Source organism: Altererythrobacter sp. CAU 1644 (genome assembly GCF_029623755.1).
Lineage (GTDB): Bacteria > Pseudomonadota > Alphaproteobacteria > Sphingomonadales > Sphingomonadaceae > Erythrobacter > Erythrobacter arenosus.
Genome location: NZ_CP121106.1, coordinates 867,803 through 978,391, shown reverse-complemented (window position 1 = coordinate 978,391; position 110,589 = coordinate 867,803). Strand labels below are relative to the sequence as shown.

Annotated in this window: 115 protein-coding genes and 3 tRNA genes (2 of these 118 only partly in view); 64 read left to right on the top strand and 54 right to left on the bottom strand. The window is 63.4% G+C overall.

The genetic code is table 11. The features are described 5' to 3' along the window. The 3 genes from P7228_RS04880 to P7228_RS04870 form a co-directional block, all read right to left on the bottom strand. Nucleotides 1-726, bottom strand: the 5' portion of a protein-coding gene (locus P7228_RS04880; RefSeq protein ID WP_278017092.1) for a cytochrome P450. Its footprint begins 525 nt before the window's first position; 726 of the gene's 1,251 nt are visible here — the first part of the coding sequence; it begins with the start codon at nucleotides 724-726; its stop codon lies off the left edge, out of view. Nucleotides 727-797: 71 nt separating this feature from the next. Then, complete coding sequence (locus P7228_RS04875) at nucleotides 798-2,048, bottom strand: cytochrome P450 (protein WP_278017091.1); 1,251 nt, start codon at nucleotides 2,046-2,048, stop codon at nucleotides 798-800. Nucleotides 2,049-2,077: 29 nt separating this feature from the next. After that, the gene (locus P7228_RS04870; RefSeq protein WP_278017090.1) at nucleotides 2,078-3,082 is read right to left on the bottom strand and encodes a DUF3047 domain-containing protein; all 1,005 of its coding nucleotides are present in this window, start codon (nucleotides 3,080-3,082) and stop codon (nucleotides 2,078-2,080) included. A 118-nt stretch (nucleotides 3,083-3,200) separates the two neighbouring features. Between P7228_RS04870 and P7228_RS04865 the strand changes: the two genes are divergently transcribed. Beyond that, nucleotides 3,201-3,902, top strand: coding sequence for an endonuclease III domain-containing protein (locus P7228_RS04865; RefSeq protein WP_278017089.1), 702 nt, complete (start codon nucleotides 3,201-3,203; stop codon nucleotides 3,900-3,902). Here P7228_RS04865 and P7228_RS04860 read toward each other — a convergent pair. Continuing rightward, complete coding sequence (locus P7228_RS04860; protein ID WP_278017088.1) at nucleotides 3,899-4,483, bottom strand: TetR/AcrR family transcriptional regulator; 585 nt, start codon at nucleotides 4,481-4,483, stop codon at nucleotides 3,899-3,901. The genes P7228_RS04865 and P7228_RS04860 overlap by 4 nt on opposite strands. A gap of 54 nt (nucleotides 4,484-4,537) precedes the next feature. Here P7228_RS04860 and P7228_RS04855 point away from each other — a divergent pair, with 54 nt between their 5' ends. The 4 genes from P7228_RS04855 (at nucleotide 4,538) to P7228_RS04840 (ending at nucleotide 7,141) form a co-directional block, all read left to right on the top strand. Next, nucleotides 4,538-5,257 carry a type II CAAX endopeptidase family protein gene (locus tag P7228_RS04855; RefSeq protein WP_278017087.1) on the top strand — a complete coding sequence of 240 codons (720 nt, stop codon included), beginning with the start codon at nucleotides 4,538-4,540 and terminating at the stop codon, nucleotides 5,255-5,257. A 142-nt stretch (nucleotides 5,258-5,399) separates the two neighbouring features. Continuing rightward, a complete protein-coding gene (locus tag P7228_RS04850; RefSeq protein ID WP_278017086.1) occupies nucleotides 5,400-5,807 on the top strand; it encodes a DUF1330 domain-containing protein in 408 nt (135 codons plus the stop codon). 13 nt (nucleotides 5,808-5,820) lie between these two features. Beyond that, nucleotides 5,821-6,795, top strand: a complete 975-nt coding sequence (locus P7228_RS04845; RefSeq protein ID WP_278017085.1) for an NAD(P)H-dependent flavin oxidoreductase — start codon at nucleotides 5,821-5,823, stop codon at nucleotides 6,793-6,795. Nucleotides 6,796-6,946: 151 nt separating this feature from the next. Further along, on the top strand, nucleotides 6,947-7,141 hold the full coding sequence (locus P7228_RS04840; protein ID WP_278017084.1) for a hypothetical protein: 195 nt from the start codon (nucleotides 6,947-6,949) through the stop codon (nucleotides 7,139-7,141). Here P7228_RS04840 and P7228_RS04835 read toward each other — a convergent pair. From P7228_RS04835 to P7228_RS04810, 6 genes are all read right to left on the bottom strand, one after another. Continuing rightward, a complete protein-coding gene (locus P7228_RS04835; RefSeq protein WP_278017083.1) occupies nucleotides 7,131-7,682 on the bottom strand; it encodes a DUF924 family protein in 552 nt (183 codons plus the stop codon). The two genes, P7228_RS04840 and P7228_RS04835, sit on opposite strands and share 11 nt — an antisense overlap. Before the next feature lie 8 nt (nucleotides 7,683-7,690). Beyond that, the gene (locus tag P7228_RS04830; RefSeq protein WP_278017082.1) at nucleotides 7,691-8,128 is read right to left on the bottom strand and encodes a hypothetical protein; all 438 of its coding nucleotides are present in this window, start codon (nucleotides 8,126-8,128) and stop codon (nucleotides 7,691-7,693) included. A gap of 76 nt (nucleotides 8,129-8,204) precedes the next feature. Further along, nucleotides 8,205-8,711 (bottom strand): DUF4402 domain-containing protein, encoded by a 507-nt coding sequence (locus tag P7228_RS04825; protein WP_278017081.1) that lies wholly within the window; start codon nucleotides 8,709-8,711, stop codon nucleotides 8,205-8,207. 186 nt (nucleotides 8,712-8,897) lie between these two features. Next, complete coding sequence (locus P7228_RS04820; RefSeq protein ID WP_278017080.1) at nucleotides 8,898-9,158, bottom strand: zinc-finger domain-containing protein; 261 nt, start codon at nucleotides 9,156-9,158, stop codon at nucleotides 8,898-8,900. A gap of 65 nt (nucleotides 9,159-9,223) precedes the next feature. Continuing rightward, entirely contained in the window at nucleotides 9,224-9,814 is a 591-nt protein-coding gene (locus P7228_RS04815) for a DUF4402 domain-containing protein (protein ID WP_278017079.1), read from the bottom strand. 73 nt (nucleotides 9,815-9,887) lie between these two features. Then, complete coding sequence (locus P7228_RS04810; protein WP_278017078.1) at nucleotides 9,888-10,334, bottom strand: DUF4402 domain-containing protein; 447 nt, start codon at nucleotides 10,332-10,334, stop codon at nucleotides 9,888-9,890. Between the two features lie 262 nt (nucleotides 10,335-10,596). Between P7228_RS04810 and P7228_RS04805 the strand changes: the two genes are divergently transcribed. After that, nucleotides 10,597-11,541 (top strand): ABC transporter ATP-binding protein, encoded by a 945-nt coding sequence (locus tag P7228_RS04805; protein ID WP_278017077.1) that lies wholly within the window; start codon nucleotides 10,597-10,599, stop codon nucleotides 11,539-11,541. Between the two features lie 6 nt (nucleotides 11,542-11,547). Here P7228_RS04805 and P7228_RS04800 read toward each other — a convergent pair whose 3' ends face one another. Further along, nucleotides 11,548-12,156, bottom strand: coding sequence for a hypothetical protein (locus tag P7228_RS04800; protein ID WP_278017076.1), 609 nt, complete (start codon nucleotides 12,154-12,156; stop codon nucleotides 11,548-11,550). Between the two features lie 4 nt (nucleotides 12,157-12,160). Between P7228_RS04800 and P7228_RS04795 the strand changes: the two genes are divergently transcribed. The 10 genes from P7228_RS04795 (at nucleotide 12,161) to P7228_RS04750 (ending at nucleotide 24,032) form a co-directional block, all read left to right on the top strand. Further along, complete coding sequence (locus P7228_RS04795; protein WP_278017075.1) at nucleotides 12,161-13,015, top strand: AraC family transcriptional regulator; 855 nt, start codon at nucleotides 12,161-12,163, stop codon at nucleotides 13,013-13,015. Between the two features lie 3 nt (nucleotides 13,016-13,018). Next, the gene (locus P7228_RS04790) at nucleotides 13,019-13,579 is read left to right on the top strand and encodes a DUF6265 family protein (RefSeq protein ID WP_278017074.1); all 561 of its coding nucleotides are present in this window, start codon (nucleotides 13,019-13,021) and stop codon (nucleotides 13,577-13,579) included. A 334-nt stretch (nucleotides 13,580-13,913) separates the two neighbouring features. Continuing rightward, nucleotides 13,914-15,500, top strand: a complete 1,587-nt coding sequence (nadB, locus tag P7228_RS04785) for an L-aspartate oxidase (RefSeq protein ID WP_278017073.1) — start codon at nucleotides 13,914-13,916, stop codon at nucleotides 15,498-15,500. Nucleotides 15,501-15,563: 63 nt separating this feature from the next. Continuing rightward, a complete protein-coding gene (locus P7228_RS04780; RefSeq protein WP_278017072.1) occupies nucleotides 15,564-17,243 on the top strand; it encodes a flavin-containing monooxygenase in 1,680 nt (559 codons plus the stop codon). Nucleotides 17,244-17,298: 55 nt separating this feature from the next. Beyond that, complete coding sequence (locus P7228_RS04775; protein WP_278017071.1) at nucleotides 17,299-18,771, top strand: pyridoxal phosphate-dependent decarboxylase family protein; 1,473 nt, start codon at nucleotides 17,299-17,301, stop codon at nucleotides 18,769-18,771. Between the two features lie 302 nt (nucleotides 18,772-19,073). Next, entirely contained in the window at nucleotides 19,074-19,556 is a 483-nt protein-coding gene (locus tag P7228_RS04770) for an energy transducer TonB (RefSeq protein WP_278017070.1), read from the top strand. A gap of 104 nt (nucleotides 19,557-19,660) precedes the next feature. Next, entirely contained in the window at nucleotides 19,661-20,569 is a 909-nt protein-coding gene (locus P7228_RS04765; protein ID WP_278017069.1) for an alpha/beta fold hydrolase, read from the top strand. A 689-nt stretch (nucleotides 20,570-21,258) separates the two neighbouring features. Then, entirely contained in the window at nucleotides 21,259-23,187 is a 1,929-nt protein-coding gene (locus P7228_RS04760) for a ribonucleoside-diphosphate reductase subunit alpha (RefSeq protein ID WP_278017068.1), read from the top strand. Nucleotides 23,188-23,350: 163 nt separating this feature from the next. Next, a complete protein-coding gene (locus tag P7228_RS04755) occupies nucleotides 23,351-23,740 on the top strand; it encodes a PilZ domain-containing protein (protein ID WP_278017067.1) in 390 nt (129 codons plus the stop codon). A gap of 88 nt (nucleotides 23,741-23,828) precedes the next feature. Next, nucleotides 23,829-24,032 carry a hypothetical protein gene (locus tag P7228_RS04750; RefSeq protein WP_278017066.1) on the top strand — a complete coding sequence of 68 codons (204 nt, stop codon included), beginning with the start codon at nucleotides 23,829-23,831 and terminating at the stop codon, nucleotides 24,030-24,032. A 13-nt stretch (nucleotides 24,033-24,045) separates the two neighbouring features. On the opposite strand, the gene P7228_RS04745 is transcribed toward P7228_RS04750, so the two are convergent. Beyond that, complete coding sequence (locus P7228_RS04745; RefSeq protein WP_278017065.1) at nucleotides 24,046-25,251, bottom strand: GGDEF domain-containing protein; 1,206 nt, start codon at nucleotides 25,249-25,251, stop codon at nucleotides 24,046-24,048. 146 nt (nucleotides 25,252-25,397) lie between these two features. On the opposite strand from P7228_RS04745, the gene P7228_RS04740 reads away from it, so the two are divergent. From P7228_RS04740 to P7228_RS04725, 4 genes are all read left to right on the top strand, one after another. Next, nucleotides 25,398-26,060, top strand: a complete 663-nt coding sequence (locus P7228_RS04740; RefSeq protein ID WP_347402856.1) for a PepSY domain-containing protein — start codon at nucleotides 25,398-25,400, stop codon at nucleotides 26,058-26,060. Nucleotides 26,061-26,176: 116 nt separating this feature from the next. Beyond that, complete coding sequence (locus P7228_RS04735) at nucleotides 26,177-27,256, top strand: ribonucleotide-diphosphate reductase subunit beta (protein WP_278017063.1); 1,080 nt, start codon at nucleotides 26,177-26,179, stop codon at nucleotides 27,254-27,256. 36 nt (nucleotides 27,257-27,292) lie between these two features. Beyond that, entirely contained in the window at nucleotides 27,293-28,735 is a 1,443-nt protein-coding gene (locus P7228_RS04730; RefSeq protein WP_278017062.1) for a hypothetical protein, read from the top strand. Between the two features lie 82 nt (nucleotides 28,736-28,817). Beyond that, the gene (locus P7228_RS04725) at nucleotides 28,818-29,063 is read left to right on the top strand and encodes a hypothetical protein (RefSeq protein WP_278017061.1); all 246 of its coding nucleotides are present in this window, start codon (nucleotides 28,818-28,820) and stop codon (nucleotides 29,061-29,063) included. Between the two features lie 89 nt (nucleotides 29,064-29,152). Here P7228_RS04725 and P7228_RS16100 read toward each other — a convergent pair whose 3' ends face one another. Together P7228_RS16100 and P7228_RS04720 are read right to left on the bottom strand one after the other, a co-directional pair. After that, entirely contained in the window at nucleotides 29,153-29,284 is a 132-nt protein-coding gene (locus P7228_RS16100; protein ID WP_430732499.1) for an SEC-C metal-binding domain-containing protein, read from the bottom strand. Between the two features lie 136 nt (nucleotides 29,285-29,420). Then, a complete protein-coding gene (locus P7228_RS04720) occupies nucleotides 29,421-29,969 on the bottom strand; it encodes a hypothetical protein (protein WP_278017060.1) in 549 nt (182 codons plus the stop codon). Between the two features lie 559 nt (nucleotides 29,970-30,528). Between P7228_RS04720 and P7228_RS04715 the strand changes: the two genes are divergently transcribed. Beyond that, nucleotides 30,529-30,849, top strand: coding sequence for a hypothetical protein (locus P7228_RS04715; protein ID WP_278017059.1), 321 nt, complete (start codon nucleotides 30,529-30,531; stop codon nucleotides 30,847-30,849). Nucleotides 30,850-30,864: 15 nt separating this feature from the next. Here P7228_RS04715 and P7228_RS04710 read toward each other — a convergent pair whose 3' ends face one another. The 4 genes from P7228_RS04710 to P7228_RS04695 all read right to left on the bottom strand — a co-directional run bounded on the left by P7228_RS04710 (nucleotide 30,865) and on the right by P7228_RS04695 (nucleotide 33,468). After that, complete coding sequence (locus tag P7228_RS04710) at nucleotides 30,865-31,419, bottom strand: pyridoxamine 5'-phosphate oxidase family protein (RefSeq protein ID WP_278017058.1); 555 nt, start codon at nucleotides 31,417-31,419, stop codon at nucleotides 30,865-30,867. Nucleotides 31,420-31,441: 22 nt separating this feature from the next. After that, on the bottom strand, nucleotides 31,442-31,861 hold the full coding sequence (locus P7228_RS04705; RefSeq protein ID WP_278017057.1) for a nuclear transport factor 2 family protein: 420 nt from the start codon (nucleotides 31,859-31,861) through the stop codon (nucleotides 31,442-31,444). A 107-nt stretch (nucleotides 31,862-31,968) separates the two neighbouring features. Further along, on the bottom strand, nucleotides 31,969-32,454 hold the full coding sequence (locus tag P7228_RS04700) for a YHS domain-containing (seleno)protein (RefSeq protein WP_278017056.1): 486 nt from the start codon (nucleotides 32,452-32,454) through the stop codon (nucleotides 31,969-31,971). Between the two features lie 153 nt (nucleotides 32,455-32,607). Then, nucleotides 32,608-33,468 (bottom strand): cysteine hydrolase family protein, encoded by an 861-nt coding sequence (locus P7228_RS04695; protein ID WP_278017055.1) that lies wholly within the window; start codon nucleotides 33,466-33,468, stop codon nucleotides 32,608-32,610. 225 nt (nucleotides 33,469-33,693) lie between these two features. Here P7228_RS04695 and P7228_RS04690 point away from each other — a divergent pair, with 225 nt between their 5' ends. Then, a complete protein-coding gene (locus P7228_RS04690) occupies nucleotides 33,694-34,263 on the top strand; it encodes a TetR/AcrR family transcriptional regulator (protein WP_278017054.1) in 570 nt (189 codons plus the stop codon). 15 nt (nucleotides 34,264-34,278) lie between these two features. Here the strand turns inward: P7228_RS04690 and P7228_RS04685 are convergent, their stop codons facing one another. Genes P7228_RS04685 through P7228_RS04675 form a run of 3 tightly spaced genes read right to left on the bottom strand, consistent with a single transcriptional unit; the run spans nucleotide 34,279 to nucleotide 35,785 of the window. Next, nucleotides 34,279-34,851: a thermonuclease family protein gene (locus P7228_RS04685; protein ID WP_278017053.1), complete on the bottom strand. Its 573-nt coding sequence runs from the start codon at nucleotides 34,849-34,851 to the stop codon at nucleotides 34,279-34,281. A gap of 38 nt (nucleotides 34,852-34,889) precedes the next feature. Next, nucleotides 34,890-35,363 (bottom strand): hypothetical protein, encoded by a 474-nt coding sequence (locus tag P7228_RS04680; protein ID WP_278017052.1) that lies wholly within the window; start codon nucleotides 35,361-35,363, stop codon nucleotides 34,890-34,892. Then, nucleotides 35,363-35,785: a hypothetical protein gene (locus P7228_RS04675; RefSeq protein ID WP_278017051.1), complete on the bottom strand. Its 423-nt coding sequence runs from the start codon at nucleotides 35,783-35,785 to the stop codon at nucleotides 35,363-35,365. The genes P7228_RS04680 and P7228_RS04675 overlap by 1 nt, the downstream gene beginning before the upstream one ends. Nucleotides 35,786-35,920: 135 nt before the next feature. Between P7228_RS04675 and P7228_RS04670 the strand changes: the two genes are divergently transcribed. Together P7228_RS04670 and P7228_RS04665 are read left to right on the top strand one after the other, a co-directional pair. Continuing rightward, nucleotides 35,921-36,175 carry an HP1242/YdcH family protein gene (locus P7228_RS04670; RefSeq protein ID WP_278017050.1) on the top strand — a complete coding sequence of 85 codons (255 nt, stop codon included), beginning with the start codon at nucleotides 35,921-35,923 and terminating at the stop codon, nucleotides 36,173-36,175. Between the two features lie 417 nt (nucleotides 36,176-36,592). Further along, the gene (locus tag P7228_RS04665; protein WP_278017049.1) at nucleotides 36,593-37,132 is read left to right on the top strand and encodes a DsrE family protein; all 540 of its coding nucleotides are present in this window, start codon (nucleotides 36,593-36,595) and stop codon (nucleotides 37,130-37,132) included. A 15-nt stretch (nucleotides 37,133-37,147) separates the two neighbouring features. On the opposite strand, the gene P7228_RS04660 is transcribed toward P7228_RS04665, so the two are convergent. Both P7228_RS04660 and P7228_RS04655 read right to left on the bottom strand, forming a co-directional pair. Then, nucleotides 37,148-37,306 (bottom strand): hypothetical protein, encoded by a 159-nt coding sequence (locus P7228_RS04660; RefSeq protein WP_278017048.1) that lies wholly within the window; start codon nucleotides 37,304-37,306, stop codon nucleotides 37,148-37,150. Between the two features lie 184 nt (nucleotides 37,307-37,490). Further along, nucleotides 37,491-37,844 (bottom strand): BufA1 family periplasmic bufferin-type metallophore, encoded by a 354-nt coding sequence (locus tag P7228_RS04655; RefSeq protein WP_488350070.1) that lies wholly within the window; start codon nucleotides 37,842-37,844, stop codon nucleotides 37,491-37,493. Between the two features lie 155 nt (nucleotides 37,845-37,999). Here P7228_RS04655 and argB point away from each other — a divergent pair, with 155 nt between their 5' ends. The 5 genes from argB to P7228_RS04630 all read left to right on the top strand — a co-directional run bounded on the left by argB (nucleotide 38,000) and on the right by P7228_RS04630 (nucleotide 41,511). Further along, nucleotides 38,000-38,905: an acetylglutamate kinase gene (argB, locus tag P7228_RS04650; RefSeq protein WP_278017047.1), complete on the top strand. Its 906-nt coding sequence runs from the start codon at nucleotides 38,000-38,002 to the stop codon at nucleotides 38,903-38,905. A 71-nt stretch (nucleotides 38,906-38,976) separates the two neighbouring features. Further along, a complete protein-coding gene (locus tag P7228_RS04645; protein WP_278017046.1) occupies nucleotides 38,977-39,270 on the top strand; it encodes a YggT family protein in 294 nt (97 codons plus the stop codon). Then, entirely contained in the window at nucleotides 39,270-40,163 is an 894-nt protein-coding gene (folD, locus tag P7228_RS04640; protein ID WP_278017045.1) for a bifunctional methylenetetrahydrofolate dehydrogenase/methenyltetrahydrofolate cyclohydrolase FolD, read from the top strand. Before P7228_RS04645 ends, folD begins: the two co-directional genes overlap by 1 nt. Further along, complete coding sequence (locus P7228_RS04635) at nucleotides 40,160-40,891, top strand: hypothetical protein (RefSeq protein ID WP_278017044.1); 732 nt, start codon at nucleotides 40,160-40,162, stop codon at nucleotides 40,889-40,891. The genes folD and P7228_RS04635 overlap by 4 nt, the downstream gene beginning before the upstream one ends. Continuing rightward, nucleotides 40,888-41,511 (top strand): MarC family protein, encoded by a 624-nt coding sequence (locus tag P7228_RS04630; protein WP_278017043.1) that lies wholly within the window; start codon nucleotides 40,888-40,890, stop codon nucleotides 41,509-41,511. The genes P7228_RS04635 and P7228_RS04630 overlap by 4 nt, the downstream gene beginning before the upstream one ends. 4 nt (nucleotides 41,512-41,515) lie before the next feature. On the opposite strand, the gene P7228_RS04625 is transcribed toward P7228_RS04630, so the two are convergent. Together P7228_RS04625 and P7228_RS04620 are read right to left on the bottom strand one after the other, a co-directional pair. Continuing rightward, a complete protein-coding gene (locus P7228_RS04625) occupies nucleotides 41,516-42,130 on the bottom strand; it encodes an LON peptidase substrate-binding domain-containing protein (protein ID WP_278017042.1) in 615 nt (204 codons plus the stop codon). A 6-nt stretch (nucleotides 42,131-42,136) separates the two neighbouring features. Further along, nucleotides 42,137-43,063 carry a tetratricopeptide repeat protein gene (locus P7228_RS04620; protein ID WP_278017704.1) on the bottom strand — a complete coding sequence of 309 codons (927 nt, stop codon included), beginning with the start codon at nucleotides 43,061-43,063 and terminating at the stop codon, nucleotides 42,137-42,139. 187 nt (nucleotides 43,064-43,250) lie between these two features. Between P7228_RS04620 and P7228_RS04615 the strand changes: the two genes are divergently transcribed. Both P7228_RS04615 and P7228_RS04610 read left to right on the top strand, forming a co-directional pair. Beyond that, nucleotides 43,251-43,325: transfer RNA gene (locus P7228_RS04615), tRNA-Gly, on the top strand. A gap of 162 nt (nucleotides 43,326-43,487) precedes the next feature. Continuing rightward, on the top strand, nucleotides 43,488-45,689 hold the full coding sequence (locus P7228_RS04610; RefSeq protein ID WP_278017041.1) for a TonB-dependent receptor: 2,202 nt from the start codon (nucleotides 43,488-43,490) through the stop codon (nucleotides 45,687-45,689). A gap of 3 nt (nucleotides 45,690-45,692) precedes the next feature. Here the strand turns inward: P7228_RS04610 and P7228_RS04605 are convergent, their stop codons facing one another. Continuing rightward, nucleotides 45,693-46,874 (bottom strand): saccharopine dehydrogenase family protein, encoded by a 1,182-nt coding sequence (locus tag P7228_RS04605; RefSeq protein ID WP_278017040.1) that lies wholly within the window; start codon nucleotides 46,872-46,874, stop codon nucleotides 45,693-45,695. A 520-nt stretch (nucleotides 46,875-47,394) separates the two neighbouring features. Here P7228_RS04605 and P7228_RS04600 point away from each other — a divergent pair. Beyond that, entirely contained in the window at nucleotides 47,395-47,586 is a 192-nt protein-coding gene (locus tag P7228_RS04600; protein WP_278017039.1) for a hypothetical protein, read from the top strand. Nucleotides 47,587-47,758: 172 nt separating this feature from the next. Here the strand turns inward: P7228_RS04600 and P7228_RS04595 are convergent, their stop codons facing one another. Together P7228_RS04595 and P7228_RS04590 are read right to left on the bottom strand one after the other, a co-directional pair. Further along, nucleotides 47,759-48,346: a hypothetical protein gene (locus P7228_RS04595; protein ID WP_278017038.1), complete on the bottom strand. Its 588-nt coding sequence runs from the start codon at nucleotides 48,344-48,346 to the stop codon at nucleotides 47,759-47,761. A 102-nt stretch (nucleotides 48,347-48,448) separates the two neighbouring features. Next, nucleotides 48,449-49,633, bottom strand: a complete 1,185-nt coding sequence (locus tag P7228_RS04590; RefSeq protein ID WP_278017037.1) for an acyl-CoA dehydrogenase family protein — start codon at nucleotides 49,631-49,633, stop codon at nucleotides 48,449-48,451. Between the two features lie 180 nt (nucleotides 49,634-49,813). On the opposite strand from P7228_RS04590, the gene P7228_RS04585 reads away from it, so the two are divergent. Continuing rightward, the gene (locus P7228_RS04585; protein ID WP_278017036.1) at nucleotides 49,814-50,323 is read left to right on the top strand and encodes a YybH family protein; all 510 of its coding nucleotides are present in this window, start codon (nucleotides 49,814-49,816) and stop codon (nucleotides 50,321-50,323) included. A gap of 78 nt (nucleotides 50,324-50,401) precedes the next feature. Here P7228_RS04585 and dcd read toward each other — a convergent pair whose 3' ends face one another. From dcd to P7228_RS04565, 4 genes are all read right to left on the bottom strand, one after another. Further along, nucleotides 50,402-50,956 carry a dCTP deaminase gene (dcd, locus tag P7228_RS04580; RefSeq protein WP_278017035.1) on the bottom strand — a complete coding sequence of 185 codons (555 nt, stop codon included), beginning with the start codon at nucleotides 50,954-50,956 and terminating at the stop codon, nucleotides 50,402-50,404. A gap of 59 nt (nucleotides 50,957-51,015) precedes the next feature. Then, the gene (locus P7228_RS04575) at nucleotides 51,016-51,546 is read right to left on the bottom strand and encodes a hypothetical protein (protein WP_278017034.1); all 531 of its coding nucleotides are present in this window, start codon (nucleotides 51,544-51,546) and stop codon (nucleotides 51,016-51,018) included. 60 nt (nucleotides 51,547-51,606) lie between these two features. Then, complete coding sequence (mtnP, locus tag P7228_RS04570) at nucleotides 51,607-52,482, bottom strand: S-methyl-5'-thioadenosine phosphorylase (RefSeq protein ID WP_278017033.1); 876 nt, start codon at nucleotides 52,480-52,482, stop codon at nucleotides 51,607-51,609. Nucleotides 52,483-52,577: 95 nt separating this feature from the next. Then, entirely contained in the window at nucleotides 52,578-53,270 is a 693-nt protein-coding gene (locus P7228_RS04565) for a glutathione S-transferase family protein (protein WP_278017032.1), read from the bottom strand. A 188-nt stretch (nucleotides 53,271-53,458) separates the two neighbouring features. Between P7228_RS04565 and P7228_RS04560 the strand changes: the two genes are divergently transcribed. The 5 genes from P7228_RS04560 to P7228_RS04540 all read left to right on the top strand — a co-directional run bounded on the left by P7228_RS04560 (nucleotide 53,459) and on the right by P7228_RS04540 (nucleotide 62,804). Beyond that, on the top strand, nucleotides 53,459-54,886 hold the full coding sequence (locus P7228_RS04560) for an aldehyde dehydrogenase family protein (RefSeq protein WP_278017031.1): 1,428 nt from the start codon (nucleotides 53,459-53,461) through the stop codon (nucleotides 54,884-54,886). A gap of 6 nt (nucleotides 54,887-54,892) precedes the next feature. Then, nucleotides 54,893-56,245 (top strand): phosphotransferase, encoded by a 1,353-nt coding sequence (locus P7228_RS04555; protein WP_278017030.1) that lies wholly within the window; start codon nucleotides 54,893-54,895, stop codon nucleotides 56,243-56,245. 3 nt (nucleotides 56,246-56,248) lie between these two features. Continuing rightward, nucleotides 56,249-57,535, top strand: coding sequence for an acyl-CoA dehydrogenase family protein (locus P7228_RS04550; protein WP_278017029.1), 1,287 nt, complete (start codon nucleotides 56,249-56,251; stop codon nucleotides 57,533-57,535). A gap of 96 nt (nucleotides 57,536-57,631) precedes the next feature. Beyond that, nucleotides 57,632-60,886: an amidohydrolase family protein gene (locus P7228_RS04545; RefSeq protein ID WP_278017028.1), complete on the top strand. Its 3,255-nt coding sequence runs from the start codon at nucleotides 57,632-57,634 to the stop codon at nucleotides 60,884-60,886. Nucleotides 60,887-60,992: 106 nt separating this feature from the next. Then, nucleotides 60,993-62,804 carry a hypothetical protein gene (locus P7228_RS04540; protein WP_278017027.1) on the top strand — a complete coding sequence of 604 codons (1,812 nt, stop codon included), beginning with the start codon at nucleotides 60,993-60,995 and terminating at the stop codon, nucleotides 62,802-62,804. 2 nt (nucleotides 62,805-62,806) lie between these two features. Here P7228_RS04540 and P7228_RS04535 read toward each other — a convergent pair whose 3' ends face one another. From P7228_RS04535 to P7228_RS04510, 6 genes are all read right to left on the bottom strand, one after another. After that, nucleotides 62,807-63,256: a potassium channel family protein gene (locus P7228_RS04535; RefSeq protein ID WP_278017026.1), complete on the bottom strand. Its 450-nt coding sequence runs from the start codon at nucleotides 63,254-63,256 to the stop codon at nucleotides 62,807-62,809. Nucleotides 63,257-63,322: 66 nt separating this feature from the next. After that, complete coding sequence (locus P7228_RS04530) at nucleotides 63,323-64,045, bottom strand: hypothetical protein (RefSeq protein ID WP_278017025.1); 723 nt, start codon at nucleotides 64,043-64,045, stop codon at nucleotides 63,323-63,325. Nucleotides 64,046-64,059: 14 nt separating this feature from the next. Then, entirely contained in the window at nucleotides 64,060-66,549 is a 2,490-nt protein-coding gene (locus P7228_RS04525; RefSeq protein ID WP_278017024.1) for an AMP-binding protein, read from the bottom strand. Beyond that, nucleotides 66,546-67,760 carry a hypothetical protein gene (locus P7228_RS04520; protein ID WP_278017023.1) on the bottom strand — a complete coding sequence of 405 codons (1,215 nt, stop codon included), beginning with the start codon at nucleotides 67,758-67,760 and terminating at the stop codon, nucleotides 66,546-66,548. Before P7228_RS04520 ends, P7228_RS04525 begins: the two co-directional genes overlap by 4 nt. Continuing rightward, entirely contained in the window at nucleotides 67,747-69,093 is a 1,347-nt protein-coding gene (locus P7228_RS04515; RefSeq protein WP_278017022.1) for a glycosyltransferase family 4 protein, read from the bottom strand. The genes P7228_RS04520 and P7228_RS04515 overlap by 14 nt, the downstream gene beginning before the upstream one ends. Beyond that, the gene (locus P7228_RS04510) at nucleotides 69,090-70,373 is read right to left on the bottom strand and encodes a polysaccharide pyruvyl transferase family protein (RefSeq protein WP_278017021.1); all 1,284 of its coding nucleotides are present in this window, start codon (nucleotides 70,371-70,373) and stop codon (nucleotides 69,090-69,092) included. The genes P7228_RS04515 and P7228_RS04510 overlap by 4 nt, the downstream gene beginning before the upstream one ends. Before the next feature lie 364 nt (nucleotides 70,374-70,737). On the opposite strand from P7228_RS04510, the gene P7228_RS04505 reads away from it, so the two are divergent. Beyond that, nucleotides 70,738-71,601, top strand: a complete 864-nt coding sequence (locus P7228_RS04505; protein ID WP_278017020.1) for a glycoside hydrolase family 16 protein — start codon at nucleotides 70,738-70,740, stop codon at nucleotides 71,599-71,601. Between the two features lie 107 nt (nucleotides 71,602-71,708). On the opposite strand, the gene P7228_RS04500 is transcribed toward P7228_RS04505, so the two are convergent. From P7228_RS04500 to P7228_RS04490, 3 genes are all read right to left on the bottom strand, one after another. Beyond that, complete coding sequence (locus P7228_RS04500; protein ID WP_278017019.1) at nucleotides 71,709-73,193, bottom strand: lipopolysaccharide biosynthesis protein; 1,485 nt, start codon at nucleotides 73,191-73,193, stop codon at nucleotides 71,709-71,711. A gap of 78 nt (nucleotides 73,194-73,271) precedes the next feature. Continuing rightward, nucleotides 73,272-74,138, bottom strand: coding sequence for a glycosyltransferase family 2 protein (locus P7228_RS04495; RefSeq protein WP_278017018.1), 867 nt, complete (start codon nucleotides 74,136-74,138; stop codon nucleotides 73,272-73,274). A gap of 440 nt (nucleotides 74,139-74,578) precedes the next feature. Further along, nucleotides 74,579-74,665: transfer RNA gene (locus tag P7228_RS04490), tRNA-Leu, on the bottom strand. Between the two features lie 236 nt (nucleotides 74,666-74,901). Here P7228_RS04490 and P7228_RS04485 point away from each other — a divergent pair. Beyond that, nucleotides 74,902-75,141, top strand: coding sequence for a hypothetical protein (locus P7228_RS04485; protein WP_278017017.1), 240 nt, complete (start codon nucleotides 74,902-74,904; stop codon nucleotides 75,139-75,141). A gap of 16 nt (nucleotides 75,142-75,157) precedes the next feature. Here the strand turns inward: P7228_RS04485 and P7228_RS04480 are convergent, their stop codons facing one another. Continuing rightward, nucleotides 75,158-76,096: an MJ0042-type zinc finger domain-containing protein gene (locus tag P7228_RS04480; RefSeq protein WP_278017016.1), complete on the bottom strand. Its 939-nt coding sequence runs from the start codon at nucleotides 76,094-76,096 to the stop codon at nucleotides 75,158-75,160. Nucleotides 76,097-76,250: 154 nt separating this feature from the next. Here P7228_RS04480 and ftsE point away from each other — a divergent pair, with 154 nt between their 5' ends. Genes ftsE through P7228_RS04460 form a run of 4 tightly spaced genes read left to right on the top strand, consistent with a single transcriptional unit; the run spans nucleotide 76,251 to nucleotide 79,156 of the window. Beyond that, the gene (gene ftsE / locus P7228_RS04475) at nucleotides 76,251-77,012 is read left to right on the top strand and encodes a cell division ATP-binding protein FtsE (RefSeq protein ID WP_278017015.1); all 762 of its coding nucleotides are present in this window, start codon (nucleotides 76,251-76,253) and stop codon (nucleotides 77,010-77,012) included. Continuing rightward, a complete protein-coding gene (locus P7228_RS04470; protein ID WP_278017014.1) occupies nucleotides 77,009-77,941 on the top strand; it encodes a cell division protein FtsX in 933 nt (310 codons plus the stop codon). Before ftsE ends, P7228_RS04470 begins: the two co-directional genes overlap by 4 nt. Further along, complete coding sequence (locus P7228_RS04465; protein WP_278017013.1) at nucleotides 77,938-78,468, top strand: YdcF family protein; 531 nt, start codon at nucleotides 77,938-77,940, stop codon at nucleotides 78,466-78,468. The genes P7228_RS04470 and P7228_RS04465 overlap by 4 nt, the downstream gene beginning before the upstream one ends. 7 nt (nucleotides 78,469-78,475) lie before the next feature. After that, a complete protein-coding gene (locus P7228_RS04460) occupies nucleotides 78,476-79,156 on the top strand; it encodes a lysophospholipid acyltransferase family protein (RefSeq protein WP_278017012.1) in 681 nt (226 codons plus the stop codon). A 405-nt stretch (nucleotides 79,157-79,561) separates the two neighbouring features. On the opposite strand, the gene P7228_RS04455 is transcribed toward P7228_RS04460, so the two are convergent. Further along, nucleotides 79,562-80,464, bottom strand: a complete 903-nt coding sequence (locus tag P7228_RS04455; protein ID WP_278017011.1) for a prephenate/arogenate dehydrogenase family protein — start codon at nucleotides 80,462-80,464, stop codon at nucleotides 79,562-79,564. Further along, a complete protein-coding gene (hisC, locus tag P7228_RS04450) occupies nucleotides 80,461-81,564 on the bottom strand; it encodes a histidinol-phosphate transaminase (protein WP_278017010.1) in 1,104 nt (367 codons plus the stop codon). Before hisC ends, P7228_RS04455 begins: the two co-directional genes overlap by 4 nt. 130 nt (nucleotides 81,565-81,694) lie before the next feature. Here hisC and metX point away from each other — a divergent pair, with 130 nt between their 5' ends. Together metX and metW are read left to right on the top strand one after the other, a co-directional pair. Continuing rightward, complete coding sequence (gene metX, locus P7228_RS04445) at nucleotides 81,695-82,801, top strand: homoserine O-acetyltransferase MetX (protein WP_278017009.1); 1,107 nt, start codon at nucleotides 81,695-81,697, stop codon at nucleotides 82,799-82,801. Further along, nucleotides 82,798-83,403, top strand: a complete 606-nt coding sequence (metW, locus tag P7228_RS04440) for a methionine biosynthesis protein MetW (RefSeq protein ID WP_347402855.1) — start codon at nucleotides 82,798-82,800, stop codon at nucleotides 83,401-83,403. Before metX ends, metW begins: the two co-directional genes overlap by 4 nt. 12 nt (nucleotides 83,404-83,415) lie before the next feature. On the opposite strand, the gene P7228_RS04435 is transcribed toward metW, so the two are convergent. Next, entirely contained in the window at nucleotides 83,416-83,808 is a 393-nt protein-coding gene (locus P7228_RS04435) for a VOC family protein (RefSeq protein WP_278017008.1), read from the bottom strand. A gap of 107 nt (nucleotides 83,809-83,915) precedes the next feature. On the opposite strand from P7228_RS04435, the gene P7228_RS04430 reads away from it, so the two are divergent. From P7228_RS04430 to P7228_RS04410, 5 genes are all read left to right on the top strand, one after another. Beyond that, nucleotides 83,916-84,275, top strand: a complete 360-nt coding sequence (locus P7228_RS04430) for a hypothetical protein (protein WP_278017007.1) — start codon at nucleotides 83,916-83,918, stop codon at nucleotides 84,273-84,275. A gap of 70 nt (nucleotides 84,276-84,345) precedes the next feature. Next, nucleotides 84,346-84,789, top strand: a complete 444-nt coding sequence (locus P7228_RS04425) for a hypothetical protein (RefSeq protein ID WP_278017006.1) — start codon at nucleotides 84,346-84,348, stop codon at nucleotides 84,787-84,789. Between the two features lie 83 nt (nucleotides 84,790-84,872). After that, nucleotides 84,873-85,544, top strand: coding sequence for a glutathione S-transferase family protein (locus P7228_RS04420; protein WP_278017005.1), 672 nt, complete (start codon nucleotides 84,873-84,875; stop codon nucleotides 85,542-85,544). A 10-nt stretch (nucleotides 85,545-85,554) separates the two neighbouring features. Then, entirely contained in the window at nucleotides 85,555-85,965 is a 411-nt protein-coding gene (gene msrB, locus P7228_RS04415; protein ID WP_278017004.1) for a peptide-methionine (R)-S-oxide reductase MsrB, read from the top strand. Between the two features lie 114 nt (nucleotides 85,966-86,079). Beyond that, nucleotides 86,080-88,290, top strand: coding sequence for a transglycosylase domain-containing protein (locus tag P7228_RS04410; protein ID WP_278017703.1), 2,211 nt, complete (start codon nucleotides 86,080-86,082; stop codon nucleotides 88,288-88,290). 85 nt (nucleotides 88,291-88,375) lie between these two features. Here P7228_RS04410 and P7228_RS04405 read toward each other — a convergent pair whose 3' ends face one another. The 3 genes from P7228_RS04405 to hflK form a co-directional block, all read right to left on the bottom strand. Further along, nucleotides 88,376-89,899, bottom strand: a complete 1,524-nt coding sequence (locus P7228_RS04405) for a Do family serine endopeptidase (protein ID WP_278017003.1) — start codon at nucleotides 89,897-89,899, stop codon at nucleotides 88,376-88,378. Nucleotides 89,900-90,078: 179 nt separating this feature from the next. Next, entirely contained in the window at nucleotides 90,079-90,924 is an 846-nt protein-coding gene (hflC, locus tag P7228_RS04400) for a protease modulator HflC (RefSeq protein ID WP_278017002.1), read from the bottom strand. Then, nucleotides 90,924-92,078, bottom strand: a complete 1,155-nt coding sequence (gene hflK / locus P7228_RS04395; protein WP_278017001.1) for a protease modulator HflK — start codon at nucleotides 92,076-92,078, stop codon at nucleotides 90,924-90,926. The genes hflC and hflK overlap by 1 nt, the downstream gene beginning before the upstream one ends. A 196-nt stretch (nucleotides 92,079-92,274) precedes the next feature. Here hflK and P7228_RS04390 point away from each other — a divergent pair, with 196 nt between their 5' ends. From P7228_RS04390 to P7228_RS04370, 5 genes are all read left to right on the top strand, one after another. Continuing rightward, nucleotides 92,275-93,240 carry an Mrp/NBP35 family ATP-binding protein gene (locus tag P7228_RS04390; RefSeq protein WP_278017000.1) on the top strand — a complete coding sequence of 322 codons (966 nt, stop codon included), beginning with the start codon at nucleotides 92,275-92,277 and terminating at the stop codon, nucleotides 93,238-93,240. A 3-nt stretch (nucleotides 93,241-93,243) separates the two neighbouring features. Next, nucleotides 93,244-95,520, top strand: coding sequence for a xanthine dehydrogenase family protein molybdopterin-binding subunit (locus P7228_RS04385; RefSeq protein WP_278016999.1), 2,277 nt, complete (start codon nucleotides 93,244-93,246; stop codon nucleotides 95,518-95,520). Continuing rightward, entirely contained in the window at nucleotides 95,517-96,539 is a 1,023-nt protein-coding gene (gene hemH / locus P7228_RS04380; protein WP_278016998.1) for a ferrochelatase, read from the top strand. The genes P7228_RS04385 and hemH overlap by 4 nt, the downstream gene beginning before the upstream one ends. A 41-nt stretch (nucleotides 96,540-96,580) precedes the next feature. Beyond that, nucleotides 96,581-97,147 (top strand): hypothetical protein, encoded by a 567-nt coding sequence (locus P7228_RS04375; RefSeq protein ID WP_278016997.1) that lies wholly within the window; start codon nucleotides 96,581-96,583, stop codon nucleotides 97,145-97,147. A gap of 98 nt (nucleotides 97,148-97,245) precedes the next feature. Next, entirely contained in the window at nucleotides 97,246-98,655 is a 1,410-nt protein-coding gene (locus P7228_RS04370) for a cytochrome P450 (protein ID WP_278016996.1), read from the top strand. Here the strand turns inward: P7228_RS04370 and P7228_RS04365 are convergent. Then, on the bottom strand, nucleotides 98,652-98,810 hold the full coding sequence (locus tag P7228_RS04365; protein WP_278016995.1) for a DUF1674 domain-containing protein: 159 nt from the start codon (nucleotides 98,808-98,810) through the stop codon (nucleotides 98,652-98,654). The genes P7228_RS04370 and P7228_RS04365 overlap by 4 nt on opposite strands. A 55-nt stretch (nucleotides 98,811-98,865) precedes the next feature. Here P7228_RS04365 and P7228_RS04360 point away from each other — a divergent pair, with 55 nt between their 5' ends. Further along, the gene (locus P7228_RS04360; RefSeq protein WP_278016994.1) at nucleotides 98,866-100,101 is read left to right on the top strand and encodes an RsmB/NOP family class I SAM-dependent RNA methyltransferase; all 1,236 of its coding nucleotides are present in this window, start codon (nucleotides 98,866-98,868) and stop codon (nucleotides 100,099-100,101) included. Here the strand turns inward: P7228_RS04360 and P7228_RS04355 are convergent. Then, nucleotides 100,098-100,922, bottom strand: coding sequence for a hypothetical protein (locus tag P7228_RS04355; protein ID WP_278016993.1), 825 nt, complete (start codon nucleotides 100,920-100,922; stop codon nucleotides 100,098-100,100). The genes P7228_RS04360 and P7228_RS04355 overlap by 4 nt on opposite strands. Before the next feature lie 140 nt (nucleotides 100,923-101,062). On the opposite strand from P7228_RS04355, the gene P7228_RS04350 reads away from it, so the two are divergent. Further along, a complete protein-coding gene (locus P7228_RS04350; protein WP_278016992.1) occupies nucleotides 101,063-101,548 on the top strand; it encodes an anthrone oxygenase family protein in 486 nt (161 codons plus the stop codon). An 86-nt stretch (nucleotides 101,549-101,634) separates the two neighbouring features. Next, complete coding sequence (locus P7228_RS04345; RefSeq protein ID WP_278016991.1) at nucleotides 101,635-102,339, top strand: TonB family protein; 705 nt, start codon at nucleotides 101,635-101,637, stop codon at nucleotides 102,337-102,339. An 824-nt stretch (nucleotides 102,340-103,163) separates the two neighbouring features. Here the strand turns inward: P7228_RS04345 and msrA are convergent. Beyond that, a complete protein-coding gene (msrA, locus tag P7228_RS04340) occupies nucleotides 103,164-103,697 on the bottom strand; it encodes a peptide-methionine (S)-S-oxide reductase MsrA (protein ID WP_278016990.1) in 534 nt (177 codons plus the stop codon). 107 nt (nucleotides 103,698-103,804) lie between these two features. Here msrA and P7228_RS04335 point away from each other — a divergent pair, with 107 nt between their 5' ends. The 3 genes from P7228_RS04335 (at nucleotide 103,805) to aguB (ending at nucleotide 106,385) form a co-directional block, all read left to right on the top strand. Then, nucleotides 103,805-104,641: a class I SAM-dependent methyltransferase gene (locus tag P7228_RS04335; RefSeq protein ID WP_278016989.1), complete on the top strand. Its 837-nt coding sequence runs from the start codon at nucleotides 103,805-103,807 to the stop codon at nucleotides 104,639-104,641. A gap of 111 nt (nucleotides 104,642-104,752) precedes the next feature. Beyond that, nucleotides 104,753-105,496 carry an SIMPL domain-containing protein gene (locus P7228_RS04330; protein WP_278016988.1) on the top strand — a complete coding sequence of 248 codons (744 nt, stop codon included), beginning with the start codon at nucleotides 104,753-104,755 and terminating at the stop codon, nucleotides 105,494-105,496. Between the two features lie 25 nt (nucleotides 105,497-105,521). Beyond that, nucleotides 105,522-106,385, top strand: a complete 864-nt coding sequence (gene aguB / locus P7228_RS04325) for an N-carbamoylputrescine amidase (RefSeq protein ID WP_278016987.1) — start codon at nucleotides 105,522-105,524, stop codon at nucleotides 106,383-106,385. 7 nt (nucleotides 106,386-106,392) lie between these two features. Here the strand turns inward: aguB and P7228_RS04320 are convergent, their stop codons facing one another. Continuing rightward, on the bottom strand, nucleotides 106,393-107,814 hold the full coding sequence (locus P7228_RS04320; protein ID WP_278016986.1) for a M20/M25/M40 family metallo-hydrolase: 1,422 nt from the start codon (nucleotides 107,812-107,814) through the stop codon (nucleotides 106,393-106,395). 49 nt (nucleotides 107,815-107,863) lie between these two features. On the opposite strand from P7228_RS04320, the gene folK reads away from it, so the two are divergent. Both folK and P7228_RS04310 read left to right on the top strand, forming a co-directional pair. Next, nucleotides 107,864-108,364 (top strand): 2-amino-4-hydroxy-6-hydroxymethyldihydropteridine diphosphokinase, encoded by a 501-nt coding sequence (gene folK, locus P7228_RS04315; RefSeq protein WP_278016985.1) that lies wholly within the window; start codon nucleotides 107,864-107,866, stop codon nucleotides 108,362-108,364. A gap of 44 nt (nucleotides 108,365-108,408) precedes the next feature. Further along, nucleotides 108,409-108,484 (top strand) — tRNA-Lys (locus P7228_RS04310). Between the two features lie 184 nt (nucleotides 108,485-108,668). Here the strand turns inward: P7228_RS04310 and P7228_RS04305 are convergent. Both P7228_RS04305 and P7228_RS04300 read right to left on the bottom strand, forming a co-directional pair. Further along, complete coding sequence (locus tag P7228_RS04305; RefSeq protein WP_278016984.1) at nucleotides 108,669-110,336, bottom strand: recombinase family protein; 1,668 nt, start codon at nucleotides 110,334-110,336, stop codon at nucleotides 108,669-108,671. Continuing rightward, nucleotides 110,329-110,589, bottom strand: the 3' portion of a protein-coding gene (locus tag P7228_RS04300) for a DUF2924 domain-containing protein (RefSeq protein ID WP_278016983.1). 192 nt of this gene lie beyond the right edge of the window; only the last 261 of its 453 coding nucleotides appear in the window; the start codon falls outside the window, past its right edge; the stop codon is at nucleotides 110,329-110,331. The genes P7228_RS04305 and P7228_RS04300 overlap by 8 nt, the downstream gene beginning before the upstream one ends.

Genomic DNA, 110,589 nt, shown 5'->3' with positions numbered 1-110,589 from the left:
TTCCTCGCTCATGTGGTTCATTGCGTCCGACTGGATCATCACGCTGACCAGGTCCTTGCCCGGATTGGCGATCCTCTGCTGCCAGAGCGCAGCGAAGGCCATGCCCATTTCCTGCAACTTGTCATTGCGCGTGGACATCATTCCGGGCGTCCGGAACATCTCGATGTCGCCGCCATAATCGGACCATTCGGTCAGCTTGTGTCGCTCTTCCCACGGATAATCGAATAGCTTGGCAAGCTGGCCGGTGGTAAGCTCGATCGAGACCTTCTCGACCCAGTCGAACGTCTCGCCGACCGAGAGCGAGTCGAGCACCTCGCCGGTGCGCTGGCGGCATTCCTCCTTCATCGCGGCGACCTCGCTCGGGCCGAAGCTGGGCGCGACCGTGCGGCGCTGCGCCGTATGCTCGGGCGGGTCCATGGCGATGAACATCGGCTGGCGAATTTCGTCGGGCAGCAGGACATCCGATTCCGCCGCCAGCGTGATCCCGCCATAGCGCCAATCGGACGAGAACAGCTTGGGCAGCGCCTCGATCTGGAGGATCTGCTTGTGGGTGGAGACCGACCAGAAGGCACCGAATTTCGATTCTGGCACCCATTGGATCGGCGCGTGCTGGCGCAACTGCCGGAACGGCTCCTGCCAACGGTCCTCGGCATAAAGCTCTGCACGTGTGACATCGATCGGATCGATCTCCGATTCCTTCACGCGATCGACTGCGGCGGTTGCCATAACGAATCCTCCCTTCCCAGAATTAGGGTAATTACCCTAAAGCCGTGCAACGGGCAAGAGGCATCGCCGGGTCAGTAGCGCGACAGCTCGACCGGCATGCTCTTGTAGCCATGGACGAAGCAGGCATGGACGCGGGTTGGCTCCTCGAGCACGTTCACCCGCAGGCGGCGCTTGGCCATTTCCTCCAGCAGCACCACCAGCTGCAGTTCGGCCACGCGCGCGCCGACGCAGCGATGGACGCCGTAGCCGAACGAGAGGTGGCGGCGGGCGTTGGGGCGGTCGAGCTGGATCGCCTCGCCATCGTCGAACACGTCCTCGTCGCGATTGGCCGAAAGATACCACATGGCAATCTTGTCGCCGCGGCGCATCTCGGGGCCGAACATGTCGGTATCCTCGGCCACCGTTCGCCGCATGTGCGCGAGTGGCGTCTGCCAGCGAATGATTTCCTGCACCGCGTTGGGGATCAGCTCGGGATTGGTTTCGAGCTTGCGGCGCTGTTCAGGGTACTGCTCCAGCCCATAGGCGAAACCCGACATGGTGTTGCGGGTCGTGTCGTTGCCGCCGACGATCAGCAGGATGATGTTTCCGGCGAACTCGTCATCGTCCATGTGATCCATCGCATCGGACTGGATCATCACGCTGATCAAATCCTTGCCCGGGTTCACGACCCGTTGCTTCCACAGGTCGGCGAAGGCCGCGCCCATTTCCGCCAGGGCGGAATTGCGGACGGCGAGCCCATCAGAAGTACGCTGAAGCTCGATGTCGGCCCCGAGGTCCGACCAGCGCGTGAGCTTCGCACGCTCCTCCCAGGGAAAATCGAACAGCTTGGCGAGCATGCCGGTGGTGAGCTCGATCGAGACCTTCTCGACCCAATCGAACGCTTCCCCGATAGGCAGCGCGTCGAGCACGGCGGCGGTGCGCTCACGCACTTCCGCCGCCATTTCGGCCACCTCGCTCGGCCCGAAGCTCGGCGCCACCGTGCGGCGGCGCAAGGTGTGGTCGGGCGGATCGAGCGCAATAAAGGCCGGCCGGCGGACCTCGCCCTCGAGGTGCCTGAAGGCATCGAGCGCAATGTTGATCCCGCCATATTCGAAGCTGGAGGAAAACAGCTTGGGCAGAGCCTCCATGTGGACGATCGGCTTGTAGGTGGAGACCGACCAGTGCGGACCGAAATGCGATTCGGGCACCCACTGGATCGGAGCATGCTGGCGCAACTGCCGGAACGGCTCTTGCCAGCGATCGCCCGAATAGAGCGCCGGGTCGGTCATATCGATCGGATCGATCTCGGACGGCTTGACCTTCACCGCTTCTGCCTGGACCATGGTTGCGTTTCTCCGTTCGAGTTGGTGCGTCAGGCGACGCGGATGTTGCGGAAGCGTGCGTGCGCAGACTGGCGCTGGAACACGCTGTTGGCGATCAGCCACACGCGCACCACGCGCGCGGGCACAGGCTCGCCCAGAGCTTCGCGATAGTCGGCGGCGATCAGTCGCTTCTCATTGTGCCACTGCCCGAGTCCGGTGGGGCCGCTGCGCAGCACCCAATGCGTCTCCCAGTCACACCACCAGTCGAGCGGGCAACGAAATATGTGTCCCTCGTCCAGCCCTGCGCTCCACATGTAGGTCAGGTCGCGACCGTTCTCGAACTCGACCGCGATGCTGAGATAATCGTGGGTGAAGGCGAGATCCTCGGGCAGCGCCGAGGGCAGGCTCTCGACCAGCCAGTCCCATTCGAGCAGGGTGTTGCCGGTCAGCGGGATGTCGACATCGCGCTGGAGGATTCCGACCGAGGCATCGAGCGAGACCTCGACGTCGTCGCGTTCGCCGGTGAAGACCTGCGCCTCGCCGATCCGCCACAGATAGTTCCAGTCGGCAGGAACGCCGGTTCCGTCGCACTGCGCTTCTGTGCGCGCGGTGCGAACGCTGAAACCGGGCCGCATCGCCGGGCGCTTGCCGGGAAGGAGCGTGCCATTCCGGTCGGCAAATTCCGACAGCCCCTTGCTGAGGATTTCGACCTCTCCGTTGGTCCAGGCTTCAAACACCCAGTCGGCAGCGGCAATCCGGCGGACCGGGCCGACGCCACCGATCCTGACGAACAAGGCTGCTTGCGGCTCGAAAACCAGCCCCAGCCCCTTCGCCAGCCAGCCATGGCCGCGCGCAGAGATCTGGAACCGGTCGCCCCTTGCCACGGACAGGCCGCAGGGGGTCCAGTCGGATTCCGATCCATCGATCAGCAGCGGGCCTGCCGGATCGGGAGCAGGCAGGCCAGCCGCCAGTTGCGGCAGGCGCGCCCGCTGTTGCTGCACGAACCGGAGGAAGGTGCCGGCGCGTCGCAGGATCGATCGCTTGGTTTCCGGCATGGTCGCGTCTTCCCTCCCTCGAATCCGCGACCTGATGGGAGTGTGCCTGCAAACCCGCCCCAGGAAAAGGGCGCATTGGTATTGCACGGCAGTACTCCCGCGCATTACCCGCAGCAGCATGCAACTGCCCCTAGACCCCGATCAGCGCACCGATATCCTGCGCAGGATGCAGGCGTCGCTGATCGAACGCTTCGGGCGTATCGTACGCCCGCCCGCCAAGCGGCGCGCGCCAGAGTGGGTGCTGGTTCACGGAGTGATCGGTGCGCGCGCCAAGACGCGCGTATCGAACGAGAGCACCGACGGCCTGCTCGCCGAGTTCGGAAGCTGGGAGGCGGTCGCGGCTCAACCGGTCGATCTGCTAGAGGCGCGCCTCCAGCGGCAGACCTTCCCCGGGCAATCTGCCCATCGGCTCAAGGACTGCCTGCAGGCGATCATCGCGAAACGCGGGGCCGTGGACCTCTCGCATCTCGCCGCGATGGAGACGCCTGAGGCAATGCAATGGCTCGAACAATTGCCGGGCGTTGCCCGCAAGATCAGCGCCGGGGTGATGAATGCATCGCTGTTCGATCGCCGGGCGATGGTGATCGATGGCCATCACCGCCGGATCATGCAGCGCATGGGGATCGTGCCTGCCAAAGCCGATACCGCGCGCACCTATGATGCGCTGATGCCAATCGTGCCGGGGGAATGGAACGCTGCCGACATGGACGAGCACCACCTGCTGCTCAAGAAGCTGGGCCAGACACATTGCCGTCCACGCGCCCCGGATTGTGGCGGCTGCCCGGTGCGGCAGGACTGCGCGACGGGCAGGGGCGGCTAGGGCGATTCTTCGAGCAGGGCCCGCGCATGCTCGGCCCAGCTGTCGACGAAATGGTCCGGATCGAGGCTTTCGATCGTGATCCCTTCGCGGATCTTGGTCGCCAAGAAGAGGATCGGGCCGAACGCGAGCATGGTCAGATTGGCCAGTTCGCTCTGCTCGAGCTGGGCTGCACGCGGCTTGGTGGCGACCCAGTCGCAGAGCATTGCAAAAAGCCGCTCGTTCGCCGCGATCTCGCCCTCCCTCAGTTCGGGTATCTTGCGCAGTTCCTCGATCAGGCGGTGGCGTTCGCGCTGGCGATGCGCAGCCTCGAGATACAATCGGGCATAGAGCACCAGCTCGCTGCGCAGATCGGGCAGCGGCAGGAAGCGCGTCGGATCGAAATCCTCGTCGCGCTCGACAATGCGTTCCCGGGCCACCGCGATGGCCAGGGCCTGCTTGCTCTCGAAATGGCGGTAGAACCCCCCGGTGCGCGGCGCGAGACCTGCCTGCCTCTCGAGCGCCGCGATGCTGGTTGCCGCAAAGCCCCTTGAAGCGAACAGCTCTTCAGCAGCATCGATCAGGCGTTCGCGGGTGGGATTCATCGGATGCATCGAGCGTTTGACAATAACAGTGTTATTGCCTGTAATACGATCGTTATGCAAGTCGATTCGACCCGTGATCCCGTCGACGCAAGACGCGAACAGGCCTGGCGGGAGATCCTGTCCGTCATCGCGGTGGGGGTGTTGCTCTTGCTCGCGGAGATCGCCCTTCGTAAGACTTCCCTGGTCGCATTGCCGCCCGAATTCCGCTCGCTTCCTGCATTGCTGAGCTGCGCGACCTACGCGCTGTGGCTTGCCGCGAAACGCGGGGACGCCGCCGACGCGCTGGGCCTGCGAAAACCGAAGCGCTGGGGGAGAATGATCGGTGCCGCGCTGGCGATCCTCGTGACATTCATTCTGGCCCAGAATGCCCTTGCGCTTCTTGGAGCGCGGATGGGCATTCCGGCGCCCGATTTCACCGGCTACAGTTATCTCCAGGGCAATTGGGCGCTCGCGCTCGCCACCTGGCTCCTGCTGATCGTCACCGCCGCCTTGCCCGAGGAGCTGCTCTATCGCGGGTTCCTGCTCGGCCGCTTGACCGAGGCTCTGGGACATGGGCGGTGGGCGGTCGTCCTCGCGGTGTTCGGCCAGGCGATCATTTTCGGGCTGACCCATTTCCAATGGGGCGTGGGCGGCACCATCATGACGACGGCAATGGGCGTGGTCTGGGGCGCGGGCTATGTCCTCGCCGGACGAAATTTGTGGGCCGTGATCATCGCGCACAGCCTCGCCCACCTGCTCCTTGTCATGCAATTGGCGGCGACTCCCGCCTCCTAGCAAGACCTCCTGGCAAGCTCTCAAACGGCGCAGCCTTCCGTTGCGTCACGGTTGCGCGCGCGCCCGATTTCCGACAGCCCTAGGGGGAATCGCGGCGAATCGCCCGCCATCGGTGGCGACAAGGGGGAGAATGGCGATGCAGATGGAAAACGCGAAGCAACCGACACCTGAACAGTTCGCATCCTTCTTCGGTGAGGAGGAAAGCGGCGCCTTCACCATGATCAACCTCCTCAAATTTCGCGAGAAAGCGCAATACGACGACGGCAGCGATGCCGAGCTGTCCGGGCGCGAGGCCTATCTGCGCTATGGCATGGCAGTTCAGGCCTGCCTCGCAGCGGTCGGGGCGCGCTCGATCTATTCCGGCGCCGTCACCGGGTTGATGATCGGCGAGGTTGACGAGCTGTGGGACATGGTCGCGCTGGCCGAATATCCCTCGCTCGCCGCCTTCCAGCAGATGATCGCCCTGCCCGAATACCAGGCCGCCCATCGCCATCGCGAAGCGGGACTCGCCGGTCAGCTCAACATCAAGACGCGGTCGCTCGCAGGATAACAGGAGAACCCACATGAAAACCGCCATCACCGAAATGTTCGGTATCGAGCATCCCATCATCCAGGGCGGAATGCACTTCGTCGGCTTTGCGGAAATGGCTGCAGCGGTCTCCAATGCGGGCGGGCTGGGCATCATCACCGGGCTGACGCAGGGGACGCCCGAGAAGCTCGCCAACGAGATCGCGCGGTGCCGCGACATGACCGACAAGCCGTTCGGCGTGAACCTCACCTTCCTGCCAACGGTCAACGCGCCCGATTATCCGGGGCTGGTCAAGGCGATCATCGATGGCGGGGTCAAGGCGGTCGAGACCGCGGGCAACAACCCGCAGCAGGTGCTGCCCTATTTCAAGGATGCCGGGATCAAGGTGATCCACAAATGCACCAGCGTGCGCCATGCGCTCAAGGCGCAATCGATCGGCTGCGACGCGGTCAGCGTCGACGGGTTCGAATGCGGCGGCCACCCGGGCGAGGATGACGTGCCCAACTTCATCCTGCTGCCGCGCGCCGCGGACGAGCTCGAAATCCCCTTCGTCTCCTCGGGTGGTATGGCCGACGGGCGCAGCCTCGTGGCGAGCCTCGCAATGGGCGCGGAGGGCATGAACATGGGCACGCGCTTCATCGCCACCAAGGAAGCGCCGGTGCACGAGAACGTGAAGAGGGCGATCGTCGCTGCTTCCGAACTCGACACCCGCCTCGTCATGCGTCCGCTGCGCAATACCGAGCGGGTGATGACCAATGATGCGGTCGAGGAACTGCTGCGGATCGAAAAGGAGAAAGGCGCCGACCTCAAGTTCGAGGATATCATCGAACAGGTCGCCGGCGTCTATCCGCGGATCATGATGGAAGGCGATATGGATGCCGGTGCCTGGTCCTGCGGCATGGTGGCAGGCCTCATCAACGACATCCCGACCTGCAAGGAACTGATCGACCGGATCATGGGCGAAGCCGAGGCGATCCTTTCCCGGATGAACCGGATGCAGGCCGGCTGACGATCTTCCATCAACATAGGTAACAGCACTGATTGTCCGGCGCTCCCTGCTGGCTAGCTTGACCTCACCGGCGTCTTGGACGGGGCCGGTTCAAACTTCTGGATCAAGTCAGGACGCCGCGCCTTCACGGCCCGGCCAAGGAGGGATGTGTATGTTCGTTCAGTGGATGGACGGGGGTTCGGCCTGCGCGTCGCAGGATGTCGAACAGCCGTTGATTCTGAAACGGCGCTCGGAGAATGGGATCGAAGTGACGGATGCCGACGCAATCGATCCGCTGTCGGAAGATGTCTTGCGCCGCTATCGCAGCTATGCCGCAGAGCTCGCCGTGATCGCTGCTACCAGCTGAAGCCTTCGTCGATCGCGCGCTGTTCCTCGGGCGTTGTCTCGCGCCCCAGCAACTCGTTGCGGTGGGGAAAGCGCCCGAAGCGCGCGATCATCTCGTGATGTTTGCGCGCGAAGGACAGATTGCCGGGCAGGTGTTCGGCAAAATAGGCGAGGCTGGCCTCCTGGTCGGCCAGCTCCTCGCTGTGCATCAGCGGCATGGCGACGAACTGGCGCTCCGAATTGGGGAGGCCTTCGTCCCAACCACGCGCGATCACCGCGTGGGCGAGCATGCGCGCGAGCGGATCGTAGGCGAAGGCGCGGGCGCTGTCGCGGTAGAGATTACGCGGAACCTGGTCGAACAGGAGAATCGCGGCGCGGGCGGTTAGGGGGTCGGCGAGGAAGGAATCGACCGGCTGGGCGGCCTGCTCATCGAGCACGGATTCAAAGCGGGCGCTCAGCAAGCGATCGACCTGCTCGCCGCCGCGAAACCAGTCGTCAGGCCCCAGTTCCTCGAACCAGGTTTCGAGCAGGTTCTGCGCCCATTGCGGGCAAGCCGCGACCACGAAGCGGCTCAGCTGTCGCCTGATTTTTCCTTGTCGACGCGGGTGTAGGGAACGAAATTGTCGAGGAAGACGGCGCCGGAGAAGAACCCGGTAGAGCGATCGACCGTGGTGACATTGTCCAGGCGGCAAAGCTGCGATCCCCAGCGGCGGATCACGAGCACGTCATCATCGTCGAGATCCTCCGGATATCGCGTCGTGTTGACCCAGATGGTCTTGCCGCGGCCATAGACGAGCGCAGTGCCATCGATCACGCGCAGGCTCTGGTTGCCGAAGGTGCTGATGCAGCTTTCCGGCTCGCCCGCGACCCGGCCTTCGAGCAGCTTGGCAAGCTTCTTGTCGCCCTTGCTCAGTTCTTGATCGGCGGGTTGGTCGGCCAGCGCAGATCCAGCTCCCAGGGTCATCGCGCAGGCGGCGGTGAGGGCTGCAAATTTCGCGAATCTCGTCATGACTGCCTCCATGGAATGGCAGTCATTCTACCACAGCGGCCTGAACCAGTCATGACCGGACTGCGCGCGCGCCATCTCAGAGAAAGGCGAGGCTGACCGTGAAGGTGCCCTGGTAGACCCCTTCGACCTGGTTGCCGGCCACGGTGAGCGATCCGCCCGCCCAGATTTCCTGTCGCGTATCGGTGGCGAGCAGGCCGATCGGCAGTCCGAAGACGTTGGTGACGGCGAGGCCATCGCCATGCCTGTAGCTGAGGGTCGCGGTCATGGTCTCGGTACCGCTCACCCGGGTCAGCACGACGCTCGGGTCGCCCGACATGATCATCACCACGCCTACCGGGGCATGGACGTTGAATAGCGCGCGGGTTTGGTTGGAGCCGACCGCAATGACCTGGCCGACCGTCGTGACCGCGCCCGAGGATGCGTTGATGGTTACCGTGCCGCCCGTTCCTGTCGGCACGATCGGGCCGAAATCGAGGTCGGCGATCTTTTCGAACAGGATGGGGCCGAGGATTTCCGCCTCGCCCGGCGCAGCCGCGTTGTTCTGCGCATGCGCAGCGGGCGCCGCAAGGCAGCCCAGGGCCATAGCCAGGCTGGCTGCACATTTCAGGCATAGGCTGCGAAACATCGCTTCGTGGTCTCCCGACTGGTCGTCAGGAACACGCTTTTACATTTACCGCACGCAGATGGCGTTTCCATCTAGGCTCAACAACCGGTTAACGAACCGGCGTTCCGAACCTTAGATCGGAGGCGATTTCGAGACGATTCGCGCCTAACGGTGACCGGGATCGGCACCTTCCGAAATGTCGGGCAATTGCGACTGGTCGACCCCGTCTGCCGGACCACCCTTGAGCACGAAGCGCCGGTCGCAATAGCCGCAATCGACATAGCCGTGCTCGTCGATCTCGAGATAGATGCGCGGGTGGCCAAGTGCACTGGCGGCGTATCTGTCACCCCCGCGAATGGCTTCTGCCCCGTCACAGCTGACGCGGCGGGTTTCGACCAAGGTGACTTCGGGCGGGGCGATGCTCATGACGATCTGCCGCTTATCGTCCTTCCTTCCGCAGTGCAACGGCGTGTGCGTTGCGAAATGCCAAATCAGTAATAGTCGACCTGAATGTCGAACGCGCCGGTGTAGAGGCCGGGGGTCTGGTTGGCTCCTACCTGCAGCGTTCCACCGATGCGAAAGAGGAAGATTCCGGTCGGGTTGACGATCCGGTGGATGTGGCTGCGACCGATCCGAAACCAGTATTGCAGGTCGGGGCTGGCAGAGACTGTGACCGGATTGATCTCCATGTCCGCGCCAGGGCCGGTCAGGACGATCCGGCGACCCACGGGCACGAGGATATTCACCAATCGTCCGGAGGTTCCGGCTCCGCCGAAGACGGCCGCCTGGCAGGTGCCGGAATGGATGATATTGGCGCTTGGCGCACAACTCGGATTCGGGTCGGGCGAAAGGACGACGGTTCCTCCGCCGTTCTCGATGATTTGCCCGAAATCCAGATCCTCGACCTTGGTGAGCGTCAGTCGCTGGAGCAGGATCGCTTCGCTCTCTGCGGCATCGCTGCTCGATGCATGCAGCGGCGTGGAGATTATGGCCGTTGCAATGCAGATCGCCAGCCGCAGCAATGCGCTGCATCCGCGCCCATTGCGCCGGGCACCAATGATGCCTGAGACTGCGACCGTCATGGCGCACTGGCTGTTGGGCCATGGTAAAAACTACATTAACTGCAGCGTGTTGCGCCAGAGATCGGTAAATGCGTCAGTCGTATTGAATGGTGATCTCGAAGGTGCCGGTATACAACCCGGGAGCCTGGTTAGCCCCGACGTTGAGCGTACCAGCGACGCGGAATTCGAAAATCCCGGTGACGGAGTCGATGCGATAGCGGCTGTAGCCAGGTGTCGACTGGATCAACTGCAGTTCGGGGCTGCCGTCGATCGTCATGTTGGTGATTTCCATGTCGGCGCCCGGCCCGGTCAGCGTTAGTCTCGCGCTCGGCGGCTTCTTGATGCGCACGATCTTCCCGTTGTCGCCGCTGCCGCCGAAACTGGCAGGCTGGCACACGCCGGAATGGATCACGCTGCCGGTCACCGTGCAGCTGGCGTTCGGGAAGGGGCTCATCACGATGGTGCCGCCGGTGGTTTCGACAATCTGGCCGAAATCCATGTCTTCGAGGTGGGTCAGGTTGAGATCGCCGAAAATCGCCATGCGAACTTCTGTGCTGCGCTGGCTTTGCGCCTGCGCGGGTGTGGCAAGAAGGCTCGCGGAAAGCAGGCACAGCATGGCCCACGCGCAAAGCCGCGCGTACCGCCGAATGCCGGATTCAAGAGAAAATGCCCTTTCCACCGCGGCCCGCATAGCGGGTATTGGGTAAACGGCCCGGTAACATTTCATGGTAAATATGCCGCTAACCAGTTTGCTTGGTATTAAGCGCTTTACCATCGCCAGTAAGTGGCCCTAGGGCCGGGACATGTCTGCCGAAGACCAACCCCCCGCCATCGCGATCCGCGACCTCGTGAAGCGCTACGCCGCGCCCGACGGAGGCGAAGGCAAGCTGGCGCTCAAGGGCGTCAGCTTCGACGTGCCGCAGGGTGGGATCTTCGGCCTGCTCGGCCCCAATGGCGCTGGCAAGTCGACGCTGATCAACATCCTCGCCGGGCTGGTCACAAAGACCGGCGGCAGCGCCGAGATCTGGGGCTTCGACATCGACCGGCAGCCGCGCAATGCCAAGCGGGCGATCGGCATTGTGCCGCAGGAAATCGTGTTCGACCCGTTCTTCACGCCTTTCGAGGTGCTCGAGAACCAGGCCGGTTTCTATGGCATCGCCAGGCATCTGCGGCGCAGCGAGAAGCTGCTCGAGGCCGTCCATCTGGCGGACAAGCGCGACGCCTATGCCCGCACTTTGTCGGGCGGGATGAAACGGCGGCTGCTGGTGGCCAAGGCGATGGTGCATTCGCCCCCGATCCTGGTGCTCGACGAGCCGACCGCCGGGGTCGATGTCGAGTTGCGGCGCCAGCTGTGGGAGCTGGTTACCGGCCTTAACGAGGAAGGCGTGACTGTGGTCCTGACCACGCACTATCTCGAAGAGGCCGAGCAGCTGTGCGACCGGATCGCGATCATCAATCATGGCGAATGCATCGCCAACAAGCCGACCCGCGAACTCGTCGGCATGGCGCGCGAGAAGATTGTGCGGGTGTCGGTCGACAAGGAAATCGCCGGCCCCATGATGGAAACCGGCTTCGTCAAAAGCGAGGTGGTCGAACCGCGTGTGCTCGAGATCACCTATCACCGCGATCAGGCGAGCGCAGGCCAGGTGCTCGCCAAGGTGCAGGAGCACGGCTACGTCATCGAGGATGTCACCACGCGCGAAGCCGACCTGGAGGATGTCTTCGTGCAACTGACCGGTGCGGGCTGACGAGGATCAGCCAAGCCGTTCGATATCCTGCCTTAGCTGGCTCTTGCGCCAGCCTCTGCCGGAAACCAGCCGCCGGAAGTCCGGAGCATGGTCGAAATGCTGCAACTGACGGTGGTAGTAGTTCACGTATTCCAGGATCGCGAGTGAGGCCGCCACGGTTGCTGACCATTGGTCGGCGCGGCCCGCTGCCAGCGAAGGTTCGATCCACAGCGCGACCATTGTTGCCAGCGCCAAGATCGACAATGCCAGTAGCGGCCACTGCCAGCGTGCAATCAATCGTACCGCTGGCTCGACGTCGGAACCGGTTTCGATCTGCGCTAGCTTGGCTTTCCAATAAATCGCGCCCAGCACCAACAACGCGATCATAGGGATGAGCGTAAATCCGGTCAGCCAACTGATCCGGGCATCGCTCAGCCACAGGATCAATGCCGGTATCAGGAGAGCGTTGCCCGCTTCCATTTTCCAATAGCCACTAAGCCGGGCAATCAAGGCCTGTCTCGTCGCGCGCGCAGGTGCCATGGCAGCGCCAGAACAGATAGCCTGCAGATTAGCAAGATCGGGAACGCGTTTCTCTGCGCGAATCGTTATGACAGGTTTATAGGCAAGGAGGCGCAACCCGATGGCAACGGCAGCGGACTATACTCGGCGGATCGAGCGGGCACTGGCCCGCATCGAGACTGGCGCAGCGAGCGGCGATTGGCCCGGCCTTGCCGAACTGGCGGAGGCAGCGGCCATGTCCGAGTTTCATTTTCACCGCATCTATCGCCTGCTGACGGGCGAGACCCCGCAGCAGACCCTCAGCCGCGCGCGGCTTGGCGGCAGCCTGCCTGCCCTGCAGGGTTCAGCGGGGATCATGGCCGCGACCGAACGAAGCGCCTATGCCACCAGCCAGTCCTATGCCCGGGCGCTCAAGGCGCTGACCGGGGCGACGCCGTCGGAGCTGCGTGCCGACCGGGCGCTTTTCGACGAGGTGGTCGAGGGCCTGATGCGGCCGGTCGACGACGCGCACGAGCTGACCATCGAGATTGCCGAACTCTCTCCGCTGCGCCTGGTCGCGACCCGCGCAGTCGGCGACTACAAGGATCTCAACCTCGGCTACTATCGCCTGTTCGACCTGCTGCTGGAGCAGATCGCCCCTGAGCAGGTGACGGGGCTTTATGGGGTGCCGCACGACGACCCGCGCCATACTCCGGCGCAGGATTGTCGCTTCGACTGTGCAGTGACGACCAGCGCGGAAGTGACGCTGGCGGGCGAGCTCACACAGATCGAGGTCGGCGGTGGGCCCAGCCTGATGCTGCGGATCCCCGGCGATTACGACAAGGTCCATGCGGCGCTCGACCATCTCTATCGCGTCGCCATAGCGCTCGAACTCGAACTGGCGCCGGTCCAGCCGGTCAACTATTACCATCACGATCCCGAGGAAGTGCCGGTCGAGGAGCTCGTGACCGACATCCACCTGATGCTTGCGGAGTAGACCATGCGCCTAGTTCCCATTTCCCGTCTCGTCGCCCTGCCCCTGCTGCTCGTCGCAACATCGGCCGGGTTAACCAGTCCAGCATTGGCCGAAGAGGCAGCGGCGGCGAAACCGGCAACGCAGAAGGCGAGCGAGAGGCCCGCGGCAACGATTGCCGACATGGGTTGGCTCGAAGGATCGTGGTCGGGGACGGGTATCGGCGGCCACCCGGCGGGCGAGACCTTCTCCTTTGCCGGCGAGGGGCAGATGGTCGGGCACTTCTGGCAGTTGGCCGAAGATGGCACGACGCAATTCTACGAGATCATCACCGTCGTGCCCGACGGCGATAGCCTCACCATGCGGCTCAAGCATTTCAATGCGGACCTGACCGGGTGGGAGGAGAAGGGCGGCGAGCATGCGCTCGAATTCCCGCTGAAGGAGCGCAGCGATACGCGCTGGGTCTTCGGCCCCGTGACCTTCAGCATGCCCGAAGCCGATCGGCTCGACGTGTCGGTCAGGATGAAACCATCGGGCGGTTCGCCGAGCAGTCTCGAATTCAGCTACACCCGCGACATTCCCGACTAGGCGCGCGCCTTCACCGCAGATCGTGGTCCTGATCGACACGCCATTTTCCGCGCGCAATGCGCCGGATCGGCGCGCCGCAACCGGTGCAGGTGCCGCAATAAGTCGCGCCGTCCCAGTTGACGCGGTGACGCGTCGGAACGTGCCGCCCGATCGCGCAGCGCAGGCTTGCCAGGAGAGCTATCCACCTCATTCTCAAGCGGAATTGTCTGCGGCGAAGCCGGCCCCCGGTCACATTAAAATCCTGTAATCGCACCGGCTTCGGGGCGGCCGGGAAGGCGCGGCGGCGACACGCATTTGCCTTGCTCCGGCGCGCGCTTCTCGCCATGACGCTGGCATGACAGCAGAGCATCACGACGTTCTCGTAATTGGTTCGGGTGCGGCGGGTCTGACCGCGGCGCTGGCGCTGGCCGAAACGAAAAAGGTCCTGGTGCTGGCCAAGGGGTCGCTCACCGGCGGGTCGACCGCCTGGGCGCAGGGCGGCATCGCCGCGGTGCTCGACGCGGGCGACACTTTCGAGAACCACATCCGCGACACCATGGTTGCCGGGGCCGGACTCAACCGGCGCGAGACGGTCGAATTCGTGATCGAGAACGCGCCGGCCTCAATCGACCGGCTGGTGGAACTAGGCGTGCCCTTCAACCGCGAGAGCGGCGACCTCCACCTCACCCGCGAGGGCGGGCACAGCCATCGCCGCATCGTCCATGTCAACGATGCGACCGGCTGGGCGGTTCAGGAGGCCCTGCTCAACGCGGCCAAGGCCAACCCCAACATCACGCTGCTGCCCGGGCGCACCTGCATCGATCTGATTACCGGTCGCCATGGCGAGAAATTCTCGGGCGATGGCCGTGTCTGGGGCGTCTATGCGCTCGACGAGGAAAGTGGGCGGGTCGAGAAGCATCTTGCGCGTGCGACCGTGCTCGCCGCTGGCGGCGCGGGACGCTGCTACCTCTTCTCGACCGCGCCGCGCGGCGCCACGGGGGACGGGATCGCCATGGCCTGGCGCGCGGGATGCCGCGTCTCCAACATGGAGATGATGCAATTCCACCCGACCTGCCTCTACAATCTTGAGGTCAAGAACTTCCTCATCACCGAGGCGGTACGCGGCGAGGGCGGGCGGCTGTTCAATCCGGTGACCGGCGAGCGCTACATGGAGAAATACGATCCGGGGCGGATGGAGCTGGCCCCGCGCGATATCGTGGCGCGCGCCAATGACGACCAGATCAAGCGCTATGGCCTCGATTACGTGCACCTCGACATCAGCCACCAGCCGCCCGAATTCGTGAAGGAGCATTTCCCCACGATCCACGAGAAGCTCCTGGGTCTCGGCATCGACATGACGAGGGACCCGATCCCGGTGGTCCCGGCGCAGCATTACACCTGCGGCGGGGTGCTGATCGGGCTCGACGCTCGCACCGACCTGCCGGGCCTGTGGGCGGCGGGCGAATGCACCGAAAGTGGTCTCCACGGCGCCAATCGCCTGGCCTCGAACTCGCTCCTCGAATGCTTCGTTTTCGGCGAAGCGGCAGCGAAGGACGTGCTCGCCTGCTGGGACCAGCTCGATGCGCCGCCTCCGATCCGCGACTGGGACGAAAGCCGCGTGTCTGATTCGGACGAGCAGGTCGTGATCAAACAGAACTGGACCGAGATCCGCCGCTTCATGTGGAACTATGTCGGCATCGTGCGCACGACCAAGCGGCTCGAACGCGCCGCCAACCGGATCCGCCTGCTGCAGGAAGAGGTCGAGGACTATTACGGCAGCTTCGTCGTCACCACCGACCTGATCGAGCTGCGCAATCTGCTCAAGGCGGCCGAGCTGATCGTGAAAAGCGCGCTCCATCGGCACGAAAGCCGCGGGTTGCACTACACGCTCGACTATCCCGAGACCGATCCGGTCGCGCGCGACACGGTGCTGGTGCCCTAGGACTCGACTCTCCTACCATTCCGCGCGACAATCTCGGCCGACCCGGGTCGCAGGGAGAGCATTATGGCAGACCGGGAATTCGACGCGATCATCATCGGGGCTGGCTTTTCCGGCCTCTACATGCTGCACAAGCTGCGCGGGTTGGGCTTCAGCGCGCAAGTGATCGAGGCGGCGGACGATGTCGGCGGCACCTGGTACTGGAATCGCTATCCGGGCGCGCGCTGCGATATCGAGAGTTTTGAATATTCCTATTCCTTCGATGAGGACTTGCAGCAGGAATGGGAGTGGAGCGAGCGTTATGCCGCGCAGCCCGAGATCTTGCGTTATCTCCAGCACGTTGCCGAGCGGTTCGACCTCAGGCGCGATATAGAGTTCGAGACCCGCGTCCTGGCCGCGCATTGGGATGAAGGCAGTGCGCGCTGGACCGTCACTACCGACACCGGGAAGAGCTACACCGCGCCATATTGCATCACCGGGCTGGGCTGCCTGTCCTCCTTCAACCGGCCCGACATCCCCGGCCTCGATAGCTTCGCGGGCGAGGTCTATTCGACCGGGCAATGGCCGCACCAGGGCGTCGACTTCACCGGCAAGAAGGTGGCGGTGATCGGCACCGGGTCGAGCGCGATCCAGTCGACGCCGGTGATTGCGGCGGAAGCCGATCGCCTCACGATCTTCCAGCGCACGCCCAATTATGTCGTGCCGGCGCAGAACCATCCGACCGACCGCGAGTTCGTCGGCCAGCTCAAGCAAAGCTACGGCGAGTTCCGCGAGGCGCAGCGGCGTTCGCTGCTCGGCGCGGCGCGGGTGCTGCCGCAGACCCCGAAAACGGTGCTGTCGATCCCCGAAGACGAATTCCAGGCCGAGATGGAACAGCGCTGGGCGATGGGCGGGCTGGTGGGCTTCATGGCCTCGCATCTCGATTCCGGGACCGACCGCGACGCCAACGAACGCATCGCCGAATTCGTGCGCGGCAAGATCAGGGAGAAGGTCGCGGATCCCGATACCGCCGAACTGCTCACCCCGCGCAGCTACCCCATCGCGACCAAGCGGCTGTGCGTCGACATCGGCTATTACGAGACCTTCAACCGCGACAATGTCGAACTGGTCGATCTCAACGCGACGCCGATCGATACGATCGAGCCGCAGGGCGTGCGCACCTCGGACAAGCTCTACGAGGCCGATGCGCTCGTGCTCGCGACCGGCTTCGACGCGATGACCGGCTCGCTCAACCGGATCGACATTCGCGGGCGCGGCGGCGAGAAGCTGCGCGAGAAATGGGCCGAGGGGCCGCACACCCACCTCGGGCTGATGAGCGCGGGCTTTCCCAATTTGTTCATGATCACCGGCCCGCAAAGCCCCTCGGTCGGCTCGAACATGGTGGTCTCGATCGAGCAGCATGTCGACTGGATCGCCGACCTTCTGGTGCACCTGCGCGAGCGCGGCGCGGGGCAGGTCGAGCCGCTGCCGGAAAGCCAGAAGGAATGGGGCGAGCATGTCGACGTGTTGTTCAACATGTCGCTGCACCCGCAGGCCAACACCTGGTACCTGGGGGCGAACGTGCCCGGCAAACCGCGCGTCTTCACCGTCTACATCGGCGGCGTTCACGCCTATCGCAATGTCTGCGACGAGGTCGCCGAGAGCGGCTATCCGGGCTTTGCGATCGATGGCGAAGCCAAGTCCAACACGGTCGATTTCGAGGGACATGTCCTGCGGCTGATGCCGGCCGAACTGCAGGCCGCCTGACGGGTGGAACCGCGGCGCGTTGGAGGGTAAGCCTTCCCCCAGTGGAAGGATGTGCATGACGACCAGCGACCGCGACGCGACTACCGTATCTCTTGATCCCGCCGACTGGGAAGCCGACCGCGCAGTCGCGCACCGCATGGTCGACGACATGTTCGACTATCTCCAATCGGTGCGCGAGCGACCGGCCTGGCAACATGTTCCGGACGAGGTTCGCGCGGCGCTCGACGAGAATCTCCCGCGGGAAGGCACTCCATTGGCGCAGGTCTATGACGAGTTTCGCGAGCGGGTACTGCCCTATCCCACCGGCAATCTGCATCCGCGTTTCTTTGGCTGGGTGATGGGCAATGGCACCGTCACCGGCATGCTCGGCGAGATGCTGATGGCCGGGATGAACGCCCACGGTGCGGGCTACGACCAGTCGGCGCTCTATGTCGAACAGCAGGTGATCCGCTGGCTCGCCCAGCTGGTCGGCTATCCGCAGGACGCTTCGGGCATCCTGGTGAGCGGCGGAACCATGGCCAATCTTAACGGGCTGGCCGTCGCGCGCAACGAGAAGGCGGGCTTCGCCCTGCGCACCGAGGGTTTGCAGAGTTCGGAGGCTCCGCGCTTCACCTGCTATGGCGGCAGCGAGACGCATAGCTGGATCTACAAGGCCTGCGAGCTGATGGGGTTGGGGCGGCAGGCGTTTCGTTCGGTTCCGGCGAGCGAGGATTACACGGTCGACGTCGCGGCGCTGCGCGCGATGATCGAGGCGGACATCGCCGCCGGCGACAAGCCGTTCTGCATCATCGGCACGGTCGGCACGGTAAACACCGGTGCGGTGGACGACATCGCGGCGCTGCGCACGCTCGCCGACGAATTCGACTGCTGGCTGCATGTCGACGGTGCCTTCGGTTCGCTCGCCGCCTGGAGCGAGCGGCACAGGCATCTGGTCGAAGCGCAGGCGCAGGCCGATTCGATCGCCTTCGACCTCCATAAGTGGGGCTACATGCCCTACGAGATCGGCTGCGTGCTGACGCGCAGCAGCGACGCGCAGGACAAGACCTATGGCACTTCCGCGAGCTATCTCATGCCGGCAATGCGCGGGGTGGGGGTCAACAATACCTATTTCGCCGATCGCGGCATCCAGCTTTCGCGCAGCTTCCGCGCGCTCAAGGCCTGGATGAGCATGAAGCAGCAGGGCGTCGACCGGATCGGCGCGGTGATCGGGCAGAACATCGAGCAGGCGCAATATCTTTCGGCCAAGGTCGACGCGCATCCCGATCTCGAGCGGCTGGCCCCGACCTCGCTCAACATCGTGTGTTTCCGCCATCTGGCGGATGGGTATGACGAGGACGCACTCGACCGTCTCAACGAGGAATTGCTGATGCGCGTGCAGGAATCGGGCTTCGCCGTTCCCTCGCAAACCCTGCTTGGCGGGCGCTTCGCATTGCGCGTCTGCATCACCAACCACCGCACGACCTACGCCGATCTCGACGCGCTGATCGACGAGATCAGCCGCCATGCGCGGGCCATCATCGACGATTGAGGCGCCGATCGGCGAGCGGCCGATCATTCATCGATAGGCGATATCCGTTCGTCGGGCGGGAACGCCGCTCGCGGAAATCCGCCGTCGTTCGCCGATGCCGCGTTGAGCGATCCGGCCCGATCCGCGAAAACAGCATCAGGAGGCGGGCCCATCCCCAACCTCAAGACCCCCGCTTATTGCCGGGCTCGCCTCCCGATCGACCAACTACGCCAACGCACGAGTAATGGGACTGGTGCTCGGCAACGCTGGTCCTGCTGGCCGATCATCCCTTCAACACCAAGGATGATCCAATGACACCCCCAATGAAGACTACCCTCGCCGCCGCACTCGCTTTCGCGGCGCTGACTCCCGCTGTCCCGGCGCTGGCGGGCGAGCAATCCATTCTCGTGGAAACCGCGGCGATGGAAAGCTGGACCGAGTCGGTCCAGCAGACGCTCGACCGCCGCCTGATCGATTCTGTCTGGGCTGCGCGCGTGGAACCCGTCAGCGGGATCGTGCAACTGCGCTTCCAGCTCGATGAGCAAGGCCGCGCGACCGACCTTGAGGTCTATCGCAGCACCGGCCACCGCCGCACCGACACGGTTGCCGCTCGCGCGGTACGCCACCTGCGCAATCTCGACGAGGTGCCCGTCAGCAATCCGCACCAGCGCACTTTCCAGGCCAATATCATCTTCGCCCAGAACCCGGAGGAATTCGCTGCCCTCGAACAGGAGCTGGCCCGGTCCGAAGCGTCCCGGCTTGCGCTGGGCAATGACGAAGCATCGGTCGTAGTGCTAGGCGGCTGATCGCCGCCGCCCGGTCCCTCGGGACCCGACTTGCCGCCCTCGCGTTTATCGACCAGACTGCGGAACAATCGCAGCAAATCGATAAACGTGAGGGCGCACCATTCATGCCGCAACTGACTGCCAACGGCATTACCATTGAGTACGACGAACGCGGAAACCCGTCGGACCCGACCATGCTGATGATCATGGGAGTCGGCGCGCAGATGACCTTCTGGCCCGACGAGCTGCTCGACGAGCTGGCAGGGCATGGCTTCCGCGTCATCCGCTTCGACAATCGCGACATCGGCCTCAGCCACAAGTTCCACGGCGTGAAGTCGCCCGGGATCCTCAAGCTGCTCATCTGGGACCGGCTGCGCCTGCCGATCAACACCCCCTATAGCCTGTCCGACATGGCCGACGATGCGATCGGCGTGCTCGATGCGCTCGCGGTCGAGCGCGCGCATGTGGTGGGCGCATCGATGGGCGGAATGATCGCGCAGCACGCCGCGATTCGCCATCCCGAACGCCTGCGCAGCCTCACCTCGGTCATGTCGACCACCGGGCACCGCAGGCTCCCGCCCGCGGGCAAGCACGCCATGCGCGCGCTGACCCGGCGGCCGAGCTCGATGGAGGAAGACGCGCTGGTTGCGCACGGCAAGATGGTCGCGCGGGCGATCGGCAGCCCCGGTTTTCCGCCGGACGAAGGCCGGCTGGAGGAACGCGTCCGCGCCAATGTCAGGCGCAGCGTCTATCCCGAAGGTTTCATCCGCCAGATGGGCGCGATCGTGGCCGATGGCGACCGCCGCGAACGGCTGCGCCAGGTCAAGGCGCCGACGCTGGTGCTGCATGGCGACGACGATCCGCTGATCCCGGTGGCGCATGCCCACGACACGGCGGCGCATATTCCGCAGGCGAGGCTGGTGACCTTTCCGGGATGGGGTCACGACCTCCCGCTGGCGATGGTCGAGCCGGTCGCGCGTACCATCGCCGAGCACGCCAGGTCGGTCGAGAGCGAGCGCGCCGCAGCGGCCTGAACCTTCCCGCCGCGCTGTCCTCAAAAGCCGCTTTCCGGCTGGCCGGGGTGCGTTCGGCTGGCATCGGGAGCGCGCGTTCGGATTCGAATATTGCGCGGCTGGATTCGATTGATTCTCAACCCCTGCCGAACGCTTTTGCCCGCAAAAATTTTTTCACGGATTCATTTTTGGGCTTGCGCATTTGGCAAGCCAAGCAAAACCGCCGCGTCGCTGCGGTGCAACATGAAATTTCGTCCGCGCAAGCTGCGGAAGACGACGGTTTATTTTGCTTAACCCTCTTGCACGCTAGTCCGCTCTGATTCAGTATCTAGTGGTTCCAGACGCGGGGGCACCTACAAGACCTAGTTATTCGCTGCGCAGACACCATATCTGCGAGTAGGGGAACGAGTCGGTCTGTCGGGTCGCAAATAGTCTGAGGGCTGTGGGCAAAAACGGGAAAACTAATTCACCGTCGCTGCCCGAAAATTGCTAGGTGAAGGCAACTTCGCCGAGTCGAACACATGTGGAACATCGCTGCACAAGGGGCGGTTCTTCCACGGGGGCTAGAAAGCGGGGCATACAAGATGGAATTGAGGATTGGAGACGAAGCGGCGATGGGTCTGGAGCAGGATTTGGAAAGCACCGCACCCACCACGGAACAGCCGCGCGGCAAGTCTTCGTCGGCCTCCAAAACGGCCAAGGCGGTAACGATGGAAAAAGCAGACAAGGGTTCGGACGAGCTGGTCGCCGAAAAGGCGGGCGAGGCTTTGGCCGGCGCGATGGCAGAGGTGGCCAAGTCGGCTGCCGATGGCGACAGCAAGAAGGTGATGGAGCGTCGCTTCGACGTCCAGATCGACGAGGCGCGCGATGCGAACCTGACCGAATTCGGGAAGGAGACGCTGACCGATCGCTACCTGCTGCCCGGTGAGAAATACCAGGACCTGTTCGCGCGCGTGGCGGATTATTACGCCGACGATGCCGACCATGCGCAGCGGCTCTACGACTACATCTCCAAGCTGTGGTTCATGCCGGCCACGCCTGTCCTCTCGAACGGCGGCACCAATCGCGGCCTGCCGATCAGCTGCTATCTCAACAGCGTCGAGGACAGCCTCGACGGCATCGTCAATACCTGGAACGAGAACGTGTGGCTCGCCTCGAAGGGCGGCGGCATCGGCACCTATTGGGGCAATGTCCGCGGCATCGGCGAGCCGGTCGGCCTCAACGGCAAGACCAGCGGCATCATCCCCTTCGTGCGGGTGATGGATTCGCTGACGCTGGCGATTTCGCAGGGTTCGCTGCGGCGCGGTTCGGCCGCCTGCTACATCGATATCTCGCACCCGGAGATCGAGGAGTTCCTCGAGATCCGCAAGCCAAGCGGCGACTTCAACCGCAAGGCGCTCAACCTCCACCATGGTGTGCTCGTCAGCGACGAATTCATGGAAGCGGTGCGCAATGGTGACGACTTCGATCTCAAGTCGCCCAAGGATGGTAGCGTGCGCGGCACGGTCAACGCGCGCTCGCTGTTCCAGAAGCTGGTCGAAACCCGCCTTGCCACGGGCGAGCCCTATATCGTCTTCTCCGATACCGTGAACCGGATGATGCCCAAGCATCACCGCGAGCTGGGCCTCAAGGTTTCGACTTCGAACCTGTGCGCCGAAATCACCCTGCCTACCGGCCGCGATCACCTCGGCAACGATCGCACGGCGGTGTGCTGCCTCTCCTCGCTCAACCTCGAAAAGTGGGACGAGTGGGGCACCGACAAGACCTTCATCGAGGACGTCATGCGCTTCCTCGACAACGTCCTGCAGGACTATATCGACCGCGCCCCCGACGAGATGGCCCGCGCCAAATATTCCGCCGCGCGCGAACGCTCGGTCGGCCTCGGCGTGATGGGTTTCCACTCCTTCCTCCAGCAGAAGGGCATCGGTTTCGAAAGCCCGATGGCGAAGGTCTGGAACCTCAAGATGTTCAAGCATATCCAGGGCAAGGCTTCGGAAGCCTCGATGCTGCTGGCGCAGGAACGCGGCGCCTGTCCGGATGCCGAGGAAATGGGCGCGATGGAGCGCTTCAGCTGCAAGATGGCGATCGCGCCGACCGCTTCGATCAGCATCATCTGCGGCGGCGCATCGGCCTGTATCGAGCCGATCCCGGCCAATATCTACACGCACAAGACGCTGTCGGGCAGCTTCATCGTCAAGAACCCCTATCTCGAGAAGGTCCTGCGCGAGAAGTCGAAGGATTCGACCAATGTGTGGAACTCGATCCTCGAAAAGGGCGGCTCGGTCCAGCACCTCGACTTCCTGACGCCGGAAGAGAAGGCGACCTTCAAGACCAGCTTCGAAATCGACCAGCGCTGGCTGCTCGAATTCGCCGCCGACCGCGCGCCCTATATCGACCAGGCGCAGTCGCTGAACCTGTTCATCCCGGCCGATGTCGACAAGTGGGACCTGATGATGCTGCACTTCCAGGCGTGGGAGAAGGGCATCAAGTCGCTCTACTACCTGCGCTCGAAGTCGGTGCAGCGCGCCGGATTCGCGGGCGGGGTCGAAGCCGACAACACCAAGGACGCGACCAAGTTCGAACTGTCCGCCGGAGCGGGCGAACAGACCGATTACGAGGAATGCCTCGCCTGCCAGTAGGCTTGCCAGCAACCGTTTGCCGCAAGGCACGGAAATAGAGGGCCGGGGAAGCAGCGCGCTTCTCCGGCCAAATTTTTACAAAACCACGCAGAACACCCTTAACGCCGCCTTAGGAATTCATGTGCATGACCGAGAAACCGAACTCCTTTTAGGCCGAGCAAGGATGAGAACGCGCAAAGTCGAACGCAAGCGGACGGATATTGGCGGGCAGTGCTGCACCAACCAGGGCAGGCTGCTCGAAATCGTCGTATGCGATCTGACCGAGGGCGGATGCCGGTTCCGCGATGCCGACGCCTCGCTGTTCCCTGGAATGCCGGTCAATCTGATGATCAGCGGGTCCGGACCCTATGCCTGTTACGTGCGCTGGCGTGAGGATTCCGATGTCGGGGTGTCCTTTGCCCGGCCGCTTTCGCCCGCCCTGCTCGAGCAATTGCTCAACGGCAAACCGCCTGCCGCCGCGCCGCAGAGCGTGCAGCCCGCCAAGACGGAAGGCGTGGAGCCGCCTGCCGAGATTGCGGTTTCTCCCTACGGGCCCCTTCGCCGCATCTGCTGAAACCCCGTCCTGCAAAACTGGCTATTGGCGTTGCGGCGATGCCCGCGCTATGGAGCGCCGATCTGGTTTGGGGATGGGGGGCCTCCCAATGACGCTTGGCTTTTTGGTGCCGTTTCTGTTTGCGTTCGCAGCCTTGGTGGAACTCGTGCTGTTCATTCAATGGCGGCGAAGCGGCAAGATCAGCGAAGCCATGTTTCCACTGTTCGCCGCAGCGACCGTTGCCACGCCGGTGCTGGCGTTTGTCGTCGTGTGCGTGATCTGGCCGGATCTGGGCGCGATCAGGGTTCTTTGACGCGGTAGGCCGATCAGGCGCAGAGCCGGTCGCTCGCTCCACCTGCCTCGACCAGTTCGTAACGATTGCGGCCCGCGTGCTTTGCCGCATAGAGCGCCGCATCCGCCATCTCGATCAGGTCGTCGAGCCCCAGGGCAAATTCGGGCGGTGCGGTCGCGACACCGACGCTGGTGGTGATCAGCGGCTCGCCGCCGACCCGCCCGGGTAGCCCCGCCACCGCGTTGCAGATTCGCTGCGCGACCTGCTCGGCATCGCCCGGCTTTTCCTCGCGCATGGCCAGGATGAACTCCTCCCCCCCATAGCGCGCGAAGGTCGCCTCGTGCTTGCGCATGACGCAGTCGATCGCATGCCCGACCAGCTTCAGGCACTGGTCCCCGGCCTGGTGGCCGTGGCGGTCGTTGAACCGCTTGAAGTTATCGAGGTCGATCATCATCAGGGCGATCCGGCCCTCCTGTCCCTCTGCCGCGCTGTCGAACCGCTCCTCGAACGTCCGTTCGAAATGGCGGCGATTGGGCAGGCTGGTGAGCGGGTCGCGCTCGGAGAGATGGCGGAGCCGGCGGTTGGCCTCGAACAGCTCCTCGCGGGTGAGCCGTCCGCGCAGGTCGAGGAGGAAGTTGCGCTGGCGCAGTCCCTCGTGCCGCAGGACGATCTGATACGTCCCGAACAGGCCGGTCGCGAGCATGGCCAGCACATCGAGGTTGGCGCCGACGCCACCCGGGATGTCGAACGAGAGCACGCACAGGAACGCTGCCGAATAGGCGAGGCCGAACTGGACCAGTCCGCGCAGCGGAAAGGGCAGGATCAGCATCGCGATCCCGGGCAGCAACGCGATGCCGAGGATATAGCGCGAGGCGATCTCGGCCGGCTGGAAATTGGTGAGATGCAGCATCAGCATCGCGAAGGCGGTCATCGAACCGCCGACCGCAAAGGCCGCGGTGCGTGGCCACCTTTGGGCAACCGCGAGGAGCCCGAGGAGCGTGAGCGGCGCCACCGCCAGGATCCGCGTCTGCGCGCCGTATTGCAGCCGCTCGGGCATGACCAGGGCGTCGACGGCGAGGGTCGCAAGGCAGATCAGCATGCCGAGGATCAGCAGGAAGCGCCCTTCTTCCAGGATGCGCCGCGCGACGGTGCGCTTGTAGAAGGCGCGAATGTCCTGCGGCCATTGGCTTTCGGGCAGCCCTTCGCGGACGATGTCGTCGACCGCGGCTGCCTTGCCCATGTTTTCGGCCTGAATCGTCGCGGCTCCCATAGGCTGCGCAAACTAGTCGGCAGGGTTTAAAGGGCGATTAGCGCAGCGTAACCGCCGCCTTAACCATCCAAGCGCCTGTTTCACCGGGGCATCCCAGCCTGCTGCCACTCAAAACGTTGACGAAATCGGGCATAAGTGGCCCGCCGGGGGCTTGTGCCGCGCCGCCAAAACTGGCTCAATTCCACGCGGAGGGGGGTGTTATTACCCCTGGACTTACGGCCCCGACGAGACCTTGCCCGGGGAAGGCAAGGCCGCCGGGGTCTCTTTCTTTGCAGGCAGGCATCGGGCCCGGCGCGCATCAGACGCAGTCCGCGACAATTCGGCACTTGCGATCCGCGTGCAGCGGTGTATTTGCAAATGCAAATCAATCGCAAAAAGAAAGTGCATCCATGCGCAAATGGCACCGCTGGCTCTCGGTCTTCTTCGGAGTCTTCATCCTGTTCATCGCCGCGACGGGCCTGCTGAGCCATTGGGCGGCGCTGTGGCCCGTCGCCGAGCCCAGCGTAGCCGAACTCGCCGCGCAGGAACCCCCGCCCGGCTTCGCATGCCCCGAGGGATGGCGCTGCTCGCCCCCGCGCCCCGAGACCGGCCCGCGCGCCTGGGTCAGCTTCTTCCACCACCTCCACTCGGGCGAGACCTTTGGCCCGGTCGGCCAGGCGATCTCGATCCTGTCGGGTTTCGCGCTGCTGTTCTTCGCCTTCTCGGGCCTGTGGCTCTATATCCGCATGTGGCGCGAGCGCGCCGCGCGCCGGGCGAAAGATCGCTGGTTCTGGAAGTAACCGGGGCGGGGGGTCAAATTGGTGGATAAGACCCTATATTAGTTACGGCCTTGCTATCGAATCACGCGTGTGATTCATATGCTGGTCCCTCACGCGCAATCCAGAAGGACCACAAGATGTCGTTGCTCGAAGCCCGCAAGACCTACAAACCCTTTGAATACCCCTGGGCTTACGAGTTCTGGAAGCGCCAGCAGCAGATCCACTGGATGCCCGAGGAAGTCCCGCTGGGCGAGGACTGCCGCGACTGGGCGCAGAAGATCACCGAGCACGAGCGCAACCTGCTGACGCAGATCTTCCGCTTCTTCACCCAGGCCGATGTCGAGGTGCAGGATTGCTACCACGACAAGTATGGCCGCGTGTTCAAGCCGACCGAGATCAAGATGATGCTCACCGCCTTCTCCAATATGGAGACGGTGCATATCGCGGCCTACAGCCATTTGCTCGACACGATCGGCATGCCCGAAAGCGAATATTCCGCCTTCCTCGAATATGAGGAAATGAAGGACAAGCACGATTACCTGCAGCTGTTCGGCGTCGACACGGACGAGGATATCGCCCGCACGCTCGCCGTGTTCGGCGGCTTCACCGAGGGGATGCAGCTGTTCGCCAGCTTCGCCATGCTGATGAACTTCCCGCGCTTCAACAAGATGAAGGGCATGGGCCAGATCGTCAGCTGGTCGGTCCGCGACGAGAGCCTCCACTGCGAGGGCATTGTGCGGCTGTTCCACGAATTCGTGCGCGAGCGCGACTGCTACAGCAAGGCGGTGAAGGAAGACATCATCGACATCTGCCAGAAGTCGGTGCGGCTGGAAGACAACTTCATCGATCTCGCCTTCGAGATGGGCCCCGTCAGCGGGATGACGCCCAAGGAAATCAAGAAGTATATCCGCTATATCGCCGACTGGCGGCTCGGCCAGCTCGGCCTGCAGCCGATCTACATGATCGACGATCACCCGCTGCCCTGGCTCGCCCCGCTGCTCAACGGCGTGGAGCACGCCAACTTCTTCGAACAGCGCGCGACCGAATATTCGAAGGGCGCGACCAAGGGCGACTGGAACACCGTCTGGTCGAGCTTCGACAAGCGCCAGAAGGCCAAGGCCGCGAACGAGGAAGAGGCGGTCGACGACGGTCCCGACATGTTCGGCGATGAAGGCGGCGCTGGTGCGGCTGGCGAGGGTGCGCAAGCGGCGGAGTGAGTTGAGGCGGCAGAGTAAAAGTGCTAACTCTATTAGATGCAATTCTCTGACTACTTCAACCTAGGAGATTGCTCTGACTCAGAATGGTTTGATCTATTTCTAAATCTGGACACTGAACTTTTTGTCGATCCGTTTCTTATCTACGGAAACGAGCGCGAAGAGTTCGTAGGTTCGCACGATGAGATAGTCGCTTTCTTTGCGAGCATTTTCGAGGACGTTGCTCGGAGTGGCGGCGACATCGGTTCTGCCCCATATCGCCGTGCGTTGGCGCGCCTTTCGTTTCCCGAGTTCGAAGAAGCTTGTCTCGGTCTCACCGCCAAAGGCACCAAGGGTGCGGGATCTGGGAGAGATATCGCGGCTCAAATTGCTGGTGCGATCTGGACTGCGATTGAGCGTGGTGCAGAGAATCTCTCTCATTTCGAAGAGGTCCAGATTTTTGGATATGGAATAGGTCCTGATAGGATTAGCGACGCAACTCTCCGCATGCTGCTCCATCGTTTTGCTGCGTATACCCAACGTATAGCAAAGGACCTTGGGGTTCCTACCGAGATATTTGAATACGAAAAGGCGCGTTTCGACCTCGACAGGAAATTGTGGCTTGCGGGCGAATACGCTCTGCCAGTCAATCCTGATATGCAGAAACCGGTAATCTTGGTCCCCAAGAGATACCTTCGTCCTTTCCCGACACTCAACCATCAGGATTTTTGGCGTTACTGTCGTGAGAATGAAGGGGCAGAGTTGGCAGAACTCTATGGCAGTCACGTTGTAGGCCAGATGCCAAAGGAAGAGATTGTCAAGATAGCTCTCGAAGCACCGCAATTGCGGGAGCGCTATATTGCGACTCAAGAGAGGATAGGTGGTCAAGCATATGACTTCGAGGGAGACCCTCGAGGTTTTGTACAATGGTACAAGGCCGCAAAAGAATGGGTCGATAGCAACAACCCCAAAGTAGGCTTTGTCGACGAAGAAAGTTTCCAAGAGTTTGTTCGGGAACTTCTGTCCATGTTTGAGAACTACGTTGGAAATCAGGGTGGTTGGCGGCTCCTCTGGAATGATGACGGAACAGCGAGACGGGAGGATGCTTCTCAGCGACTGTTCTTGGGCGTGGTCCGCGAATCCTGTCGGCTTAACGGAATTGACGTATCCCGCGAGGCAAATATTGGCCGGGGTCCAGTCGATTTTAAACTTTCGAATGGGTTTGAAAAGCGCACGCTAATTGAGGTTAAACTCGCTAGGAACACAAAGTTCTGGAGCGGCCTACGTGCCCAGCTGCCGACCTATCTTGCAGCTGAAGGTGTTGCCGTTGGTTGGTTCATGGTCGTCGTATATGATGACAAGGAGCTCGAAAAAATCGACGGAATTCAGGGCGAAATCGACAAACTGAATGATGAGCTTCCATTCGAGCTCAAACATATAATCATCGATGCAAGATATTCACCTGGTTCGGCGTCTACGCTCGACTTGTTCGGCGAAAGGTGAATTTCAGCAGTTAGGACGTAGATCGAGTTATTTGGATCCATCCTCGCTCCAATAGTATCCCTCCCATCAATAGGAGAGGCCCGTGAAGATTCTCATGCCAACTGCTGCATTGTTGCTCGCCGCTCCCGCGCTGGCCGATGACCCTGCCGCTGACAACGCCGTGCCGATCAAGGAGCTTGAGGCATCGGGTTCGGACAGTGCCGAGCAATTGTTCGAACTCCAGCAGCAGATGGAAATGGAGCAGCGGTTTTTCCTAACAGCCGACCCTGCCGTTACCCCCGCGCCCTTCGACAGGCTCAAGATCAACGGCGGCCCAGCGAGAAGATAAATTCCCTGCCGGGCCGCCCTGGGTTCCCGCGTTCGCGGGAATGACGAATGAAGATTGCTCACCGCCAATAGTCGCGCCGCTCGGAGCCATCATACCGGCCCGAGCGCATACAGCACTTCTTGAAATTTTGTCCCTGAACCGCATGGGCATGGGTCGTTCCGCCCGAGTTTCTCGAGCAGCTCAACCTCTCCGCCCTTGATGCTGCGCAGCCCGCGCTTCACGCGCGTCTCTGACGGGAAGCCCTTACGGCGTTTGCTCGTCCGCTCGAAAGCTGGGCTCGTTCTCGTAGTCGATATGCTTTGGCATTGTTCGTCTCCTATTTTTTGGCCTCAAGCGCCGGCGCTCACGTCCGCTCGCTTAGGCTTCCGCGCCATTCGGCGCGACGGGCGGTCGCCCTTGCGGCGCTGCGCGCCGGATCATCGCCAATCGCGACGTTTCTCCTATCCCCCGGCAGACCCATCGCCAGATGAATGACGACAGGCCCACCGGGGGCGGGATGCTCCGGATCTCGCGATACCGCTCGGGCATCGCCACGACCTGCCAGTCGTCGCGGTAGAGGATCTGGCCGGGATCGCGCGAACGCACCCGGTCGATCCGCACACCGCATTCCTCGATCAGCGCCGCGAGCGTGTAGGCGTGCGCCAACATCTCGCGCGCGCTGTCGCGGAACCAGCAGACCCCGTCGCTATACCAGCGCCCCTTCGCCTTCACGCCGAGGCGCCGCGGCACGGGGAGGTTATCCTCGAACCAGTCGATTTCGCGCCGGATACCGATCAGCGCCGGGCTCGGCGCATCGCGGTGCTGGCACCACAGGCCGTACGCCGGCCGGAACAGGCCGGGCGCGACGTGCGAGCGCGTGACGGTGTATCCGCCCGGAGCAACCGGACTTACAAAACGCAAATACATGGTGCCTGTCCTTCATCGGGATGGCGCGCGGCGCGCCTCCCGGATCGGATCAGGCGCGTAGCGTGATGGGAAAAGGGGTGATGCGGGCGTGCGCGTGCTTCGCGCAGAACGCCTCTCGCCGGCCGGGTGGCAGCAGCAGTGCAAGCATATCCGTGCCTCCTCGTGGCAGGCTCCGCAAACATGGGCGAAGCGGTGAATCGGGAGCGCGCCTCTAGGCTGCCGTAACGGAATTGGCAAGCCTTGCACGCTTTCCTACTGGGCCGGAGGCGCGGTATCCTGCGCCGCATGCCATCAGTTCCAACCCACACAGTCCCACGTTCCGCAGGTCACACTCCGCCCCGCGCAGGGTCACGCTTTCTGCGCTCCGGGTCACACCTCGCGCGCGCCAGGGTCACGCTTTGCGCCCGAGAGTGACACTTTGCGCACCCAGGGTGACAAAAAGCGCGTTTCTGACCCTGGACCGTGTTCCAAGTGTTCCATCCTGTAGGATTTGCCCGGCCAATCAGCGCGCGTTCAGCCTCGCCGTGCGACCTCTGCCGACGAACCAGGAGCGCCTTTCATGACCCATCCCCTTCGCCTTGCGCTGCTCGCCGCCGGCGCCGCCGCTGTCCTCGCCACGCCCGCCGCCGCCGATCATAACGAGAAATACGAGCGCAAGGGGCCGCGCGAGTGGTCCTATGTCTATGACGACGGGCGCGAGATCGAGAAGGAAGAGCGCAAGGGCCGCGAGTACAAGCGCGAATGGAAGCGCGGCGACCGCGAGCACAAATACGAGGAAAAGGCCGACGGCAGCTGGAAGGAAGAGATCACCGACGGCAGCTGCAAGATCGAGCGCGGGCGCAACTCGAACGGGCGCTATTTCGAGAAACGCGACTGCTGAGGCGCGCCCGCCGCGTCAGGCGAGCGCGGCGAGCTCCTCGGCGGTGAAGCGCTGGGGGATGTGCTGCGGGCAGTTCCAGTCGAACGCCGCCAGCGTGATGACGAAGGCGCGCTCGGGCACGGCGTCGTATTCGGGATCGTGCAGGCTTGCGACCAGCGCCGGATCGTCCGCCGCCTCGACCAGCTCGACCGTGCCGAGGATCTTGAGCCGGCGGCGGTTGGGGTAGTCCATCAGGAACAGCGCGATGCGCTCGTTCGCCTGGAGGTTGCCGACGCTGAGGTACTGGCGGTTGCCGCGAAAGTCGGCATAGGCGAGGTGCTTGGCGTCGAGCAGCTTGAGGAAGCCGCGCGGCCCGCCGCGAAACTGGAGGTAGGGCCAGCCAGTCTCCGACACGGTCGCCTGGTAAAATCCGTCGCGCTGGCTGATGAATGCCGCCTCGCGCGCGGTGAAGATGTCGCCGCCCGAGACTTCCGGGGCGAGGAACCTGGCATAGCTGTCGGCGCTACCCTGTTTTTCCTGCATGGCGCGGACGTTGGGGGTGAAGGTCAGTTCGGCAAAGGCGCGGGGCATGGGGCTCTCCTCTTGGCTGGATTTACTTGAAGCGGCGATCGGCCTCGTCGATCGGTTCGTCGTTCACGCTGGCGAAGCGCTGGCGCATCAGGCCGGCCGCGTCGAATTCCCACATCTCGTTGCCGTGGCTGCGGAACCACTGCCCCGCTTCGTCGTGCCACTCGTATTCGAACCGCACTGCAATGCGGTTGTCGGTGAAAGCCCAGAGCTGTTTCCTGAGGACGTAGTCGAGCTCGCGGCTCCACTTGTCGGCCAGGAAGGCGCGGATTTGCTCGCGGCCCTTGAGGAAGGTGGCGCGGTTCCGCCACTCGCTGTCCTCGGTGTAGGCGAGCGCGACCCGGTCGGGATCGCGCGTGTTCCAGGCATCTTCGGCGGCCTGGACCTTGGCGGCGGCGGTTGCGGCGGTGAAGGGCGGGGCGATGATCGGTTTGCTGTGCGACATGAAGGGTACTCGGTTTGAAGGGAAAATGCGGGGCGCGGCGTGGAGAGGGTGGGACGGGCCGCGCCCCGCGGGGAGGGCTGAGATGGGGGCAGCTCAGCGCTCGAGGGTCAGAGTTCCTCGACGGCAGTGTGCTTGATTGTCGGCCACTGCTGTTCGGCCTTCCTCAAAGTGTTGTCCTTGTCGGCCAGGTACTTCTCGAAGATAGCTGCGTTGACGAAGAGGTAGAGCTTGCCATCGACGATATCGGCGTAGCGCGGATCGCCGTCGAGCTTGCGGCCGAGTGCAACCGCGTAGGCGCAGAAGCCGCCATATTGCGGCAGGTACTTGACCGGATCGGACTTGAAGCGTTCGGCGGTCACTTCCGAGGCGAAGTAGTACGCGACACCATCGTGCACGACGGCGTACTTCGCATCGCCCTCGGCTACCGCATTGAGCGTGCTGAGCGCAACCGGGTCGACGCCGTGGACGCCGAGCCCTGCGCCGTCGAGCGTGTAGCCGCTGGTGACATTGTATTCGTCGGCTGCGGACGCCGGCACTGCTGCGCCGATCGCAACGGCGATGGCGAGGGCGATTTGCTTAGGGGTGTTTGGCATTGTCATTCTCCTTGGGGTCGGCATTGGGGGTGAGGTTTAAGAGAGGACGGCGACCGCGAGAGCCGGGAGGGGTCGGGGGATGGCTTGCGCGGCCACCGTCCAGTTGGCTGGAGCAGGACGGGGGGAGAGAGCTCCAGCCTGGGGTTGGAGGCCTTATCGGTTGGCGTAAGCGGCCCTGATCGCCTTCAATGTGTTCTCGGTGTTGTCGACCGCGCTGGCGATCATGCGGAAGTTGACCAGCGAGGCGGCGTAACCATCGTAGTGCGGCGTAATCGCGCCGGCGGTCGCATCGGTCACAACCATCACCTCAAAGCCAGCCTCGATCAGCGAGCGCATATGGGATTCGGTGCAAAGGTTGGACGACATGCCGGCCAGAACGACCTTCGAGATCCCGGCCTTGCGTAGCTGCAGGGCGAGGTCGTTGCTGTCGGGCCCGTAGACCTTATGAGGACTGGTCACCACGGTGCGGCCATTGTCGATATGCGGCTTGTACTGTTCGAGCCAATCGGCGCCGGATCCCTCGAACCCCTCCAGCGTCAGCGCGTGGGGGCGGTCGAACATGCCAATGGCGTGCATCAGCGTCTCGAGCGTGCCCTCGAATTGCCAGCGGTGATCGTGTTCGAAATAGTAGTGGGGCGAGACGAAGACCGGCATGCCGGTTTCATCAGCCACGTCGAACAGCGCGCCGATGTTCTCGACCGTCCCGTTCTCGCTGATGCTCTGGCCAACGACACCCCAGGTCACGCCCTGAGGGGAGAGAAAATCGTTCTGCGGGTCGGTGATGACGATCGCTGTCTTGCCGGGTTCGATCGCGAAGCCGGGCATGGGGAGACCATCTTCGACCGGCGGGGCCTTGGCGGAAACGGCGCGGGGCTCGGTCGCATCGGCGTCAGCCGTGAAGAGCGGGGTAAACGCCAAAGCCAGTAGTCCGGCGAACGATATCGCCGATGCGTAGGGGGGCTTTGCCTGCTTCACGGCTTGCCGTGTCGAGCATTCCAGGTCCGGGGTCTTCATTCAATCCTCCTGCTGTCACTTGGGGGGGCATTAACTGATCGGTAAACGTTAGATATGAGAGGTGAACCGATCTGTCAATGCTGATCTTGCTTCAGGAGATCGAGCTCGCGACGTTGGTCGAGCAGACGTTCTATAAAATATTGAAATAACGCATATTCGGGAACGAGATTTGCAAGTCCCGCCTGGAAGTACTATTTACAGATAGGTCAATGTCAGGAGCTTAGAATGAGCGCATCCAAGCGCGACGAACTGGTCCAGAAGGCGCTCGAGTCGTTTTATCGTGGCGGCTTCCACGCGATCGGGATGGACCGGCTGGCGAAGGAAACCGGCGTCTCCAAGACGGCGATCTACAAGCACTTCCGGACGAAGGACGACTTGATCCTCGCCACGCTCCGCCTACGCGACGAGCAGTTCCGCAACTGGCTGATGCGACGGGTCGAGGCACTGGCTCATGATCCGCGTGGCCGCTTGTTTGCGATCTTCGATGCGTTGGGAGAATGGTTCGCCGAACCCGGATTCCGGAGCTGCATGTTCATCAAGGCTTCGTCCGAATTCCAGCAGCGCGGCGAGCCGATCCACACCATGTCGGCGGAGCATAAGCACCTGCTGGCCCGCTACTTTGCCGAGCTGGCACAAGCGGCAGGGGCAAAGGAGCCGGAAGAACTCGCGCGGGAACTGCTGGTCATCAAGGAAGGGGCGATTGTCCTCGCCCATCTGCACGATCCCGCATGGATCGCCGAGGACGCAAGGCGTGCCGCGGCCGCGGTCATCACCCAAGCGGTCGGGTCAGGCTAGCACCCGACAGAGCGCCTAGCCGCACCAATCCTTGCTCTCCCAGATGGCTTCGCCTTCGGCGAGGCCCTGGCCGATCATCCATTCGGCCAACTTCTCGTAGGAGCCGTCGGGCAGCGTACGCCGCGCGCTGCGCAGCTCGCGGCCGTATTTGTCGCGGGGCGGATGCATGCCGCCGTCCCACTCGAAGGCCCCGCGATTGAGCCAGTTGTGCAGCGCCGCCGTGGCTCTCGCCGCCATCATCTGTTCATTGGGACAAGCGCCCGCAACCTCGGGTGCGTCGAAGCCCTTGAGGCGGATGCGCCGCGCGCCCTCGCCATAGCCCAGCGTCACCGTGTCGCCATCGGTTACACATTGGAATGGGCGACCGCGCGCACCGCAGGTGCCGAACGGCGGGCTGACGGTCTGCCATTCGGTCGGCCGCGGCGGGTTGACGATCCACCACGTCCCGATCAGCACGCCCACCAGCAGGCCGATCCGGGCGGCTGGCCACCAACGCGTGCGCCGCCTACGTCTACGGATCAGCGGGGAGCGATAGGTGCCGGGCCTTGCCCCCTTTGCTCTCCGCCTGAACCTTGCGAACCTGCTCATCGCTGCAGGCATATCAGGCGAGGCGGCACCGGCCTAGTTCAGCGGAAGCGGACCCCTGACAACAATACCCGCGAATACCATTGGTGCGGTTGCGCCGTGAAGCGCCACCAGGACTGCTCCAGATTGCCGACCCAGGATCCGAACAGAAGGCGGGTGCTCGAAGGACCTGGCTCGACGGCCAGCCAGCTCGCCGTGCCCGTCCCCTTGGCGTGCAGCAGGATCTGTGTGTCGTCTCGCTCCACCACCTCCCACACGGCGATGCGATCCGTCTCGCCGCGAGCCAGCGCCCGCGCGTCGGCATCGGTGGCGCCCCGTGCGATGAGCCCGAGCACCAGCCGCTCGGGCCGAAACGCCATGCTGCAATAGAATTGCTCGATGTAGTCGGCAAGGGTGACCTCGCGCCCGGCGGGATTGGGCACCTCGCGGGCGAAGCAGTCGCGATAATCCCCTGCTCCGCCAAACCCGGCGAGCAGGCTGTCCGGCGGCAGCTCGATGGCGGTGACCCTGCCCATCAGGGAAGTGCGGCTCGATCCGCCGCACGCGACCGATGCGTCTTGTGAAAAGCCAACCACGGCATCAGGGCGAACGCCAGCTGCGCCGCAAACCCGTAGAGCCCTGGCGGTTTGAGCAGGCCCGCGATCCACTGCGCTGCCCCCTCCCCCAATGTGCTCGCGAGCGTCACTTCGGCCGCCATCAGCAGGAGAAAAGCGAGTAGGCCGATTGCAAGCGCCTCGCCCGCCTGCGCGATGGCGAACCGGGCGATCAGCCAGCGGGCAGCGAGCCAGCTCGCCGCCAGCATCACCGGAATCTCGAGCAGCAGGAAATTGCGCTCTCCCAGCGCCTCTGCGCCCCACAGCACGCGCACAGTCCCCAGCACGAAGCCGAGCGCAAAGATCAGCGCCCAATAGGTCAGAGCGGATTTCACAATGCGCATGGCATGTCCTTAGCACGACGGCGCCCGGTCCTGTATCCCGCGCGATCACGTCGCCTGATTTGATCCTGGACAAAGTCCCGCCATGCCGCGGTGCTAGAGTGGCGGCATCGTCAACCTTGCCCGGAAAGGCCACGGATGTCCCAGCACACTCCCAACGAACTGACCCAGATTTTCAAGCGCGACCGCGACTTGCTTACCCGGCTCAAGCAGGATGACGCGCATTACGCGCGGCTGGCGGACGAATATCACGAGGTGAACCGCGAGGTGCACCGGATCGAGGCTGAGACCGAGGCGGCCAGCGACGAGCGCACCGAGACGCTCAAGAAGAAGCGCCTCGCGCTGCTGGACGAGATTACCGCGATCGTGGGCAAGGCGCGCGCCATAAGCTAGCAGACCCCGGCGCGCTGGCTCAGCCTGGAATGCGCGGCTCTCCGCGCCGGTCTTTGCCCGCGCGACGGTCTCCCTCGCGGCGGTCTGGGTGATCGATCGGGTGCTGTCCCCGACGCCGATCGGCGCCGCTTCGGCGACCGTTTTCGGGCGTATCCTGTGCCAAAACTGTTGCGTCCCTTGATGGCCCACGCGCGATTGCGCAGGCTCCGCACGACCCGGACGTTGTATTTGTAAAATCTACCCGGTTTGCGCGTGATTGCAAAGCGTTAAGTGCGCCCGATTGCGGGGCGAGCCGCCACTGCTCTGTACGAAGACCGTGCTCCACGCGTTCCATCGAGTAGGGTTCGGGGCAGGGATTGCGGGTCCGCGAAACGCTTGGCACAAGGTGGCCGACGTTCATCTCGGGAGACTATGCACATGAAGTCCTTGGCCGCTCTTAGCCTGGCTCCGGCGCTCGCGCTGGCGATGACCGCTGCGCCAGCCCTGGCTGACCACCGTGCCGAAGGTGAGGTCACGGTGACGCCGACCATGCCGCTACCCGCGGATGCGGTGTGGAAGCACAGCTTCGACGCCTACGAGGGCGAGAAGGGTGAAGAGAATGGAGCGATCAGTCGCGCGCTCTGGTTCGTCAAGACCATGGGCGAACATGGGGTGGACGAAGCACGGGCGAAAAGCGCCGTGGTCATTCACGGCCCCTCGGTTTTCGATGTGGTCAAGGATGCGCGCTATGCTGCCAAGTATGGCGAAGGCGAAGACGGTGCTCCCGCTCGCAACCCCAATCATAACAATGTGGCCGAGTTGATCGCGCGGGGCGGGGAGATCTGGGTTTGCGGGGTTTCGGCCAAGCATCACAAGGTTGGCGATGAGGATCTGCTCCCCGGCGTGCGGATGGCACCGGCGGCGATGATCGCGCACGCCGATCTGCAGCGGCGCGGATTCTCGCTCAATCCTTATTGAGACCTTGGGCGCCAGTCAGCCGGCGCGGCGGTCGACCCCGCTTCTGCGTTCGCCACCCAGGCGCCGGTCTGGCCCCTCGAACGGCAGCTGCGCCTTGCGTCGGTCGTCTCCGCGGCGATCGCCCGACCGCCGATCGTTGGGGCGCAAGTCTGCGCCTTCGTTTGCTCGATCCATTTATGCTCCCCTATGGTGATTACCGAAACCAGTGCCACCATGGTCAAATGGAATATGTAAAATTTCCCAACAAGTTATTAAGGCGCCAAGTATTCATACCAGGTCTATTCGCAAGAAACGGGCCGCAGGATGGTACCCACGACCCGTCTTACTCGCTGAACCGGATTTGGCCTGATGGGGACGTTCAGGCCGCGACCGGGACAAGCGAACCCTTGCCTTTTGGTGTCTCGATTTCGAGACAGCTGCCCTCGTCGACATATTTCCAGGCGTTCCCCTGATAATCGACGGTGCTGGTGCCCGCGCAGCTCGTGCCCGGACCGGCCGCGCAATCGTTCTTGCCGGCCAGTGCCACGCCGTAGCATTTCTCCTTTTCGCCGTCCGGGTTCTCGGCCGCGGCGACTACTTCGGGGTTCTGCGAATTCTCCGCGGCAGCCATTGCGTCGTCGGCGGCGCCTTCTTCCGCGGCGGGCGAACAGGCTGTAGCGAGGCCAGCCGCAATGGCGAGTGCGAGGCTGCCCTTGTTCCGAATAGATGTCATTGTGCTCTCCCTTGTCGATATGGCGACCCGCGCCTGTGGCGCATCGCAATCAGTCATTCGCAACGAACGGGGCAAAGGTTACATCCTGCGAAACTCTTTCCACTCGGCGGCCAAACCGCTAAGCGCACCTCTCCCCGGGCAGGAGTAACCCAAGGATGAATGCCAGCAGCGACAAGTCGATGCTTGCCAAGGCCGAAGTGCTGATCGAGGCGCTCCCCTACTTCCAGCGCTACGCCGGTCGTACCTTCGTGGTGAAATACGGCGGTCATGCCATGGGCGATCCGGCGGCGGCGCAGGATTTCGCGCAGGATATCGTGTTGCTGAAGGCGGTCGGCATCAATCCGGTCGTCGTCCATGGCGGCGGACCGCAGATCGGCGCGATGCTCAAGAAGCTGGGGGTCGAGAGCACCTTCGTCGACGGGCTTCGCGTCACCGACAAGGAGACCGCCGAAGTCGCCGAGATGGTTCTCTCCGGCGCGATCAACAAGGAACTGGTCGGCTGGATCGCGAGCGCGGGTGGCAAGGCAATCGGCATTTCCGGCAAGGATGGCAACCTCGTCACGGCGACCAAAGCGCAGCGCACGGTCAAGGATCCCGACAGCAATATCGAGCAGGCCGTGGACCTCGGCTTCGTCGGCGAACCGGCGCATGTCGACACCGCGATCATCGATACGGCGGTCAACGCCGGCATGATCCCGATCATCGCCCCGATCGGTGCGGGCGCTGACGGCCATACCTACAACATCAATGCCGACACGATGGCGGGTGCGATCGCGGCAGCGCTGGGCGCCGCGCGGCTCTTTCTCTTGACCGACGTCGCCGGGGTGCTCGACAAGCAGGGCGCATTGCTGACCGACCTCACGCCCGCGGACATCGCGGTGCTGAAAGATGATGGCACGATCAGCGGCGGGATGATCCCGAAGCTCGAAACCTGCGTCAGCGCGGTCGAAAGCGGTTGCGATGCAGCGGTCGTGCTCGATGGCCGCGTACCGCACGCTATGCTGCTCGAATTCTTCACCGCCCGGGGTGCCGGCACGCTCGTGCGGAACCCCGTCAGTTAGAGGGTAGCGCACGGCGTATTGCCAAGGTAATACGCGAGGACGGGACGCCCAGGAAACGGATCAGGACAGCAATGGAAGCCCTTCTCGCAATTTACCAGATCATCGGTCTGCTCACCAACGTGCTGGTGATGCTGATCATCATCCAGTTCGTCATCGGGCTCCTATTCGCCTTCAACGTGGTGAACACCTCGAACGATTTCCTCATGGCATTCTACAACTCGATCAACCGCTTGCTCGAGCCCATGCTGCGGCCGATCCGCAACCTCATGCCGAACACCGGCTCGATCGACTTTTCGCCGCTGGTGCTGATCATCGCATTGCAGATCCTGATGATCCTGCTGTCCAGCGTCATCCGGAGCGTCTGATGGCGGCAAGCCGGATCGACGGTAAGGCCTTCGCCGCCAGGCTGAGGGATCGTGTCGGCGAGCTCGCGCGCGAGTTTGCCGACAAGGCAGGGCGCAAGGCCGGTCTCGCGGTCGTGCTGGTGGGGGAAGACCCGGCCAGCCAGGTCTATGTCGGGAGCAAGGGCAAGGCGACCGTCGCCGCCAACATGGCAAGCTTCGAGCACCGCCTGCCGGCGGATGCGAGCGAAGCCGATCTTCTCGTGCTGGTTGAGCAGCTCAATGCCGATCCGGCGGTCGACGGGATCCTGGTCCAGCTTCCGCTGCCGGGCAATCTCGACGAACAGGCGATCATCTCTTCGATCAGCCCTGACAAGGATGTCGACGGCTTCCATGTGATCAACGCCGGGCGCCTGTCGGTCGGCCAGAGTGGTTTCGTGCCATGCACGCCGCTCGGCTGCATGATGCTCCTCACCGACCAGCTTGGCAATTTGTCGGGTCTGGAAGCGGTCGTGATCGGCCGCTCGAACATTGTCGGCAAGCCGATGGCACAGCTGTTGCTCGACGCGAACGCCACGGTCACGATCGCGCACAGCCGCACTAAGGATCTGCCGGCGGTGGTCCGGCGCGCGGACATCGTGGTCGCGGCGGTCGGACGCCCGGAAATGGTCAAGGCAGACTGGCTCAAGGACGGGGCCACCGTGATCGACGTCGGGATCAATCGCCTGCCTCCCGAACCGGGTGCCGAGAAGGGCCGCCTGGTCGGGGATGTCGCTTTCGACGAAGCCAGTGCGGTCGCGCGCGCCATCACTCCGGTGCCGGGCGGTGTCGGGCCGATGACGATCGCTGTCCTGCTCCGCAACACGCTGGTAGCGGCCTATCGCAATGAAGGGCTGGAGGTTCCGGAAGGTTTATGAAGAAAGCCGCAATAGCCGCTCTGACGGTCCTGCTGGCCGCCTGCGCCAGTAGCCAGCAGCCGCGAACGCCCGACCGGGTCATCAATCTTGCGCTCGCCGGGGCGCCGGGCCAGGCGCAGCCGAGCAAGGTGGTCGCAACCGAACTCGCCTTTGCGCGCATGGCGCGTGAGGAAGGCACCTGGACTGCCTTTCGGGAGTACGCGACCAAGGATGCGGTGATGCCCGCTCCGAATTTCCGCAACGTCCACGAAGTGCTCAAGGATCGCGCCGATCCCGCCGAGCCGATAGTGTGGGAGCCGGACATGGTCTGGGTCAGCTGCAATGCGCAATATGCGCTGTCGACGGGTCCGGCCGATTATCCGGGCGGTGCTCGCGGCCGGTTTGCGACGATCTGGCAATTGCAGAAGGACGGCGAGTATCGATGGGTCGTCGACCAGGGGTTCGAGCTCGATGAGGGCTATGCGAAGCCCGAGTGGATCACAGCCGATGTAGCGCAATGTTCGGCGACCAGGCCATCAACCGCCGCTCCTGCAACCTTTGCCGATCACAGCCAAGGGCGCAGCGCCGACGGCACGCTTGTCTGGCGGACAGAGATTGCTGCCGACTGTGGCCGGACCTTTGTGGTCGAGGTGCTGCGCGATGGCGCAATGGCGGAAGTGTTCCGGCGCGAAGCGGCTGCACCTCCCGTTCCGCAGGGGCGTGAGCCGATAGCCTGCATCCCGCAATGACCGAACTGTTCATTTCGGCTTTCATCACCCTGTTCGTGGTGATCGACCCGCCCGGCTGCGCGCCGATCTATGCCGGGCTGACCAAGGGGGCGACCTCCGGCCAGCGCACTTCGATGGCAATTCGCGCCACGCTGATCGCATCGGTCATCCTGTTGATCTTCGCGCTGTTCGGCGAGGACCTGCTCGGCGCGCTCCATATCGAGCTCAATTCCTTCCGGATCGCCGGCGGGCTGATGCTGTTCTTCATCGCCTTCGACATGGTGTTCGAAAAGCGCACGCAAAGGCGCGAGGAACGGGCCGAGAAGATCGCGGCCACGCCCGAGGTCGAGGACGTCTCGGTTTTCCCCATGGCTATGCCCATGCTGGCCGGCCCGGGCGCGATCGCTGCAATCATGCTGCTGATGAACGAGGCCGATGGAACGGACGAATCCCTCGTCGTGCTCGGCGCTCTCGGCGCGGTGCTTGTCCTGACGGCCCTCGCACTGGTTGCAGCGGGCCCCCTGATGCGCATCTTCGGAGATCGCGTCGAGGCGGTAATTACCCGCCTGCTCGGCGTGCTGCTCGCGGCGCTTGCGGCGCAATATGTGATCGACGGGCTGAAGGGCAGCTTCGGGCTTTAGTAGCCTACTGCAAGGTAACGATTTCGTCGTCGCCGTTGTCGCGCCGGCCGTAGAACTGCATCAGCTGGACGAGGAGTTCGCAGCGCGTCGCGAGATCGGGCGCTTCGAGCAGCGCCTGCTTGCTGGCTGGGTCGAAGGGCGCAATCTGCGAAACACCGTTGATCAGCGACTCGTCATCGAGCCGCGCCACGGACTCCCAGTCGACGCTGTAGCCCTGGGCATCGGCAAAGCGGCGCGCTTCGCGTTCGAACCCCGCACGCTCGATCGCGGATATGCAATCGTCCTCGTCATCGTCGAGGAGTTCCGCCTCGACCTGCCGGAAGGCGGTGGCCACTTCGAGCTCGCGGAGAACCCGGAAACGAGATTCCCCTTCAAGAATGATATTGAAGCGACCATCGTCGAGCGCTTCGACATCGCCGATCCGACCGACGCAGCCGACTGAGTAGAGGGGGGCGCCTTCGACCGGGCGCTGCGGTTGGATCATGGCGATCCGGCGGTCGCGCGCAAGCGCATCGGACACCAGCGCGCGATAACGCGGCTCGAAGATATGAAGCGGCAGTTGCAGCCCGGGAAACAGGATGGCTCCGGGTAGCGGAAATATGGAAAGCCGCGAGCTCACGCGCCCCTAACCGAACAGAATCTTGGACAGGCGACGGCGGGTGGCAACGACCCACTCATCCTCGAGGCCCACCGCTTCGAAGATCTGCAGAAGCTTTGTGCGCGCGGCACCGTCGTTCCACTCGCGGTCCTTCTCGATCGAGCCGAGCAGGACATCAGCAGCCTCGTCGCGTGAACCGGCTGCGAAGGCGGCCTCGGCAAAGGCCAGCTGCTTCTCGTGGTCGTCGGGATTGGCCGTTGCGTTATCGCGCAGCGCATTCAGTTCGCCTTCGTCGACCTGGTTGCCAGCGAGTTCGAGCGCACTCGTTGCAGCGTGCAGCGCTGGGTCGTTGGCAAGCGCCGGGTCCATTTGCGCCGCCTCAAGCGCAGCCCGTGCCTCATCGACCTGCCCCAGTTGGACAAGCGAGCGGATCAGGCCGGCGTGAGCAGCGCCATTGTCGGGCGCCATCTCCGCCACCTGGCCGAAGATACCGGCGGCGCGCTGCGCATCGCCTTCGCTCAGCGCATGCTCGCCGAGGGCGAGAAACTGTTCGAGATCTTCCTTCGAAGGAGCGGCCGGATCAGAGCCGTTTGCGCCCGCCTCGACTGGCAATTGAGCCAGCAACTGGTCAAGCACCTGCTTCAACTGCGATTCGCTGCGCGCATTGGTCAGGTCAGCCACCGGCTGCCCCTGGAACATCGCATAGACCGTGGGGATCGACTGCACCTGGAACTGGGCGGCGATGAACTGTTCCTTGTCGACATCGATCTTGGCCAGAACCACGCCCTTGTCGGCATATTCGGCCGAAACCTTCTCGAGGACGGGGGCCAACGCCTTGCACGGCCCGCACCATTCGGCCCAGAAATCGAGGATGACGAGCTTCTTCATCGAGGGTTCGACCACGTCCTTGCGGAAGCGGTCGACCGCCTTCTGCTCGTCGAGATTTAGACCCATGCTGGTCAAGTAACGTCCCCTTGCCGAATGAATTGCCCGTTTTAACTCGGCCCTAATGTGGGCCTTCCCCGCTCAATGTGAAGGGGCAATTTCCCGATGCGATTTTCCCCTTGCTCCCTGAGAAAAGCGTTGCTAGTTGCGCGCCTCCCCACCGGGAAGCTTCGAATTCCCGGTAGAGCGCCAGTGAGCGGGCGTAGCTCAGGGGTAGAGCACAACCTTGCCAAGGTTGGGGTCGGGCGTTCGAATCGCCTCGCCCGCTCCATTTCTCGACATTGCCGGTCGCCAGTAACCTGTGCCGCATGACGGTTATCGTCGCTGACGTGCATTTCGTCGAAACATCGGCATTTGGCCTTGCCTAAGCGGCGATGGCTGCTAGGGCGCGTGATACGTTATCACATAATCAGGAACGGCGGCTTAATCCTTCATGGCACTTACACCCAATACCCTCATTTCGCACAGTGCGCTGGCAGCGGCGATTGCCATCGGCGCGATTGCTGCGCCGGTGCTGGCGCAAGAACAGCAGGGCGAAGGCGATGCAGCAGCCAAGCCCGCACCTGCCGAGCGCGCTCCGATGCAGGACGACGTGCACAGTCGCGAACTCGATTACCAGGGCAACATCGTCGTTACCGCGGTCGGGCTCAAGCAACTCGACCTGCTCGCCGGTACCTCTGTCTTCGAGGCGGAGGAGATCCAGCAGAACATGGCCGGCCAGTTGGGCGATGTGCTGGTGAAGCTGCCGGGTGTCTCGGCTACCAGCTTTTCGCCAGGCGCGTCGCGCCCGGTCCTGCGCGGTTTCCAGGGCGAGCGCGTGCGAGTGCTCAACGACGGGCTTGGCACGATCGACGTGTCCAATACTTCGGTCGATCACGCAACAACCCTCGAACCGCTCACAGCGGAGCGGATCGAGGTGCTGCGCGGTCCCGCGGTCATGCTCTACGGCAGCCAGGCAATCGGCGGCGCGGTCAACGTCATCGACAAGCGGATTCCGCGCCGTATCCCGGACGAGCCGATCCATGTCGACGGGCTGGTCGGCTGGAACTCGGCCTATGATCTGCGCGAGGGCGGGCTCTCGGTCGACATTCCGCTGGCAAACCGATTCGTGGTTCATGTCGACGGCACCTATCGCGAGACCAACGATCTCGAGATCGCAGGATTCACTGTCGCGCCGATCCTGCGCGACGAACTGCTGGAAGAGGCGGCCGAGGAAGAGGCCGAAGGCGAGTTCGAAGAAGCCGAGGAACTTCGCGAGGCCGCCGAGCAGCGCGGCATTCTGCCGAACAGCGCAACCCGAACCTGGACAGCCAATGCGGGCTTCGCCTTCATCGACGGCGACAACACGCTCGGCGTGGCGGTCGGCTGGTACGATACGCGCTATGGGGTGCCGGGCCGACCCGGCGCCGGCCATCATCATGGCGAAGATGAAGGCGAAGAGGAGGAAGGCGAAGAAGAGGGCGAGGAACGCGTCTCGATTGACCTCGAGCAGTTTCGCGCCGACCTGCGCGGGCAGCTCGACCTGGGCGAGGGTGCATTCTCGCAGCTGATCACACGGATAGGCTATTCCGACTATACGCATACCGAATTCGAAGGTGATGAGGTCGGCACCGTTTTCGACGTGCAGGGGTTCGAGGCACGCCTCGAACTGGCGCAGAAGGACCGCGGCTGGTGGCGCGGCTCGATCGGCACGCAATACTACTGGCGCGATTTCTTCGCCGAAGGGGCAGAGGCCTATGTGCCACCGAACGTCACCGAACAATTCGCGCTTTTCGCGCTTCAGGAATTCGGCAATGGGCCCATCCAGCTCGAGGCCGCCGCGCGATACGAGATGAGCGATGTCGAAGCGCAAACGCTTGGTGTGGCGCGCGAGTTCGGCACCCTCTCAGGGGCGCTGAGCCTGATCTACGAAACCGACGAAGCGCTGCGCTTCGGCGCCAATTTCTCGCGGGCCGAGCGTGCGCCGAGTGCGGAGGAACTGTTCTCCGATGGTCCCCACATCGCGACCCAGGCATTCGAGATCGGCGATCCTACGCTGGACGTGGAGTCGGCCTGGGGCGTCGAGGCTTTCCTGCGCGGCCGGATCGGCAAGGCCGAGCTCAATGTCGCGGTCTATCAGAACTGGTTCAGCGACTACGTCTACCTGGTCGACACCGGGCTCGAGGAAGACGACCTGCCGGTGTTCCAGTATTTGCAGGACGATGCCGAGTATTTCGGGGTCGAGGCCGAACTGTCCTATCCGCTCTACCAGGGCGGGGATCTGACGATCATCGGCGATGTGCGCGGCGATTACATCCGCGCTTCGCTCGACGACGGCTCGCCGATCCCGCGCATCCCGCCTCTCAGCCTGCTCGGAGCACTGGAAGCCCAGACCGACAGTTTCGACGCGCGCGCCGAGGTCCAGTGGTTCGCCGAGCAGGATCGCGTTGCCGGGTTCGAAACACCAACCGACAGCTTCACCCTGGTCAATCTCAGCCTGAGCTGGCGACCATTCAAGGATGCGAAATCGGTCACTGTCCTGCTGGGTGCGGACAATTTGCTCGATGTGACGGGCCGTCGTCACGCAAGTTTCACCAAGGATTTTGTGCCGCTCGCGGGACGCAATCTGAAGGCGAGTGTGCGCGTGAGCTTCTAGGAATCAATTCTCCGCGGCGAAGGTCAGATCGGCGTGCTTTTCCAGGCGCTGGACCAGGTCTTCGCCGAGGAAATAGCCCGGGGTTCCGATCCCTCCGGGTTTGTCGCAGCTCAGCAGCGCGATGGCGGTTTCCGCGATCATGCGGCTGGTTGAGCCGTAGCCCGGATCGTACTTGCCCTTGACGCCGTAGTGCAGCTTCTCGCCGTCGGGCATCTCGGCAATGAACAGCACGTCGTAGAACCCGTTCTCGCGCTCTTCCTTGCTCGGGCCTTCGCCCGGCTTGGGCGGCTTGGCGCCGAAGGGGTTCTTCATCATCTCGGTCGCGGCCTCGGCCATTTTCTTGCCGGCCTCGCCCGGGCTGGTGAGCACCATCTCGTCGTAACGGAAGTCCTCGCCCCACGGGTGGCCGAGCAGGAAATTGGTGCGGTGGACGTTCTTGGTGTTGATCGGCGCCATGACGAACGGTGCGGCCCATTTGCCGAGCTCGTCCTCATAGCGCGGGATCATGCCCGAGGGCTGATCAGGGCCTTCGAAGCCCGGCGTCAAACCGAACGAGCTGCGCAATATGCCGATCAGCGCGGGCTTGCGCGCCACCGCCTTCATCGTCTCGGTCAGGCTTGCGACCGTGCCGCCCGAGGCGCCGCCAGCCATCCCGCGGACCCGGCCCTTCACCCGCGGGGCGGGCTTGCCGAAGCGCTTCACCGCTTCCTTCTGCGTCATCAGCACGCCGAGATCGAACGGGATCGAATCGAATCCCGACGAAAAGCAGATATGCGCGCCGCTCGCCTTGGCGGCTTCCATGTGCTCGTCGATCTTCTGCCGCATCCACACAGGTTCGCCGCACAGGTCGGCATAGTCGGTCCCGGTCTTGACGCAGGCAGCGACCAGTGCGTCGCCATAAAGCTGGTATGGGCCGACCGTCGTGATGATCACGCGGGTGCGGTTGCACATCGCTTCGAGGCTCGCAGGATCGTCGGCATCGGCGACGACGAGCGGGGTGGAGGACGGCGCACCGATCTCGTCGCGCACGCTCTCCAGCTTGGCGAGGCTGCGCCCTGCCATCGCCCATTTCGGGCCGTCGGCGGCGTTGCCGTATTCGCGCACGAAATGTTCGGCGACGAGGCGACCGGTATAGCCGGTGGCGCCATAGACGATGATATCGAACTCGCGGTCGGACTTGCTCATGATCGCTCTCCTTTGCCGCCTGCATGGGCCGCACGGCGAAGAGAGTCAAAGCCGCTACGCACCCGCGCTGCCGCAGCATTCTCCAACAGGATGGAACACATGGAACACGGTCCAGGGGCCAAAACGCGGATTGTGTCAATCTGGCGCGGGAAAGTGTGACTGTGGGACGCAGATTGTGTCTTTCGCGGGCCGAAGTGTGAACGTCGAACGCCAAAGTGTGAACTTTGGCCGCGCCGATCTGTGACCCATACCGGATGCGACTGTAACCTTCAGCGGAACGAAACGTGCGGCGGCGCGCATGGCCGCGAGAATGCGTGGGAGAACGAGCGCAGGTCATCTGCAAACTTCAAGCAGTTTGCCGCGCAGTAGGAAAACCGCCGGGTCAGCTTTAGGGGTGGGAACAGGCAATCGACCATTGCCGACATGCCGAAAATTCACCGCGCGTTAGCCTTATCCTTTCAGCAAATCTATTCGCCAACTGGTGTACTTCCAAACTCACAGTTGAGCGGAGAATGTGATCATGAGTGTTCGGCGCATTGAAAACGTGAAGTTGATTGCTCTCGGGGCAGCCTTGGGATTCTGGTTTGTTTTTTACGCCTGGGGCACCGCCAAGGCTGATACTCCGGCCATAGCCTTTTCCCTTGCCTGGCTTGGCCTTGCTGCTTGGCAAAAGCTTTCTCGCGGGCCGGTGTTCGCACCGCAAAGCGCCTGATCCTTTCGGCCTGAAACTGGCAGGAGTATACTCGCCCAATCTGTTCTCGGCGCTCGCACGCAATCGGCAGGCCTAATCGGCCCCGATGGCAACCTGTTGCCTAGCCTTCGACAAGCTCAGGCTGAGCGGTGTGGGAATGCGGAACAGTCTGCGATTGGGTGGAAAGCGGACGTTAGCCTTGCCAGCTATCCAAGCGGCTCACGGACATTATTCGGTAGATGCCGTCCTCACAGCCACCACCGAACTTGCCTGCATCTATGGCTCCCTTCGCGGTGTCAAAATGATCGAACAAGCAGAACTCGTTGACCGACAATTCGGTAGCCATTGAATTGCACGAGAGAGGAGAATGATCTGGGAAGTCACCATACGCAACAACATCGTAGCCAAGCGTCACAGGGCGGTCTGACTCTTCCGGAACAGTCACCTTGTCCTTCACATTTGAGACCTCGGAAGAAGTGAGCGCTCGCCATCTTGCAGGATCGAACTCCCATCCGTCGGTCTCCAACTCGCGTTCGTAGCCAGCATAGAAAAATAGGGTCGTATGAGAAAAGTCGACCGCCGCTTCTCGAGCAAGTTCAAGGATGACTTCCTTACTGTTTGCGAGGCCGAACCTATTGAACTTCCAACTGTCTATGAGCTCAATCACATTGTCATTGACGCAATTGGAAACGCTGCAGACCTCAGAGATATTTGACGTGCTTGGCGTCAACCAGCCCGGAGGGGGCGTCGTTCGCTTGAGTAGGTAGCCAGCTGGAATCATTCGCGACCCTTAACCCATGCGTCTAACGTGCGCTATCGGGTCGTAAGCGGACGTTCTTGGTCGGTTCAAAGATCGGCCCAAACCAGCGCCCGCGCCGCGCCCCTAGAACCCGAACTGCCGGCTCGCCAGGTCGTACATGATCTCCTCCGACCCGCCGCCTATCGCCATGACCCTGACTTCGCGATAGATCCGCTCGACTCGCGCGCCGCGGACGAAGCTGGCGCCGCCCATGATCTGGCAGGCCTCGCGCGCGCAATACTCCATCGTCTGCGTCGCCTGTACCTTGAGCAGGGCAAAGTCGCCGGGGAAGGCACAGCCCTCTTTGACCGTCCATGCCGCGTGATCGATCATTGCCTGCGTCGCCCCGATCATCTGCAGCATCCGCGCGAGCTTGTGGCGGATCGCCTGGCGAGTGACCAGCGGCCTGCCGAAAGTTTCGCGTTCGCGCGCCCAATCGAGCGCATCCTCATAGCACAGCCGGGCATAGCCCGCCGCTTGCTGCGCCATGCCCAACCGCTCGCCGTTGAAGTTGCGCATGATCCCGCCGAAGCCCGCATTCTCAGCCCCGATCAGGTTCTCGGCGGGAACCTCGACATCGTCGAAATGGATCGTGGCCGTATCCGAGGCATGCCAGCCCATCTTCGGCAGCGCCGTGCGGCTGATGCCTGCGCGATCGAATTCGACCAGCAGCAGCGATATGCCGCCCATCCCCTCACCGCCCGTGCGCACCGCTAGGGTGATGTAGTCGGCGCGCATGCCCGAGGTGATGAGCGTCTTGGCGCCGTTGACGAGGTAATGCGAACCGCGGTTCTCGGCCCGCGTCCTGAGGTTGGCAACGTCCGATCCGCCGCCGGGTTCGGTGATGCCGAGGCAGATGATCTTCTCGCCGCTGAGCACTTGCGGCGCGATCCGCTGCTTCAATTCCTCGCTGCCCATGGCGATGATCGGAGGGAGGCCGATCCCGTGGATCATCAGCGAGGCAGGAATGCCTCCCGCGCCGGGACGACACAGTTCCTCCGATTGCACCAGCGAGTGGAAGATATCGAACCCACGCTCTTCGAGGGTGCCGCTGCCGCCATATTCTTCGGGATAGCCGAGCCCGAGCACTCCGGCTTCGGCCGCCTTGCGGTGAAGCTCGCGCGGGACCTCGCCCGCCGCCTCCCAGGTGTCGACATGCGGCATGATTTCGCGGGCAACGAAGGCGCGGACGCTGTCGCAGACCGCCTCATGCGTCTCATCGTAATGGGGTGAGCGGCTGCGCCATTGGTCGAACAGATACTGAGACACGCGGTAAACTCCCCCGGCTTTGACGCAAGCATTCCGCATATCCATCGCGCATGCAAGAAGCCCATAGCTGCCGCCGTGCCGACCGCCATGTCATCGCCTCCATCCATCGCGAGCTTTCCATTGCTGCTTCCGAACAATCCATGGTAATTTAGGGTCATTGCGCTGTTTGGGAGGGATGCCATGACAATCCGCCTGATTCTGCTTACCGCGACCGCGTTGCTAATCTCATCTTGTGACCCCGGACCAGAGGATGCCAACGGCACCTCATCCGAGGCTGCGGCAAGCGTTGCCAGCTCTGCCGAGGAAGAAGCCATTCGGGGTGAGGTCGCTCGATGGCTTGAGCTGATCAAGTCGAAAGACGCAGCCGGAATTGCCCAGATGTATACGGAAGACGGCGCCTTCATGCCGCCCAATGCGCCCATCGGGATCGGCCGGGCCGCGATTGAGCAGAACTGGGCAGCGATGATGAATACGCCGGGGTTCGAGCTCACCTTCGCTCCGGAGCAGATCACCTTGTCATCCTCCGGCGATATGGCGCTCGATCGCGGCAAGTATCGTCTGGCGGTTGGGTCCGATGGGGTCGAACAGATCGACACCGGCAAATACGTGGTGGTCTGGCGGAAGGTCGATGGCTCGTGGAAAGCCGCCGCGGACATCATCAACAGCGACCTGCCGCCGGGGGGAGGCTGACCCACCGCAGCGCAATACGGCTGGCAATGCCCGCGAAGGGGTAGTTAGCGGACGGCGGTTTCGCTTGCCGCTCCGCCCCTAGAGCCGCGGCAGCGTGACGCCGCGCTGGCCCATATATTTGCCGGCGCGATCCTTGTAGCTCGTCTCGCAGCGTTCGTTACCCTGCAGGAACAGGAACTGGCACGCGCCCTCATTGGCGTAGATCTTGGCCGGCAAGGGCGTGGTGTTCGAGAATTCGAGCGTCACATGCCCCTCCCAGCCCGGCTCCAATGGGGTGACGTTCACGATGATCCCACAGCGGGCATAGGTCGACTTGCCGAGGCAGATCACCAGCACGTCTTCCGGCACGCGGAAGTATTCGACCGTACGGGCGAGGGCGAAACTGTTGGGCGGGATCACGCAGACATCGGTCTTGCGGTCGACGAAGCTGTTGGCGGCGAAATCCTTGGGATCGACTACCGCGCTGTCGACATTGGTGAAGATCTTGAACTCGTCGGCCACGCGCGCGTCATAGCCATAGCTGGAGAGGCCATAGGAAATGCAGCCTTCGCGGCGCTGCGCCTCGACGAAGGGTTCGATCATCCCCTCGCTCTGCGCCTTTTCGCGGATCCACTTGTCGGAAAGAATCGCCATGCACGACTGATTCCGCATGCGCGCCGCCACGGCAAGCGCGGGCTGATGTTTTGCCCGGTTTACTTGATCTGGCGCGCGCCGAGCCGGGGGTTGAGCGCGGTGATGTAGTTGAGCCACTTCTTGGGGCGGCGCAGCATGTCTTTCGGGTAATCGACCTTAAGACCGGCGATCTCGGCCATCTTGCCGACGAAGTGGATGCAGTTGCGCGTGTCGAGGTCGTAGAACTTGCCCGGCGCATCGCGCCACGCGGCGACTTCCTTCTTGATCCGGCGGTACTGAGCATCGGTCAGCGTGATCGTGAAATGGCGGTTGGTCTTGGTGATGTATTTCGGCTTCTCGATCATCACGTCATGTTCGACCGGGCCGTTGAGCACCGAAGGGCCGGCGCTCTTGGCGGTGAAGCCGTAATTCTCGCTGACCACTTCGCCGGTTTCGTCGAGCGTGCCTTCGAGCACGATGAAGGTGTGAGGATAGCGCCCGACGATGACCGAGCCGTTGAAGCTGTGGAAGCTCAGCTTGACCTCGGCCAGCGCGGGGGTGGCGCCGAACAGCGAGCAAAATACGAGAATAAGGGCGAAAAGACGATGCATGGAGCGGCTTCTATTGCGGCGAGACACCCTGCTGCAAGCTGAACCCCGAAGTTGCCGACATCATCTTTCCGGATTGAGCAGACGGGCCGCAACCGCGTCAAGCCGGGAGATCAACGCGGGATCGTGCTTGTCCGGCGCGGTGATCACCGCATCGTCGAGCGCATTGTCGATCGGCGAGGGCTCGCGCTCCTTGGGCAGTGCCTTGACGAAATTGGTCACCAGGTCGCGCGCCAGCTGGCTGTTCTGCTGCATCTGGGCGACGACCTGCGCCACGTCGACCGCGTCGCCTTCGCGCCAGCAGTCGTAATCGGTCACCATCCCGACGAGGGCATACGGCAGCTCGGCTTCACGCGCGAGCTTGGCCTCGGGCATGGCGGTCATGCCGATGACGTCGGCACCCCAGTCGCGGAACATGTGGCTTTCGGCGCGGGTCGAGAATTGCGGCCCCTCGATTGCGACATAGGTCGCGCCGGTCGCGACCTTGCCCTTGGCCTTGGAGATCGCCTTGGTCGCCATCTCGGACAGCCGCGGACAGACCGGGTCGGCCATCGAGACATGGGTGACAAAGCCCGAACCATAGAAGCTCGAAGGGCGCCCCCTGGTCATGTCGATGAATTGTTCGACCACCGCGAAACGGCCCGGCTCGATCTGCTCGCGCAGTGATCCGACTGCCGAGATTGCGAGGATGTCGGTGCATCCGGTGCGCTTCAGCGCGTCGATATTGGCGCGCATGTTGAGCTCGCCGGGCGAGATCGGATGCCCCCGGCCATGGCGCGGCAGGAAGCGCACGCGAACCTCGCCGATCCGCCCGCACAGGATCTCGTCAGAGGGCTTGCCCCACGGGCTCTCGATCGGAATCCACTGCGCGTCCTCGAGCCCGTCGATCGCGTAGAGGCCCGACCCCCCGATGATTCCGATTGTCCACGGGCTGACCATGAAGCCGTCTCGATACCCCTAAGCGACCAGTTAGCCTGGCCTGTCTAAAGCGAATTGCCCTCATCTGGCAAAGGAATGGTTAGGAATTGGTAAGGTTACGAGAGATCGCAGACCTCCGGCAATGCCTTGCGAACCGCCCGTTCGGCCTTGGCGAAGGGGACAGCGATCGAATCGCGCGCCTTCATCCGCTCGAGATGCGCGGCGAGCGCGGGCCAGCGATCGAGCTTCAGTTCCGCCACGAGCCCGATCTGCATCAGGCAGCAGGCAACCGTGATGTCGGCAATCGAGACACTGTCGTGCACGAAGTAGTCATTGTCGCCGAGCGATGCCTCGAGATAGTCGAAGATCGGCGGCATCTTGGTCGACCAGGTCTCGCGCGCGGTATCGAGGTCGGGCTCCTTGCCCTGCGTGACCGAGAAGAAGATCGGGCGGAAGATGCCGAGGCCGCCGATCGCGGCGAGATTGGTGTCGGCATATTCCTCGATCCACAGCGCACGCCCATGCGCGTAGGGATGGTGCGGATAGAGCGCCGGCTCCGGATGCTTCTTCTCGAGATAGGCGCAGATCGCCGAACTGTCGGCGATGGTCCCCTCCTGCCCCTCGCTCGCGACCGAGCGATCGCGCAGCACCGGAATGCGCTTCATCGGGCTGATGTCGAGAAACCATTCGGGCGGATCGAAGACGTTGACCGCCTCGATCTCGTATTCGACGTCCTTCTCGATACAGCAGGCGGCGACCTTGCGGACGAAGGGAGAGATCGGGCTGCCGTAGATTACGAGTTCGGCCATGAGCTTGTGCATCCTTTTTGCTTTGCGACTCCATTGCATAGGCGATAGGTTTCATAGCGCAATGGATAGGCGCACCCCCATGGCGCGCCTTCTATATGGGCAGCCGAAAGGCATTTGCCTTGCGATGGGTTCGCGCCCATCATCGCTCCAGGTAACCGGATTGTAGAGAATCGAGAGAGGAACCCCCCATGGCCAAGCAGTACAAGAACCTGATCAATGGCGAGATGGTCGAGACCGGCGAATGGCTCGACGTCGTCAACCCCGCCAACGAGGATGTGATCGGCCAGGTCCCGGCATGCGGCAAGGGTGATCTCGACAAGGCCGTCGCCGCCGCGCGCGAAGCCTTCAAGAGCTGGAAGAAGACCAGCTTCGAAGAACGCCAGGCTGCCTGCATGGCAATCTCGGGCGCGATCAAGGAAAACGCCGACGAACTCTATCGCCTGCTGACCAGCGAGCAGGGCAAGCCGCACGAACAGGCCAAGGGCGAGATTTATGGCGCATCGGGCATGGCGGCGGCGCAGGCGACGCTTAAGCTCGACGAGGTGGTGAACGAAGATTCGGATGCCCGCCTCAGCCGTACGCGCCGCGTTCCGGTGGGCGTGGTTGGCGGTATCGTGCCGTGGAACTTCCCCGTGATGATGGCGATCCAGAAGATCGTGCCCGCGCTGATGAGCGGCTGCACTATCGTCCTCAAGCCATCGCCCTTCACCCCGCTCACCACGCTGCGGATTGCCGAACTGATCGCGGACAAGGTGCCGGCCGGCACGGTCAACATCATCACCGGCGAAGACAGCCTCGGCCCGCTGATCACTTCGCATCCCGATATCGACAAGATCACCTTCACCGGCTCGACCGCGACCGGCAAGAAGATCATGGAAGGCGCCAGCGCCGACCTCAAGCGCATCACGCTCGAGCTGGGTGGCAACGATGCCTCGATCGTGCTGCCCGATGCCGACCCCAAGAAGGTTGCTGAGCAGTTGTTCTGGTCGAGCTTTTCCAACGCCGGGCAGATCTGCGTCGCGGCCAAGCGCGTCTACATCCACGAGGATATCTATGACGAGCTGAGCGAGGCGCTGGTCGAATATGCCAAGACGGTGAAGGTCGGCGATGGCTCGCAGCAGGGCACCGGCGTCGGTCCGATCCAGAACAAGAAGCAGTTCGACCGCGTGTGCGAACTGATCCAGGACGCCAAGGACAATGGCTACAAGTTCCTTGTCGGCGGCGATGTCGATCCCTCGGGTTCGGGCTATTACGTGCCGATAACGATCATGGACAATCCGCCCGAAGACGCGCGCATCGTGGCCGAGGAACAGTTCGGCCCAGTGATGCCGCTGATGAAGTTCTCGACCGAGGACGAGGTGATCCAGCGCGCCAACAATTCGGACTATGGCCTCGCCGGGGCGGTGTGGACCGGAAACCCCGACAAGGGCGTCGAGATCGCCGAACAGCTCGAAACCGGCACGGTGTGGGTCAACGAATACCTCCACCTCTCGCCCTTCACCCCGTTCGGCGGGCACAAGCAGTCGGGCTTCGGCGCCGAATACGGCCTCGAAGGGCTCAAGGAGTTCACCTATCCGCAGGTGATCACCGTCAAGAAGGACAATGTCCCCGCGTAGAACAAGGTGAGCGGGGGAGAGCCAAACGCGATCGAACAAGGCCTGGCCCGCGCGCTCGCGCGGGTCGGGCTTTCCCCTCCTTCAGGCCTGACGCGCCTCACCGGCGGCGCGACCATGGAAAGCTGGCGCTTCTCGTCGAATGGCGAGGACTTCGTCCTGCGGCGCTCTCCCTCGCTCGCGTTCATGCAAGGCCGCCCCTATGGGCATGCGACCGAAGCAGCGCTGATCGAAGCGGCGCGGGCGGCAGGGGTGACCGCGCCCGAGGTTGTGACCGTGCTCGAGGAAGGCGACGGGATCGGCAGCGGTTTCATCATGTGCGCCTTGCCGGGCACTCCGAACCCCAAAGAAATTCTGGCGATGGATGGCGCGCAGACGATCCTGCGCGAGGCGGCGCGCGATCTCGCCCGCATCCATTCGCTTTCTCGCGAAGACGTTCCTGCCGATGTGCCGGTGATGGACTATCGCGCCGCCATCGCCGATCTGCGCCAGCAGTTCGAGGAGGCGGGCGGCGACCGCCCGATCATCGCGCTCGGGCTCAAGTGGATGGAGGACAACTGCCCCGAAGAATGCGCGCCGGTGCTCAACCATGGCGACTACCGGATGGGCAATATCCTCGCCGAAAATGGCCACCTGACCGGCGTGCTCGACTGGGAACTGGCGCATTTCGGTGATCCGCACGAAGACCTCGCCTTCGGCTGCATGGCGGTGTGGCGCTTCGCCCGATACGACCGGCCGGCGTTGGGACTGGGTCCGCTGGAGGACTATTTCGCGACATACGAAGCGGAGAGCGGTCGCACGGTCGACCGCGCCCGGTTCCGCTACTGGACGATCCACCGCACCGTGTGGTGGGCGCTGGGGTGTCTCAAGTGTGCCAAGACCTGGCGCGAAGGCGCGGACCGGACGCTCGAACGCGTGGTGATCTCGCGCCGCACCAGCGAGCAGGAATTGGACCTGCTGATGTTGCTCGAAGAGGATGCGCCGGAGGAGGAGCGGGCGCGGCAGATTAAACTCTACAACCACCCGAAAAGAAAGGTCGGTGAGGCCGCTATACATGATCTTGCGGCTGCGATTGCCGAGTGGCTTCACTCCATCAAAGACTCAGTTCAAGGTCATGACCGATTTCAGCTAGCGGTTGCAAGAAATGCGTTGGGAATCATTGAGCGAGACGACCTGCATGGCTCGTGGCAAGCCAATTTCAATTCGTACGCGACCGACGGGATATTCGAAGGAGGATTGGACCTTTCGACCAAGGATCACCTTTTCTTGGCCAAGCTCTATGCCCTCGAAAAGGTCGCTGTCGATTCCCCCAAATACCCCGCGCTCGCCGTCGCGCGAAAGAAGTGGACCGGAGAGGACTAGCCCATGGATTTCACTATCCCGCCAGCGCTCGAGGACTATTACGCGGAGCTCGAGAAATTCATCGAATCCGAGATCATCCCGCTCGAGCAGCAGGACGACAATATCCGCTTTTTCGACCACCGCCGCGAATGGGCGCGGACCAATTTCGAGGAAGGCGGGCTGCCGCGCGAGGAGTGGGAGGAACTGCTGTGGGAGGCCAAGCGGCGCGCCGACAAGGCGGGGCACTGGCGTTTCACTGCGCCGAAGAAATATGGCGGCAATGACGGCAGCAACCTATGGATGGCGGTGATCCGCGATCGCTTTGCCCAGCGCGGTCTCGGCCTCCACAACGACCTCCAGAACGAGCACTCGATCGTCGGCAACTTCCCCTTCGTCGCCATGTTCGAACAGTGGGGTACCGACGAGCAGAAACAGGAATTTATCCTGGGCGGGTTCGAGGGAACGCGGCGGGTGGCCTTTGGCTTGACCGAGCCGCACCACGGCTCTGACGCGACGCATATGGAAACGCGCGCCGTCCGCGAAACGCGCGACGGGATCGACGGCTGGCGGATCGATGGCGAGAAGATGTGGATCACCGGCATGCATGTCGCGACCCATTGCGCGATGTTCTGCCGCACATCGGGCGAGGATGGCGACGCGCGCGGCATCACCTGCCTGCTCGTCCCCAACCCGACCGAGGGGCTGGAGATCGAGGAATGGATGTGGACCTTCAACATGCCCACGGACCATCCGCGCCTCTCGGTCAACAATGTCTGGGTGCCCGAAAGCGCGATGCTTGGGCGCGAAGGCTTGGGCCTCGCGCTGGCGCAGAGCTTCGTCCACCAGAACCGCATCCGGCAGGCGGCATCATCGCTCGGCGCGGCGCAGTTCTGCGTCGAGGAAAGCGTCAAATATGCGCGGCAGCGCAAGCCCTTCGGCGAAGAGCTGGCCAGGAACCAGGCTATCCAGTTCCCGCTCGTCGAGCTGGCGACTCAATGCGAGATGCTGCGGCTGCTGATCTACAAGACCGCCTGGGAGATGGACAACATGGCCCATGAGGAGATCGAGAAGACGATCTCCGACAAGGTATCCATGTGCAATTACTGGGCGAACCGGCTGGTATGCCAGGCGGCGGACCGGGCAATGCAGGTGCACGGCGGGATCGGCTATTCGCGGCACAAGCCGTTCGAGCACATCTATCGCCACCACCGCCGCTACCGCATCACCGAGGGTGCCGAAGAAATCCAGATGCGCAAGGTCGCTGCCTATCTGTTCGGCTATCTCGGGCCGCGAAAAGGCACCTTCGACTAGGCATTCGTCGAAAGCCTTCGCGCAATCATCCTGCGCGGGCTGGCAATCCTGCTGCGCGTGGCTATGACTCGCTCCAACTCAAGGGGAGAGCCATACATGCGCCGTATCACCACTCGTTCCTTCGCCGCCGCGCTGCTCGCAGGGGCCTCGCTCGTTGCCGTGCCGCTTGCTGCCCAGGATACCGAAGCAGCCGAGAAGAAGGACGAGAAGTGGGACGTCAGCGCGCCCAAGGGCGCAACGATCACGCAGGTCCCGATCAACGTCGATGAAGGGACCTGGATGGATGTCGATGTCTCGCCCGACGGACGGACCATCGCCTTCACCCTGCTCGGCGACATCTACACCATGCCGATCACCGGCGGCACGCCAACCCGCATCGCCGAAGGCTTGGCGTGGGAGGTGCATCCGCGCTTCTCGCCGGATGGCAGCCGGATCGCCTTTACCTCGGACCGGGGCGGGGCGGACAATATCTGGGTGATGAATGCCGACGGGTCGGACAAGCGCCAGCTGACCGAGGAAAAGTTCCGCCTGCTCAACCAGCCGAGCTGGAGCCCCGATGGCCGGTTCATCGCCGCGAAGAAGCACTTCACCACCGCGCGCTCGCTCGGCACGGGCGAGATCTGGATGTATCACGTCTCGGGCGGCGGCGGGGTCCAGGTGGTCAAGCGCGCCAGCGAGGCACTGCAGAAGGAGCTGGGCGAGCCGACCTTTTCGCCCGACGGCAGCGCGATTTACTACACCCGCAATACGACCGGCGGGAACACCTTCATCTATGCGCAGGATTCGAACGCCGGCATCTTCGCGATCGAGAAGCACGAGCTTGCCACTGGCGAGGTGACGACCGCCGTTGCGGGATATGGCGGGGCGGTGCGCCCGACCCCTTCGCCCGACGGCAAGAGCATCGCCTTCGTCAGGCGCGAGAAGGATCAGTCACAGCTGTGGGTCAAGGACATCGCCAGCGGCAGGGAGCGCATGATCTACGGTGCGCTCGACCTCGATGTGCAGGAGACCTGGGCGGTTACCGGGGTCTATCCCAATATGGACTGGACGCCCGACAGCAACAGCATCGTGTTCTGGGCGGGTGGCAAGCTCCGCCGGGTCGACGCCGATGGCGGCGGGCTGGCCGAAATCCCGTTCACGGTCAACGATAGCCGCGGGACGGCGGAAGTGCCCAATGTCGCGATCGAGGTCGCGCCCGACAGCTTTACCACCAGCATGGTGCGTTTTCCCACATTGACCCCCGACGGCAATCGGGTCGTGTTCGAGAGCATGGGCAAGCTCTACAGCAAGAGCGCGACCGGATCGGATGCTCCTCGGCGGCTAACCGGCGGCAGCAGCGACGCGCTCGAACTGTGGCCGAGCTTCTCTCGTGACGGGAAGAAACTCGCCTACGTGCGCTGGACCGACGAAGGGCTGGGCGAGATCGTCGTCGCCGATGCCAATGGGCGCAATGCCAAGGCCGTCACCAGCCAGCCGGGCCATTACGCGGTGCCGAAGTTCAGACCCGACGGGCGCTCGATCGTGTTCGAGAAGCGCAGCGGCGGCTCGCTAACCTCGCCCGACTATTCGGAGAATGCCGGCGTCTACGTCATCTCCGCGAATGGGGGAGAGGCGGAACTCGTCACCCGCGACGGATCCGATCCCCATTTCGGTGCGGCGAACGACCGCATCTTCTTCACCCGCGTCTCCGCCGACAAGCTGATGCTGGTGTCGAGTGACCTCGCGGGCAAGGACGAGCGGACGCACGCACAGGGCGAGCTGGCCGCGACGTTCCATGTCTCGCCAGACGGCACGACGGTCGCCTTCAGCCAGAACTACGAGCTTTTCGCCATGCCGCTGATGCCGGGTGGCAAGCCGGTGGACGTGAGCGAGGAGGGTGGCCCACTGCCGGTGACCCGGGTGAGCAAGGGCGGCGCCGATTACATAGGGTGGGCGAACGGCGGGCGCTCGCTCAGTTGGTCGATCGGCCCGTGGTTCAAGACGGCCGATGTCGCCGCGCTGTTTCGTAATGTGCCCAAGGGCAAGGACGACAAGGACAAGGGCTTCGAGCCGCCTGAAACCGGGGTCTCGCTGGCGCGCACGCTTGCCGCCGACAAGCCCGATGGCACCGTGGTCCTGACGGGCGCGCGCGTCCTGACCATGCGCGACGGTCTGGGCAAGGACGATCCCGGCGCCATCGAGAATGCCGTGATCGTGATCGAGGGCGACCGGATCGCCGCGATCGGTCCCGCCTCTGAGGTGCAGCCCCCATCCGGGGCCAAGGTCATCGACGTAACCGGCAAGACCATCATGCCCGGCCTGGTCGATGCCCATGCGCATGGCCCCTATGGCACGGGCGACCTGATCCCGCAGCAGAACTGGACCTTGCTGCAGGACCTGGCGCTCGGCGTTACCACGATCCACAATCCGTCCTCGGACGCGACGCAGGTGTTCGCGGCAGCCCAGTTGCAGCAGGCGGGCGAGATCCTGGCCCCGCGCATCTTCTCGACGGGCGAGATCATCTACGGCGCCAAGGCGCTGGGCTTCTACGCGCGGATCGACAATTACGAAGATGCGCTCGCCCACGTCCGACGGATCAAGGCGCAGGGCGGCATTTCGGTCAAGAACTACAACCAGCCGCGGCGTGAACAACGCCAGCAGGTCGTGCGCGCGGCGGTGGCCGAGAACATGCTGGTGGTGGCAGAGGGCGGTTCGCTGTTCGGCATGGACATGAACCTCGTCGCGGACGGCAATTCGACCGTCGAGCACAATGTGCCGGTGGACGTGTTCTACGAGGACGTGCTGCAGTTCTACAGCGCGTCCGATACGAATTACACGCCGACGCTGGTCGTGACATATGGCGGGTTGGCAGGCGATCCCTACTGGCGCCAGGCGACCGACGTGTTCGACAACCCGCTGCTCGTGCACACCCCGCCCAAGCAATTGCTGGCCGCTACGGCCCGGCGCACCAAGGCGCCCGAATGGGCCTTTGTCGATGATGACGCCGCCCGCGAAGCCAAGAAGCTGGCCGAGCGCGGGGTCGCAGTGGCGATCGGTGCGCATGGCCAGCAGGCCGGCATCGGTGCGCATTGGGAGCTGTGGAGCTTTGCCCGCGGCGGGATGAGCGCGGTGCAGGCATTGCGAGCGGGCACGATCGAACCCGCCAAGTCGCTCAAGATAGCGCGCGACATCGGCAGCCTCGAGGTCGGCAAGCTGGCCGATCTGGTCGTGCTCGATGCCGATCCCTCGGCCGATATCCGAAACTCGGACAAGATCGACAGCGTCATGTTGGGCGGCCGCCTCTACGACGCCCAGACGATGAACGAGATCGAGACCGGGGATCGCAAGCGGCGGAAATATTGGTGGGAGTAACCGGCGCCGAGCCAACCTCGGGGTGAAGCGCGCGATTGCGTCCCCGTCCATTGGCGGGCATGATCGCGGGCGGTAACCCTGCGATCGACCAGAAGGGGGTGGAGCGATGTCAGCAGAGCAAGCGGGAGGCAGCTACCGGCCGCGGCTCGTCCTGCGCTTTGGCATTACCGGACATCGCCCACCGCGCCTGCTGCATACCGAGCATGATCGCGTTCGCGCGCAGTGCCGCAAGCTGTTCGAACTGGCGCAGGGCGCGCTGGGGCAGATCGCCTTGGCGCATCCGAGCATCTTCAGCGCCGATCCTCCCGAAGCGCGGCTCATCTCTTCGCTCGCCGAAGGGGCGGATGTGCTCGCCGCCGAGGCGGCGCTCGAGAGCGGAGTCCCGCTGTCTGCCTGCCTACCCTTTCCCGCGGAGGTCTATCGCAAGGACTTCGGCGACGAGGAATGGGCCCGGACCGAAGAGCTGATCGGTCGATCGGTGTCGGTCATGCAATTGTCCGAATACAGGAACGGGGACGAGGCCGCCTACGAGATGGCCGGCCGACTGGTCCTGTCGCAATCGGACATCATGATCGCGATCTGGGACGGCGAGGCCGCGCGCGGCCGTGGCGGGACGACGCAGGTCATTGCCGAGGCCGTGGCCCTCCACCAACCGGTGATCCATATCGACGCGACCGGCGAGACCGAACCCGAGCTGTTGTGGAGCGGCCTTCACGACGTCGTTCCCGATCGGCCTTCTCTCGACGGTGTCGAGCGGCGCCCCGCCTATGCCGCATTGCCGCACCTCATTCGTGCGCTGTGCGCCCCGCCCGAGGGGGAGGACGAGCGGCAGTTGCTCGAATTCGTCGAACACGACCCTTCGCCGCACCATCGCAGCTATGGCTGGCCCCTCCTGCTCGCGCTCACCGGCGCCAGGCCGTGGTACAAGATTTCGATCCATCCGCCCGAGGTCGACGGCAGCGTCGCCCAGATGCAGCCGCATACCGAGCCGTTCGAATCCGAGGGACGCTTCGGCCAAGTGCTCAATTCGCTGCTGCTCGAACGGTTTGGCCGCGCCGATGCCGAGGGCGGCTATTTCGCCCTACGCTTCCGGTCGAGCTTCGTGACCAATTTCGCCATGGCGGGCGTGGCCGTGCTGCTCGCCCTGTCGGGCCTGCTGTTCCCCGAAGCGAAGAAGTTCCTCATCGCCGGCGAGCTGCTGGTGATCTCGCTCATCATCGCCAACACCCACGGCGCCAATCGACTCAACCTGCACCAGCGGTGGCTCGATTCGCGCCATCTGGCCGAGCGCCTGCGCCTCCTCGCCATGTCGGGGACGATCGGGCAACTCAATCTGCGCGAGGTCGAGGACGGGACCAAGCAGCCCGGTTGGGTCAGCTGGCTGGCGCGGGCCACGGCGCGCGAGCTGGGCCTGACCTTCGCCACCTTCGACCAGGCCTATCTGGCCAAGGTGCGCGATACCATGTTGGCACTGATCGACGAACAGGTCGGCTATCATCGCAGCAATGCCCATGCGATGCACGTGGCCAATCACCGCCTGCACAAGCTGGGCGACCTGCTGTTCATCGGAACCATCATTGCCTGCCTGTTCTATCTCGGCAAATCATTGGTCTCGCCTGAGTCCGCCGAACTGATGGGCTTCAGCATCACCGGCATTGTGACTTTCATCACAGCGCTCTTCCCGGCTCTGGCCGCTGCGCTGTACGGCATCCGGATGCAGGGCGATTTCGCGGCGACGAGCGAGCGTTCGACCGTGATTGCGCGCCAATTGGGCCAGCTAAGAAGCGCGATCGAACGCGACCCGCTGTCGCTCGAACGACTAATCGAGCGTTCGCGCCGCCTGGGCGAGATCATGCTGTCGGAAGTGCACCAGTGGCGACTGCACTACGAGACGCGCCCGCTCAGCCTGCCGGGCTAGGATCAGTCCTTGTGGTGGCGCGGCTTGCGGGGCCGCAGGTGCCAGAACTTTTCCATGTAGAGATAGGTCATCGAGGCGCTCCAGCCGACCATGACCAGCCCGTTCAAGGCCTCGATTCCGCTGATGATCCGCAGCGCCCCGGTCGGGTAGAGGTCACCGATCCCGAGCGTCGTGTAGCTGGTGATCGAGAAATAGAACGCGTCTTCCAGGCTGTGTCCGCGTTGGCCGCCAATCGTTCCGAATCCGCCGATTTCCTCGAGCCACAGGAAGGCAACCGCATAGATGAAGGCATGAACCATATGCGATGTCAGCGCTGCGGTGAGGATGGCGATGATCCGCATCCGCGGCGGCCAGGGAAGATGGGTCAGGCGGGACGAGGTGAAGCGGAGCACCTCGTAATGGACGCCGATCGTCAGGGCGACGAGGATGAGCGAGATGAGAAGCGTCAGCATTGCTGCATGGTGTGTCGCGCGCGAACCCGATGGTCAAGCGGCGAGGTCCCCACTCTCATTGCGAGGCTATCCGGCATCCGCAACTGGTGCTCTCGCATCCGTGTCCGGCGTTGCCGCAAATCGTTCGAACACATGCGCGAGGATCAGCGCCTGTGCGAGCATCTCGCCGCCATCTTCCACGAGGTCGAATATCTGGAAACAGTATCCGGCGTGGTCGAACGCTGCGCAGATCGGTTCGTGCAGGAAATCGATCCCGACGGCGAAAAAGCCAAGCAGGCCGACCAGGCCGGTGAGGATGAAGATGCTCGGCCATTGGCGTGGCGGCGTCTTGACGAGGCCATAGATGCCCCAGGGGGCAAGGAACAGGGCGATGGCGCCCCACGCCACCAGCTCACCGCTGTCCTTTGCCAATGGCCCGGGAAGCCGGTCGAGATAATCCCACTCGCTGAAATATCGCCCGAGGCTTTCGTGGATCGTGAGACTGTCGTCCAGCACCATCGTCACGAGGACGACGGCAAAGGTCAGGTAGAGCGCAACCCGCTCGCGCCGGTAGGCACGAAACATGATCACGGCACTGGCGGCCATGACTGCATAACCGAACCATTCCGATGCGCTCCCGTCTTGCGATATGTTCAGGAGATGCGGGATTTTCGGCATCAGGGCGCCTGTCACCACATGCAAGGTGACAAAGACCGCCTCTACTGCCAGCACCAGCAGCAGGACAAACCAGTTGAATTGACCAGTCAGCCAGCCGCGAAATTCGGTCAAACCGTACTTTCGTTCGGCCATGGCTGATTCGAGGGTCAAGGCACGGGGCTCTCGGCGGATCCGGCTATCCGACCGGGGAAATCCTTTCCCTTGCGGCTATCGGAACGGCGCAACAATCGCGGAATGACAGGCTTCAGTAGCTCAATTCGTCTGATCGCCTCGTAGCCGATCAGGCATCCGATGAACGTCAGACCGAATGTGATGGGGCTCCAGGATTGCCCGAAGACCCTTTCGAAGACCATCGATATCCCCCAGGCCAGGATCCCGTTCAGGGCGAAGATCGTGAAGGTCGCTGCCGAGACATACTGGATAGCTGAACGTAGCGACCGGGGAACCGGGATCATCGGGACATAGAGAGTGGCCACCACGCCCAGAGCGATCCAGGCTGACCTGCGCGAAACGCCCGAATCTATGAAGGCAAATGTCAGCCCCAGGGCCAAGGCCATCAGCTTCTGACGCGTGGTCTGGGCCGCAAAGCAGCACCAGCCGAGCCAAAGCAGTGCGATATAACGCTGCGGGACAAGGTTGCGCAGATGATCGGTGTCCCAGATGGCCGGGAAGATCGCCCAGATGCCGACGAGGATGGCAGTGAGACCAAAGGCGAAGCGCCACGGCTCTCGTTTCGCGATCGCCCTCACTTGAGGAATGAGAAGCAAGAGTCCGGTCAGGGCCAGGCACTGCACCAGCACCTGGACGAACCAGAACGGGAAGATCTGGGTGAGGCGCAGCTCGGTGAGATTGGTGTACAGCAGCAAGGTGTCGAGCTGGAATTCCCGGCGATAGGCCATGAACAGGACGGCCAGTATGAAATACGGGATGATCAAGGTTTTGGTGTAGGGCACGAGCGAGGACAGGACCTTGCCCTCGAGCAGTGCGGGCGCCTTGAACCGCGCAAGGTTGTAGCCAATCAGGAAGAACAGCAGGAAGGTGCCGCCGCCGAGGATTGCGATGCCGGAGTGCGTCCCGACGACACAGGTGATGGCGAATGCCCGCAAAAAAATGCCAGTTTCCATGGTCGCTGGCTTTGGCGAGGCAGCGCCCTCCATTTCCGCCAATCGAGCAACCGGCAGCACGTCCCAGTTCTGTGGCAGCGCACCCAACTCGCTTTCGAGCGCGATCGACATTTCGACGTAGTTGAGCGAATCGCCGCCCAGATCCTGAAAACTGGCAGTGTCGGGAACTTCCGCCAGTTCGAACATCTTCGCATAAAGGCCGCGGACACCCGGCAAGCCTGCCGCCGGAGACGGTGCGGCGGGAACCGAGGGCGAATAGAGTTCGGCGAGCGCATGCCTGCGCACCTTGCCGGTCACGGTCGTGGGGATCTGATCTACATATTGCGCTCTCACCGAAGATCCCGCGGCAATATCGCGGCGCCGCAGGGCATCGTGCACGGCCTCGGCGGCCTGATCGGGCTCGCACCCCGCTGACTTCTGCAGGCCCACGAAGAAACCCTCTCCTCGCCGCTCGTCAGGAATCCGGGCGATGGCAAGCCCGCCCTTCAATCCGAGCGCCTGAAGCACTTCCCCTTCCAGCTGCGCGGGATCGACCTTGATCCCGCCGCTGTTGATCACATCGTCTGCGCGCCCGTCGAACGACAGCATTCCGCCAGCGAAATGTCCGTTGTCGCCGGTCGTGAGCCAGCCATCCTCGTCGGCGATCGGCACGATGTCTCCGTCGAGGATCCGGCCCGTTGCCAGATGCGGGCCGCGCAACTGGATGCGGCCGTCATCGCGTGTCCTCACCTCTACCTGGCCGACAGGGCGGCCCACGGATTCCAGCCCTTCCCCTGCGGTCTCGCTAATCACGAGGAAGGTCGAGCGCGAGGCTTCGGTAAGGCCATAGTGCTGGACGATCACGGCGTTCGGGAACAACGCCTTGACCTGCTCCTTTTCGCGGCGGCTCATGTACTGGCTGCCGATCTCGAGCCATTTCAACGCGGCGCCGTGGCCTTGCAGGACATTCGGCTCCTTGAGGAGCAGCCGCAGCAAGGCGGGCACCGCCGACAAGGCGTTGATCTCGCCCGAACGCAGCATGTCGCGGATTTCCAGCGGGTCGAAGCCGTGCTGGGGAATGAAGAACTTGCCGCCTACGGTCGCCACCGCCCGGCATCGCCCCAGGCCGAAGGAATAGGTCACCGGGACGCCGACATATTCGCGGATCGAGCCGTCGACCTGCATGACGCCGTTCAGTCGGTCGACGGTGTCAGCGAGGGCGCGATATGAGATCACGATCGCTTTCGGCTCGCCCTCGGTACCCGATGTGAAGACAATCTGTGCGGGATCATCGGTTCGACGCGGGGCGAGCTTGCCTTCGAACCACCCGCCCCCCGGTCCGGGATCGATTATCGAGCGGGCGCTGTATCCGTCGAGCCGAGGGAGGACGGCGTCGTCGTCAAGCACGGCAAAGAGCTGCCCATCGCGGTAGGCGTCGAACACCGCTTGCACGAATGCCACGGAATTGCGCTTGCGAATCCCGATCAACGATGGCCCGGCGATAGCTTCGGGAGGTTGCATCTCGCTCGTCATGTCCATCTCTCCCGCAGCCTGAACAGCGTGTATTTGGCGTGCCGGAAGATCGGGCGATTGACGATCTGGGAGGGAAAGCGCCGTCTTAGGAAGCTCTCGATCGCACCCAGGGGATAATAGATATAGGACCGGTGAATCGCGGACCGGATGGCATCGGCGAGGTCGTCCCTGCCATTGGCGATCGCATCGTCGAGCAATTCGTGAAACACGGGATACTCGTTGGGATGGTGCAACCGCGTCCGGCGGATCGCCTCGAGACTGTAGTGAGACCAATCGAAGGTGCTGGCCCGGTTGGGCGACACATTGGCCGTATCCAGTGAGATCATGGTCCGCAGGCATTTCTTGCAGCGCGAACAGTTGACGCGATTGCCCTTCAAGGCCGGCTCCAGCCCGCAGACATCGAGTTCGGAGATATATTCGGGATGCTTGGCGATCCGCATGATTTTCTCGAGACGAGTGAATTCGGCGCCGTAGTGTTCGAACTTCAGATCGCGGGACGAAAGCAGCGGATCAGTCAGCGGATGCGAACCCCATGGCACCAGCGTGCCGTAGGTGCGCGACGAGGAGAAGATTACCCGGTCGACGCCTTGAGAGACGATATGGGCGATCGCCCCCAGCGCGGGCCCGTGCGTGCGATAGGCCCAAGCATCGGCGAACTCGGGGAATGCGCGCAGGACATTGGTTCCGATGGGCAGGACGTCCTTGCCGTGAACGTTGCGCTTCTCCGACCGCAATTGTTCGACGAGATGGCTCTCGTCATCCCAGTCGAAAATGGCCTTGATCAGGATATCGGTTTCTTCCGCCCGGCGCGCGAGAGTGAAGGTTGAATCCACCCCTCCGGTGAACAGAAGCCCCTGTCCTCTCGAAACAAGACTTGCTCCCCCTTCCTCATCGTCGACTGTCGGAGCCTCGATCGAAACCGGTTTTGCGCGGGGATACCAGGCTGCCCATTGCCTGGTCAGGCACTCGACATTGCGTCTGAGCGTGGCGGAAACCGGTTCATCCTGAGCGTAATTCTCGCCGAAGATCGCCGCCGACGTTGCGCCCAGCACCAACCAGTGGTCCATCCGCTCATTCAGCCAGTGCCTGTATTCGTGCGGCACGACGAAGAAGAAGTTCAACGCGCGCCCGCCCTTGCTGCGAAAGCGCGCCTCGTGCCGTTCGAAGGCACCGAAATAGTTGCGGTCGATGCGCGTGCTATCCAGCCGCATTGCTCAGGTCCGTGTTCGAACGAAATGCTGCCTCCCGAAGGGGTTTTGACGTTCGATAGGTTATGGGAGCCACTTCGCTGTCTTCGGTGTCATACAGCTTTGCGAGTTCGGATTTTCCGCCGCGCAGGATGGCCTCGTAGCTCTCCTGCAGCCGTTCGATCCAGGCATTCCAGCTCAGAGCCAATCCCCGAGTACCCTCGATGGCATTGATGCTGAGCCCACGCACCAGCGGGTCGTTGCCGGTCCAGGACTTGAGCAAGGCAGCGAAGCCATCGATGTCGTAGGGGTCGACCCCTGCGCCTGCCCCGGCCTGCTTGATTTCACCGGCCAGCAGGGCCCGATCCGAGAATACGACAGGTAGTCCGCTCCACAACCCTTCAACCGCGGTAAGGCCGAAGGGCTCGATGGCGGTGCTTGGCATGAGCAGCATCCTGGCCTGGGCGGCGTAGGCGCCGATTGATTCGGCCGGCTTCCATCCCAGCCACTGATGCTCGGGATAGGTCTCGCGCAAGCGGGACAGGAGCTCGCCCGTCCCGATCGCAATCAGCGGGATGCCGGCCCGTCGGCACGCTTCGGCGGCGCGATCAATCCCCTTCGTGCATTCGATGCGGCCGACGAAAAGCGCCGCCTTGTTCGTCTCGGCCGGAACGCGGCTGTTGCAAAATGGCGTTATGGGGTTCGGCAAGACGAACATGTCCCGCGCTTCGACACCACCCTTGGCGAAATAGTCGGCCATGCTCTTGTGAATGAGCATCAGCGGCGGGAATTCGTCGAACCCAGGCCTGGTCTGCGCCAGCACCGAATGGCGGGCCAAACGCCAGCCCTTCTGAAGGTAGCTGCGGCGGTCGCAATTGCGCATCACGCATTGCGTGCTCATGGGCTTCAACTCGCAGTGCTTCTGGCGCTTGAAATCGTACATCGCTCCGTTGGGGCAAGTGACGAAGAAGTCGTGAGCGCTCATGATAAGCCGGTCGGCGACCTTGCGCAGCGGAACGAAGATCGACGGCGAGAGAATCTGCGCCCAGCCGTGCAGGTGATAGACCGCGCGCCCGTTGTCGTTCGCCTGGATCCAGCGCTCAAGCATCTTGCGGGCGCCAGGATTGTAAAGCCCGCGGACTGCGCTCTTGGCGACCCCGGCGGCCAGCAGCCGTTGCTGTCCGAGCGCCACGATCTCCACCCCGGCATCGCGCAGGAGATCGCTTCCGTCATCGCCGGTAACGAAGGTAACGCGGTGCCCCCGATCCGCAAACTCGATGGCCGACTTCAACGCGAGGAGGGAAGCTCCACCCATCGGTTCGCTCAGGTCGTTGATGATGACGATATGCGCGCTCATGCTGCAACCGCCTGCGTATTTACGAGGCCTGCGAGGTCGGCGATCGAGCCGAAGCAATCGTCTTGAAGTGCGGCGACTTCGGTGGGATCGGGAATTGCCGACATGGTGTCGATGGACATTCTCGCCGCTTCGAAGGGACCCAGCATGGACGGATCGATCAGGTGCGGCGCTCTGCCGATCGTGGTGAAGAATCCTTCGAGCTTGGCGTCCCAGACCAACCCCGCCGTCGGCACGCCGTAGGAATGCGCGACGATACAGGCGTGGAGCCGATGGGCGACGACACCCTGTAGTGAGCCGATGAAGCGGGCGAGGTCACGCGGCTTTGTGAACCGGTCAGCTCGCGAGAGGCGCGGGTCCTTTGGAAGCCGTGCGTATACGAGATCGAGGAAATGCTGGTCTTCGGGGCTGCCGTTCGTGAACAGGACCAGCCTGTGGTCTTGCCCCAGCAAGGCCGAGACGAACTCCACCATCCACTCTAGATCGCAGCGATCGGCGCCGTGCTGGCCGTGCAGCCGCAGCACTTCGGGGGCCGTCAGACAAATACCGATCGTATCTGCGCGGTCGGCCTTGTCGTCGGTTCCGTAGACCCGCGCCGCAAGCAGGCCGGGATCGAGCGCTATCGGCACCCGATCCGTACCGGATGCCGACAAGTATTCCTGCCAATGGTGCTGGGAAATCCCGTCGCGCACGCTGATCGAAACTACACGCGACCGGGAGATCGCCCGGGTCAGCCGCGATCTTCCTGCCTTAGACCATTCCTTGCCGACGCCGATGGCGGCGATCGCGACGGGCAGGCGGAGGTCGCGGGCCAGCTCCAGTGCTGAAGAGATCTTGATCGGGAAATTCTGGTCACGGTCGGCGAAGAGATTGCCGCCGCCGACGACGACTGCCTTCGCACCCCGGAGTTGTTCGCGCCAGCGCCGCGCGAGCCTTATGCCGACCAACGCCCTTAGTGCGAGGGGTACGGCGTAACGGCGAACACCGGAGGGCAGAGTCTCGAGCGCGCTGATCAGCCACCGGCGGCGACCGCCGTTGGAGGCGTCGAAACTTTCACGACCCGCCAGATCGATGGAATAGGGACGCAATGACGGCTCGGCCGTGCGGAGGGAATGCTCGAGACATTCCGCGATTACGCCGTCGCCCAGGTTGGGGCTGTACTTGACGTTGAAGACCGCGATCGGGATCGGAGCTTGGTCACGCAAGGGGCCGTCATCTACGCCCGGCTGTTCCGAACCGGGGGTGTCGTCGATTTCAAAGTAATGTTCGGCAATGCGATCCAAATCCCTTCCCTTCTGCCGCCACATTTTCTTGCCCCTGCGAAGTCTATCGGCCACCTGGCCGGGACAGGGTGGCTAACGGCACCTGATGCCTCGGGTGGTGATTGGATTTGTCACATCGGACCAGTTCAACTTGCACCAGGGTGCCGTGTCCAAGCGAGTGGACAAACGGATTAGTCAGCCATTCATTTGGCTTAGCTAGAGAATTCGGCCGCGACGGACTTTCGAAATTGGTGGCTTTTGGAGCGCGTTCGCCTGCTGTACTTGCTGCTGCATCCTGCCTGCCTATTCGAAAGTATGAATTTAGGCGTCGGGCTCGCTATTCCGGGCAATTGTTTGCCGGCGTTGCCCCCCCTACGATCGGTTCATGAAGTCGCTGACTCTCGCCGCCACATTTTTCCTGGCTTCGAGTGCGCAGACCCCGCTTTCGCCGGGGAAGCCGCTCGACATTTGCGCATTCGATCTGGTCTTTTCCGAAGAGTTCGACACCCTCAGCGTCAACCCGTGGATGCTGGACGGCAAGCGCTGGATTGCACACACCCCCTGGAACGGCGATTTCGGGGACGCACGCTTCCTCAACCCGGGTCCTGAGGGTCCTTTCGGCATCGAGGACGGGAAGCTGGTCATCACCGCCAGGAAGGGCGAGCGGGACCGGTGGGGTTCCGGGCTGCTTGCCGCCGCCGACAAGACGGGTGCCGGAACAGGTGTGCGATACGGCTATTTCGAGGCGAGCATGAAGTTGCCTCCCGGGCCGGGTCTTTGGCCCGCCTTCTGGCTCATCAGTCTCAAGCCGACTTCGGACAACCGGCCCAAGGTCGAAATCGATGTCATAGAATACTATGGCCACCGGACAAACAAGTACTCCATTGCCATGCATGTCTGGTTCCTGCGTTCGGGCGAAGGGCCTAACCGTTCGAAGGGCGACCGGATATCGGTCACTCCGGGCCAGCTTACGGAGCGCTTTCATACCTTTGGCGTGGAAGTGGATCCGGAACACGTGACCTACTATTTCGACCGGGTGCAGGTCGCCCGTTTCCCGACTCCTCCTGAGCACCAGACGCCGCTCCATCCGCTGGTGAACCTTGCGATGGGACCGGGGTACCCGATCGACCAGACGCCCGACCCTTCGCGGCTGTATGTCGATTACGTCAGGATCTACGAGAGGAACGAGGCAGAGCAGGCGGCGCGTTGCGCTGAGAATGCGCCGGGCGATACCGCGGTTCAGGAATAGGCATTGCCGGCAGGTTTCGGCGGGGATTTTCGAGTGAGAGTAATGAGGGAGCGGTAGGTCAGTTCCCCGCATTCGCCCGCGCTAGTTGCGGCGCCGATTTAGGACAATCACGCGGGCCCGACGGCCTTGAAGCGGGCTGGCACCATCTGCGCGGCGATGTCGATCAGCTCGTGCACGGGTCCTTCCTTTCTCCCGCCCGCTGCCCACAGAGCGAGGTTGGTACCGACATAGGCCACCCCTCCGACCAGCACGAGCAGGATGAAGCGCACAATGTTCGCCTCGAAGGTCGGATTGACGAGCAACTCGGCCGCCAGCACCGATGCAGACATGACGGCGAGCGACAGCAAGGTCGACCAATGCATGCGCAACTGTTGGAATATCGGGAGTCCCAAGAGCGAGCGGACAAAGCGCAGCGATATCGTCGCCAGAATGATCTCGCTCAACAGTCCGGCCAGAGCGGCGCCCACCAGGCCATAGAAATGCAATCCGGCCAAGACCAGCGGCACGCGTGCCATGAGCGTCCAGAACTGCTGCAGGAAAACGACCCGGGTTGCCCCCAGCGCCATCGCTGCCGAGGCGGTACAGGATACGAAAGCGCCGATTGCCGAGGTCACCGCGAAGATCTGGACGAAAACGGCCGCCTCGGACCATTGCGGGCCCAGCATAACCATCACCGCCGGTTCGGCGACCAGTGCAAGGCCCAGAGCCAGCGGAGTCGAGATGGCTGCCATGCTCGATTGCGCGCGCACGAATGCCCGCGTCAGCCTTGGCCTGTCATTGGTCAGATTCGCCAGCCCCGGAAACAGGATTTCGCGCAAGGGCTGGATCGTCTCGCGCGTTGGAATGATCGCCAGGCTGTAGGCGATAGCGTAGATACCCATCTGTGCCTTGGGCACGAGTACGCTGATCGCCAGCTGATCGAAACGCCAGTTAATTGTCTCGCATAGCTGGTTGAGGAACAGCCACCCGGAGAAGCCCCACAGATCCCGGAAACGCGCGAGGGTGAAGCGCGGGCGGTACGGAATCATGACGTAGCTGATCAGCGAGGCCAATGCCGCGCCGATGAGGTTGCCGATGATGATCGCCCAGAAGCTGCGGAAGATGATGGCGAGGATGACCACTGCTACGAGGCCGACGCATCGGCAGAGCTGGAACAGTGCCATGGGAGCGAAGCGCATACCCTTCTGGGCGAGTACGATATGCGGATTGTAGAGGCCCATGACGCCGCCGGTCAGGCCGACGACCATGAACACGCTCAGCATCTCGGGATCGTCGTAAAGAAGGGCGAGCGGCCAGGAAGCGAGGACAAAAAACGCCACGATCGTCAGGCTGCGGATCAGGGCGATGGACCAGGCTGTGTCGATATGCTCCTGCTCGACCTCAGACCGCTGGACGAGAGCCTGGTAGATAGAAAACTGGGTCAGCGAGACGATGAAGTAAAGCACCGCCGAAGCAATCGCAGCGACACCGAAATCGTGCGGTGTAAGCAGGCGCGCAAGGATGAGCAGCGCGACGGCGTTGAAGGCGCTGGTAACGGCGCGCGCTCCGCCAAGGGAGAAGGCACCACGAACGAGACCGCGTTTCATGCTCATCGTTCAACGCTGCCTTACGGCATCCGCTCCCTCGACCTGTCTTGCGGCCCCGCCCGGGAATCCTTTCTCACGGCAAGGTCACATGGCGATTATTCGGCGCGGGTCCATCCGGCCGCGCAGGAGATCGATGAACGCAATCGCATTTCCGCGGAGCCTGCCGCGGCGATCGATCTCCGGCTCGGGTCGCAAGCTACCCACAAGGTTGGCTGCCAGATTGCCGAGCATCAGGCGCCAGCCGTCATAATATCGCATTGTTCCCTTGCGCTGAAGGTACAGGACGTTGGCAACTTGCGAATAGCCGAGCCGCAGACCCGAGGTCCGGCCTCGCCGAGTGCCCAGGTGGATACCGGTCAGCGCATTACTGCGCGTGAGCTTCCCGAATTCGAGCAGTCGGGCGGAGAAATCGACGTCCTCCTGCCAGCCGTAGAACGGCAGGTTGGTATCGAAGCGCAGCGTTTCGCATGCCGTAGTGCGGAACCCCATGTTGCAGCCGTAAAGCCAGGTGCAGGATCGGTCGTTGCGCTCTTCGACCGGATGATAGGAACTGAGCGTTGCGCATGCCTCGCTGCTGCCGATCGCCCCTGTTTGTGCGCCATCGGCGATCAGGTCGCCGGTAACGCCGACGAGATCGGTATCGGCAGTAAACATCTCCTCCATGTTCGCGAGGTAGTGCTTCTCGGCAAAGAAATCGTCGTCGAAGAACATGACGAGATCGGCCTTGGCGCAGGCGAAATCGAGGCCCGCGTTGCGCTGGTTGCAAAGCCCCTTCTCGGCAATGATCTCCACGATCGGGAAGGGTACCTCGAGCCCGCTGGGGAGGTCGTCTTCGGCCGCGCCAACGATCACCACTCGATCGGGCATTCGCTCCTGGTTTCGGAGCCACGAGATCGTCTCGCCGACAATGTCGGCTCTGTCGGTCGTGGCAATAATTACGTCAATGTGCATCTGGACCCTAACGTCACTTAACCGGACACCGGTTCAGCCCTCGATCATGACGTGGTTGGCCGGCAATCCATAGAAAAGCGGATAATCTATAGTAAACAAGCTACTGGCGGATGGGATTGCCGGAAAGCGGAATTAGGGATCAGTCCTAAAGGGGTATCCGAAGGAAGCTCGCGGTGCGGTAGTCGCGCCCGCGTGATAGCTCCATTGGGAGCGATCCCGGCTGGCAGGCAGGGGTTCTCGTCCGACGCAGCCGGCGAAGGGAGGGAGCTACCCCTTTTGCGGTGATATTTGCCGCGGAGCATTTGCCATTGGCAGAATGTCCTACGCCCCAGAAGGAAAGTGTCGGCACGGAACTGCGCCCCAGCCAATGGGCGAGAGGGAACGCACGTATTGCGGCGAATTTCCGGAGGCACTCCAGGAGAGCTAGCCACTTGACTGTATGGTGCGGTCGAGAAGACTCGAACTTCCACGGCCTTTCGGCCACAACGACCTCAACGTTGCGCGTCTACCAGTTCCGCCACGACCGCACACAGTCATCAAGAAGGGCTGAATCGTCACCCCCTCGCGAGTAGGTGCGGCCCCCTAGCAACAGCTTCTACGCACCGCAAGCACTTTGCTGCACTCCTGTGCACATGGCCGTGCGTCGTCCAGCCCAATGCCCGACTCCCTCGCCGGTTAGGGTGGCGGCGCCGGCCTGTCCCGCCGCGGGACTGCGTTACCAGATCGCTTGCGAAAATGGTTACCATGCCGGAAACCATTCGACATGAGCATGGCAGCCGCCTTCCTGATCTTGGCCCAGGCCGCGACTGGCCAACCGGCGGTCGCGCCGCAAGCCGGGGCAAGGATGCAAACGGCGTCGACCTCCCAGGCAAATGCTTCGGCGCGCATCTTGCGGCCTGTCACGCTGCAGCTTGAGAATGGCGAGATCACCCAGCAGGACGACTTTCTTCCGCCACAACGCAAGCGCACCGCGAACGGCGAAGTCTGGTTCGAATTTTCCTGAACGCGCTGGCCCGGCGCTAGCTGGGCTTCCAGCCGATCTCGGCGAACTTGGCCGAACGCGGAACATCGGTGACCGCTTCGCGGATAGTCAGTGTTTCGCCCGGCGCGAGTGAGGATTGCGGCGGCACCACTTCCCAGCTGTAGACGATCCGGTCGCGTTCATCGCGCAGGACGATCAGGATCGAGGGCACATTGGCGGTTTCGCGCCCGACATTGGTCACCGTACCGCTGGCGCCGAAATACTCAGTCCCGTTGGGGAGCGTGCGGCGGTCCTGCTGGTCGGCCGGGAAATCGAGCTGGAGGTCGGGCTCGGCCATGGCGAAGGTTGGCCGCTCGATCGGTACCCACGACGGCAGTCCGAACATGTTGACGGCGATGATCGTGGCGAACGCGAGGACCGCAAACACCACGGCAGCCGCGGTCCAAAGCTTGAGCGGGTTGCGGCGCGCGCGGAACGGCGGCTGGTAGTCGAACTGCGAAACGTCGGCGTCGTTGTCGTAGTAGAAGGTCGTGGTGTTCGAGGTTGCTTCCTCTTCCACGGCGGGACCGTCGTATTCGGGTGGCGGAGGCGCTTCGTCCTCGGGCTCGGGTGCCGCCTCAGTAGCGTCTTCTTCTGCCTCTGCTTCGCGCTCGGGCCGGTCGGAAGTGCGCCAATGGCTGACCGAAGGCTGGGCCGGCTCGGCGGGCGCTTCCTCGGCGCCGGTTTCCTCCGCTGGAGGTTCGCTATCGGCGGTGGGTTCCTCGGCCGGTTCGGGGTCCGGCGCAGGAGGTGGCGGCGGTGGCGGCGGGGCAGTCCGTTCGACCACGGGCGCCTGCGCAGCCGGCGTTTCGATTTTCGGTCCGTCCTGGAACCAGCTGTGCTTGCACTTGGCGCACCGCACGGTCCGGCCCTCGATGCCGATTGCGGCGTCCGGCACGACATAGCGGGTCTTGCAGGCGGGGCAGGCGATAATCATATCTTGTAAAGCATTAAGCGCGCGGACTTCCGCCAACAAGGGCGCGACCCGCAAGCGCGGGGCCAAACACGCTTTTTTCCACATCGAAGCCCCGCTATAGCCCCTGCGAGATGACAGGTTCCGCTGCCCCAATCCCCCTGAACGCCGGCAAATGATGAGCGAGCGCCAGGGCGATATCGTGACTTTCGACAATGTCGGGCTGCGTTACGGCACCGATCCAGAGGTGCTGCGCAACCTCTCCTTCACGCTCTATCCGGGCAGTTTCTACTTTCTCACCGGGGCCAGCGGGGCGGGCAAGACCAGCTTGCTGAAGCTACTGTACCTCTCGCAGCGCCCCTCGCGCGGAGCGATCCGGATGTTCGGCAAGGACATCATCACCATGCCGCGGGAAGATCTCCCGGCGTTTCGCCGCAGGCTGGGCACGGTGTTCCAGGATTTCCGCCTGATCGATCACCTGTCGGCTTTCGATAATGTCGCGCTGCCGCTGCGTATCGCTGGCGTGCGCGAGGACGACCTGCAGAAGCCGGTCGCCGACATGCTCGACTGGGTCGGACTGACGCACCGCGCCGATGCGGTCCCCGCGACGCTTTCTGGCGGGGAGCAGCAGCGCGTGGCGATCGCTCGCGCGGTCATCGGTCGTCCCGAATTGCTGGTGGCCGACGAGCCGACCGGCAACGTCGATCCGGAAATGGCGCTCAAGCTGCTGCGGCTGTTCGAGGCGCTCAACCGGCTTGGCACCACGGTGATCGTTGCGACCCACGACGTCCACCTGCTCAAGAAGGTGCCCAATTCGCTGATCATGCGGCTCGACAAGGGGCGGCTGTTCGATCCCACCGGCGCCTTGCGCTTCCCGCCGCGTCCAGGAGGAACCCCGGCAAGCGGCGCGGCCGCCGCAGCGACAGGATCGGCGGAATGAAGAAGCCACCCCTCGATGGCCGCTCGCTGGCCCGCGGCCTGGTGCGCTTCGGCGGCGATCGGGCGGCGAGCCTGATGCCGCAGTCGCGCATGGCGGGACCGGTGCCCTGGGTGCTCGCGATCATGATCGCATTGACCGTGATCGCAGCCGCAGGCGGACTGGCACTCGGCAATCTGGCGGAGCGGGCATGGGGCGAGTTGTCGGGCGCGGTGACGGTTCAGGTGGTCGAAGCCAATGTCCAGCGGCGCGCCCAGCTGACGGCGCGGGTCGGCGAGATCCTGAGCGAAGACCCGGCGGTCCAATCCTATCGCGTCGTGCCCGAGGATGAGCTGGGCGAATTGCTCGAACCCTGGCTCGGTACGGGGAGTGCCGGCGATGCCGTGCCGATCCCGGCGCTGATCGACGTGCAGCTGCGCCGCACGGCGAGCGAGGCGGAGGTGGTGCGGCTGCAGGCCCTGCTGGAGGACGAGGTCCCCCGCGCCCGGGTCGACGCGCAGTCGGAGTGGCTGAAGCCGGTCTATTCGGCGCTGTCGGCGATGCAGTACCTGGCGCTGGCGCTCGTGCTCCTGCTGGCGCTCACCAGTATTGCCGCGGTGTGGCTGGCGACGCGGAGTGCCTTTTCGAGCAATCGCGGGACGATCGAGATCGTCCACCTGCTGGGCGGAACGGACAGCCAGATTGCCCGGGTATTCCAGCGCTCGGTCGGCTTCGATGCCGTGCTGGGCGGGGCAGCCGGATTGGCGCTTGGGGTCGGCGTGGTCCTGTTGCTCGGCTCGCAATTCGAGGCGCTCGATTCGGGCATGGTCTCGGGCGGCGGCCTGCATGGCATCGACTGGGTCGTACTCGCGGCGATCCCGCTCGGCGGCATAATTCTGTCGATAATCACCGCTCGTATGACGGTGCTGACGCGGCTAAGGCGCATGCTATGATCCGCCGCATCCTCTCTGCCATCCTGCTGCTGTGGGCGATCGGTTTCCTGTGGTTCGCCGCGGCTCTGCCGCAGCCCGCGACAGACGTCGAAACCGACGCCGTCATTGTTCCGACCGGTGGCGCGGGGCGTATCCCGCATGGGCTCGAAGTGCTCGACCAGGGGCTGGCCCGGATGATGCTGGTGACTGGCGTCGACCGCGAGGTGAAGCCGGAGGAATTCGCCGCCGAATTCGAAGTGTCGCCCGAGCGGATGGAATGCTGTGTGACGCTGGGGTTCGCCGCGGTCGACACCCGCAGCAATGCGGCCGAGACGGCGCAATGGGTGAGAGAGAACGACATCAAGTCGCTCCGCCTCGTTACCACCGACTGGCACATGCGGCGCGCGGCGAGTGAACTGAACCGCGTGCTGCCCGACAAGGTCGAGGTCGTGCGCGACGCCGTGCCTTCGGAACCGAGCATGGGCGCGCTGTTTCTCGAATATCACAAGTTGCTGGCGAGCATTCTTGCCGGCCTGATCGATTGGTGAGGCCTTCGTGGCGATCCTGCGTAGCATTCTATTCTACCCCGTTTTCTATCTGATCAGTTCGGTGCTGGTGTTTGCGGCCGGGGTTTCGTCCTTCCTCGGGCGCGATCGGTTGCGGCGGGTCGTGCGAATGTGGACCGACTGGCATCGCTGGTGCGTCACCCACATCCTCGGGATCGAGGTGCGCGTGGAAGGCGAAATTCCGACAGAACCGGTGCTGATCGCGATGAAGCACGAGAGCTTCTTCGAGGCGATCGACGCGCCGACCCTGCTCCCGTTCCCCTCGGTGTTTGCCAAGCGCGAACTGTTCCGGATCCCGTTCTGGGGGCGCTCGGCGCGGGTTTATGGCCTGACGCCGGTCTCGCGCGACGAGGGCGCGCGCGCGCTTCGCCACATGCTCAACGCTGCGAAGGACCGGCTCGCCGAGGGGCGTCCGCTGGTCATCTTTCCCGAAGGGACGCGCGTGCCGCATGGTGGGCCAGCGCCGCTGCAGGCCGGTTTTGCCGGAATCTACAAACTGCTCGGCGTGCCGGTCGTGCCGGTCGCGGTGAACAGCGGTCCGCTCTATCACCGCCGGTGGAAGCGCAGCGGGGTGATCACCTACAAGTTCGGCGAGGTGATCCCCGCAGGCTTGCCGCGTGCCGAAGCCGAGGCGCGGGTGCAGGAAGCGATGAACGCGCTGAACGAGTGATTGGGGGGAATTGGGTGGGAAGCGGTCATGCGCGTTTATGGTGCAACGGCACCGTAAACGCCCCAAACATCTTCAATCTTACCAGCTTTCGAACGCCAGCGAATTGACCAGAACGTCTTGATAACGAGACCGCGAATGAGTGTTGCCGAACGAATGTCTCCGCCTCCTCGATCAAGCTGGAATCCGTCCATACTGACATAAGCGATTAGGTCGGCTTCATTGCTACCTACTGGGAACCGAGATTTAACCCGCTCGTCAAACTCTCTCTCGCCCTCGGAGTAGGTTGTGGGAAGCGCTTTGCCCAACTCTGGCGTCCGGGGATATGGCCATCGCATGTTGCTGTGATTGCAGGGTTTTGCGACGTCCGCAATTGGGACGTTAGCGGAGCTTCGCCGAAACGGGCGACTAATGCTCGCGTCCGAAGTCGGGCCGCTCGTCGTCCTGGCCTTCCTCGATGATGCCCCGCCGGATTGCACGCGTCCGCGAAAAGAGGTCGTGCAGCTTGTCGCCATCGCCCGAGCGGATCGCGCGCTGGAGCGCGGTGAGATCCTCGGTGAAGCGCCCGAGCATTTCGAGCACTGCGCTCTTGTTGTTGAGGAACACGTCGCGCCACATGGTCGGGTCCGAGGCGGCGATGCGGGTGAAATCGCGAAACCCGCCGGCGGAGTACTTGATCACTTCGCCGCGCGTCACTTCTTCCAGGTCGCTAGCCGTGCCGACGATGGTGTAGGCGATGAGGTGCGGGATGTGGCTGGTGACGGCCAGCACGAGATCGTGATGCTCCGCATCCATGATCTCGATCCGCGCGCCGAGCTTGCGCCAGAACTCGGACAGGGTCTCGACCGCCGCCTCGTCCGCGCCCTCGGGCGGGGTAAGGATGCACCAGCGGTTCTCGAACAGCGAGGCGAAGCCCGCCTCCGGCCCGCTCTGCTCGGTCCCGGCAACCGGGTGCGCCGGGATGACCGCATGACCGGGCAGGGCAGCGCGCAGGTCGTCGAGAACGCTCTGCTTGGACGAACCGACGTCGCTGACGATGGCCTGGGGCGGGAGTGCCTCGGCGATATCGCGGGCAGCCGCGGCCATCGCGCCGACCGGAACGCAGAGGACGACAAGATCCGCATCCCGCACGGCGTCGGCGGCAGTGTTGCTGATCGTTGCGACGAGGCCAAGTTCGCGCGCCTTTGCTCGCACAGCGGGATCGGCGTCGTATCCACTCGTCGCGATTGCGGGCGCATGCTGCGCCACTGCGCGTCCGATCGATCCGCCGAGCAGGCCGAGCCCGATGATCGCAACCCGGTCGATACTCACGCGGTTTCTCCCGTCAGGCTGCGCAGCACTTCGGCTATGGCAGCCATGTCTTCGCTCCGGCCGATGGTAATGCGCAGCGCATCGGACAGCCCCGGCACAGGGATGTGGCGGACGGCATAGCCAGCCTCGGCGATGGCATCGAGCGCGGTCACGGCCTTGAGCTCGCCTTCGAACAGCACGAGCAGGAAATTGGCCTTGCTGGGCACGGCGCGCAAGCCGTGGTTGCCGAGGCTTTCGATGACTTCGGTAAAGCGCGCCAGCTCGGCCGCGTTATGCTCGCGGCTCTGCGCCACGAAGTTCAGGTCGCCGAGCGCGGCCAGTGCTGCGGCTTGCCCGCTCGCGGTGACGTTGAAAGGCCCGCGAATGCGGTTGAGCACATCCACCAGATGCGGCGCGCCCGTCGCCCAGCCTACGCGCTCTCCGGCGAGGCCATAGATCTTGGAGAAGGTGCGCGTGACCAGCACGTTGTCGTGACGCGCGGCGAGCTCCATCCCGCCATCATCCTCGCCCTCGCCGAGATATTCGGCATAGGCCTGGTCGACCACCAGCAGCAAATCGCGCGGCAGGCCGTCATGCAGCCGCTCGAGCTCGGCCCGCGGCATATAGGTGCCGGTGGGGTTGTTCGGATTGGCGACGAACACCACGCGGGTCTTCTCCGTCACGGCACCCAGCAGTGCATCGACGTCGAGCGCATAGTCCCTGTCCGCCGCCTCGACCGGGGTTGCGCCGCAACGCCGCGCGGCAATGTCGTAGACCGCGAAGCTGTAGCGCCCGAACAGCACCTCGTCGCCGGGACCGGCAAAGCCCTGCGCCGCGAGATTGAGCAGCTCGTCCGAGCCCGTGCCGCAGACGATCCGCGCCGGGTCGATCCCGTGCAGCGCGCCGATTGCCTCGCGCAGCGCGGTCGAACCCGGATCGGGGTAGTGCGCTGGCCCCGCCGCAGCCGAACGCGCCGCGAGCGCGACCTCGCTGGTACCGAGCGGGTTCTCATTGGCCGAGAGCTTGATCAGCGCACGCCCATCGGCGGACCTGGCCTTGCCGGGGACATAGGCGTGGATGCCGAGGATCCAGGGTTTCGCTGCGGGTTTCTGCTCTGACATTTCAGCTACTGGCACTTAAACGAATACGCCCCTTCGACAAGGCCGGGGCGAGCGGTTAGAGAGCGCTTTCCAAACCCGTTCGTGCGGAGCTTGTCGAAGCACGGTTGTTTTTATCGTCCAAAGGCCTGCTTTGACCGCGACCTCGAAATCCCTGCGCCTCAATGAAGACCTGCCGCTCGACAGCGGACAGGTGCTGTCGGGCGTCGAGATCGCTTACGAGACCTATGGCGAGCTGGCGGCGGACAAATCCAACGCCATCCTGATCTGCCACGCGCTGACGGGCGATCAGTATGTCGCCAGCAACCACCCGATTACCGGCAAGCCGGGCTGGTGGGAACGGATGGTGGGGCCCGGCAAGGTGATCGACACCGACCGGTTTCACGTCATCTGCGCCAATGTGATCGGCAGCTGCATGGGTTCGACCGGCCCCGCCTCGCTGGCGAGCGACGGCCAGCCCTATGCGATGCGCTTCCCGGTCATCACGATCCGCGACATGACGCGCGGGCTCGTGGCGCTGCTCGACGGGCTGGGGATCGCGCAGCTCCACACCGTGATCGGCGGGTCGATGGGCGGCATGCAGGCACTGAGCCTGGCGGCCAATTTCCCCGAACGGGCCGCGCGGGTGCTGGTGATCGCCTCGACCGCGCGGCATTCGGCGCAGAATATCGCCTTTCACGAGGTCGGGCGGCAGGCAATCATGGCCGACCCCAATTGGCGCGATGGCAATTACTATGGCGAGGATTGCGCGCCCGACAACGGGCTCGCCGTGGCGCGCATGGCCGCGCACATCACATACCTTTCCGAGGAAGGACTGACCGAGAAATTCGGTCGTCGCCTGCAGGATCGCCCGGACGGCACCAAGGGCGCCAAGAGCTTCGGCTTCGACGCGGATTTCCAGGTCGAAAGCTATCTGCGTTACCAGGGGAGCGGCTTCACCCAGCGCTTCGACGCCAACAGCTATCTCTACATCACCCGCGCGATGGACTATTTCGACCTCGCGGAGGAGCATGGCGGGCTGCTGGCCGATGCCTTCGCCGGCTCGAAAGCGCGCTTCTGCCTAGTCAGCTTCGACAGCGACTGGCTTTACCCGACGGCGGAAAGCCGCCACATCGTCCATGCGCTCAACGCTGCCGGGGCGCCGGTCAGCTTCGTCGAGCTCTCGGCGCCCTTCGGACACGACAGTTTCCTGCTCGACGTGCCAGCGCTCGACCGCGTTATGAAGGGGTTCCTCGAATGAGCCCGGACAAGACCAGCGCGCTGCGCCCCGATCTGGCGGTGATCGCCAGCCACATCGCGCCGAGCAGCCGCGTGCTCGATATCGGTTGCGGCGATGGCGACCTGATGGCGGTGCTCGAGCGCGAATCCGCCTGCGATGCGCGCGGGATCGAGATCGATGCGAGCTGCGTTGAGCGCTGCGTGTCGCGCGGGCTGTCGGTGGTTCAGGGCGATGCTGACCGCGACCTCGCCGACTATCCCGACAAGGCGTTCGACTACACGATCCTGTCGCAAACACTGCAAACCGCCGAGCGGCCCGACCGGATGCTCGACGAATTGCTGCGCGTCGGGCGGCAGGCCTTCGTGAGCTTCCCGAATTTCGCGCACTGGCGCACCCGCTCGGCGCTGATGTTCGGCGGGCGCATGCCGGTGACACGCGCCCTGCCGGTAAGTTGGTATGCAACGCAGAACATCCACCATGTGACGGTGCGCGATTTTCGCGAGCTGCTAGCCGACAAGGGCGTGCGGGTGGAAGAAAGCTGGTTCTTCACCCGCGAGCGCCCGGTCGGCAGTCTCGGCGCGAATTGGCGCGCCGAATTCGCGGTGTTCCTGCTCAGCCGCTAGCCAAACGGCGGATCAACCGGCGCGGTGTAGCGCGCAGAGCTTGTTGCCCGCAGGGTCGCGGACATAGGCCAGGTTGAGCGTGCCCATGCTGCCCTGGCGCGGACCCGGCGGGTCTTCGATCGAGGTGCCGCCATTGGCAACGCCGGCATCATGGAAGGCCTTCACCTGTTCGAGGCTGTCGCAGGCAAATCCGATGGTGGAGCCGTTGCCGCAGGTCGCGGGCTGCTTGTCGATCGGTGTCGATATGCCGAACATGCCACCATTGCATGGGTAGAACAGGCGGACCGTGCCATCTTCCTTCTCATCGCGCATCGGCTCGCCCGCACCGAGCACGCCGAGCACCGCGTCGTAGAACTTCTTCGAGGCCTCGATATCGTTGGCACCGACCATGACATGACTGAACATATTGGGTTCTCCTTTGAAACCGATCTTCTGAATAGGCGCATCCAGCGATTCGCCACAAGCGAAGTTCGTCGTGGTCCGTTAAGGCAAACCGGATTAGGCAGGCCGACATGACCAACCCCACCATCGCTGCGGCGATTCTCGCCCTTGCCATGCCGACCGCTGCTGCCTCGGTCGAGACAGCGCTATCGCTCGAGGCGCAGGCCAAGCTGCGCTGCGCAGCCGCCTTCGCGCTCGTCTCGCACGGCCAGGACAATGGCAACGAGGCGGCGAAGAAGTGGCCCGATGTGTCGGAACGCGGGCGCGAGTTCTTTGTCCGCGCACTGGCCGGACTGATGGATGAAACCGGGCTCGACCGCGAGGGTATCGGAAGGCTGGTTTCCGCCGAGGCGCAGAAACTGTGGGACAAGGACGAGATCGACGATGTGATGCCGGCCTGTCTCGTCATGCTCGAGAGTTCGGGGCTCTAGACGCGGTTCAGGCTCAAGAAAGCCTCGTTCAGCTATCTGCTCCCCATCCTGAACTGCCGGAGAATCGTTCATGCGTCCGATCAAACTCGCCGCCGCTGCCAGTGCCATCGCGCTCGCCAGCCCTGCTGCGTTGGCCGCTCAGGAAGTCGAACCTGTTGAGGAAGTACCGGTTCAATCCCTGACCGAAAAACTGGCCGACCCTGCCGAACAGGAGCGTTTGGCCGGGATGGTCGAGGCGATGAGCCATGTGCTGCTCAGCGTGCGCGTTGCGCCACTGATGGAAGCCATGGCCGAGGCGACGGGTGAAGATCCGGCCGACGTTCATCCCGAAACCACGCTTGGCGAAATCGCCGGCCCGCGGGCAGAGGAACTGCCCGGCGTGATCGCCGAACGCCTGCCGCAGGCAATGGGAATGATGGCGGGCATGGCGAAAAGCCTCGAGGCGCTGCGGCCGATGCTAAAGAGCCTGTCGGAAACCATGAGCGAGGAACTCGCCCGGCTGCCCGATTCCTGATCATTCGGGACGGCAACCTACCCTGATTTTCCAGCGATTCCGGTAGACGGAGCGTTCCGGCTGAGGCATTGGTATCGGCCAGCATGTGGCGCCTTTACCAATTCCCGCTTTGTCCATTCAGTCGCAAGATCAGGCTCCTGCTTGGCGAGAAGGGCGTCGCCTTCGAACTCGTTCGTGAAGACCCCTGGGCCTCTGGCGACGAGTTCTGGAATCTCAATCCCGCCGGGCGGACCCCTGTCATCGAAGATGCCGAACGCGGACTGGTCCTGGCTGACAGCCGCGCAATCGCCGAATATTTCGAAGAGACAGTCGACAAGACACCGATGATCAATGGCACGGCTGCTAACCGCGCAGAAATCCGCCGCCTCGTCGCGCTGTTCGACGAGAACTTCTACACCGACGTTACCGCGCCGCTGCTCTCGGAACGGATGAAGAAGCGGCTGGTTCTGCGCCAGCCCCCTGATTCCGGCGCGCTGCGACAGGCGATGAAGCTGGCGCATGGTCACCTCGATTACATGGACTGGCTGATCGATAATCGCCCGTGGCTGGCCGGCTCGCAGATGAGCCTCGCCGATCTTGCCGCCGCTGCGCAGATTTCGGTGGCCGATTATCTCGGCGGGATCGACTGGGCAGGGCACGAGCAAACCCGCGGCTGGTACGCCGTGTTCAAGAGCCGGCCGAGCTTCCGCCCACTGCTGACCGAGCGGATGGAAGTGATCCAGCCGCCGGCGCATTACGCCGAAATGGATATGTAAGGAGCGCGCCATGGCCGATGATCCCAAGCACCTGAGCGAGGCCGAATGGCGCGAGCGGCTGACCCCGGAGCAGTATCACGTCCTGCGCGAAGCGGGGACCGAGCGCGCCTTCACCGGCCAGTACGACAAGCATTACGAGGACGGCGAATATCGCTGTGCCGGCTGCGGCACGGTGCTGTTCGAAAGCGATACAAAATACAACAGTGGCTGCGGCTGGCCTGCCTTCACCCGGCCTGCCGAGGGCGGCAAGGTCGAGGAACGGCGCGATACCACGCACGGCATGATCCGCACCGAGGTGCTATGCGCCGAATGCGGCGGGCATCTGGGCCATGTTTTTCCCGATGGACCGCAGGACCAGGGCGGTCTGCGCTATTGCATCAATTCCCTATCGCTCGACTTCGACGCGAAAGAAGAGGAATAGCGCACCTCGGGCCGTTCACGCGGGGTTACAACTGGCCTATGCAGGGCGGCCTGAAGGTGGCGAAAAACGGATGACGGGCGAGCGGTGAATTCCAAGCGCGGAGCACAGATGCGCATGAAGCGCGGCAGCCGCCGTGTGGCCGGCGAGCGCCACGCCGCCGAGCAAGCGCGCAAGCAATCGCGCAAGCGCGGCGGCAGAGGTGGTGGAGGCCGCGGTGGTCGCGGCGGAGACCAGTCTCCGGTCAAGCGCTGGGCGAAGAAGATCGTGCTGTGGGGCGGCCTTGCCGCGCTGGTCGGGGCGCTGTTCCTAGCGGTAGCAGTCGGCTTCGCCGCGCGCTCGATCCCCAGTTTCTACCAGCTCAGGGCGACCCAGAACGCCCAGACCATCCTCGTGCGCGCGCGCGATGGCACCGAGATCGTCGAACTGGGGCCAAGTTTCGGCGAATGGCTCGAATACAACGAAATCCCCAGCACGATGAAGAATGCGATGGTCGCGGTCGAGGATCGCCGGTTCTACTCGCACTTCGGCTTCGATCCGATCCGCCTGACCGGGGCAGTGGTGGAAAGCTTCACCGGCGACAAGCGCATTGGCGGTACCTCGACCATCACTCAGCAGCTCGCCCGCAACATCTTCCTCAACAACAACCGCACGCTCGACCGCAAGCTGCGCGAAGCGGTGCTGGCGATGGCGCTCGAATGGAAATTCTCGAAGGAGCAGATCCTCGAGCTCTATCTCAACAAGGTCTATTTCGGCGGCGGAGCCTATGGCATCGACAGCGCCAGCCGCAATTTCTTCAGCCACCCTGCAACCGAGCTTTCGACCGCCGAAGCGGCGATCATTGCCGGCCTGGTCAAGGCGCCATCGAGCTATTCGCCCACGGCCGATGTCGATGCCGCGGTGGGGCGTGCCCGCGTCGTGCTGCAATTGATGCAGGAGCAGGGATACATCAGCCCGGCCGAAGCGAATGTCGACGTCGACGCGGTCAAGCTCAAGAAGAGCAAGGGCGAGAATTCGGTGCGCTACTTCACCGATTGGGCTCTCCCGCAACTCGACATCCTGCTGCCCGAGACCTTCGAACCGATCGAGGTCTGGACCACGATCGACGTGGGTATGCAGCAGGCGGCGACGGCCTCGATCAAGTCGAACACCCCGGACGGCGCGCAGGGCGCGCTGGTCAGCCTCGATCGCGATGGTGCGATCCTGGCGATGGTCGGCGGGACCGATTACGTGCAGACCAATTACAACCGCGCCACCAATGCGATGCGTCAGCCCGGTTCCTCGTGGAAACTGTTCGTCTATCTCGCGGCGCTCGAGGCGGGATACACGCCCGATGACCGGGTGGTCGATACGCCGGTGACGATCAATGGCTGGAGCCCGCGCAACAATTCGGGCCGCAATGCAGGCGAGATCGACCTACGCACGGCCTTTGCCTATTCGATTAACACGGTCGCGGCGCAGCTCGGCAACGAGGTCGGCTTCGGCACGGTCGCATCGATGGCGCGCCGGTTCGGCATCACGACCTCGATTTCGACCTATCCCTCGATGGTGCTCGGGTCTTCCGAAGTGCGACTGCTCGACATGACCCGCGCCTTTGCCGCCGTCTCGGCCAAGGGCACATCGGTCGAGCCCTTCGGCATCACCAAGGTCACGACGGCGGATGGCGAGACCATCTACGAACACAAGCGCAGCCGCACCAGCAAGCTGGTGCCCGACTATGTCGCGGCCGGCATGACCGATCTGTTGCAGACCGCGGTCAACACCGGCACCGGCCGCGCGGCGCAGATCGGCCGTCCCGTGGCTGGCAAGACCGGCACGACCAGCTCGAACAAGGACGGCTATTTCGTCGGTTTCTCCTCCGGTATTACCACCGGCGTATGGATGGGCCGCGACGACAACAAGCGCGTGCCGGGGCTGCAGGGAGGGCGCGCGCCGGCGCAGGCCTTTGCGGCCTACATGCGCTACGCGGTCAAGGATCGCCCGGTCGAGAAATTCGACACCGAGCTCCAGCTTCCCGAATGGCAACTCGAACCCGATGACGAGTATTTTTTCGGCGATCCGGACGACTACTACTTCATCGATGAGCAGGGTAACCTGATCGAGCCGGGACGCCGCGAGCAGCAGCCGGGCGAGGTGCCGTTCCCGGTCGAGGGCGAACAGCTGCCGGGTGACCGATTGCGGCAACCGGGCCAGCCAGGTGGCGAGAGCGGACAGGCTGCAAGTGACGACTTCCTCGAGCGCGCGACAGGTCAGCAATTGCCGTCCGAACCGCCCATGCCGCGCACGATCAGGCCATCCGAACGCGCGCGCGAGCAGCGACGCGAATAGGCACCTGGCTTTCTAGGCATTGAAAAAGAAAGGGCGCCCAGGCCGATGACCAGGGCGCCCTGCTTATTTGGCTTGGCAATGCCTCTTAGCGCAGGCGCACCGCAACATATTGCGCCGGGCGTCCGCGGCGCTGGATCCGCAGCAGCACCGCTTCGCGATCAGCGCGCTCTGCGTCGGCCACGATTGCTTCAAGGTCTTCGATGGTCGCGATCTCGCGGTAGTTGGCGGTGAGGATGATATCGCCCCGCTGCAGGCCCTTGCGCCCGGCATCGGCATTGGGATCGACGGCGCCGATCACCAGCCCGGTCGTATCTTCGCCCACACCCAGCTGGCGCGCGATCTGCGCGGTCATCGGCAGGACCTGCAGGCCCAGCTTGTCCTCGATGGCGCCGCTATCGGCTTCGGGCGCCTGGTCGGGTTCGGCATCGGGATCGAACATCTGCTGCTGGCGCAGTTCGTTCTCGCTCGGCCGTTTGCCGACAGTCGCGGTTACCGTGCGACGCTGGCCATCGCGATAGAGCTCGATCGGGATGCGTGTGCCCGGCTTGATGTTGGCGACGAGGAAGGACAGCGTCTGGTCGCTGGTCACGTCCTGGCCGTTGATCTTGGTGACGACGTCGCCGGCACGAATACCGGCGCGGTCGGCTGCGCCATCGCTCTGCACGGTCTGGACAAATTCGCCCCGATTGCGCGGCAGGCCGAGCGAGTCGGCAAGATCGTCATTGACCGGCTGGATGCTGACACCGAGGAAGCCACGCTCGATTTCCTCGCCCGCACGCAGTTGGTCGACGATCGGCGCAGCGATTTCGGCGGGGATGGCAAAGCCGATGCCGACGCTGCCGCCCGAAGGCGAGAAGATCGCGTTGTTGATGCCGATGACATTGCCCTGCATGTCGAACAGCGGACCGCCCGAATTGCCGCGATTGATGCTCGCATCGGTCTGGATGTAGCGGTCGTACGCCCCGCCCGAACCGGTGTTGCGGTAGACCGCGGAGACGATCCCGCTGGTCACCGTACCGCCGAGGCCGAAGGGGTTGCCGATCGCAACCACCCAATCGCCCGGGCGCGCCTTCGAACTGTCGCCGAACTTGACGAACGGGAAGGTCCTGTTGCTGTTGATCTTGAGCACGGCAAGGTCGGAAGCCGCGTCGGCGCCCACGAGGTCCGCGTCATATTCGGTTCCGTCGGGCATGGTGATGGTGATTTCTTCGAGCGTCGCGCGATTGTCGGGGCTCACCACGTGGTTGTTGGTGACGACGTATCCGTCCGACGAGATGATGAAACCCGAGCCGAGCGACTGCGCCTCGCGGGTGGTCGGCTGTTGCTGCTGCTGGTTGCGGCGCCCGAATAGGTCGGCAAACGGCGTGCCCGCGAAGGGATTGTTGGGCTGCACCTCGATCCGCTGCCGGGTGGCGATGTTGACCACCGCGGGCTGGAGCTGGGCCGTCAGGTCGGCGAAGCTCTCGGGCGCGCCATCGCGCGGGACGACGCGCGCCATCTGGCTTTCGTCATTCTGCGCGACCTGCGCGCCGGCCGGATATCCGGTTACAAGTGTGGCGGTGGCCCCGCCGAGCAGCAATGCGGTTGTCAATCCATATACGTAGCGCACTGGCGTCTCTTCCTCTTGTCAAATCTTCCTTCACACGCGCGTCGCCGCGCGGCGAAATCCGGTACTCATCTGCCCGACATTTTACGGCATCGGCGACTGAACGGCGATTGAACGACACATGTCATCGACAGCGTCAAATCGACATTTCGTCGAGCCGGTTCCCGGCATTTTCGCAGGCGTCAGCGACGCCCACGGAACTGCCTGAAGTACTCGCTGTCTTCGGACAGGATCATCGAACTGTCGCCCGTGCCCTGCTCGAAAGTGCGGCGGTAACTCTCCATCGCGCGGTAGAAGTCGTAGAATTCCGGGTCCTTGCCATAGGCCTCGGCGTAGATCCGTGCGGCTTCGGCCTGTGCTTCGGCCTGGATGATCTGCGCGTCGCGCTGACCTGCGGCGCGGATCGTCGCGGCTTCTTCCTGGCGGTCGGTTTCCATCCGGATGAAGGCGGCGTCGAGCGGGCGCCCCTCGGGAAGGTCGGCGCGCTTGATCCGCACGTCGAGCACCTGCGCGCCATATTGCCGCGCCTGCCGGTCGAAAGCGGCGGTGATATTGCGCATTGCCGTACCGCGTTCGGCATTGATCAGCGACACGAACGGGCGCCGCCCGAGCTCCTGCCGCAAGACCGAGGTAAGGATCGGGAGCAGCGCGGATTCGAGCTGTTCCTCGGTTCCCGCGCGTTCCACCATCCGCACCGGATCGATGATCCGATAGCGGGCATAGGCGTCGACCTGCAGACGCTGCTGGTCGTTCGACAGCACCTGCTGGCGTTCCATGTCGAGGTCGAGCACCCGGCGATCGATCACCTGCACCTGCTCGAGGAACGGAATCCGCCACTGCACCCCGGCACCGGTTTGGCCGTAGGGCACATCGGGCTTGAAGCGGTTGATGGTGCGAACCGGTTCACCGGTGCGGATCACCACCGCCTGGTGGGTTTCGGGCACGATCACCAAGCTGCTGAGCAAGGCGATCAGCAACGCGATGGCGGCGATGATCGGGGCCTTGTAGTTCTGCCAGGCGCTATCCATCACTGCTGCCCTCCTGCTTCTTCACGCGCCGCGCGGGTGCGACGCTGCACTTCGGGAAGCGGGAGGAAAGGCGTCACCCCGTCGGCCTCGACGATGGTCTTGTCGGTCTTCGAAAGAACGCTTTCCATGGTTTCGTAATAGAGCCGGCGCCGGGTCACTTCGGGCGCAAGCTTGTACTCCGCGTAGATGTTGTTGAACTCGGTCGCATCACCCTGGGCGCGGGCAAGCAATTGCTGCGCGATGGCGCGGGCGCGGTTCATCGCCGCGTCGGCATCCTGCTGGGCCGAGGACACGTCCTTGAAGGCTTCTTCCACCCGGCTGGGCGGATCGGTCTTGTTGATTTCGATACCCTGGACGGCGATCCCAGAGCGGTAGGCATCGAGCCGGGCCTGCATGCGTTCGCGCACGTCCTGCTCGATCTCGGCGCGGCCGGCACCCGTCAGGACCGTGTCGAGCGCCTGCTTCGCCACCGCGGCGCGCATCGCCGATTCGCCGACTTCCAGCAGGGTGTCCCGCGGATCCTCGAGCTGGAATTGGTAGAGCGAAAGGTCTGAGATGTTCCACCGGATCAGGTAGCTGAGGTCGACCAGGTTCTGGTCGGCGGTGAGGATCAGCTTCTCCTGCGTCCCGTCGGGGATTTTCTCCGAGCGAATCTGGCTAACGTTCTCGACCGTTACCTGCTGGAACGGCCAGGGCAGGGTGAAGTTGGTGCCCGGGTTGAGCGTACTGGAATAGCGCCCGCCCAACCAGGTCACGATGCCCTGCTCGCGCGGCTGGACGAAGTGAACGCCGGTGGTGAGGATCCAGATCGCCGTTACGGCGGCAAGGATCAGGGGCGTCCAGCTGCGCCCGTCGGGGCGTTGCGGAAGGCGAAAACTGGGGCCGTTCGGACCGCCACCGCCGCCCTTGCGGCGTCGCGGGCCTTCGGGACCGCGGCTCTTGAAGATGTCTTCGATGCTGGCCGAGCGACGCTTGCCGCGATCGCCGGAACCTCCGCCAGGAAGCCAGGGGTTGCGCGGCCCATCGCCGCTGCCGCTCCCGCCGGATGGCGATTCCTGCTCTCCGGGCGTGTCTCCGCCCGTCTCGCCACTGTCGCCCCCGTTGGAACCGCCGCCGCCTGCACCCCCTCCCCAGGGACTCTTGCCGCCAGCCATTGCCAACCCGATTGCTTTTCTGAAGCCGTCGAAAATCTGCATAACCCCCTTATAGGAAGCGAATTCACGAAAAACAGGGTCCAAACGACAAACAACGCGCGCAATCGACAAAGTTGGACAGGTGGAGCGGAAAGACGGGCCAAAACGGCAATTGAGGGCTGGCGCGGGCCGATTCGATGTGAGAAGGCCGCAGCCGATGAACCAGGAGCAAATGATTGCCTGCCTGCCCGCCGAACTCGCGGGTCGTGTCAAATCTGCGCGAATGGTGGGCGAGCGGGCGGTCGTGGTGGTCGATGCGAGCGGGCTTTCGCCTGCCGCGCGGGCCGCGACGGAACAGGAAATCAGCGCGGCACTAGAGGGCCGTGAAGGCGTTGCCGAAGTGCGCGTGGCGATGATGGCCGACAAGGTCCGCCGCCGGCTGATCGCGATCGGCTCGGGCAAGGGCGGCGTCGGCAAGTCGACGCTGACGACCAATCTGGCAGTCGCGCTGCAGCGCAAGGGATTAAAGGTCGGGGTGGTCGATGCCGACATCTACGGTCCGTCGCAGCCCAAGCTGCTCGCCACTGAGGGCGAGAAGCCCCGCGCGGAAAATGACAAGCTGATCCCGATCGACAGCCGTTTCGGCGTGCCGGTACTCTCGATGGGCCACCTGGTGAAGCAGGGCCAGGCACTGGCATGGCGGGGCCCGATGGCCGGGAACGCGCTGTCGCAACTGGTCGATGCCGATTGGGGCGACACCGAACTGCTGTTGATCGACCTGCCGCCGGGCACGGGCGACGTGCAGCTTTCGATGCTGCAGAAGCACAAGCCCGATGGGGCGGTGCTGGTCTCGACTCCGCAGGACCTCGCATTGATCGACGCGGCCCGCGCAGGGCAGTTGTTCGACACCGGCGGGGTGCCGATCATCGGGCTGGTCGAAAACATGGCGGGCTATGCCTGTCCGCATTGCGGCGAAGTGTCCGATCCCTTTGGCAAGGGCGGAGTCGAAACGGCAGCTGCGAGGCTCGAACTGCCTTTCCTCGGGCGCATACCTCTCTCGCTCCCGATCCGTGAGGCAGGCGACAAGGGCGAGCCTTCGGCAGCCGGGGAGAGTGAGGACGGGGCCGCGTTTCGCGCGATCGCCGATCGCATCGCCGACTGGTTGGCCCGGGAGGCGGCCTAGGCGATGGACCTTACGCGCCGCCGCCTGCTGACCGGGGCCGCAATCGGCGGCGGAGTGGTTCTGGCCTGGTCGCTCTTTCCGCGCGCCTATCCCAATCCCCTGCAGGCGGGCCGGGACGAATTCGTGTTCGATGCCTGGCTCAAGATCGGCAGCGACGGGGTCGTTTCCGTCGCGGTGCCGCAGCTCGAGATGGGACAGGGCGTCACGACCCTGCTGCCGCAGATCATCGCCACCGAACTCGGTGCCGACTGGCGCCAGATCGCGGTCGAGCCCGCGCCGGTCAGCGGCACCTATGGCAATGTCCCGCTGGCCGCGCGCTGGTCGGCGCTGTGGGATCCGCTGTTCCCGTCGCTGGCCGACGATCCCGACGAACTGCTGGCCGAGCGTTTCGCGCGCGGGAAGCGGTTTACCGCGACCGCCGATGGTACGACGCTGGCAGCCTATGAAATGCCGTGCCGCGAGGCGGCCGCGGCGGCGCGCACCATGCTGGCGCAGGCGGCGGCGGATCGTTGGGGAGTGGCGTGGGAGGAGTGCGAGGCGCGCTATGGCTTCGTGTTGCACGGCGACAATCGCCTGAGCTTCGCCGAACTGGCCGAAGAGGCAAGCGATTACGATCCCCCCGATCCACCGCCGCTGCGGCCCGATGCGCCCAGCGAAGAGGGCCTGCCGGGTGAGGCCGACGCGATCAGCGCTTTCCCGCGGCTCGACCTGCCGTCGAAGGTCGACGGGACGCACCAGTTTGCGGGCGACGTCCGGCTGCCCAACATGGTCTATGCGGCCATCAGGCATGGCCCGCTCGACAAGGCGGAACTGGTCGACTTCAATCCCTACAACACGCGCGGCATTCGCGGGATCGTGGCGGCGGTGGAGGGCAATCGCTGGCTTGCCGTGGTGGCCGACAACTGGTGGTCGGCCGAAAAGGCGCTCGACCAGATCGGTGCACGTTTCCGGGTCGAGCACCTGGTCGACAGCGACGATATCACCCAGCGCCTCGACGACGGCCTGCGCCGGGGCGAGGCGCACTCGATCGCGGTCCGAGGGGACGGCTATTCGAGCGGTGGCAAGGCCGACATTGCGCGCCGCTACGAAATCGACCCCGGGGTCCACGCGACGCTTGAAACCGCCAGCGCGACCGCGCGGTTCGACGGCGACCGGCTGGAACTGTGGATCGCGAGCCAGGCCCCCGAACGTGCGCGCGAAGCTGCGGCCAAGGCGCTGGGCCTGAGGTTGCGCGACGTTGTGCTGTTTCCCATGCCCGCAGGCGGCAGTTTCGACCGGCGGCTCGAGCATGACCACGCGATCGAGGTCGCCCTGATTGCCCGCGAAATCGGTCGTCCGGTCCAACTGGTGTGGTCGCGCTGGCAGGAACAGGTGATGACGCGTCCGCGCCAACCGGCGCACCTGCTGCTCACCGCGCAGATCAGCAACGACGGGCAGGGGCGGATCGAGGCGATGAAAGCGCGGATCGCCACGCCCCCTGCCAATATCGAGTTCGGCAAGCGCCTGTTCGAGAACAAGACCAGCTGGGCGGCAATCCGCGACAGCGAGGGCAGGGCCGACGCGCTGGCCTGCGAAGGCGCGATGCCCGCCTATGGCATCGGCCATGTGTCGGTCGAACACGTTCCGGTCGAGATCGGGCTGCCCTGTTCGCGCATGCGCGGTAATGCCCATGGCTACACCGCTTTCGCCATGGAGAGCTTCGTCGACGAGGTTGCCAGCGAGAGCGGACGCGAACCGCTGTCCTATCGCATCGAGATGCTGGGCGACGACGTGCGGTTGGTGCAGTGCCTGCAACGCGCCTCGCGCCTCGCCGATTGGGGCGGCGGGGTCGACCAGAGCGGGCAGGGCATCGCCTGCCATCGGATGGGCGATTCCGAAACCGGCGGGCGGATCGCCTGCATCGCCTCGGCTCGCGCGGGCGAAGGCGGTGTGCGGGTGACCAGGCTGACCGCGGCGGTCGACATCGGGCGGATCGTCAATATCGACCTCGCGCGCCAGCAGATCGAAGGCGGGCTGGTGTTCGGGCTCGCCATGGCGATGGGCGCCAGCGCGCGCTACCGCGCCGGTCTGCCGGTGGCGCAGCGGTTGGCGGCGCTCAACCTGCCGACGCTTGCCGACAGCCCCGAGATCGAGGTCGACTTCATCCAGAGCGAGGCCGAACCTTTCGATCCCGGCGAACTCGGCGCGGTGGTGGCGGCGCCCGCCATCGCCAACGCGCTGTTCTCGGCCACCGGTCTGCGCTTGCGGCGCCTGCCATTGCTATCGGATGAGGGATTATGACCTGGCAGGCGCAACGACTTCCCTCCGATCACCCGCCCGTTTCGAGCGGCCGGGTCGGATTGCTGCTGGTCAATCTCGGCACGCCGGATGCAGCCGAACCGGGTGCGGTGAAGCGCTACCTCGCCGAGTTCCTGTCGGACCGGCGGGTGGTCGAAATCCCGCCGATCGCGTGGCAGCCGATCCTGCGCGGGATTATCCTCAACACGAGGCCGAAGAAGAGCGCCGAGGCCTATCGCAAGGTGTGGACCGACAAGGGCTCGCCGCTCGCCGCGATCACCCGCGAACAGGCGGAGGGGCTGCAGGCGAAGTTGGGTCACGCCGTACTCGTGCGTCATGCGATGCGTTACGGCAAACCCGCGATCCGCGACGAGCTTGCCCAGCTGCAGGCGGCCGGTTGCGACCGCATCCTGATTGCGCCGCTGTATCCGCAATATTGCGCGGCGACGACCGCCACCGTGTTCGACGAGGTCGCGCGAGCGATGGCGAAGTTGCGTTGGCAGCCTGCGCTGCGGTTCCTGCCGCCCTATCACGACGACGCGGCCTATATCGACGCGCTTGAAACCGATCTCGCGGTGCAACTCGCCGCTCTTTCGTTCGAGCCCGAGGTCCTGCTGCTGAGCTTCCACGGAATGCCGCAGCGCACGCTCGAACTGGGCGATCCCTATCACTGCCACTGCCAGAAGACCGCGCGCCTGCTGGGCGAACGGCTCGCCCGGCCGGGCCTGCGGATCGTGACCACTTTCCAGTCGCGTTTCGGCAGGGCTCAATGGCTCGAGCCCGCAACCGATACGACACTGGCTGCCGAAGCTACTGCAGGGACCCGGCGGCTCGCCGTCGCGGCCCCTGGATTTTCCGCCGATTGCGTAGAAACGCTGGAGGAGCTGGCGATCGCCGGGCGCGAGCAATTCAGCGAAGCGGGCGGGAAGGACTACGCCGTGCTCACCTGCCTCAATACTTCGGACCCGGGCATGGCGATGCTTGAAGCGATAGCGCGGCGCGAGCTGTCCGGCTGGATCTGACGCATGCCGCTGCGCAGCCTTTACCAAACGACGCACGCGTAATGGCCAGCGAGCTACTGCTGTTCTTCCTCGCGGTGTTCGCGATCAACCTGCTGCCTGCCTTCGGCCCGCCGACCTGGTCGATCATCGTGCTGTTCGGGATCAATACCGATTTGCCGTTGGCGGCGCTGGTCGGGGTGGGGGCGCTCGGCGCGGCGCTGGGGCGCCTTGTGCTGGCCTATGGGTTCCGCTTCTGGGGCGAGCATGTTTCGGACCGGCTGCGCGCCAATCTCGCGGCCGCCCGCGAGGCGTTCGAGAGGAGGCGCCGCAACACGGTCCTTGCGCTCGGCCTGTTCGCACTCTCGCCGTTGCCGTCGGCGCAACTGTTCGCCGCCGCGGGGCTGGCCGGGGTCAAGCTGGTCCCCTTCACGCTGGCGTTCTTCGCCGGGCGGCTGGTGTCCTACTCGATCTACGGGGGCTCGGCGCGGCTGGTCGAACGCTATTCGCTCGGCGATGCGTTCAAGGAGGTGCTGACCAGCCCCGTGGGGATCGGGCTCCAACTCATCCTGCTCGCCGGGCTCGTCATGCTTCCGCGTATCGACTGGGCGCGCTGGCTCGGCCGGAAGTAACAAGTTGCGCCGGGAAAGCGACCGGACTGGATTTGCACGAAGAATTTACTTACACCTAGGTAAGTATCGTAATCGCAACCGACCCCCAGGAAGCTCCGATGGCCACTCTCGCTGAAGCCCCGCCGCAAGAACCGGCAGCGCACGAATTCAAACACTGGAGCGATCGCCTGCCTGGCGCAGCGCTCGAACACATTCCGGGCGAAGGCGGCTTGCCAGTGGTCGGCAATACCTTCCGCATGCTCGCCGACCCGCACCGTTTCGGCCGGGAAATGGTCGAGAAATACGGCAAGGTTTACAAGAACCGCGCCTTTGGCGGCTGGCAGGTTGCGCTGATCGGGGCGGACGCCAACGAGCTGATGCTGTTCGATCGCGACAAGATCTTCTCAAGCGAGCAGGGCTGGGGCCCGATCCTCGACCGGCTGTTTCCGCGCGGGCTGATGCTGCTCGATTTCGATCATCACCGGATCGACCGGCGCGCGCTGTCGATTGCTTTCAAGCCGGGGCCGATGCGGCATTATTCGGGGAGCCTCAATCGCGGCATTGCCGAGACGGTCAAGGGCTGGGCCGATCACAAAATGCTGTTCTATCCGGCGATCAAGCAGCTCACGCTCGATCTTGCCGCCGACAGCTTCATCGGCATCCCGTGGGGGCCCGAAGCCGACAAGATCAACCAGGCATTCGTCGACATGGTGCAGGCCTCGGTAGCGCCGGTCCGCGCGCCGTTACCCTTCACGCAGATGAAGAAGGGCGTCGACGGGCGCAAATTCCTGGTCGATTATTTCACCAGGGAAACCCATCGGCGCCGCAAGGAAGGCGGCGGGCAGGACATGTTCAGCCAGTTCGCCACCGCGACGCGCGAGGATGGCTCGCTGCTGCCGGTCGACGAGGTGGTCGATCACATGAACTTCCTGATGATGGCGGCGCATGACACGATCACGTCCTCGGCAACGTCGCTGATCTATCTCCTCGCCAAGCATCCCGAATGGCAGGAGAAGCTGCGACAGGAGATCGTCGCGGTGACAGGCGGTCCCGACGCAAGCGGCCATCCGCGGCCGCTCGACTATGACGATCTAGGCAAGCTCGACCTGACCGAGATGGCGTTCAAGGAAGCCTTGCGGATCGTCCCGCCGGTTCCCTCGACCCCGCGCCGCGCGCTCAAGAGCTTCGAGTACGGCGGTTACACCATTCCGGCGGGGGCGAGCGTGGGTATCAGCGCCCACATGGTGCATCACGATCCCGAGCACTGGGCCGAGCCCGAGAAGTTTGACCCGCTGCGCTTCACCCCCGACAAGGTGAAGGAGCGCCACAAATATGCGTGGGTGCCGTTCGGTGGCGGCGCGCATATGTGCCTCGGCCTGCACTTTGCCTACATGCAGGTGAAGATCTTGATGGCGCAGCTGCTGCAACGCTATTCGATCGAGATTGCCGAGGGCTACGATCCCGAATGGCAGGCGTGGCCGATTCCCAAGCCCAAGGACGGGCTGAAGGTGACGTTCAAGAGCTTCTAAAAATCGATCGCGATGCCGTTCTTTTCCCAGTCGCCATAGCGGGTGGGGGACAGCTCTTCCTCGACCTCGCCCTTCTTCGGCTTGGGCGCAGGCTCGTTGCTCCAGTGCTTGGGCTTGGCAAAATTCTTTGCCGCTTCGGACTTCTTCGTCGTCATGGGCAGAAGATGTGCGCTCTGGCGCTGACATGCAAGGCCATGTAGGGCGCGCGCGATGGCCCACACCCCCGGATTTCCCGCGCGCCGCGCCGCGCTCCAGATGATCGACGCGGTGCTCCATCGCGGCGAAACGCTGGAGGTGGCCGGGCGCAATGCAATCCGCAGCCTGCGCGAAGGGCCGGACAAGGCGCTCGCGCTCGCTATCGCCAATGAGGCGCTGCGCTGGCTGGTCGATCTCGACATGCTGATCGACAGCGCGACCCAGAAACGACTGCCCCACGATGCCAAGGCGCGCAGCGTGCTGCGGCTGATGCTGGCGCAATGGCTGCGGCTCGAAACGCCGCCGCACGCGGTGATCGCGACCTGCCTGCCCTTGCTGAGCGGTGGCCCGCGCCGTCTCGCGCATGGCGTGTTCTCGACGCTGGCCAAGCAGGACGTCTCGCTTCCCGCGGCGCCAACCCTGCCGGAGCATGTGGCGGCGCGCTGGGGCGACCGCGCGGGCGAGATTGCTAAGGGGCTGGTCGAGCCGCCGTCGCTCGACCTGACTCTGAAGGATGCCGAAAGAGCCGCGCATTGGGCATTGCAGTTGGGTGGCGACAGCCTGGCGCCGGGGCATGTGCGCCTGTCGCGCGGCGAAGCGGTCGAGAAGATCGAAGGTTACCGAGACGGCGAATGGTGGGTGCAGGACCTCGCCGCTTCGCTGCCCGCGCGGTTGCTGGGACAGGGCGAAGGTCGCCACGCGCTCGACCTGTGCGCAGCGCCGGGGGGCAAGACCATGCAGCTCGCCGCGGCCGGGTGGAACGTCACCGCGCTCGACCTCAGCAAGCGGCGGCTCGATGTGCTGCGCCAGAACCTCAAGCGGACCGGCCTCGGCGCCTCGCCGGTCAGAGCCGATGCCCTGACGTGGGAGCCCAAGCACAAGTTCGACGCGGTGCTGATCGACGCGCCGTGCACCGCGACCGGCACCTGCCGGCGCCACCCCGACGTGCTCCATCGCATCGGGCCGCGCCAGATCGCGGAGATGGCCGAGATACAGCAGGCCTTGCTCGAGCGGGCGGCGCAGTGGCTCAAGCCGGGTGGCGTGCTCGTCTACGCGGTGTGTTCGCTCGAACGCGAAGAGGGCGAGGAGCAGGCGGCAAGGGTCGCGCTCGAACCCATGCCGATCTCTGCGGACGAGCTGCCTGCAGGCATCGAACCTTCGCCGGAAGGCTGGCTCCGCACCGATCCCGGCATGCTCGCGGCCCAGGGCGGACTCGACGGATTCTTCATCGCCCGCTGGCGCAAACCCTAGGCTGCGACCAGCTTAATCGCGGTGCAGGGCTTGCCGCCCTGTTCGACCGAAAGCGTGATTACGCTCCCTTCTCGCGACAGGAGCTCAATCCGAAATGGCGCCCCGAGTTCGACGTAGCGCGTGAAGCGGATCTCGCCTCGGGGAAACCGCACAGCGGGATTGCCGGTCAGCGCGGCGACGAACTGGCGAGCGCATTCGGCAAGGTGGGTCGCATTCACATGGTCGCCCGAGCCGCTCATGTAGCGCGCCGCAGGGGGCATGCCATTGTCGCGCGTGACGAGTGCGTCGACATAGGGCTGGGCGTCGCTCCGAACGGGCGAGATCAGCGGGAACTCGTGCGGCCCGATGCCCAGTGATGCCGGATCGGCATAGCTGAAGTCGCCATGCGGAACCTTGCCGAGCAGGCTGGTCTTGGCTTCCTTGCGCCAGCCCTCGAAATCGCGGGTGCGGAACACCACGCCCTTGCCGCGGCTCGAGTAGATCAGCCGGTCGGCAGTGTCATAGAGCCGGATTGCGAACCCGACTTCGCCATCGATGCCGGCGTTTTCCATCTCGCCGCGCGCCGGAATTCCGGCCGCGAAATCGCCGACTTTCCAATCCATCCAGGTGAGCGCGCTCCACTTGTCGCGATCCAACGTCTCGCGCGCCGCCGAGCATTCGACCGAGACCCAATAGTTTATCGTTTGCATCGCAACCGGATGCCATGCGGGAAGCTCGAGCCAACGCCACTCATCGACATCCTGCGAACAGCGGAACGCGACCGAGCCGTCAGCGCTCACCGCGTGATCGAAGGTATAGGCTTTGTCGGTGGGCCCGGGCATGGCCCTTGGCTATCCGCTTTCTGCCTGCACGCAAAGCAATTGCGCCATCGCTTGGAATTCCAGACCGGGTGCGCCGGTTTGGCGCTCGCGGCGAGGCTTGATAGTCTGGGAAGGAGGGACGCGCTGCGAAGGAGGGTATTGTGGGAGTTGTGATCGATGGTTTGCTCTGGTTCACCGTCATCTCGGTTGCGATTATGGCCGGGGTCTATTTCACCTTCTCTACTTTCGTGATGCGATCGCTGGATGAAATCGCCGCCCCGGCCGGAATGCTCGCGATGCAGTCGATCAATCGCGTGATCCTGAAATCGATTTTCCTGCCGATATTCTTCGCAAGCTCGCTCGCCGCGGCCGCGCTGGTAGTATTGACCCTGCTGGAGCCGTCAGTGCCCGGTGCAGGATGGGCGCTGCTGGGGAGCGGTCTCTACGTCCTCGGCATGTTTGTCGTGACGGTCGCAGGCAATGTTCCGCTCAACAATCGGCTGGAGGCCACCGATGCAAAGGGGCCTGACGGGGAAGCGATGTGGGCCACATATCTGGCCAGGTGGACACTCTGGAACCACCTGCGAACACTTGCCTGCACCGTGTCTCTGGTCTTGCTGATCCTGGCGATCAGCGCGCGCTTCTAGCGAGACATCCGGATTGACGAGTGATGTCCGCAATTGGGTGGGAAGCGGAAATTGTGCTCCTTAGATTTCTGCAGTAAATCTAATCAATGATTTCTCTCTTAGCCGCAGCCAGCGGCATGCTAACCGCGCCTGCGATTGAACCGGACTATGGTTCTTATCCACGCGATGCCATGCTCAATGGTCAGTCAGCAGCTGCCCTCGTTGAAATTGCTGTTGACCCCAAAGGTCAGCGATTGAGTTGCGTAGTGCTGACTGTTGTCGGCGCTAATGAGCTGGGCCAAGACATTTGTAACCTTCAGCGCAACGCCAGATTTACGCCAGCGCAAAGCGAGGTCGGCGAAAATACCTACGGGGTCGTCCGTGCATTTATCAAATACGTCTTGGCGGGCTCGGAGCAAGGAATGCAAATTGATCGGCTTGTTGCATCGGAAATCACATTCACAGTGGTAGGCACAATTGCTAGGCGCGGGTCGCGGCCTCCACAACTGGAGTCAGCCCGAGAATCTCAAATCGTCGCTTGGCCGATGGTCACTTTTGACGTCGAGGCTTTACCGGAAGTTGACCACGATTTTGTCGATCAGCGGGTCAATGTCGCCATCGATCCAACGGGTACTGTGGCAGATTGCGCCGCACTCAAGCAAGTTGATGTCAAAGCAGGCTACGGAATTGCTGCCTGTCAGCAACTAAAGGGAATGCAGGTTACGGAACCCCTTTCAGTCGATGAACAGCCGGTCGCTCATGTTCGAGCGCTTGAGGTTCGTTTCGCCCTTTCGGCTAAAAGTCCTGACTGATCGCAACCAGGATCGTAAGAAGACATGCCCGATTTTCAACTTCCTAATGTCTGAGATGGGGTGGAAAGCGGACATTGACTGGCATTTGACCAACGTTACGCTTCAAGCTCTATGGTCAAACAACTTTTGTACCTTGCAGGGGCACTGGTTCTATTCGGATGCGCAGACTTCCCTGAACCGGACGCTGTTGACCCTGCTCCTGTGTTGGGATGTTACGTCGCACCCGACGCACCTCATTTGAGCGTCGAGCGGGCTGGTGTTCGGATTGGACCTAGCTCTGAAATTCTCCCCCTTCGATATGAGCAACACAAAGTGGGCATGGTCCTGAGAATTCCGATGGTTGCATCGGTTGCTGAGGGCGAGTGGCAGTTAAGCGGCGGCAAGGAGCACTTCTATCGAGTGATCTGGAGTGGTGGCAGGCCGGTCATTCGGATTGTGTTTGGACCGAACGGGATTATTCGCGATTACCAGCGACGTTCTCAAAGCCCATGCTGACGGGATGTCCGCAATTGGGTCGTAAAGAGACGTTCGAGCTTTCCTACTCGTCGCCGGCAGTGCCATGGTTCGTTGTGCTGCGCGCTCTCGTGTGACGCAGCACCGGCTCTTTCATCGTGTCAACATCATCCCCGGCAAGCATTGGCAACTGGCGAAAGCGTATGCGCCGGTGGGTCACACTTCGGCCGAATAAGCTGACACATTGGGCGTCCCAGAGTCACACTTGTGCGCGTAACGCCACAGTTTGGGCCGCTACAGTCACGGAAAGGGGCTTTTCAGCCTTGGACCGTGTTCCATGTGTTCCATCGCGTAGGATTTGTGAGGATGCTTCAGTCCGCCTTGACCTTGTCCTGGAAGCTCTTCCTCAGTTTCATCAGCTTGGGCGGGATCACCGCCAGGCAATAGGGATTGCGCTGGCCTTCGCCTTCCCAATACTCCTGGTGGTAGTCTTCGGCCGGATACCATTTGGCCGGGCCTTCGATCGTGGTCACCGCGTTCTGGCCCGAATGCTCGCTATTCCAGCGGGCGATCGCCGCTTCGGCGTCGTCATGGGCGAGGTCGTCGCTGAGGAAGATCGCGCTGCGGTATTGCGTGCCGACATCGTTGCCCTGGCGGTTGAGCTGCGTCGGGTCGTGCGTCCCCATGAAGACATCGAGGATCTCGGCGAGCGAGATCGTGTGCGGGTCGAAGGTGACGCGGATCGCTTCGGCATGGCCGGTCGTGCCTGAACACACTTCCTTGTAGGTCGGGTTCTCCACCGTGCCGCCGATATAGCCGCTTTCGACCTCGCTTACGCCCACAACGTCGCGGAAGACCGCCTCGGTGCACCAGAAACATCCACCAGCGATAATGGCCTGTGTCATTCGATCATTCTCCTTTGTAACCAAGAGATAGGCGTGAGCGGAACACTTGTCATCGCTCCTGCAAGGTCTAGAACAGGAGCTGCATGCATCTGGGTTAGGACCGCAACATGAAAAAGTTACTTTTTGCCGCCGCCGCCTGCACGATGGCTTTCGCCGCTCCGGCTGCCGCGGATCATCACAGTGAGAGTGAAACGCGAGCGGCGTTAGAAGCCGCCGTGGCTGCGGATTGGCGCGGCGAGGATCGCGAGCGTGATCAATACCGCCACCCGGTCGAAACGATCGAGTTCTTCCAAATCAAGCCGGGAATGACAGTGGTTGATTATGTGCCGCCGCCGGGCTGGTACACCAAGATTCTGGTCCCCTATCTCGGATCGAAAGGCACCTATGTTGCCACAATCCGCACATTCGAAGGTGGTTCGCCGGAGGGGCAGGCCCGTCAACGCGTCTTCCCCGAGGTTTTCCCGAGGCTAACCCGCGAGGACATGGAAAAGAATTCGATCGAGAATGCCGCGAAGATCGAGGGCCTCAACACGATCTACATACCAGAGGAAATGCACGGGACCGCCGATCGGGTGTTGGTGTTCCGGATGATGCACAATCTCCATCGATGGGGCTTGGTGCCAGAGGAATTGAGCAATTTTCGCAAGCTGCTGAAAAACGATGGCATGCTGGGAATCGTACAGCACCGGGCCCGGGCAGATGCGCCCTATTCCTACGCCGATGGCAACAATGGCTACATGCGGCAGGAAGACGTCATTAAGCTTGTGGAGGCGCATGGTTTTGAGCTGGTCGCGAGTAGCGAGATAAACGCCAATCCCAAGGATACCGCCGATCACGAAGGCGGAGTTTGGCAGATCCCGCCGCGGTGGGCCTCGCAGGATGAGGCGAAGAAGGCCATCGGCGAAAGCGACCGCATGACCCTGCTGTTCAAAAAGCGCCCGTGAGTCAACAGCTTGCATCAAATGATATAGGGTAACATTAAGTCGCCATTCAGATTATGGCCGAAATAAGGCCATCCTGCGCGGCGCCATCCCGGCGTCGCCGGGAGAGCCGCCATGAACTACAAATCCCTTGCCCTTGCCGCCTGTCTGCCGCTCGGCCTCGCCGCCTGCGGCGACGCGCCCTTCGACCCGCGTGGTGTCGATCATGACGAGACGCTGCTGTCGGTCTCGGCCACCGGCGAAAGCGAGATCCGCCCCGACGAGGCCTTCTTCCAGGTCGGCATCAACAGCTGGTCGCGCAGCGCCACTTCCGCCTCGGAGGCCAACGCCAAGGACATCGCCGAAGTGGTCGCAGCGCTCAAGTCGGCGGGCGTCGCTGAGAAGGATATCCAGACCCGCACCGTCGGCATCCAGAAGGTCGATTGGGGTCCGAACAAGGGCCAGTTCCAGGCCAGCAATGTCGTCGCCGTGACCGTACGCGATGTCGAGAAGGCCGGGGCTGCGCTGACCGCAGCGACCGAGGCCGGCGCCAACGTCCTTTCCGGCCCGGACCTGCGCATCTCGGACAGCGAGAAAGCCGCCAACGCTGCCTATGGCGAAGCCTTCAAGGCCGCCAAGTCACGCGCCGAAGCCTATGCCGAGGCTGCTGGCATGGAGATCAGCCGCGTACTTACCATCCGCGACGGCGGCGGGGCGCAGGGCAATCGCTATCTCCCCGGTGCGCCGCCTCCGCCGGTCCGCACCGCCTATGTCGAGGCGATGGAGCAGTCTGCCAATGATGCAAGCTCTGCCATCATGCCGGGCCAGACGCGCAGCCGCGTGTCGGTTCAAGTGGACTTCGCGCTAAAGGAGAAATAGACGCCACTGCCATGAAAGGCTTGGCATGAGAGAGATCACCGTAGCTGCCCTCCAGCTTGCGCTAGGGCGAGCTGACGAGAGTGAAAACATCGCCGCCGTCGCCGCGCTGGTGGAGCAGGCGGCGGCGCAGGGCGCGCAGATCATCCTGCCGCCCGAACTCTTCTCCGGCCCCTATTTCTGCAAGACCGAAGAAGAGGCGCTGTTTGCGCTGGCCCGCCCGACGCTTGACCATCCTTCGGTCATCGCGATGACCGAACTCGCGAAGAAGCTGAAGGTCGCAATCCCGACCAGCTTCTTCGAGCGCGACGGGCACCATTTTTACAACACCCTCGCCATGATCGATGCGGATGGCGAGGTCATGGGCACCTATCGCAAGAGCCACATTCCCGATGGGCCGGGGTACGAAGAGAAGTACTATTTCCGCCCCGGCAATGACGGGTTCAAGGTGTGGGACGTCATGGGCACCCGCATCGGCGTCGGCATCTGCTGGGACCAATGGTATCCCGAGTGCGCGCGGGTGATGGCGCTGATGGGCGCCGAACTGCTGTTCTACCCCACCGCGATCGGCTCGGAGCCCTATGACGCCGATCTCGACACGTCGCGGATGTGGCAGCGCGCAATGCTGGGCCATGCGGTGTCGAACTGCATGCCGGTGATTGCCGCGAACCGGATCGGAGCCGAGGCCGAAACCGGTAGTGAGCAGGCCTTCTACGGCCACAGCTTCATTACCGACGAGTGGGGCGACAAGATCGAGGAATTCGGCAAGACCGAGGAGGGCGTGTTGGTGGCGACGCTCGATCTCGATCGCGCGGCCAAACACCGTGCGGGAATGGGGTTCTTTCGCGATCGCCGCCCGCAGCTTTACGGGCGCATCTGCGAGGATATCTGAGCGCGGCTCAGCCTCCAGCGAGTTCCTTCAGGATAATGGTCCAGTGGTCGAGCCCGCCGTAGTAGGCGTCGACCCGCATGCGTTCGTTCAGTCCGTGCGCGAACATGTCTTGCGGTCGGCTGCTGCCCGCTGAGATCGCCACGGTGTCATAGCCGAGCGTCCGGTAGTGCATGCCGTCGGTCCCGCCCGATTCCATGTAGGGCAGGATCGGGATCGGGCGACCGAAGCGCTGCGCCAGCGATTTCTCCAGGGCAGCGCGCACGTCGTCGCGCAGAGTGCTTTCGGGGCTCTCGGTGACGTTGGTCATCAGCTTGAAGGCGATGTCGTTGTTGCCAGTAACTTCGCGGAGGGTCGCCTCGGTCGCAGCCGCCCCGATACCCGGGAAAATGCGGCAGTTGACCGTTGCCGTCGCGCTCTGGGGCAACGCATTTTCCGCGTGGCCGCCGCGCAGCATCGTGGCGACGCAAGTCGTGCTCAGCGAGCCCTTGGTTTCGGGGTTGGCCTGCAGCGTGGCGATCGCATCCGCATCGGTGGGATCTGCGGCGAAGGTCCGCATGGCCACGCCCAACGGGCCGGGCACGGCCTGGCCGAGCGCGCCGAAATAGCTGCGTGTCAGCGGCGTCGCCTGCACCGGGAACTCGTGGTCGCGGATCTTCAGCACGGCCTCGGACAGTTCGTAGATCGCATTATCGGTGCGCGGGCGCGAGGAGTGGCCGCCCGGATTGGTGATCGTCAGTTCCCAGGTGGCAAAGGTCTTCTCTGCCGCCTGCACGCGCTGCGCCAGCGGCTGGAATTCGTCATCGAGGCCGATCCCGCCAGCATCGCTGTTGAGGATGAAAGCCGGATCGACATTCTCCGCCACCCACTTGGCCTGCGCGCGGGTGGAGATCATCCCGGTTTCCTCATCGCCCGAGAACACCAGATAGAGGTCGCGGTTCGGCGTCCAGCCCTCCTCCTTCAACCGGATGAAGGTCCCGGTGAGGTTGGCGACGCCGTACTTGTTGTCCATCGTGCCGCGACCGTAGAAATAGCCACCCTCCTCGGTCAGGGTGAAAGGGTCGCGGACCCAGTCTTCGGGCAGGGCGTCGACCACGTCCATATGCGCCAGCAGCACGATCGGCTTCTCGCCCGAACTGCCGTTGCCGCGATAGCGTACGACCAATCCCTGCGTCGGGGTGCCCTCGCTATCGTAGTCGGTCACCATCAGATCTTCATTGGCGAAGCCTGCTTCGGAAAGTCGCCCGGTGAGGTAGGCAACCATCTCGTCGACCTGGTCGTGCCCCTTGGCGGTGCGAAAAGCGATGATGTCACGATAGATGTCGCGCATGCGCTGTTCGTGCGCAGTGAGCGCGCGGGGTGAGGAATCCTGGGCGACAGCCTGGCCTGCGACAGCCAGTACCCCGGCCAGCAAGAACGCCTTCAACTTCATCCACGATTCTCCCGTTTGCTCTTTGTGGCGAAGTAGCTAGGGCGCTGCCATGAACGGCGCAAGCGCATCTCGATACCTGGTCGCGCTGGGTTCCAACCGGCGGCGACACCGAGTGGGTTCGCCGCGCGAAGTGGTGGCGGCCGCGATGGAAGAACTGGCCGCACTGGGGACGGTCACGGCGCGCTCGCCGGTTATCGACACCGCGCCGCTCGGCCCGGCGCAGCGCCGCTTTGCGAATGCCGCGGCGATCGTCGAGACGGAGCTCGACCCGGAGGCCATGCTGTCCGCACTCAAGCGCATGGAGCGCGAATTCGGTCGCCGTTCCGGCCAGCGCTGGGGCGACCGCGTGCTCGATTGCGACCTGATCCTGTGGAGCGAGGGCCATTGGCAGAGCGACAGGCTGGCCGTCCCGCATCCCGAATTCCGGCGCCGGGACTTCGTTCTCGGCCCCGCGCACACCATCGCGGGCGAATGGCGCGACCCGATTTCGGGCGCGACCGTCGCGCAGCTATTTGCACGCTTGACCCGGCCCCGCCGCGTCCCTAGTTGACCGCACGTGCTCCACGGCCTGTGCCGGGTCAGCACTTGTCAGGTGGGCCCTTAGCTCAGTCGGTAGAGCAACTGACTTTTAATCAGTAGGTCGCTGGTTCGAGCCCAGCAGGGCTCACCACCATTCTCCTTAAAGCTCCGTGTCCTGTTTGGACATCTGGTTCGGTCCAGATTGTGCCCGCAATTCCGGGGCTTTGCTGGGTTGGATACGAATAGGGCTGGAAGCGGAGACCCGCTGACCAACTCATTCGAGGCGAGAACGAGCTAAGTTCTCCGCGCTCGATTTAGTGACCTACTGCTTTGATTTAGGAAGGATCGAAGCTCAGGGCCCTTCGCTGGTCTGCCCAGCGCAATGGGAGATCTCCCATGCGCCACAGGCTGCGTGCGCTGATTTTCTTAGGCTGCGTTCCATGCAGGATACCGCGCACGATGCTAGGGTCGAGGTAACTCAGTCTTGCTAGCCGCTGGAGATGCCTGAGCCGGGTGGTCTTCATCGACTTCGTCTCGGATTCACTCATCGCGAGCAGAGCATCGCGGGCTTGAAAGGCCCGGCCAAGTAGCTCCACCATGCGTTGGTCTCGTTCGACCTTGTCTTGGAGGGTAGGGACCAATCGCAGACGCGGTTCGTGGCCATAAGTCTGGCGATCAATCGGGACAGCAAACTGAGCTACGGTTCGCTCTGCATGCTCTTCATCCTCAAGGTCCAGTGCCTCGCTAGGGCTAAAGGTGCCTTTGATGCGTTTATCGCTGACTGATATTTTGAGCTTCAGCTTCCTTAGATCAGCGCGTGCTTCTCCGTTTGGTGCGCTTTGGATGTCAACAGACAGCTCACCGGCCTTCTCAAAGATCGACTGCTTCCTGTCTGCTGGTTGACCTTCGGCCAGCTTTTGCAGGTTGGGTTGGTCATTCAGCCATTGGGCCACTGCGCTACGAACTGACTGTTCGATTTCGCCAGCAGGTAATCTTAATGCTGGCGCGCCTGGATCATCGTTGAGGTTGGAAGCGTAGTAAGTGTAGCGTCTACCATGGTTCTGCGTGTGAGTGGGCGACATGGGTCTACCGCGATCATCTCGGATCATGCCGGCCAGCAGTGATACCCTTCGATGCGATCCCGCTTTACCATCTGATGTTGTGTTTGCTTTCAGTTTTTCCTGGACAGCATCGAACAACTCACGATCAATAATCGCCTCGTGCAGACCGGGATAGACTTTATCCTTGTGCCTGATCTTTCCGACATAGATCGGGTTGGATAAGAGCCATTTGAGTGCGCCGCGCCTGAAGGGCAAGCCGCCTGATACGTTTCCTTTCTTTGACACGCGCCTTTTGCTGACAAAGCCGTCGCGCTCCAGCTCCTGCACAAGTGATCTGATTGAGCTCGACTTGAGATAGCGCTGCATGATTATTCGGACAGTCTCGGCCTCCTCAGGAAGGGGAACGAGCTTGCGCTCAACAGCGTCGTAGCCAAGCGGCAAACCGCCTCCCATCCACATGCCTTTCGCCTTGGATGCCGCGATCTTGTCCCGAATGCGCTCCGCTCCGACCTCGCGTTCAAACTGTGCAAAGGAAAGCAGCACATTCAGGGTCAACCGGCCCATTGAACTAGTTGTAGAGAAGGCCTGAGTCACGCTCACGAATGAAGCTTCAGCCTCGTCCAGTACATCTACGATCTTGGCAAAGTCCGCCAGGCTCCGCGTTAAACGATCGATCTTATAGACGACGACCACATCCACCTTGCCGTTCTCAACATCGGCTAAGAGCTGTTTAAGTGCAGGGCGCTCCAAGGTGCCGCCCGAGTGGCCCCCATCGTCGTAGAGATCAGGGATAAGCGTCCAACCCTCATGCTGTTGGCTCATGACATAGGCTGCACACGCTTCGCGCTGGGCATCAAGGCTATTGAATTCCTTGTCCAAGCCCTCATCGGTCGACTTGCGCGTATAAATGGCGCAGCGCATTTGCTTCTCGCGGCTAGCCATTGGCGGCGATCTTCAGTTCGCCAAGGCGCGGACTGGCAAGACCAAAGAAGCGCGGACCGGACCACTTGGCACCGGTTATGTACTGCGCCACTGCACTGAGCGAGCCAAACGTCTTGCCGCGATACTCGAAGCCGCTTTCGAGCACGATCACCTCATGCACATCGCCATGCCAGGTCCGTGAGAGCCATGTCCCTGGTTTAGCTTGCGTGGAGACTCGACCTTCTTTGCGGCGCTCGTCCTTGCGACCTAATGA

Bases quoted from the DNA above. Each gene is read 5' to 3' on its own strand.
- folK (WP_278016985.1), top strand. From the start codon at position 107,864: ATGAACGGCGCAAGCGCATCTCGATACCTGGTCGCGCTGGGTTCCAAC.
- P7228_RS04755 (WP_278017067.1), top strand. From the start codon at position 23,351: ATGAGAACGCGCAAAGTCGAACGCAAGCGGACGGATATTGGCGGGCAG.
- P7228_RS04540 (WP_278017027.1), top strand. From the start codon at position 60,993: ATGTCAGCAGAGCAAGCGGGAGGCAGCTACCGGCCGCGGCTCGTCCTG.
- P7228_RS04810 (WP_278017078.1), bottom strand. From the start codon at position 10,334: ATGGCGATTTTCGGCGATCTCAACCTGACCCACCTCGAAGACATGGAT.
- P7228_RS04410 (WP_278017703.1), top strand. From the start codon at position 86,080: ATGAAGCGCGGCAGCCGCCGTGTGGCCGGCGAGCGCCACGCCGCCGAG.
- metW (WP_347402855.1), top strand. From the start codon at position 82,798: ATGAGCCCGGACAAGACCAGCGCGCTGCGCCCCGATCTGGCGGTGATC.
- P7228_RS04575 (WP_278017034.1), bottom strand. From the start codon at position 51,546: ATGCATCGTCTTTTCGCCCTTATTCTCGTATTTTGCTCGCTGTTCGGC.
- P7228_RS04535 (WP_278017026.1), bottom strand. From the start codon at position 63,256: ATGCTGACGCTTCTCATCTCGCTCATCCTCGTCGCCCTGACGATCGGC.
- P7228_RS04430 (WP_278017007.1), top strand. From the start codon at position 83,916: ATGACCAACCCCACCATCGCTGCGGCGATTCTCGCCCTTGCCATGCCG.
- P7228_RS04515 (WP_278017022.1), bottom strand. From the start codon at position 69,093: ATGAGCGCGCATATCGTCATCATCAACGACCTGAGCGAACCGATGGGT.
- P7228_RS04865 (WP_278017089.1), top strand. From the start codon at position 3,201: ATGCAACTGCCCCTAGACCCCGATCAGCGCACCGATATCCTGCGCAGG.
- P7228_RS04435 (WP_278017008.1), bottom strand. From the start codon at position 83,808: ATGTTCAGTCATGTCATGGTCGGTGCCAACGATATCGAGGCCTCGAAG.
- P7228_RS04505 (WP_278017020.1), top strand. From the start codon at position 70,738: ATGAAGTCGCTGACTCTCGCCGCCACATTTTTCCTGGCTTCGAGTGCG.
- P7228_RS04875 (WP_278017091.1), bottom strand. From the start codon at position 2,048: ATGGTCCAGGCAGAAGCGGTGAAGGTCAAGCCGTCCGAGATCGATCCG.
- P7228_RS04790 (WP_278017074.1), top strand. From the start codon at position 13,019: ATGCGCCTAGTTCCCATTTCCCGTCTCGTCGCCCTGCCCCTGCTGCTC.
- P7228_RS04805 (WP_278017077.1), top strand. From the start codon at position 10,597: ATGTCTGCCGAAGACCAACCCCCCGCCATCGCGATCCGCGACCTCGTG.
- P7228_RS04780 (WP_278017072.1), top strand. From the start codon at position 15,564: ATGGCAGACCGGGAATTCGACGCGATCATCATCGGGGCTGGCTTTTCC.
- P7228_RS04565 (WP_278017032.1), bottom strand. From the start codon at position 53,270: ATGGCCGAACTCGTAATCTACGGCAGCCCGATCTCTCCCTTCGTCCGC.
- P7228_RS04470 (WP_278017014.1), top strand. From the start codon at position 77,009: ATGAAGAAGCCACCCCTCGATGGCCGCTCGCTGGCCCGCGGCCTGGTG.
- msrB (WP_278017004.1), top strand. From the start codon at position 85,555: ATGGCCGATGATCCCAAGCACCTGAGCGAGGCCGAATGGCGCGAGCGG.
- P7228_RS04710 (WP_278017058.1), bottom strand. From the start codon at position 31,419: ATGCCCCGCGCCTTTGCCGAACTGACCTTCACCCCCAACGTCCGCGCC.
- P7228_RS04675 (WP_278017051.1), bottom strand. From the start codon at position 35,785: ATGCGCATTGTGAAATCCGCTCTGACCTATTGGGCGCTGATCTTTGCG.
- P7228_RS04840 (WP_278017084.1), top strand. From the start codon at position 6,947: ATGTTCGTTCAGTGGATGGACGGGGGTTCGGCCTGCGCGTCGCAGGAT.
- P7228_RS04665 (WP_278017049.1), top strand. From the start codon at position 36,593: ATGAAGTCCTTGGCCGCTCTTAGCCTGGCTCCGGCGCTCGCGCTGGCG.
- P7228_RS04620 (WP_278017704.1), bottom strand. From the start codon at position 43,063: ATGGGTCTAAATCTCGACGAGCAGAAGGCGGTCGACCGCTTCCGCAAG.
- P7228_RS04610 (WP_278017041.1), top strand. From the start codon at position 43,488: ATGGCACTTACACCCAATACCCTCATTTCGCACAGTGCGCTGGCAGCG.
- P7228_RS04760 (WP_278017068.1), top strand. From the start codon at position 21,259: ATGGAAAAAGCAGACAAGGGTTCGGACGAGCTGGTCGCCGAAAAGGCG.
- P7228_RS04635 (WP_278017044.1), top strand. From the start codon at position 40,160: ATGAAGAAAGCCGCAATAGCCGCTCTGACGGTCCTGCTGGCCGCCTGC.
- P7228_RS04845 (WP_278017085.1), top strand. From the start codon at position 5,821: ATGAAAACCGCCATCACCGAAATGTTCGGTATCGAGCATCCCATCATC.
- P7228_RS04545 (WP_278017028.1), top strand. From the start codon at position 57,632: ATGCGCCGTATCACCACTCGTTCCTTCGCCGCCGCGCTGCTCGCAGGG.
- hflK (WP_278017001.1), bottom strand. From the start codon at position 92,078: ATGGCTGGCGGCAAGAGTCCCTGGGGAGGGGGTGCAGGCGGCGGCGGT.
- P7228_RS04860 (WP_278017088.1), bottom strand. From the start codon at position 4,483: ATGAATCCCACCCGCGAACGCCTGATCGATGCTGCTGAAGAGCTGTTC.
- P7228_RS04700 (WP_278017056.1), bottom strand. From the start codon at position 32,454: ATGCCAAACACCCCTAAGCAAATCGCCCTCGCCATCGCCGTTGCGATC.
- nadB (WP_278017073.1), top strand. From the start codon at position 13,914: ATGACAGCAGAGCATCACGACGTTCTCGTAATTGGTTCGGGTGCGGCG.
- P7228_RS04630 (WP_278017043.1), top strand. From the start codon at position 40,888: ATGACCGAACTGTTCATTTCGGCTTTCATCACCCTGTTCGTGGTGATC.
- P7228_RS04750 (WP_278017066.1), top strand. From the start codon at position 23,829: ATGACGCTTGGCTTTTTGGTGCCGTTTCTGTTTGCGTTCGCAGCCTTG.
- P7228_RS04485 (WP_278017017.1), top strand. From the start codon at position 74,902: ATGAGCATGGCAGCCGCCTTCCTGATCTTGGCCCAGGCCGCGACTGGC.
- P7228_RS04360 (WP_278016994.1), top strand. From the start codon at position 98,866: ATGGCCCACACCCCCGGATTTCCCGCGCGCCGCGCCGCGCTCCAGATG.
- P7228_RS04770 (WP_278017070.1), top strand. From the start codon at position 19,074: ATGAAGACTACCCTCGCCGCCGCACTCGCTTTCGCGGCGCTGACTCCC.
- P7228_RS04330 (WP_278016988.1), top strand. From the start codon at position 104,753: ATGAACTACAAATCCCTTGCCCTTGCCGCCTGTCTGCCGCTCGGCCTC.
- P7228_RS04560 (WP_278017031.1), top strand. From the start codon at position 53,459: ATGGCCAAGCAGTACAAGAACCTGATCAATGGCGAGATGGTCGAGACC.
- P7228_RS04585 (WP_278017036.1), top strand. From the start codon at position 49,814: ATGACAATCCGCCTGATTCTGCTTACCGCGACCGCGTTGCTAATCTCA.
- P7228_RS04735 (WP_278017063.1), top strand. From the start codon at position 26,177: ATGTCGTTGCTCGAAGCCCGCAAGACCTACAAACCCTTTGAATACCCC.
- P7228_RS04420 (WP_278017005.1), top strand. From the start codon at position 84,873: ATGTGGCGCCTTTACCAATTCCCGCTTTGTCCATTCAGTCGCAAGATC.
- P7228_RS04595 (WP_278017038.1), bottom strand. From the start codon at position 48,346: ATGATTCCAGCTGGCTACCTACTCAAGCGAACGACGCCCCCTCCGGGC.
- P7228_RS04715 (WP_278017059.1), top strand. From the start codon at position 30,529: ATGACCCATCCCCTTCGCCTTGCGCTGCTCGCCGCCGGCGCCGCCGCT.
- P7228_RS04695 (WP_278017055.1), bottom strand. From the start codon at position 33,468: ATGAAGACCCCGGACCTGGAATGCTCGACACGGCAAGCCGTGAAGCAG.
- P7228_RS04465 (WP_278017013.1), top strand. From the start codon at position 77,938: ATGATCCGCCGCATCCTCTCTGCCATCCTGCTGCTGTGGGCGATCGGT.
- P7228_RS04390 (WP_278017000.1), top strand. From the start codon at position 92,275: ATGAACCAGGAGCAAATGATTGCCTGCCTGCCCGCCGAACTCGCGGGT.
- P7228_RS04870 (WP_278017090.1), bottom strand. From the start codon at position 3,082: ATGCCGGAAACCAAGCGATCGATCCTGCGACGCGCCGGCACCTTCCTC.
- P7228_RS04850 (WP_278017086.1), top strand. From the start codon at position 5,400: ATGGAAAACGCGAAGCAACCGACACCTGAACAGTTCGCATCCTTCTTC.
- P7228_RS04745 (WP_278017065.1), bottom strand. From the start codon at position 25,251: ATGGGCAAGGCAGCCGCGGTCGACGACATCGTCCGCGAAGGGCTGCCC.
- dcd (WP_278017035.1), bottom strand. From the start codon at position 50,956: ATGGCGATTCTTTCCGACAAGTGGATCCGCGAAAAGGCGCAGAGCGAG.
- P7228_RS04525 (WP_278017024.1), bottom strand. From the start codon at position 66,549: ATGACGAGCGAGATGCAACCTCCCGAAGCTATCGCCGGGCCATCGTTG.
- P7228_RS04765 (WP_278017069.1), top strand. From the start codon at position 19,661: ATGCCGCAACTGACTGCCAACGGCATTACCATTGAGTACGACGAACGC.
- P7228_RS04820 (WP_278017080.1), bottom strand. From the start codon at position 9,158: ATGAGCATCGCCCCGCCCGAAGTCACCTTGGTCGAAACCCGCCGCGTC.
- P7228_RS04775 (WP_278017071.1), top strand. From the start codon at position 17,299: ATGACGACCAGCGACCGCGACGCGACTACCGTATCTCTTGATCCCGCC.
- hflC (WP_278017002.1), bottom strand. From the start codon at position 90,924: ATGGATAGCGCCTGGCAGAACTACAAGGCCCCGATCATCGCCGCCATC.
- P7228_RS04500 (WP_278017019.1), bottom strand. From the start codon at position 73,193: ATGAGCATGAAACGCGGTCTCGTTCGTGGTGCCTTCTCCCTTGGCGGA.
- P7228_RS04495 (WP_278017018.1), bottom strand. From the start codon at position 74,138: ATGCACATTGACGTAATTATTGCCACGACCGACAGAGCCGACATTGTC.
- P7228_RS04605 (WP_278017040.1), bottom strand. From the start codon at position 46,874: ATGAGCAAGTCCGACCGCGAGTTCGATATCATCGTCTATGGCGCCACC.
- P7228_RS04365 (WP_278016995.1), bottom strand. From the start codon at position 98,810: ATGACGACGAAGAAGTCCGAAGCGGCAAAGAATTTTGCCAAGCCCAAG.
- P7228_RS04690 (WP_278017054.1), top strand. From the start codon at position 33,694: ATGAGCGCATCCAAGCGCGACGAACTGGTCCAGAAGGCGCTCGAGTCG.
- folD (WP_278017045.1), top strand. From the start codon at position 39,270: ATGGCGGCAAGCCGGATCGACGGTAAGGCCTTCGCCGCCAGGCTGAGG.
- P7228_RS04335 (WP_278016989.1), top strand. From the start codon at position 103,805: ATGAAAAAGTTACTTTTTGCCGCCGCCGCCTGCACGATGGCTTTCGCC.
- P7228_RS04550 (WP_278017029.1), top strand. From the start codon at position 56,249: ATGGATTTCACTATCCCGCCAGCGCTCGAGGACTATTACGCGGAGCTC.
- P7228_RS04320 (WP_278016986.1), bottom strand. From the start codon at position 107,814: ATGAAGTTGAAGGCGTTCTTGCTGGCCGGGGTACTGGCTGTCGCAGGC.
- P7228_RS04645 (WP_278017046.1), top strand. From the start codon at position 38,977: ATGGAAGCCCTTCTCGCAATTTACCAGATCATCGGTCTGCTCACCAAC.
- ftsE (WP_278017015.1), top strand. From the start codon at position 76,251: ATGAGCGAGCGCCAGGGCGATATCGTGACTTTCGACAATGTCGGGCTG.
- P7228_RS04830 (WP_278017082.1), bottom strand. From the start codon at position 8,128: ATGACGAGATTCGCGAAATTTGCAGCCCTCACCGCCGCCTGCGCGATG.
- aguB (WP_278016987.1), top strand. From the start codon at position 105,522: ATGAGAGAGATCACCGTAGCTGCCCTCCAGCTTGCGCTAGGGCGAGCT.
- P7228_RS04345 (WP_278016991.1), top strand. From the start codon at position 101,635: ATGATTTCTCTCTTAGCCGCAGCCAGCGGCATGCTAACCGCGCCTGCG.
- P7228_RS04670 (WP_278017050.1), top strand. From the start codon at position 35,921: ATGTCCCAGCACACTCCCAACGAACTGACCCAGATTTTCAAGCGCGAC.
- P7228_RS04425 (WP_278017006.1), top strand. From the start codon at position 84,346: ATGCGTCCGATCAAACTCGCCGCCGCTGCCAGTGCCATCGCGCTCGCC.
- argB (WP_278017047.1), top strand. From the start codon at position 38,000: ATGAATGCCAGCAGCGACAAGTCGATGCTTGCCAAGGCCGAAGTGCTG.
- hisC (WP_278017010.1), bottom strand. From the start codon at position 81,564: ATGTCAGAGCAGAAACCCGCAGCGAAACCCTGGATCCTCGGCATCCAC.
- P7228_RS04685 (WP_278017053.1), bottom strand. From the start codon at position 34,851: ATGAGCAGGTTCGCAAGGTTCAGGCGGAGAGCAAAGGGGGCAAGGCCC.
- P7228_RS04720 (WP_278017060.1), bottom strand. From the start codon at position 29,969: ATGTATTTGCGTTTTGTAAGTCCGGTTGCTCCGGGCGGATACACCGTC.
- mtnP (WP_278017033.1), bottom strand. From the start codon at position 52,482: ATGGTCAGCCCGTGGACAATCGGAATCATCGGGGGGTCGGGCCTCTAC.
- P7228_RS04680 (WP_278017052.1), bottom strand. From the start codon at position 35,363: ATGGGCAGGGTCACCGCCATCGAGCTGCCGCCGGACAGCCTGCTCGCC.
- P7228_RS04370 (WP_278016996.1), top strand. From the start codon at position 97,246: ATGGCCACTCTCGCTGAAGCCCCGCCGCAAGAACCGGCAGCGCACGAA.
- P7228_RS04825 (WP_278017081.1), bottom strand. From the start codon at position 8,711: ATGGCCCTGGGCTGCCTTGCGGCGCCCGCTGCGCATGCGCAGAACAAC.
- P7228_RS04705 (WP_278017057.1), bottom strand. From the start codon at position 31,861: ATGTCGCACAGCAAACCGATCATCGCCCCGCCCTTCACCGCCGCAACC.
- P7228_RS04355 (WP_278016993.1), bottom strand. From the start codon at position 100,922: ATGCCCGGGCCCACCGACAAAGCCTATACCTTCGATCACGCGGTGAGC.
- P7228_RS04655 (WP_488350070.1), bottom strand. From the start codon at position 37,844: ATGACATCTATTCGGAACAAGGGCAGCCTCGCACTCGCCATTGCGGCT.
- msrA (WP_278016990.1), bottom strand. From the start codon at position 103,697: ATGACACAGGCCATTATCGCTGGTGGATGTTTCTGGTGCACCGAGGCG.
- P7228_RS04815 (WP_278017079.1), bottom strand. From the start codon at position 9,814: ATGACGGTCGCAGTCTCAGGCATCATTGGTGCCCGGCGCAATGGGCGC.
- P7228_RS04305 (WP_278016984.1), bottom strand. From the start codon at position 110,336: ATGGCTAGCCGCGAGAAGCAAATGCGCTGCGCCATTTATACGCGCAAG.
- P7228_RS04600 (WP_278017039.1), top strand. From the start codon at position 47,395: ATGAGTGTTCGGCGCATTGAAAACGTGAAGTTGATTGCTCTCGGGGCA.
- P7228_RS04530 (WP_278017025.1), bottom strand. From the start codon at position 64,045: ATGGCCGAACGAAAGTACGGTTTGACCGAATTTCGCGGCTGGCTGACT.
- P7228_RS04520 (WP_278017023.1), bottom strand. From the start codon at position 67,760: ATGCGGCTGGATAGCACGCGCATCGACCGCAACTATTTCGGTGCCTTC.
- P7228_RS04730 (WP_278017062.1), top strand. From the start codon at position 27,293: ATGCAATTCTCTGACTACTTCAACCTAGGAGATTGCTCTGACTCAGAA.
- P7228_RS04855 (WP_278017087.1), top strand. From the start codon at position 4,538: ATGCAAGTCGATTCGACCCGTGATCCCGTCGACGCAAGACGCGAACAG.
- P7228_RS04660 (WP_278017048.1), bottom strand. From the start codon at position 37,306: ATGGATCGAGCAAACGAAGGCGCAGACTTGCGCCCCAACGATCGGCGG.
- hemH (WP_278016998.1), top strand. From the start codon at position 95,517: ATGACCTGGCAGGCGCAACGACTTCCCTCCGATCACCCGCCCGTTTCG.
- P7228_RS04480 (WP_278017016.1), bottom strand. From the start codon at position 76,096: ATGATTATCGCCTGCCCCGCCTGCAAGACCCGCTATGTCGTGCCGGAC.
- P7228_RS04795 (WP_278017075.1), top strand. From the start codon at position 12,161: ATGGCAACGGCAGCGGACTATACTCGGCGGATCGAGCGGGCACTGGCC.
- P7228_RS04385 (WP_278016999.1), top strand. From the start codon at position 93,244: ATGGACCTTACGCGCCGCCGCCTGCTGACCGGGGCCGCAATCGGCGGC.
- P7228_RS04375 (WP_278016997.1), top strand. From the start codon at position 96,581: ATGGCCAGCGAGCTACTGCTGTTCTTCCTCGCGGTGTTCGCGATCAAC.